The sequence below is a fragment of the Falsirhodobacter sp. alg1 genome (assembly GCF_000739715.2).
GTDB lineage: Bacteria > Pseudomonadota > Alphaproteobacteria > Rhodobacterales > Rhodobacteraceae > Falsirhodobacter.
In genome coordinates, this window is sequence record NZ_BBJC02000007.1 from 1 (window position 1) to 114,757 (window position 114,757).

The window sequence follows — 114,757 nt, forward strand, 5'->3', positions numbered from 1 at the left end:
TATACTGAMGACCCCCCCCCCCCCCCCCCCCCCATCAGAGGCAGAATGGCATCTGCAAGAATATTGGCTGGCAATCCCTGGTAGGCCGTATGTTTCCGCTGTGCGACATAAACAACGTCATAACCACGTTTCAGCAGAAAATTCACGCCAAAGCCGGACGGCGCAATATCGGTGCCCTGATACCCGAAACAGACAACCAGTTTTGAAACACGATCTTCGGCCAAATGCGATGTAACAAGATAATCGCGATCTTTCGCAAGTGTTTGTACATTGATTTGACGGTTGGTCATCTGGATGCTTTCCTGCGCTTATTTACCCAACTCAAATAACCTTATCTGTGCTTGGCAAGATAAAGCCGACTGATCAAGAACCATTTGGCATTACCGTTATTCATATGGAAAGAAGAATATTGCAGCTTATCCAATGATAAGAGAAAAATTATCATGCCGGCAATAAAGCTGATTTTGGTGCTGGACAAACGACACGGATATTCACGTGTAAATGTCGCAGGTTGGCGCGAATATAAGCTATCTTGCCGCATTTGCGGCGCAGTCATATCTACACGTCAAGTCGAAGAAATGCGTCGCCGATTGTCTAATGGATTCCCTTCTTGGCGGAATATTCGCATTGGTAAATGATACGTTGATTACCGCCGGGCCGCCATCAACTGATCCAGGGCATCCATGATCGGGGCCATGCTGTCATGATCGGGCTGCAATGTCTTTGCCGCAGCGGTCATTTCAATAATCCGCGCCTCGTCCAGCAGATCCAGTGCCTGCGCTAGACCGGCCGCACCGGTCGCAACCGCAGCCTTGGCGGCATCCAGCTTTGCAAACACATCCGCAAAGTTTTCGACATGCGGGCCGTGGATAAGGGCAGAGCCATGCGCAGCAGGCTCGAACGGTGTATGCCCGCCCTTGGGAACAAAGGAGCCGCCGATGATCGTGACGGCCGCCGCATCATACCACAGGGGCATCTCGCCCAGGGTGTCAGCGATATAGACATTGCCGCCCGGCGGATCCCCTTTGCTGCGTTGGGCAACGTGCAGGCCTGCGGCGCGTGCCAGCCCGGCAATGGCATCGCCGCGTTTTGGATGGCGCGGGGCGAGGATAAGCCAGTCGAATCTGTTCTGTGCGGCAAAGGCCTGCAGGATCGGCGCATCCTCCCCCTCGTGGGTAGAGGCCGCCAGAAGGGTTCTGGCCCTTGCACAGGGCAGGGGCACGGTGCCGGCGCTGATGGCCAATGCCCCCGCCTTCAGGTTCAGCCGCGGGCCCAGTTTGTTCGCCGCAAGGCCCAATGACAGCAGACGCGCCTCACCGGCGGCGTCCTGGGCGCTGACCCAATCCAGCGCCCCCAGAATGCGGGCCATCAGCGGAATCCGGGCCCACCGGCGGGCAGAGCGCTCCGACATTTTCGCGCCCACCACCATCACCGGAATGCCGCGTTTATGGCAGCCAAGAATACGCTCGGGCCACAGTTCGTTCTCCACCACGATCAGGGCACGGGATCTGAAGAAACGGGATTGAACAAACGGCAGATCAAACGGTGCCAGCCGTGCCGTGACACCCGCGATGGCCCATCCCTCCACCATTGTACGGGCCGTTACCGAGTTGCTGGTCACCAGCACCCTGTCCCCACGGGCCGCAAGTTCGGAAACCAGCGCCTTGGCAGAGGTCAGCTCTCCGTTGCTGGCCCCGTGGATCCATATCGCACCCTGGGGGACGGGGCCGCGGCCCAGCCTCTGGGCCAGCCCGCCGCGCCGCGCACCGATCAGCAGCAGCACCGGCAGTGCCAGCAGCATCAGGATGCGGTACAAGATCATGGAAGCGTCACCTCGACGGTCTGGGCCAGCGCGCCTGCCTTGTCGAAAATCATGATGCGGCTGTCATCGGTGACGATGGCCGTCCAGTTGCGTCCCAATGTCACAGCCTGCGGCACCACCCCTTCGGGCAGGCGGATTGCCGGCGGTACCGAGGGCGTGCCCGCAATTTGCGGCACCCGCGTGACAAGCAGCCAGATCACCGTTATCAGCCCCGCTATCAGCACCATCGTCAGGATGGTGACCAACGCTTTCAAAAAGCCCAATCCGGGCGGCAAGCCTTGCGGAGCTTCATCCATGGCGATCCTTTCAGCCCCCGAGGGGGCGCAGCAGCTTCAGATTGTTATCGGGGCAGAGCCGCCCGACCGCCTTGATAAGGCGCTGGCGCGCGAGGTGCCAGAGGAGGCGTCGCTTTCGCGATCGCGTCTGGCCAAGATGATCGCGGCAGGCGAGGTGTGGCACAACGGCGCGCCGCTGACCGACACCAAGGCCAAACTGGTCGAGGGTGATGTCCTGACCCTCTATCTGACCGCGCCGGTGGATCTGGAGGCGCAGCCGCAGGATATCCCGCTTGAAGTGCTTTACGAGGACGATGATCTGATCGTGGTCAACAAGCCTGTCGGAATGGTGGTTCATCCGGCCCCCGGCACACCCGACGGGACGCTGGTAAATGCGTTGCTGTCCCATTGTGCGGACACACTGTCGGGGATCGGCGGCGCCAAGCGTCCGGGGATCGTGCACCGCATCGACAAGGATACATCCGGCCTGCTGGTCGTGGCAAAAACGGACAGGGCGCATCATGGCCTTGCCGCGCAGTTTGCCGCACATACCGTGACCCGCCGGTATCTGGCTGTGATTCACGGCGTGCCCAGTGCCGCCGATCCACGTTTGCGCGGTACGGCCGGCGTCAGCTTCGAATCCGGCGGCATTCTAAAGATCGCAACGAATCTGGACCGGCATCGTACCGACCGGCAGCGGCAGGCCGTGACACAGCATGGCGGTCGCCATGCCGTCACCCGCGCACGGGTGCTGGAAAGCTTCGAAGTTGCCTCTCTGGTGGAATGCTGGCTGGAAACGGGGCGGACGCATCAGATCCGTGTGCACATGTCCCATGTCGGTCATGGTCTGCTGGGAGACCAGACCTATGGCGGCAAGCGCAAGGTCGCGGCCAAGGCACTTGGCGCTGCGGCAGCCGAAGCTGCAGCCACATTTCCGCGGCAGGCGCTGCATGCGGCCACGCTCGGGTTCGTGCATCCCGGTACCGGAGAGGAGCTTGCCTTCGAAGCGCCGCTTCCGCAGGATATCGATGCGCTGCTGGCCGTGCTGCGGCGTGGCAAAGATGACGAAAAGTGAAACAACCGGCCCTTCGGGGCCACATTTACGTGAAATCACGCAACAAAAACCTTTTTCCGAACGTTTGTCCGGTATCGCGTGTTATGAAGAGCGCAGTTGCAATCCGGCAGCTTGAAGGAGGCCAGACATGGCAGGTTATACCAATCTTCCCGCCCCGAGTCCCGAACAGGGGCTGAACCGCTACATGCAGGAGATCCGCAAGTTCCCTCTGTTGGAACCCGAGGAAGAATACATGCTGGCAAAGCGTTGGGTCGACCATGAAGATTCCGGTGCCGCCCACCGTCTTGTAACCAGCCACCTTCGTCTGGCCGCGAAAATTGCCATGGGCTACCGCGGTTATGGCCTGCCACAGGCCGAAGTCATCTCCGAGGCGAATGTCGGCCTGATGCAGGCTGTGAAACGGTTCGATCCCGAAAAGGGTTTCCGTCTGGCGACCTATGCGATGTGGTGGATCCGCGCCTCGATTCAGGAATACATCCTGCGGTCATGGAGCCTTGTGAAACTGGGCACGACATCGGCCCAGAAAAAGCTGTTCTTCAACCTCCGCAAGGCGAAGGCGAAGATGGGTGCATTGGAAGACGGCGATCTGCGCCCCGAAAATGTTGCCCGTATCGCCCATGACCTGAGCGTGACGGAAAGCGAAGTGATCGAGATGAACCGCCGCATGGCCGGGGCCGATGCCTCGCTGAATGCGACCGTCGGTTCCGAGGATGGCGGCGCGCAATGGCAGGACTGGCTGGAAGACGAGGACAGCGATCAGGCCAATGATTACGCCGAAAAGGACGAGCTGGAAACACGGCGGGAACTGCTGGCCGAAGCCATGGCCGTGCTGAATGAACGGGAACGCGATATTCTGGTACAGCGCCGTCTGTCGGATGAGGCTGTCACGCTGGAAGATCTGTCAGATGTTTATGGCGTCAGCCGTGAGCGCATTCGCCAGATCGAGGTGCGCGCCTTTGAAAAACTGCAGAACAAGATGCGCGATCTGGCACGCGGCAAGGGAATGGCAATCCCGGCTTGATCCCTGATCCTGATGCAACGCACGAAAAAGCCGGCCATGGAGCAATCCATGGCCGGCTTTTCATATGCAGTGCCGCAGTCAGGGCACCGCAGGATATCAGTCTTCCATCGCTTCCAGTTCGTCGATGAAGCCTGCGATCATGGAAAGCCCCTTGTCCCAGAACTTCGGGTCACTGGCATCAAGGCCGAAGGGGGCCAGCAGCTCCTTGTGGTGTTTGGAACCACCTGCCTTCAGCATTTCAAAGTACTTGTCCTGGAAATCGGCGTCCCCTTCAGCATAGACGGCATATAGCGCGTTCACGAGGCCGTCACCGAAGGCATAGGCGTACACGTAGAATGGCGAATGGACGAAATGCGGCACATAGGCCCAGAACGTCTCGTATCCGTCCATATATTCAAATGCATCCCCCAGAGATTCGGCCTGTACCGACATCCAGAGCGCGTTGATGTCATCCGGCGTCAGCTCGCCTTCGGCGCGGGCTGCATGGAGTTTGCATTCGAAATCATAAAAGGCGATCTGCCGGACGACCGTATTGATCATATCCTCGACCTTGCCTGCCAGCAGGGTCTTGCGCTCTTCCTTGGTCTTGGCACCATCCAGCAGTTTGCGGAATGTCAGCATTTCCCCGAACACGCTGGCGGTTTCGGCAAGGGTCAGCGGGGTGGAGGACAAAAGCTCTCCCTGATCGGCAGCCAGAACCTGATGCACGCCGTGCCCCAGCTCATGCGCCAGTGTCATGACATCACGGGGTTTGCCCAGGTAGTTCAACATCACATAGGGATGCACCGTGGTAACAGTCGGGTGGGCGAATGCCCCCGGCGCCTTGCCTGCCTTTACGCCGGCATCAATCCAGCCCTTGGTAAAGAACGGTTCGGCCAGCTCGGCCATGCGCGGATCGAATGCGGCATAGGCATCCCGGACGGTCGTGCAGGCCTCATCCCAACCGATGGTGCGTGGCGTTTCCGTGGGCAGCGGTGCGTTGCGGTCCCAGACCTGCATCGTATCCAGCCCCAGCCATTTGGCCTTCAGGCGATAGTAGCGATGCGAGAGTTGCGGATAGGCGGCCACGACCGCATTGCGCAGGGCCTCCACCACCTCGGGTTCGACGTGGTTCGACAGATGCCGCGCGCTTTGCGGGGTCGGCATCTTACGCCAGCGGTCCTCGATTTCCTTTTCCTTCGCCAGCGTATTGTGGATGCGGGTGAACAGCTTGATATCCTTGCGGAAGGCATCCGCCAGCGCATGGGCGGCAGCCTCGCGCTTGGCGCGGTCGGCATCCGTCAGCAGGTTCAGCGTGGATTCGAGGTTCAGATCCTCACCGTCCACGACAAAGGTCATGCCGGCGGTGGTTTCGTCGAACAACCGGTTCCATGCCGCAGCGCCAATGGTGGACTGGTCGTGCAGGAATGTCTCCAGCTCGTCCGAGAGCTGGTGCGGGCGCATGGCACGCATCCGCTCGAACACCGGGCGGTAACGGGCCAATCCGGCATTCCCTGCCATCAGCCCGTCCAGATGCGCATCTTCCAGCCGGTTGAATTCCAGCGTGAAGAAAACCAGCGGCGTGGTGAAATTGGTGATACGGTCCTGCACGTCGGCCATGAACTTGGCGCGGTCGCTGTCCATCGTGTTCTGGTAATAGAGCAGTCCGGCATAGGACATCAGGCGACCGGCGGTGATGTCGATCTGTTCGTAGGCTTCCACGCACTCCAGCAGGGCTGCCGCATCCAGTGCGGCCAGATTGCCCTGATATGTTGCGGCAAAATCGGCACAGGCATTTTTCAGCCATTCCAGATCACGCTCCACCTCCGGTGCATCGGGATCGGCGTACAGATCGCTCAGGTCCCATTCGGGTAATCCCCGCATTCCGCCCGAGGTGGCGCTCATGTCGAAAACGGGGCGGGGCAAGGGAAGGGTCATGATGGGTCCTTTGTTCTGTTGCCCTTCACATAGGGGCGGGGGGGCTTGCGGGGCAAGGGGGCCTTAGCTGTGCCGGGCCAGAAGTGCCTTCAGACTGTCCAATGTATCGATTTCCGTTACGGGTTTATCGCGCCGCCATCGCAGCATGCGCGGAAACCGCAGGGCAATCCCCGATTTGTGGCGCGGAGAGGCCTGTATCCCCTCGAAGGCGATCTCGAACACCAGTTCGGGCGGAACACGGCGGACCGGCCCGAATTTTTCCAGCGTGTTGCGGCGGACCCAGCGGGTAATCTCGTTGAATTCGGCATCCGTCAGCCCGGAATAGGCTTTGGTAAAGGGGACAAGCGCCTCTCCGTCCTGCACGGCAAAGGTGAAATCGGTAAACAGGTTGGCCCGCCGTCCGCTGCCGGATTGCGCATAAAGCATCACGCAATCCACGGTAAACGGATCCAGCTTCCACTTCCACCAATCCCCGCGTCTGCGCCCGACGTGATAGGGGGAGGACAGGCGTTTCACCATCAGCCCCTCGGCAATCTCGGCGCGTGCCGTTGCCCGCGTTCTGGCCAGCGCCTCCCAGTCGGCAAAGCCGATAGCTGGCGAAGGACCGATGGGCAGGCCCGCCGGAAGCGCGTTCAGCAGATCCTCCAGCCGGGCGCGGCGTTCGGCCAGCGGCAGGGACCGCAGGTCGATGCCGCCTTCTTCCAGCAGGTCATAGGCCAGCAGATGCGCGGGCGCTTCTGCCAGCAATTTCCTTGATACGTTCAGCCTGCCGATCCGTTTCTGCAGCCGTGCAAAGGGCAGGGGCCGGTTGCCGTCCCACGCCAGAATTTCGCCATCAATCACCGTGCCGTTGGGCAAAGCCTGTGCCAAAGGGGCGAAATCTGGAAAGCGGTCGGTGATCAGTTCCTCCCCCCGTGACCAGAGGGCGAATGTTTCTCCGCGCCGGATCATCTGGCCGCGTATGCCATCCCATTTCCATTCCGCCTGCCATTCTGCGGGCTCCCCCAGTGCCGCCGGATCATCCAGCGCGGTGGCAAGGGCAAAGGGATAGGGGCGCGCCCCTTCGGCGGCAGGATCGGCGCTTTCGATCAGGGCCGCCCAATCGGTGGTGGCCGGCGTCCAGTCGCCCATCAGGCGATGGGCCAGTTCGGTTTCGGCATGTCCGGTGGCCTGTGACAGGGCCCGTACCATCAAGCCCTGGCTGACACCCATCCGAAAGCCGCCGGTGATAAGCTTGTTGTACAGAAAGCGCTCGTTCGTGGCCAATTGGTCCCAGGCGTCCAGAATGGCCCGACGGCGGATATCGGCGTGCTGCCCGATCAGCGCGATCAGGGATCCGATCCAGGCGGCCAATGGCAGATCGCTGGTGCCGGTGGGTGGCGGCAGCACCAGCGCAATGGTTTCCGACAGATCCCCCACCACTGGATAAGCCTCTTCGAACAGCCATAGCGGAATGCCCGCCGCCTCTGCCGCCCATGTCCGCAGCTCGGTTGAATTGGCGGCCCGTTTGGGACGCCGACCGGACAGCAGCGCGATGGTCCACAGACGGTCGGCTTCGGGGGCTTCGCGGAAATAAGCGGCAAGGGCCGCGACCTTGACCGTGGTCTTGGTTGTCCGGTCCAGCGTGTCGAACAGGGTGGCAAAGCGGATCATTCGACAACCTCGATATCATCCTCGGTTTCGCCCTCATCCCCCTCGTATTCGGTTTCCACGATGCCGGCGTCATAGCCTTGGTCGGCCAGCCAGCGGCGGAATACCTGCGTATAGCCATGGGTAACGAACACGCGTTCGGCCCCCGTGGCGCGGATGGCCCAGTTCAATCCCGCCCAATCGGCGTGATCGGACAGGACGAACCCCTGCGACAGCCCGCGTCGCCGCCGCACGCCGCGCATGGCCATCCATCCCGAGGCAAAGGCCTGCGATGCCCCCGTGAACCGCCCCGCCCATGGCGTGTTCAGCGCAGATGGCGGGGCGATGACCAAAGCCCCCGGATGTGTCTTTGCCGTTATGTCCGGCCCGGCCCATACCGTATCGGGCAGGGACAACCCCTGGCCGCGCAGCACACGATTCGTGGCCTCCACCGCGCCATGCGTCAGGATCGGGCCAATATCCGGATTCACATTTGCCAGAATTCGTTGCGATTTGCCCAAAGAATAGGCGCCAAGGATTGATGTCCGTCCCGCTGCGGCATTGGCTGCCCACCATTCATTCACCTGTGCCATCACCTCGGGCTGGGGCGTCCAGTTGAACACCGGCAGGCCGAAGGTGCATTCGCTGATGAAGGCATGGCAGCGCACAGGTTCGAAGGGCTCGCACAATCCATCCGGTTCGGTCTTGTAATCGCCAGAGACGACCCAGACCTCACCTCCGACCTCGACCCTTATCTGTGCCGAACCCGGCAGATGGCCTGCAGGATGAAAGGAGACATTGGCCCCGCCTATGCGGCGCACGTCGCCGAAGCGCAGGGTTTCCCCGCGGATGGCCCCCAGACGATGGCGCATGACGGGCATCGCCGCCTCTGTCGCCAGATAGCGGTTATGCCCCCCGCGGGCATGGTCCGAATGGCCATGGGTGATCAGGGCCATATCCACCGGCCGCCACGGATCGATGTAAAACCCGCCTGCGGGGCAGAAAATGCCTTTGTCGGTAAAGGTCAGAACCGGATCATTTGCCATATCGCAAAGGATAGATCCCGGCAGCACCCGTTCCAGCAGATCATCGGACCTATTGCCGGAAACGTTAGACATTCGGCGATCCTGTGCCAATTAATAGAGGAATGCAGAGGGGGTGCCGAAAACGTGACGACCTGTTTCAACGAGATGTTCGACGCCGACGCCGTTCGCCAGCCCTATGCGCGGCTGGAAAGCTGGACCAAAGCCATGCCGGACGCATTGCGTCATATGAAGCAGGCCGAGGCCGAGGCGCTGTTTCGCCGCATCGGAATTACATTCGCGGTTTATGGAGAGGGTGGCGATCCCGACCGGCTGATCCCCTTCGACATGTTTCCCCGCGTTTTCACCGCCCGTGAATGGGGGCGGCTGGAACGGGGGATCAAGCAGCGGGCCCGCGCCCTGAACGCCTTTCTGGTGGATGTGTACGGTCGTGGAGAGATCGTGCGGGCCGGCCGGATCCCTGCCGATCTGGTGTATCGCAATGCGGCGTTCGAAAAATCGGTCGTGGGTTTCATTCCGCCCAAGGGCGTCTATTCCCACATTGTCGGCATCGATCTGGTGCGGACGGGGCCGGATGATTTCTTTGTTCTGGAAGATAACTGCCGCACGCCGTCCGGTGTCAGCTACATGCTGGAAAACCGCGAGATCATGATGCGGATGTTCCCCGACCTGTTCCGTGAAAACCGGATCGAGCCGGTTGACAATTACCCGGCCCTGCTGCGGCGCACGCTGGCCTCGGTTGCCCCCGCCAAATGCGACAAGGAACCGACGATCGTCCTGTTGACGCCGGGACACTACAATTCCGCCTATTACGAGCACAGTTTCCTGGCCGACATGATGGGCGTGGAACTGGTCGAGGGGCAGGATCTGTTCGTCGAGGGGGAATACGTCTGGATGCGGACCACCGAAGGCCCGCGCCGCGTGGACGTCATCTATCGCCGCATCGACGATTCCCACATCGACCCGCTGTGCTTTCGCCCTGACAGCATGCTGGGGGTTCCCGGGCTGATGGATGTGTATCGCTCGGGCGGTGTGAACATCTGTTCCTGCCCCGGGGCGGGGGTCGCGGATGACAAGGCGGTCTATACCTTCGTGCCGGAAATGATCCGCTTCTATCTGGGAGAGGAGCCGATCCTGAACAATGTCCCCACGTGGCAGTGCTCCAAGGCCGATGATCTGAAATATGTGCTGGAAAACCTGCACGAACTGGTCGTCAAGGAAGTGCATGGATCGGGGGGATACGGAATGCTGGTGGGGCCGAAATCCACCAAGGACCAGATCGAGCGGTTCCGCGCGCGGATCGAGAGCAAACCGTCCAACTATATCGCCCAGCCGACATTGGCCCTTTCGACCACACCCACCTTTGTGGATGAGGGGGTGGCCCCGCGCCATGTGGACCTGCGGCCCTATTGCCTTGTCGGGGACCGGATCGAACTGGTGCCCGGGGGGCTGACCCGCGTGGCGCTGACCGAAGGGTCGCTGGTCGTGAACTCGTCGCAGGGCGGCGGGGTCAAGGACACCTGGGTATTGGCGGAGTGATGACATGCTGAGCCGGACCGCCGAAAACCTGTTCTGGATTGCCCGCGCGATGGAGCGGGCCGAAAACACCGGTCGCCTGCTGGAAGTGGGCGCCCGCATTTCCCTGCTGCCGTCCATTCACGGATACCGCAGCGAATGGGACAGCCTGCTGCAGGCTTCGGGCACCGCAGAAGGGTTTGATCGCAAGTATGATGCCGCCGTAGCGCGGAACATCGAAAGCTACATGTTCTTCGATGGCGACAATCCGTCATCGGTGGTGTCCCTGTTCAATCAGGCGCGGGAAAATGCGCGCATTGTCCGGACGGCGTTGACCACGCAGGTCTGGGATGCCCTGAACATGGCCTTTCAGGAACTGAAGCAGCTGGAACGCCGCCCCCGGTCGGAACTGGAACTGACCGAGATGACCGATTGGGTCACCCGTACGGCCGCATTGGTGCGTGGGTCCATCAATGCCACGCTGTTGCGCAATGACGGGTTCGATTTCCTCAACCTCGGCTATGCGTTGGAACGTGCGGATGCGACCGCGCGGCTGATCGACGTCAAATACTATGTGCTGCTGCCGCGTGTGGAATTTGTCGGCTCGGGCTTGGATAACTACCAATGGATGACGCTTTTGCGGGCGCTGTCGCTGCACCGCGCCTTTCACTGGAGCTATGCGGGCGACATCACCGCCCGCAAGATCGCCGATTTCCTGATCCTGAACCCCCAGAACCCGCGATCCCTGATCACCAGTATCGAATCGGCCAACTGGGCACTGGACCGGCTGGCCAAATCATACGGGCGGGACATGGATGTACAGCACCATGCACGCATGTTGCTGGCCCGCCTGACGGCCACCACGGTCGAGGATATCTTTGACGAGGGGATGCATGATTTCGTGACGCGCTTCATCGATGATACCGCCCATCTGTCGCACTGCGTCTGGGAAAACTATCTGACGGGGGACGTAAGATGATTCTGACGGTCGAGCATGTGACCCGCTATGAATACGACGCGCCCATGCGGGGAATGGTCCAGAGCCACAGGCTGCACCCGTCCAGCTTTGACGGGCAGAAGGTCCTGTCATGGAATGTGACGGTGACCGACGGCGTAAAGGGCGGCAGCTTTCGTGACGGGGCGGGCGATCTGTTTGAAAGCTGGTCGGTAATCGGGCCTGTCTCTTTGGTGGAGGTCCGCGTTTCGGGGCAGGTGGAAACCACGGATATGTCGGGCATCCTGCGCGGGCATCGGGAGGTGATCGTACCGACCTGCTATCTGCAGGAAACGGCGGTGACGCGGCCCGATCAGGCGCTGCGCGATATCACCGCAGGGATCCGGGATATGGAGCCTTTGCAGATGGCCCATGAAATTGCGGCCCGGATCGCCGACGCCATCGTCTGGACCACCGGCACCACAGGATCGGCCACCACCGCGGCCGAGGCACTGGCAAGCGGGCAGGGGGTCTGTCAGGATCATAGCCACGCTGTCATTGCGGCGGCACGCCACGCCGGGCTGCCTGCGCGATACGTGTCAGGCTATCTGGTGGCAGAGGGGGTGCAGGATGCGGCCCACGCCTGGGCTGAAATCTTCGTGAAGGGATTGGGATGGGTTGGCTTCGATGCGGCCAATAAATGCTGTCCGGATGACAGATACATCCGTTTGGCGTCCGGATTGGACGCTACGGACGCTGCGCCGATCCGTGGATCATCACGCGGAGGCGGAGCGGAAACGCTGGAGGTGACGGTTGCGGTCGGCCAAGCCCAACAATAATATCGCACCCAACGAAACGGAGTTGCGATGACGTACTGTGTGGGCCTTTTGCTCGATGAAGGGATGGTCCTGCTGTCCGATACCCGGACGAATGCCGGATTGGACAATATTGCGAGCTATCGCAAGATGTTCTGGTTCGAGGAGCCGGGGGAGCGTGTGATCGTTGTCCTGACCGCCGGATCCCTGTCGATCACGCAGACCACGCTTGCGCGGCTGCGTGAGGCGATCGATAGCCCTGATGCATGCGAGGCCACCTCGATCATGAAGGCACCGACGCTGCTGAAGGTGGCCGAGATCATCGGAAACATGCTGTCGGAGGTGCGGGCCGATGTGGATCACAAGCTGGCAGTCATGGATCAAGCGGCATCTGCCAGCATGATCGTGGCTGGGCAGCGCAAGGGCGGGGACATGCGCATGTTCCTGATCTATCCCGAAGGCAATTTCATCGAGGCAACCGAGGATACGCCCTATCTGCAGATCGGAGAGCATAAGTACGGCAAGCCGATCCTTGACCGGGTGGTGCGGCGGCAGACCTCGCTGGATGATGCGCGCAAGGCGGTTCTGCTGTCGATGGATTCGACGCTGCGTTCCAATCTGTCGGTGGGCATGCCGCTGGATCTGATGACGGTGGCCAAGGACAGTCTGCATGCCAATGACCGTCGCCGGATCGATGCAGGTGATGAGGTGTTCCGCGAGATGTCCAACGCATGGTCCGTGGCCCTGCGGGATGCGTTCGTGCGGATCAAGGTCTGAACAAGCGTTCTGCGGCATCCAGAAACGCGGTTCTGGTTCGGGGGCGCTCCATCATGATTTCATGCTCGGCGCCGTGGACGGTATGTAAGCCGGCCCCGGGCCAGCGCGCCATGCGCGCGGTGACGGCGGCCTTGTCCACCACACGTTCCGCTGTGCCGATCATGGCAAGGGCAGGGGTGTCGGGGCTGTCATGACGCTCCAGCTCGCGCATCTCGATCAGCGCGGCGTTCAGCCAGCCAAGGCTGGGGCCACCCACCATCCGGTCGGGCATGCTGCGGGCATCCTCTTGCAGGCGGGCATAGTTATGCGGATCCGTTGTCAGGATGTTGCCCTTGAAGGGTGCGTCCAGCACATAGGGCATCGGGCTTATTCCCGGCACGATGGTATGTCCGCGCGCCAATAGCCGAGAGCTTCCGGCGACCAGATTGGCGATGGGGCGCATCAGCCCGGCCAGCGGAATGCCCCACATCGGCGCGCTGAAGGCAACGGCCGCCGCCTGACCGCCCCGAAGCAGCCAGCGCAGGGCGATGCACCCCCCCATGGAATGGGCGATGACATGCAGACGCCCCGTTACAAGGTCAAGCGCGGCATCAAGATCCAGCTGGTATTCGGCAAAACTGTCGACATGGCCGATATGCGGATCATTCAGGGGGCGGGTGGATCCCCCCTGGCCACGCCAGTCGAAGGTCACCACCGAGAACCCGCGGGAAACCAGATCCGCGGCGATGCCATCATATTTTTCTATGTATTCGGTGCGACCCTGAAGGATCAGCACGGTATCCGCGCCGCCCTCCCATCGCGCTGCGCGGATATCGCACCCGTCGGAGGTGCGAAGGATCCTCACGTCAGCGCCATGCCCAGTTTCATCGCCACAGGCATGGAGCCATCCACCTTCAGCCGCCCCGTCATGAAGGCCGTGGTGGGTTTCAGGCGGCTTTCCAGCAGGGCGCGGAAATCCTCGGCGGTTGCGGTCAGGGTCACATCGGCGGGGCCATCCCCTTCACGCACGCCGGTGCTGTCGGCGATGATGGTGCCTTCGCCCAGCATCACGAACTTGGCCGTGCCGCTGAAATTCTTGAGGCGGGCGCCGAGCCTGTCCACCGCCTTGTCGATCACCCTGCCCATGCGCCTGTTCCTTTCGTGACCATTACGGTTCTGGTATTTTCCGCGTGCTGCGTTACCTTGGCAATATGAGCGCACAGAACCCGTTTTTCCATGTTTCACTGGCCATCGCCCTCGGGTTTTTTGCCTCGGGGGCCAGTGCCGCCAGTCTTGATACGCTTTATGACCAGTTGAAAGCTGCGAATGAGGCCGAAGCCCCGAAGGTTGCCGCCGAAATAGAGGCGGAATGGGACCGTTCGGGGTCGGCGGCGATGGATCTGCTGCTGCAACGTGGGCGGGCGGCTTTGGCCGAGGGGGATTACGAAACCGCCATCGCCCATCTGACGGCACTGATCGATCACGCGCCCGATTTCCCCGAGGGGTGGTCGGTTCGCGCGCAGGCCTTCTATCAGGAGGGGCTGCTGGGGCCGGCGCTGGACGATATCGCTCATGTGCTGACGCTGGATCCACGCCATTACACCGCGGTCGTCGGGCTTGGCACCATTCTGGAAGAGGTGGAGCGCCCCGAAGACGCCATTCGCGCCTATCAGGAGGCGCTTGCTATACATCCCTATCTCGACGGCATAGAAGAGGCCATCGACAGGCTTCGCGTAGACGCGGACGGGCAAAACATCTGAGGTCCAATGCGGCAGAGCGGGCGGGTTACGGCGGTTCTCGGGCCGACCAACACCGGCAAGACACATTATGCCATCCAGCGGATGCTGGGGTATCGTACGGGGGTCATCGGCCTGCCGCTGCGCCTGCTGGCGCGCGAGGTTTATGACCGTATCGTGGCGCAGCGCGGCCCATCGGTCGTGGCGCTTGTCACCGGAGAAGAGCGTATCGTGCCGGATCGTACCCAGTATTGGGTCTGCACGGTCGAGGCGATGCCGCAGGATATCGGTGCCGATTTCGTGGCTATCGATGAAATCCAGCTGTGCGGCGACCCCGAGCGGGGGCATGTGTTCACCGATCGTCTGCTGCGGGCCCGCGGCCTGCATGAAACGCTGTTCCTTGGCTCCGAGGTGATGCGTTCCGCAATCGCCTCGCTGGTGCCGGGGGTGGAGTTCATGCGGCGTGAACGCTTTTCCACGCTGACCTATACGGGTGAAAAGAAGATAAGCCGGATGCCGCCGCGCAGCGCGATCGTCGGGTTTTCGGTAGACAACGTCTATGCCATCGCCGAGCTGATCCGCCGGACCAAGGGCGGATGCGCGGTGGTGATGGGCGCGCTGTCCCCCCGCACGCGCAATGCGCAGGTGGATCTGTATCAGAACGGCGATGTGGATTATCTGGTGGCAACCGATGCCATCGGGATGGGCCTGAATCTCGATATCCGGCACGTTGCTTTTTCCTCGACCGATAAATTCGATGGCCGCCGGATGCGCCCCCTGTTCGCGCATGAACTGGCGCAGATCGCAGGCCGGGCGGGCCGCCATACCGAGGCGGGCACATTCGGCGTTACGGGCGAGGCGGGCCCGCTGGACGAGGATCTGGTCCGCGCCATCGAGGAATCACGTTTTGCCCCGATCCGTAAACTGCAATGGCGTAACGACCGGCTGGAATTCGGCACGACCGAGCGCCTGATCCAGAGCCTCGAGGCGCCCACCGACAACCAGTGGCTGATCCGTACGCGGGAAGCGGGGGATCTGGTTGCGCTCAAGGCATTGTCGGCGATTCCCGATGTGATCGACCGCGTGAATGATCCAAAGGCCGTGCAGCTGCTATGGGACGTTTGCCGTATTCCCGATTTTCGCGGGCGTTCGGGCGGGGAGCATATCAGCCTGCTGACGCGGATTTACGGGTTTCTGCGCGATGGCAGGATTCCGTCCGACTGGCTGCGTCAGGTTATTGCGCGGATTGACAGGGTGCAGGGTGATATAGACACTTTGTCGACGCGTCTGGCCTATATTCGCACGTGGACTTATGTCGCGCAGCGCAAAGGCTGGCTGGATGACGAATTTCATTGGCGCGAGGAGACTCGCGCGGTAGAAGACCGATTGTCGGATGCGCTCCATGCGCAGCTGACCCAACGCTTTGTCGACCGGCGCACGTCTGTGCTGATGCGGCGGTTGAAACAGAAGGAGACCCTCGTGGCCGAGGTGAACGACAAGGGTGAAGTGACCGTCGAAGGCGAATTCGTCGGACGGCTTGAGGGGTTCCGCTTCCGTCAGGATGCGTCAAGTACCCCGGACGAGGCGAAAACATTGCGCCAGGCGGCATTCCAGGCCCTTNGGCCCGAATTCCATCTGCGTGCGGACCGTTTCTACAACGCGCCCGATACAGAGATGGATTTCACCGAGCAGGGTGGCCTGATGTGGGGCGACCAGGCGGTGGGCAAGCTGGTTGCCGGCGCCGATGCGATGAAGCCGCAGGTTGAGGCCTTCGTCGATGACGAGGCCGGCCATGACGTGGCCGAAAAGGTAAAGCGCCGCTTGCAGCACTTTATCGACCGCAAGGTTGCAGCCTTGTTCGAGCCGCTGTCCAACATGGCACGGGACGAGACGTTGACCGGTCTGGCCCGCGGATTCGCGTTCCGTCTGGTCGAGGGCCTGGGTGTACTGCCGCGTGACGGAATAGCCGCCGAGGTGAAGGCCCTGGATCAGGAAGCCCGTTCGGCCCTGCGCAAGCATGGCGTGCGTTTCGGTCAGTTCACGGTATTCCTGCCGTTGTTGCTGAAGCCTGCCCCCACGCGCCTGCGTCTGGTTCTGTGGTCGTTGACCCAAGGGTTGCAGGAATTCCCGGAAAGCCCGCCCCCGGGGCTGGTCACGATTCCGAACGTCGAGGGTGTTCCGCGCGAGCACTACATCCTTGCAGGATACCATCCTGCCGGAACCCGCGCGATCCGCATCGACATGCTGGAGCGTCTGGCCGACCAGCTGCGCGCCAAGGACAGCCGCGCCGGCTTCGAGGCGACAGCCGACATGCTCTCGATCACGGGTATGACGCTGGAGCAATTTGCCGATCTGATGGGGGGGCTCGGTTATGCCGGCGTCCGTGGTGAACGCGTCAAGACGCGCGCTGTAACACCACCCCCTGCGGCTGCCGAAGGCGAAGCGCCGGCCGTGGTGAATCCTGTGCCCGAAGGTGAGAATGCCGCTGGTGAAGCCGAAGCCCCCGTTGAAATGGAGGTATTCTACACCTTCACCTGGGCACCGCGCCGTCGTGAACAGGCCCCGCGCCGGGAGGGCAATCGCCCGCCGCGTACCGAAGGGGACCGTCCGGCCCGCAAGGAAGGCGAACGCCCGCCGCGCAAGGATGGAGAGCGTTCGGGTAAGCCGAAGGGCAAACGTCCGGATCGCAACGAAAAGCCGCGCCAGTTCGAAGCACGTCCCGAGCGGCCTGCCAAGATCGACCCCGACAACCCGTTTGCGGTTCTGGCGGCGTTGAAAAACAAGGGCTGATATGGGGGAGACCCCGGTACGCCCCACGATGCGCCTGGACAAATGGCTTGTTCAGGCGCGTTTCTTCAAGACGCGGACCATCGCCTCGGCTGAAGTCGAGGCAGGCCATGTCCGTGTGAACCGGATCAAGACCCGCAAGCCGAGCTATGCCGTAGGTGCGGCGGATACGCTGACATTCCGGCAGGGGGATATGATCCGTGTCATCCGGATTGCCGGGTTGCCGGAACGGCGCGGTCCTGCTGCCGAGGCGCAGGCGCTTTACGAAGATCTGGCGACGGATGTTTTGCCCGATCCGCCCCATCCGGGCAAATATTCCAGATCGCGATAATAGGGGCGAGCGCTGGTCTTTCCTGATGACAGCCGCTTGCCCTTCGGCACAGGCCGGCATAGGTAATCATGCGGAACCGCTCGGAGCCCTACCATGACCTATGTCGTCACCGATAACTGCATTGCCTGCAAATACACCGATTGCGTCGAGGTGTGTCCGGTCGATTGCTTTTATGAAGGCGAAAACACGCTTGTGATTCACCCGGATGAATGCATCGATTGTGGTGTATGTGAGCCGGAGTGCCCTGCGGATGCCATCCGTCCGGATACTGAGCCGGATATGGAAAAATGGGTCGAATTTAACCGCAAATGGTCCGAAAAATGGCCGGTCATCACCCAGAAACGGGATGCGCTGCCCGACGCCGAGGCTCGTGATGGTGAGACCGGAAAGCTGGAGAAATACTTCAGCGAAGCGCCCGGCGAAGGTAACTGAACGTCGTCACAGTTGGAACCATGCTGATTCTGTGATATGATATAGTCATATTCAGCCGCATGGATCCCTGTCGGGCTCTCTGCATCATATCAAAGGCTCCCTGCCTGATAGGCACATCTCCATCCGGTTTCTATCGGGAGGGGGTTTTGCCGTTGGTGGGTCCTTGAACGAGGAAACGAATGACCAAATCCAAGAAGCCTGAGTTTCGCCCGGATGATTTCGTGGTGTATCCTGCGCATGGCGTGGGCAAGATCATCTCTATCGAAGAGCAGGAAATCGCAGGCCTGACGCTGGAGCTTTTTGTTGTCTCGTTTGAAAAGGACAAGATGACTTTGCGCGTTCCGACGCATAAGGCGACTGAAATCGGCATGCGTTCCCTTTCGGCCCCGGATGTTGTTGCCAAGGCACTGGATACCTTGAAGGGCAAGGCCCGCGTGAAAAAGGCTATGTGGTCGCGCCGGGCACAGGAATACGAACAGAAGATCAATTCCGGCGATCTTATGGCAATTGCCGAGGTTGTGCGCGATCTTCACCGTTCGGATGACCAGCGGGAGCAGTCCTATTCCGAGCGCCAGCTGTATGAATCGGCTTTGGAGCGTCTGACCCGTGAAGTTGCTGCTGCTTCGGGCATTGACGAAGCCGGTGCGCAAAAGGCGGTGGGCGAGGTTCTGACGACACGCGTCGCAGCCTGAACCGATAGCGATACGCTTTATGACGCAGCCTTCGGGCTGCGTTTTTTCATGCCTTATCCGCGGGGCATCTCGATCGCGTACAGCTTGTTACCCTTGCGGTAATGCACGGCATTTTCCGTAATCGCAGCGACAACACCGCCATCTAGGCGGTCACCGATACTGACGCGTGCAATCCGGCCATTCGATTGGCGCACCAATGCGGTTCTGTTGGTTTCACTGCCGGAAATACTGATGACGTTCGTACGGTTCATCGCCAGCACATCATCCTGCGTGGCATTGCTGGCCACCGAGGCGGTGGTAGGAATGCGCGGTGCCGTGGGAACGGGTTCGGGGGCGGGCGTGGCACGGGCTGTTGTGGTGGCTTGCGGCGCCGGTGCGGGGGTGGCTGCCGGGGCTGCGCGTACAGCCGCCTGCTGTGTGGCCCGCACGGACGGTGCCGGTGTCGGAGCCGGGGTTGCAGGCGGGGCAGCCATGGCAGCAGCAAGAGCAGCCTGAACCGAATCCCGTGAAATGCCCGAAGGCCGTAGCTCGGGGCGCTGTGAAACCTCCACCGCAGTGGCAGAAGGCGATGTATCCTGCGAGACTAAGGATGCCGAGGCAACATTCAACGGTGCCGACGGCGTTTCGGCTGCGCTGGTCGGGCGCGTCTGCGGGCGCGGGCTGGCCAGAACGGCTGCATCTGCCATCATGACCGGCGCTGCCGCCGCGGGTTCCACGGTATCCGGGCGCGCAGCCGGGCGGCTGTCAGCCACGGCGAAGGGCGGCGCTGCGATTGATGGATCAACAGTAATCGCGCGGGCAACGGGTGGCAAAACGGGCTCGTCCTGTGCAATCACGGCCGCAGCCTTGACCGTTGCGGGGCGAAGGCGGGGACGGGCATTTGCCAATGCAGGATCCGCATCTGAAGACGCCGCAACCGTGAAGGCTGCGGCGGCAGGCGCGGCAGAAGCTGTGGTGGTTGCATCGGGTGTGTCAGGCCCCGAAAACGATGCCGGACGATCCGGCGGCGTACGCGGCGGCAGGCCGGCCACCAGTGTCACCCCGTCGGGGGTGACCACGCCGTCCGGGGTGGGGATGATCTGCCCTGCCGCATCCAGCTCATAAGAGACGTCTGTCGTTGGCGGGTTTGCGGGCAACACCGGATGTGCATCCTCGGTCGCGCTGGCGGTCAGGATGCCCGCTGTCGTATCCGGTTCGGGCGCAGGTGCGGTATCGGCGGCAATATCAAGCTGGGTGGTGTCGGCGCTTTGCAGTACGGAAGGCTCCTCTGCCGCGACCGGCAGTTGCGCAAGGGCGACATCCGCTTGATCCGTCACGGGGTCGGATATGGCCTGATCTGCCGCTTCCTGTGCAGCCGGGGCAGGATCGGTCAGTAACTGCGCCACTGCATCATGGGCCGCAGTGGAGAGGGCGGCGGCAGCCGCCTCCTTGTTTTTGGCATCCGCATAATAGGCCGATACAGCGCCGATGATCGCCAGCCCTGCCAGCAGCAGGACCGTCAGGAACAACCCCAGGAATCGCGGCTTCTTATGAGGCTCCTTGCCGGTTTTGTCCGGCATGTCGGCGGGGCGCTTGGCCGGTTTGCTGTCGGTCACGCGCAGCGGTGGCGGGCGCATATCCGGCGCGGCCAATGGTGGTTCAATCGCAGCGGATGTGGCTGTAACCCCGGAACTGTCCAGGGGTGTGTTGACCGCCGGGGCCTGTGCGGGGGATTGCACCGTGGGTTCGGCCTTTGGGACAATAACCGTCCGGTCGGCAGCCGAAGGGGCCGCGACCGATGGTGTGACACGCATGACGCTTGGTTCTGCCCGAGGCGCAGATTTCGCAGGGGCCTTGGGGGCTGTCCGTTCCATGGTTGCGGGCGCAGCGCGTTCGGCCCGGATCGGCGCTGCCGTGACCGGACGGAACGAGGGGTGATCGAATTGCGGCGCAGCACCCAGTGTCGGGGCTTCGTACACGGCAGGCTCCGGCTCGGGCGGCAGGGGCGCGATCTCTTCGGTAACAGGCTCCGGTTCCGGCTCGGGGTCCTGCACGGCCCAAAGATCCGTAACCTTGCGCGGTGCGGGTGTGGGATCGGGTTCGTAGGGCGGCACGAAGACCGGTGCCTCGGGCTCCGGATCATCGGTCGGGCCGGGAACCTCGGGAACATCCCACGCTTCGGCCTCCGGCTCGTCGGCCACCCATTCTGCAACCTGTTCATCGGCCGGTTCGGGCGTGACGGCCCAATCCGTGGCGTTTTCGGCATCCTCGGCTGGTGCGGGAACGGGTTCGGCCGCAACGATGGGCTCCAGCTCCACATCCGTATCGACGGGTTGCGGAACGGGATCTGCTGCGGGTTCGACTGCTGCTGCGGTGGCAAGACCGGCCAGCGCAGGTGCCATCATGAGATTGTCACGCATCGGGTCGGAGCCGTTGATGAAACGGGGGGCGACCATGGTCGTGCCGAACCAAGGTTCTGCAGGAAAGCGTCCTTCGGGCGCGATGGCGGTAAAGGCAACGGGGTTGAAGCCGTTATCCGTGGCAAACCCCTCCGCCTCATCCAGTGTTTCACGGGCAATCACGGCAAGCGACGCGCGCCCGCCGACATGCTGCCAGTCATAAACCAGATCGGAGGGATCATAAGGGGTCAGCCCGTCAAGCGCCGCAACGACCTGCGATTCGTGATCCATGCCCAGCAACGGTACGCTGGTATAGAGAATCTGCGAATTGGGCAGGGCGATCTTGGTGGTCAGCCCGTCTGGGGCCAGCGCCTCGGCCTCGGCCCGCAATGCTTCCAGGCGTTCTGTCAGGTCGGGAACATCAAGCGGGGTGGCACCAAGAGACGTCCAGCCGGCATCTGTACGATGCAGGAGAACAAGGGTGTCTTCGCGGAAAACGAGAGCAAAGCCGGGGATCATGGGAAGGCATACACACTGTTCGAGTGGCGGAGGCCGCATGCGCCCTCCAAGTCCGATCAAGAGTAAAGCAGGTTTCCGCCAAAAGGAAGGATCTGCAACACAGATGGCGAATTTACGCTATATATATCGTGGAATATTTTTTCGCAGAGGAGTGTCGATATGGGTTGGGTAAAAGCGATGGCGACAGGCGTTGCCCTGATGGCACCTTTGGCTGCATGGGCAGACCCCGAGATTACCGTAACCGGAGAGGGGCAGGTCTCGGCCGCGCCGGATATGGCGACGGTCTCCATGGGGGTTACAAGCACAGGCGCCACGGCACAGGAGGCGATGCAGGCCAATGCCACGGCGTTGCAGCAGGTCATGGCCAAACTGGGCGATGCCGGTATTGCCGAAGCTGATATCCAGACACGCGGCCTTCAACTGAATCCGGACTGGTCCGAAGGCAACGATCGCCAGATCACGGGCTATACGGCTGCGAATATGGTGACGGTCAAGGTACGGGCGTTGGACAGTGTGGGCGGGGTGCTTGATGCAGTGGTCGCCGATGGGGCGAACACGTTGAACGGTATTGCCTTCGATCTGTCTGATCCGAAACCTGCCGTCGATCAGGCCCGCAAGCTGGCGGTTGCCGATGCAATGGAGCGGGCGCGCCAGTTGACCGATGCCGCCGGCGTATCACTGGGCAGGATCGTGTCCATTTCGGAGGGCGGCGTGTCGTCCTCGCCGCAGCCTGCCTACCGCATGGCCGCAGCCGACGCGCGCACCCCGATTTCAGGTGGTGAGGTGACGCGCGAAGCACAGGTGACGATCGTGTTCGAGCTGGGGGAAGGGTCCTAACGGGCCCATAGCCCTTCGCGGCGGATACGGTTGCGGATGGCCTGTTCCTTGCGGGGCAGGTCATTCCGGTCGAACAGGCCCCGCACCTTCATACCGTTGCCTTCATAGAGCATTTTACGCGTAGCGCCGTATTTCTGCAGTTTGTTGCGGACGGCATTCTGTTCGGCCACCCGCTGCATCATGGCAACCGCCTTATCGCTTTCCCGCGCGAACATCAGCGGCAGGATGCGCCAATGGCAGGTGACATCGCCATCCATTCCGGCCAGTTCCGGCCCCGGACGCCCCCCGCCGAAGGATGCGATGACCAGCGGCAAGACAGCCTGATCCAGCCACGGGTCCATCTGCTGGCAGGTGATAATCTCGGGGCGGTCATGCCAGACCTTCTTTGCCCATTCCAGATAGCGTTTGCCGAACTGCTTGGGGCTTTTGTAAAAGAACCAGCCCGCGTTGAAATACATGTAGCGGCGCCAGTATCCCTCGGGTTCGTCGGGATCCAGTGTCGGCTCGAACGGTACGCCGAACTCCTTGTACAGGCCCTGCCAGGTTTCCCCTACGCTGGGGCCATAAAGCTCTTCGGCGGGCCAGGTATTTTCCCGCTTCATGGAGGCGGAGGGGCGGTTGAAATCAAATTTCACGCCGGCAAAGCTGCCAAGGATCAGCGTGTCGGTATCAAGGAACAGGAACGGTTCATCCGGCAGGGCGGCAAGCGCCTCGATCTTGTTGCCGTTGGGGTAGGCATCTCCGAAGACCTCGGCATCGAAGCCGATGACTTCGGCACCCAGATCCTCCAGCAGGGCGCGCCCGGTCTTGGACATGCGCGGATCACTGGCCCAACGGGGGCCGGGCTGCGGTTCGGCAATATAGAGTGTTCCGGGGAAATCAGGGTCGGCAAGGCGAAGGGAGGTGGCAAGGATGATGGCCTCATATTCCAGCCGGCCTGCCTGCCCGATGGCAAGTATGTTAAATTTTTGCCGCGCCATCTCTGCGTCTCCCCATCGGTTTTCCTTGTCCTTCATAAAGGTTTGCAAGGATTCGGTGAACCCGTCGTGAATGCCGCCCCCACGGAAAAATGCCGGAATTGCCGGACCGGCAATTCCACCGCATGCAACTTGGGCGACTGCATTCGTTTTGTGCGGTCACGATGCGGGTGGCGTGGTGGATTGGAAAGAGGGCACATACCGTCCTGATCGCAAAGTGTTAACGCGCGGGCGAACTGTGGCACAAATACAATTGCAGGCGCGATGCCCCCGCCATTCCGGACATCTGAAAAAGGGAGGGGTTTTGCGACCTGAAACCATGACAACCGGAACGCTGTGCCGGATTATGGGGCCGAAAACCAGCAGATGGCCGGAAACGGTATTTTCGCGCGCTGTAATTCAGGCCGATAAAATGCGTATCGCCTTTGAATAAAATTGACCGGTCCGGACAGCGTTATTACGCTTTATCCCAAGTATGATCCTTGGGTGCCATATCCATAATCGCGAGATATTGGCCGTCTGAGGCAATGGTGGGCAATATGACAGTCTGGAGCGATCCCATGTTCAAGATGACCGCAATTTCCGTCCTGTTTTCTTCTGTAGCGGTCATGGCAGCGGCGCAAAGTTCGGATCAGGATCTGGGGCAGGCCGCCAGTGATCCAACGGCCTCCTTGACGGCTTATATCCTGCAGGATTTCTATACGCCGAATTACCATGGGGGAAATGACGGGCAGGGAAACCGCCTGCAATTCCGGATGGCCTTGCCCTATCAATTGGGCAGCACGAATAACATATTCCGTATCACACTTCCCTATGTAACCGAAAATCTGGCCAATACATCGGGGCTATCGGATGTCACGGTTTTCAACCTGACCACATTTGATCGTACATGGGGGCGTTTCGGTCTGGGGGGCGTGGCTCTAGCCCCGACCGGCAGCGATTCCCAAAGCGCGGAACGCTGGGCCATCGGCCCTGCGGCCGGTTTCGTCGCCCAGTCGGACTGGGGGATCTGGGGGGCGTTCAACCAGAACCTGCTGGATATCGGGGGGGATGACGATCATGCGCAGGTCGATGTCTCCATCCTGCAGCCCATCGTTTCGCTGAATCTGGCCGATGGATGGTCGATCGGTACTTCGGATATGTCGATCACCTATGACTGGAACGCGCATGATTTCATCAGCCTTCCCCTTGGCATCCAGCTGAACAGGCTTGCCAATATCGGGGGGAAGCCAGTCCAGTTCGGGCTGAGCTATGAATACAACTTCTACGATGATGCGCCGGCGCCGAAGGATACGATCGGCTTTACCATCAAGGTTCTGTCACCCACCTGAACGGGGGTGGGGCTACGCATCCTTGGGCAGTGCGAAGACGTGGTCATATATCAGGTTAAAGAAAAACGCGAAAACCAGATAGAATATGACAAAGCCGATATCCATGATCAGGGCCTGCCAGATACCGATCTGAAGGTATATGGCAAGGAATGGCAGCGTGAACGCCAAGAGCCCGAATTCGAACAGCACCGTGTGGACTACGCGTATCGTCAGGGTTTTATGGACGGTGGATCGCCACCATTTCATGAACCTGTCAAAGCCGATATTATAGACAAAATTCCATAGCGTCGCGACTATGGAGCAGACCAGTGCCACGACACCCATGTCCGCCATATGCATTCCGAATGCGAATGAGCCGACGGGAACAATAAGCAGAAGACCGGTGATTTCGAAGCTGAGCGCGTGACGTATACGGTCGCGAGTTGTTCGCATATTTACTTTCATCCGGGTTTGGTCAGTCAAACCCCCGCGGTTGGTGCCCGCGGGGATGATGCTGTCGTTGCACAAAACCACATAGCGTTGGTGATGTTCCTGACCAATCGGTGGAATTATATCAAGTCTGTGGTTTATTTGACGGAAGCGTGCAGGGACCGGGCGTCATGGCCATCCGGGGCACTGTTTTTCCCCGAGGGCCGCGCGACACGGAGAATCAACGGTATCGTTGCAAGACCCAGGGCAACGGCCATCAGGAAAAATACCGCATAGCCGAATTGATGTGCGATCCAGCCCGCCAGAACCCCGGCTGCCATGCTGATGCTGGCATCCATGCACTGGAAAAGGGTGAAATCCACGCCGGGCTGCCCCGCATCGGCAAGCCGCATGAATTGCGCATAAAGCGCCACGAATCCGATCGACATCACAAAGGACCCGCTGAACAGGGCGCCGCCGATCAGCACCGTTTCCGGCAACCAGTGATAGGCAGCATGCGTGGCCAGCAGGGCCAGCGACAGGGCCTGCGCCACCACGGCGCCACATAGAACGACGCGGATGCCGAAGATGCGCACCAATGCGCCACCTGCAACCGCCCCCGAGATGCCCAGCACGATGCTGCCGGAGCCTGCCAGTATTCCGACGGTGGCCAGGGCAAAACCGTTATCGATCAGAAACGGGCCGATCAGTCCCATTGCAGTTTTCTGTGCGATGACAAACAGGGCCGCCAGGCAAAGACCTTGCCGGACCTCGGGGCGGGCAAGGGCGGTGCGGATTTTGGGCGCAGGGGGCAGATGTTTCGGCGGCACCGAAATGCGCCGGGAATGCAGAATCAGCGGCAGGGCCAGCAAGAGTACAAGCGCTGCCATCGCCCAGATGCCGGTGGTCCAGCCATAAAGATCGACCAGCACTAGCAAGAGCCCCATGCCAAGCGCCGACCCCACATAGGCCCCGGCCACCTGAACGGCGTTTCCCCAGCCGACCTCGGTCTGGCGAAGGTTCTCGACGGCATAGCCGTCGGCCGCGATATCCACCGTGGCCGTGGCAAAGGCGACGATGCCCAGCACCACCAGCAGCGGCAAGAGCGGGACAAGACCGATTGCGCCCGCAACGGCCAGTCCGGCCACCGCGATCATATGGCCGGCAATCACCAGTCCGGTCATATGCCCGCGCTGACGGTAGCGCTCGATCCACGGGGACCAGAGGAATTTGGCGGCCCAGGGCAGGATCAGCAAGGACAGAAGCCCCACCTGATCCAGCGGCAGCCCCTGGGCGCGCAGCACGGCGGGCAGGCCACCCCATGTCAGACCGCCGATCACGGCCTGCGCGGTATAGATACCGCCGATGGAGACCAGAAGTGGCCAGCCGCCGCGCCGCATCAGAAGCGGTACCGGATGGAGGCCGTCGCGCTGCGACCATCATCCAGATAGCAGGTGCCGCTGGTGCAGACGGCTTTCTGCACGTCAAACACGTTGCGGACGTTCAGCTGCGCTTCTACGCCGCGCCATGAGGCATTTGCAGCGCCGAAGTCGTAGGACAATGCCAGATCGACGAAGGTACGATCCGCATTCCGGCTGGTGTTGTAGTCGGTGGTGTAGCTGGAGCCGACATAGCGGAGGCCTGCGCCGAAGCCGAAGCCTTCGAGCGCACCCTGTTGCGGGGCATAATGGGTCCAGACCGAGGCAATGTTGTTCGGGGTGGATGAAACCTCGTTACCGACGGTGCCATCGACACCTTCCTCGATTTCCACGCGCAGGTGGGTATAGGACGCGATCAGGCTGAGGCCGTTGTCAAAGGAGGTGGACGCCTCTAGCTCGATCCCGCGGGAATTCATGTCGAGCTGCCGCTGGCGGTTCGGGCCGGCAGAGCTGTCCAGAATGACGCCATCGGTCTGGTCGATATTGAAGACGGCGGCCGACAGCAGGCTGTTGGTGTTCGGAAGCTGGTACTTCACACCTGCCTCTTGTTGCACGGCGGTCGTCGGCTTGGCTGCGCTATCCGAGTTCTCGTCGCTGACATCGGCGTAGACCACCCCGACATTCGGCGAGAAGGAGGTGGAGAGGTTGGCATAGGGCGTGATGCCGTTGTCCATCTGATAGGACAGGCCGATGCGTCCGGAAGCCGCCTCGTCATTGTTCTGGTAGATCACACCCGAAGAGTTTTCCGTGGTGGAGTCCAGCCAGTCATAACGCGCACTGGCAAAGGCCGTCCATTTGCCGAACACCATCTGGTCGTGGATATACACGCCCCATTGTTCGAAATCCTGGTTGCCGGCGTTGGTCAGATCGGTGGCCGAGGCCGCCGCTGCGGACTCGTAGCTGACGGCGCTGCTCGAATCATAGCTGCCATTGCCGTAATCCACGCCGACCAGCAGCTGGTGCGAAACCGTGCCGGTGTTGAAGTCGAATTGCGCCTGGTTGTCGACGGTAAAGAATTCCGAGGTTTCGACGTAATGGCCCCACGTCGAATAGGTCAGGTAGCTGTAGGCCAGATCGGCATCGACTTCGGTATAGCGCAGGTTCTGACGCAGCGTGATGTTGTTGGTCAGCTCGTGCTCCAGCTCGTAACCGAGGCGCCACTGTTCCTGATCGTAGCTGTTGTAGTCGGGATCGGCGAAATAGTCGCTGAAATCGACCGACTCGCCTTCGTTGAAGAAGAACGATGTCGCGCCGCTTTCGATGTCCGAATATTCGCCCAGAACCGTCAGCGTCGTGCGGTCATTGATCTTCCATGTCAGCGATGGCGCGATGAGCGTCTTGTCATCATCGAAACCGGGCAGGGGGCTTTCGGCATCACGGGCCAGACCGGTGATGCGATACAGCAGCGTACCATCGTTATTGAGCGGGCCCGTGAAATCGAACGAAAGCTGCTGGCGGTCATCGGTGCCGCCCAGAAGCTCTATCTCACGGAAGGTTTCATCCTTTGGGCGCTTGGAGACGAAATTGACCAGACCGCCAGGGCCGCTTACCCCGTAGAGCGAGGAGGCCGGTCCTTTGAGGATCGCAATTCCTTCCACGGTATAGGGATCGTTGTTGACGATGGCCGAAGGCGCGTTGAAGACCCGCAGGCCATCACGGTAGATGCCGGTATAATAGGTCGGGAAGCCGCGCAGATAGAAGGCGTCATACCGTGTGTCCAGCCCGAAGCTGCCGGTATTGGCGCTTGCGGTATAGGTCAGCGCCTCGTTCACGGTACGGGGCTTCTGGTCTTCCAGCTGGTCCTGCGTGATCGTTGTGATCGCCTGAGGAATGTTCAGGATAGGGGTGTCGACCTTGGTGGCCTGCCGCCCCTCTGTCGCAACATATCCATCCTGCACCAAGGTGGAATCACTTTCCGCTTCGACGAAAATCGGATCCAGAACGATGTCCTGCGCCGAGGCTTGGGTCGCAATACCCGTCATGATGGCCAGAAGGCCCACTGTATTTTTCATCTATCGTCCCCACACTTTTGTGCGAGGCATAATTAACCTATTAAAGTAGTCAACTAATAAACTCGGTGCCGCGACTTATATGCAACGCTTGTAAATATGGGAATTTGCGCCTTTTGGCGCATTCCAAAGGGGCCGAATTGCGGGGGAAGCTGCGGGATTGGAAGCATGCGAATAGCCCCGTAGGCAGCTGCCTCGGGGTGGGTAAATATCTGAGATATCAGATAAATGGTGGGCGATCCTGGAATCGAACCAGGCACGAGTCGCCTCGGCGGAGTTACAGTCCGCTGCCGCACCTTGCAGCACATCGCCCACTACGGCGGGGATTTAGCGAAGGTATTCGGTGGCGTCAAGCAGGAAAGTTCCACTTGTATCGAGACGGCCAAGCGGCGATTGTCTGCGCTTGCATACAGGAAGATGAATATGACCAAAAAACCGTCTTGGGTAATTGATAAAGAGCGGGCCAAACGGGCTTCGGCTGCCGAGACGGTATGGCTGTTCGGCATCCACGCTGTGCGCGACGCCTTGGTGAACCCCGCACGCGAAAAGCTGCGTCTGGTGCTGACCAAGAATGCCGCGGATCGTCTGGCGGATGCGCTTGCCACCGCAGGGATAGAGCCTGAAATCGTGGAGCCGCGCAATTTCAACGTGCCGATTGATCCTGAATCGGTGCATCAGGGTGCCGCGCTGGAAGTGAAGCCGCTGGCATGGGGCTCTGTGGCGGATATCTGTGCCGCGGGGGCAGGCCTGCCGCTGGTCGTGCTGCTGGATCGCGTGACGGACCCGCATAACGTGGGGGCCGTCCTTCGTTCGGCCGAGGTGTTCGGTGCGCGTGCCGTCATTGCCCCGCATCGCCATTCCGCGCCTGAAACGGGTGCGCTGGCAAAAACGGCCTCGGGATCGTTGGAGCGTCAGCCCTATCTGCGCGTGCAGAACCTGTCCGACACGATGGAGGATCTGCGCGCCATGGGCTACACGCTGCTTGGGCTGGACGGCGAAGCTCCGAAGACCGTGGGTGAGGCCGTGGCCGAACTTGCGGGCCGTCCGGTTGCGCTGGTGATGGGCGCCGAAGGTCCGGGGCTGCGGGAAAAGACCCGCGAGACCTGTGATTCGCTGGTTCGGATTCCTTTTGCTGCTGAATTCGGGTCCCTGAATGTTTCAAATGCGGCAGCAGTTGCCCTTTATGCAGCAGCCGTAGGGCGGTAATTGTTGCGAAAAGGGCACTCTATTGGCTCTTGTAAATCCTTTTGTTGACTCCGTGACGAATTTTTATCCGAAATAATCACAGAATCGAGAAGAGGGTATGAAACAAAATCGCAGTGAGTATGTTGGTAGGTAGGACGGGGCCGGAACCCCCGTATCCTGACTTCACTGTCCCTCGTTCCGTACTTGCGCTCGGTCTTCGTGATCGAGCGCTTTTTTTTACGCGCATGGGCACCTATCTAGACAGGAACAGGAGATGCCATGCCCCGACATATATCAGACAGCGTTCTGCGCGATATTCTGACCACGCAGAAAACCATTGCCATCGTAGGTTGGTCCCCCAATCCCAATCGTGCCAGCAACAACGTGGCAGCCTTTCTGAAGGCCCGCGGGTATCGGGTGTTTCCGGTCAATCCCGGCCACGCTGGGACCGAGGCCTTGGGAGAAGTCGTTGTGCCGGATCTAGCGAGCCTGCCCGAGCAGGTGGATATCGTTGATATCTTCCGTAAATCGGAAGATGTGCCGCCGGTGGTGGAGCAGGCCGTCAAGGTGCCGGGCGTAAAGACGATCTGGATGCAGTTGGGGATCGAGAATGCCGACGCACGTGCCCTTGCCGAACAGCACGGGCTGACGGTGATCGAGAACCGTTGTCCCGCGATCGATATTCCGCGACTTATCGGCTAGCCTTCTCGGCAATGCCCGACGTGCCCTCGCGGCGTTCCAGTTCGGCCATAACATCGGACAGCTGGACGTCGCGGGCGGCAAGCATCACCAGCATGTGGTACAACACGTCCGCTGCTTCGGATGTCAGGCGGGCCTTGTCGCCCTTTACGGCCTCGATTATTGCCTCGATCGATTCCTCACCGAATTTCTCGGCACATTTTTCGGGGCCCTTGGCCAGCAGCTTCGCTGTCCAGGACGTGTCCGGATCAGCTCCCTTGCGGGCATCGATCGTTGCGGCAAGACGTTCCAGCGCTGTCATTCCAGCCTCATGGGGATACCGGCGGCAGCCATATGGGCCTTTGCCTCACCGATGGTGTAGGTACCAAAGTGGAAGATCGAGGCCGCGAGGACTGCCGAAGCCCCGCCTTCGGTCACCCCTTCGACAAGATGGTCAAGGGTGCCCACGCCACCCGAAGCAATGACGGGCACGTTGACCGCGTCCGAAATGGCACGTGTCATCGGCAGGTTGAACCCAGAACGGGTGCCGTCACGGTCCATCGAGGTCAGCAGAATCTCGCCCGCTCCCTTTGCTGCCACCGTACGGGCAAATTCCACCGCATCGATTCCTGTCGGTTTCCGGCCGCCGTGGGTAAAGATTTCCCAACGATCGGGCGCCACGCTTTTGGCATCGATCGCAACCACGATACACTGGCTGCCGAAGCGATCGGCCGCACGCGCCACAACATCGGGATCGGCCACTGCAGCCGAGTTGAACGAAACCTTGTCCGCCCCTGCAAGCAACAGCGCGCGCACATCTTCGGGGGTGCGTACCCCCCCTCCGACGGTTAGGGGCATGAAGCAGTGTTCGGCGGTACGTGTGACCAGATCGAACATCGTACCACGGTTTTCATGGGTGGCATGGATATCCAGAAAGCACAGCTCGTCCGCGCCGGCCGCGTCATAGGCGCGGGCTGCTTCGACGGGGTCGCCTGCGTCAATCAGGTCGATGAAGTTCACGCCTTTGACCACACGGCCATCGGCGACATCCAGACAGGGGATAATGCGTGTTTTAAGCATGGATCAGCGATAGCGCGGCACAGGTGGTCAACGCAAGGCGGCAAGCGCCGCGCCCAGATCGATTGCACCGTCATAAAGCGCGCGCCCCGAAATTGCGCCCGCAATTACGCCCGTATCGCGCAGGGCCGTAAGGTCCTCCATGCGGGACACGCCCCCCGATGCGATGACGGGAATGCTGACGGCGCGGGCCAGTGCCTCGGTCGCCTCGATGTTCGGCCCGGCCATTGCGCCATCCCGATCGATATCGGTGTAGATCAGGGCCGCAACGCCGGCATCCTCGAAGGATCTGGCAAGATCGGTGACCATGACATCGGTTTCCGTGGCCCAGCCCTTGGTCGCAACGCGCCCCTTGCGCGCATCGACGCCGACCGCCACCTTGCCGGGAAAGGCACGGGCGGCCTCGCGCACCAGATCGGGGTTCTCGACGGCGACGGTTCCGAGAATCACGCGGGCCAGACCCTTTGACAGCCACGCCTCGATGGTGGCCATATCGCGAATGCCGCCGCCCAGTTGGCAGGGGACGGAAACGCGGGCCAGAATCGCCTCCACTGCCGCGCCGTTCACGGGTTGGCCGGCAAAGGCCCCGTTCAGATCCACAAGATGCAGCCATTCACATCCGGCTTCGACAAAACTGGCGGCTTGCGCTGCGGGATCATCGCCAAAGACGGTCGCCGCCTCCATTTCGCCGCGCAACAGGCGGACACATTGACCGTCCTTGAGGTCGATAGCGGGATAGAGGATCATGGCGCATCTCCGTCGCGGTTTGGGTCTTCCATAGCGCGGGTGGGGGGCGTGCGCAAACCTTGCATGATGATGGAGGACCGATGCGAATTCTGGCCTGGCTGCTGATGGCGACCCCTGCGTTTGCCGCCGACCCGATCGGGGGCATCTGGCAAACGCCGCCCGGAGGGGATGGCGTTGCAGGATTGGTGCAGATCGCGCCCTGCGGAACGGGATTCTGCGGCACCGTGGTCGGGGGCGTGGGCCCCGAGGGGCGTGCGGTGCCGTCTGCCTACGAGGGGGAAATGGTGCTGCGGCAGGTGACGCGTCACGGCACGCGGTATCAGGGGGGGGAAGTGATGAACCCTGAAACCGGTGACCGTTATGCCGCCCGCCTGATTCTGGACGGGGATTGGCTGGATGTGGGCGGATGCGTGATGGTCATCTGCCGATCCGGCGGGGTGTGGCGGCGGGTAAATTAGGGCCGCCACGCCAGAAAGTTGGAAATCAGCCGCATTCCGGTTGCTTGCGATTTTTCCGGGTGGAACTGTGTGCCGACCATTGTGTCGCGCCCGATGATGGCGGTGATTTCAGCGCCGTAGTCGACATGCGCCAGACGTTCCGCCTTGTTTGCCACCTGAAAGTGGTAGGAGTGGACGAAGTAGGCATGATCACCCGAGGTCAGCCCCTCAAGGACGGGGTGCGGGTGGTCAATGACCAGGTTGTTCCAGCCCATATGCGGTACCTTCAGCGCAGGGTCCTGCGGTTCGATGCGGACAACCTCGCCATCGACCCAACCGAACCCTGCCACATCCTCATATTCGCGCCCCCAGCTTGCCATCATCTGCATGCCGACGCAGATGCCCAGAAAGGGACGGGCGCGAACGGTCACGGCCTCTTCTATCGCTTCGAACAGGCCGCCATAGGTGCCAAGCGCACGGCGGCAGGACGGAAAGGCCCCGTCGCCGGGCAGAACGATGCGATCCGCACGTGCCACATCCTCGGGGCGGTCCGAGACGATGACCTTGCCACCCTGTTCGGCTGCCATTTTCTGGAACGCCTTTTCAGCGGAATGCAGGTTGCCGCTGTCGTAATCAACCAGAACTGTCAGCATCATAGCGCCCCTTTTGTAGATGGAATGCCCGTCGCACGGGGATCAGGCTCCACGGCTTCGCGCAGGGCACGGGCTACGGCCTTGAACGCGGCCTCGGCAATATGGTGGCTGTTGATGCCGTGGATCAGATCGACATGCAGGGTGATTCCGCCGTGGCTCGAAAACGCCTGGAAGAACTCCCGCACCAGTTCGGTGTCGAATGTCCCGATTTTCTCGGTAGGGAAGGGCAGGTTCCAGACCAGATAGGGCCGCGCCGAAAGGTCCAGCGCGCAGCGTACCTGCGCGTCATCCATGGCAAGGTGGAAATTGCCGTACCGCCGGATGCCACGTTTGTCGCCAAGCGCCTTGGTCAGGGCCTGGCCGAGGGCGATTCCGCAATCCTCGACGGTGTGATGGTCATCGATGTGCAGATCGCCCTGTGCGCGCAGGGTAATGTCGATCAGCGAATGGCGGGACAGTTGATCCAGCATATGATCGAAAAAGCCGATGCCCGTACGAATGTCGTAACGGCCCGTGCCATCCAGATCGATGGTCAGCGATATATCGGTTTCATGTGTTGTTCGGGTGATTTCAGCGGTGCGCATCTGCGTTTTCCTCGGCTTTCACCCGCGCCTTATAGGCGTGGACCAAAGCTTTGCAAACCCGCGATGATTGTCGATATGGAGCGGGCGAGGCGATTCGAACGCCCGACCCTAACCTTGGCAAGGTTATGCTCTACCCCTGAGCTACGCCCGCACTCCGTATCGTCTGTCAAGTATGGAGCGGGCGAGGCGATTCGAACGCCCGACCCTAACCTTGGCAAGGTTATGCTCTACCCCTGAGCTACGCCCGCACCGTTCTTGACTGGCGGGGATTTAGGATTTTCTGCCGATGGGTGCAAGCGAAAAATGCAGATTTTGCAAAAGAAAAGGCGGTGCATCATGCACCGCCCTTATTTTTCTGGCTGGCTGCGGCAAAAGCCGTGGCTGGCTGGCGAATGATTACTCGGCAGCGATGCCCGATGCGAAGTGGCCGCACCAGTCATTGGCTGTCACGACGGGCCACAGGCCACGCTGGTCAGCCGACGGCTGGGTGACGGGCGGGTTGAAGCGGCAGAGGCCGGCATCGTCAGCTTTGGCTTCTACGACATGATCTTCGAAGAATGCACAATCGGCGCAGTGGCTATGCTTGGTCATTTGCGTGGTCCTCTTTGTTCGGGTTTCTGTGGCCTGTTCCGGCCTTCATTGGAATAGTTCTAGACTGACAGGCAGCAGAAGTCAATAAAAATATCTAACGTTTTCATATAGTTGACTGTTTGACTAAGGTAATGCCTACAAGAAAAACAGTCGGAATTGCCCAAAGTGTTTCCGTCGGATTTGACATCGGAACAATTTGCGAACTCTTTTCTTCGTCAAAGATCCAAGCTACGTTGGAATTATGACCGGATTTGATGAAGATGACGCCTTCGAGGCTGCTGTCCCGCTAAGCCGTCGCGCCATGGCGGCGCGGCCTGCACCCTATCTTGATGACCTGAACCCTGCGCAGCGCGCGGCGGTGGAGGCGCTGGACGGGCCTGTCCTGATGCTTGCGGGGGCGGGAACCGGCAAGACCAAGGCGCTGACGTCGCGAATCGTGCATCTGCTGACAACCGGACGGGCGCAGCCGAACCAGATTCTTGCCGTGACATTTACCAACAAGGCCGCGCGCGAGATGAAGGAGCGGGTCAGCCGGATGCTGGGCGGAATGGAAGGGATGCCCTGGATGGGCACGTTCCACTCTATCAGCGTCAAGATCCTGCGCAGGCATGCCGAGCTGGTGGGGCTGAAATCGAATTTCACCATTCTGGATACTGACGATCAGATCCGTTTGCTGAAGCAGCTGATCGTTGCCTCGAATATTGATGAAAAAAGATGGCCGGCGCGGATGATGGCGGGCATCATCGATGGATGGAAGAACCGGGCATGGACCCCGCGGCGGGTGCCGGTGGCGGAGGCGAGTGCCTTCAACAACCGTGGCACCGAAATTTACGAACAGTATCAGGACCGCCTGAAAACGCTGAATGCGGTGGATTTCGGTGATCTGCTTCTGCACGTCCTGACCATCTTTCAGGATCACCCCGATGTGCTGTCACAATATCAGCGGTGGTTGCCCTATATTCTGGTGGATGAATATCAGGATACCAACTCTGCACAGTACATGTGGCTGCGGTTGCTGGCGCAGGCGCATAAGAACATCTGCTGCGTGGGCGATGACGATCAGTCCATCTATGGATGGCGGGGGGCAGAGGTGGGAAACATCCTGCGCTTCGAAAAGGATTTTCCGGGCGCCGAGGTGATCCGGCTGGAGCAGAACTACCGTTCTACCGAACATATCCTGGCCGCAGCCACCGGGGTCATTGCCAGCAATGCGGGCCGATTGGGTAAAACGCTCTGGACCGCAGCGAAGGGTGGGGAAAAAGTACGGCTGATCGGCCATTGGGATGGCGAAGAAGAGGCGCGCTGGATCGGCGAGGAAGTGGAGGCGATGCGCCGTGGCACCCGCGGGCAGGCACCGCTCGGCCTCGACAGCATGGCGATTTTGGTTCGTGCCAGCCATCAGATGCGTGCATTCGAGGACCGTTTCCTGACTATCGGGTTGCCCTATCGTGTCATAGGGGGCCCTCGGTTCTACGAGCGGTTGGAGATTCGCGATGCGATGGCCTACTTCCGGCTGACCGTTTCCCCCGAAGATGATCTGGCGTTCGAGCGTGTGGTGAACACGCCCAAGCGCGGATTGGGGGATAAGGCACAGCAGAACATCCAGCGCCTTGCGCGTGAATCGGGGCTGACCCTGCTGGAAGGGGCGCGCGCGCTGCTGGCACAGGGCGGGATCGGTGGCAAAGGTGCGGGCCAACTACGGCAGTTTGTCGAGGGAATCGACCGTTGGCATGCCGCAAGCCTGCGCGGTGAAAGTCATATCGAACTGGCCGAGACGATTCTGGAAGAATCGGGCTACATTTCCATGTGGCAGAACGACAAGACCCCCGAGGCACCGGGCCGTCTGGAAAACCTGAAGGAACTTGTAAAGGCGCTGGAGCAGTTCGAGAATTTGCAGGGGTTCCTCGAGCATGTTGCGCTGATCATGGACAACGAATCTTCGGAAACCGAGGAAAAGGTTTCCATCATGACCCTGCACGGTGCAAAGGGTCTGGAATTTCCTGCGGTTTTCCTACCGGGTTGGGAAGACGGTCTGTTCCCATCGCAGCGGGCGATGGATGAATCGGGGCTGAAGGGCCTCGAGGAAGAGCGTCGCCTTGCTTATGTGGGTATCACGCGCGCCGAGACGCTTTGTACGATTTCCTTCGCGGCCAACCGCCGTGTCTATGGTCAGTGGCAATCGGCGCTGCCTTCGCGATTTGTCGATGAACTGCCGCCGCAGCATGTGGATGTGCTGACCCCGCCGGGCCTGTACGGGGGTGGTTTCGGGGCGGCCGCACCGACAGCGATGGATCAACGGGTGGCCAGCGCCGATGTCTATAACTCTCCGGGGTGGAAGCGGATGCAGAACCGCGCGTCTTCCCGTCCAATGTCGCAGCCCCGTGAGGCGCGGAACATCACGATCGATTTGCAGGCTGTTTCTGCCTTTGGGGCGGGGGATCGCGTGTTCAGCCAGAAATTCGGCTATGGCACCGTCCATAGCGTTGAGGGGGACAAGCTGGACGTGGATTTCGAGAAGGCTGGCCACAAGAAGATTGTGGCAAGCTTTGTCGTGGCTGCGGATAGTGCAGACGACGTTCCTTTTTAATCAGGCCTATATCCAGACATAAAAAAACGGTGGTGCCCAGGGAGGAGGAGGGGCACCACCGTCTTTTATGTACGCGTGACCCAGGGAGGAGGGGGTCACAGCGAGTGAAACGCTACCCAGGGAGGAGGAGGGGCACCGTCTCAGTCCACGATCACCCAGGGAGGAGGAGGGGCGACCGAAGGTATGGTCGGCGCATCCGAAAATGCCCCGAAGCTATCTGTTGCGGCGACCCCAGGGAGGAGGAGGGGGTCGCCGCGGGTCCGATCGGCCCAGGGAGGAGGAGGGGCCGTCCGTACGAGATGTGGGGTGTGTTACCCCGAAACGGAAGCGGCATGATCAACCTTGCCGCGAGAAGGGGCGAAAAACCGCCGCTTCGGAAATCTTAGGCGCCGTAGGCTGCTTCGCGTGCAACGGTCGTGATCGACGAACGTGTCAGACCCAGATCGCCCAGCTCACGTGCAGAAAGCTGGTTCAGCTCTGCTACGGTTTCGCGGTATACTGCGCGGCGTTCCATTGCTGTTTTCAGCGTGGCGAAAAACGAACCAAAACGAAAGCCAACGCCGGGGACTTGTGTAAATACTGCTTGTGTCATCGGAACTCTCTTTCTTACCTGGTTAGCGCTATCATCGGGCGTTGCCGTCATCTGCGCTGTTGAACCCAATTTGCGTTTTGTAGCCGCTGCGCACAATCCCGCTTCGTGTCAAAACCGCCATGCGTCAGCCGCATGGCTGGCGCAGCGGGGCGCACGGCAGAAAACGTTAATGCCTATAATATGGGCAACTCACGAACCGATTCATGCCAAACCCTTGCGTTTTTGCCACTTCTGCCCACTTTGAGGGCGAAATAACCAGGAGCCGTCATATGACCGTCACACGCGAATCTGTCCTCGCAGCCTTGGATGCGTTGCCGATTCCGGGGGGCACCCTGGTTTCGCGCGATCTGATCCGTGCCCTGCAAGTTGAAGGGGGCACCGTGCGCTTCGTGATCGAGGCGCCCACCCCCGAAGAAGCCCGCGCGATGGAGCCCATGCGGGCCCGTGTTCAGGAAATCGTCGCAGCGATGCCCGGGGTCACCTCGGCCCTTGTCGCGCTGACAGCGCAGGAAGCACCGCCGCCCAGTCTGAAGGTGGGGCGGCACCCGACCGCCCCAACGGGTCCGCAGGCGGTTCCGGGTGTAAAGCGGATCATTGCGATCGGATCGGGCAAGGGCGGGGTTGGGAAATCCACCGTGTCGTCCAACCTTGCCGTGGCGCTGGCACGGCAGGGCAAGAAGGTCGGGCTTCTAGATGCGGATATTTATGGTCCCTCACAGCCCCGGATGATGGGCGTGTCAAAACGGCCAGCATCGCCTGACGGGAAAACGATCATCCCGCTGAAGGCGCATGGCGTTACGATGATGTCGCTTGGGCTGATGGTAAAAGAGGGGGAGGCGACGATCTGGCGTGGCCCCATGTTGATGGGGGCCTTGCAGCAGATGCTGGGGCAGGTGGAGTGGGGCGAGCTGGATATCCTGCTGATCGACCTTCCGCCCGGCACGGGGGATGTGCAGCTGACGCTGTGCCAGCGGACCGAACTGGCCGGCGCGATCATCGTATCTACCCCGCAGGATGTTGCCCTGCTGGATGCTCGCAAGGCGCTGGACATGTTCAGTCGCCTGAAGACGCCGGTGATTGGCCTGATCGAGAATATGAGCGCCTACATCTGCCCGAACTGTGGCCATGAAGCGCATATCTTTGGCCACGGCGGCGTTGCGGCGGAGGCGGCTCGACTGGACCTGCCATTCCTAGGTGAGTTGCCGCTGGAGCTGTCGGTGCGCCTGGCCGGGGATTCTGGTACGCCCATCGCGGCGGGGGAGGGGCCGATGGCCGACGCATATATGCAGCTTGCATCCCGTCTGGTGGCCGACGGGGTTATCTGACGGGAAGATGGGCCGGGTTGGTCTGGGATGGGCTGGGATCGTATTCGCATCCGAATGCATCCCGCCCTCTGGACGCCGGTCACTGTTGCGTCTATGCCGCATATCCACAGGCATCAGAATATATCCACAAGAAATTATTCCGGCCGTCGGGATCTTGCGGGATGCCGTATAATCTCAACATATAGATGAATATTTGCTTGGTGTATCGATATACAGTGCGCCTGTATTGTTCCAAGCGAGGATTCGTGTCGGCAGATCTTTGCCTGTTCCATTTTGGCGACGGTTTTGTCCCGTTTTTATCCTTGCCGTCCCACCTAATCCCATGCCATCCATGAATCACGAAGACGAGGGTGGACGTTGAATAGGGACGCTTAAGATCCCAGCAACAAAAACATTGGCAGGTTTCATACAGGCACCCGCTTTCGTCTGGATAAAAGATCCGGCGCGCGGCCGAGCAGCATCCCCCAGGTGGGCACGCGCAGCTGGACATCAATACGATGGGACAGACCCGGCGGATCGAGCAGTGGCAGCCGCTCGATCCGCCGTTTTCCGTTCGGAGCTCCTCTCCGCACGTGACAGTCAGGAAGCAGCGGGACCGTGGCAGAGGCATTCAGAGGCGAGTTCAACCAGAAGGTTGACACAAAGGCCCGGGTTCTTATCCCCGTTGCCTTTCGCCGTATTCTGGATGCCGGCGATCCGGGCAGCCAGGGGCAGCGCACCCGTTTCGTGATGGTCTATGGCGATGATCGCCGCAAATTCGTCGAATGCTACACAATGGCGGAAATGGCTGCGCTTGAGGCGCAGATCCTCGGTCTGGCGCGGGGCACCCCCGCGCGCCGGCTGTTGGAGAGGAATTTCATCACGCTTTCCGTGACAATCGAGATCGATGATGACGGGCGTATCGTGATGCCGGCCCGCATTCGGGAAAAGCTGGGAATGTCCTCGGGGGAGACGGTCTTTGCCGGGACATTGGACACCTTCCAGATATGGAAGCGCGAAGCCTTCGAGGCTGCCCTTGCCACGCAAGAGGCGGAAGATATGAAACTGCTTGAAGACGGGGCGGACATGCTGACCCTGCTTGGCAAACCGGACTGATATCATGGAAGACGCACCCCATATTCCGGTCCTTCTGAACCCGCTTCTGGAGGCCGTCGCCCCCGTGCGCGGGCGATGGCTGGACGGTACATTCGGCGCGGGCGGCTATACGCGCGGCCTGCTGGACGCCGGGGCGGACCATGTCATCGGCGTGGATCGCGATCCGCTGGCGCTGGAAATGGCGGCCAAGGCAGGGTGGGATTCGCGCGTTACACTGGTTCAGGGCACATTTTCCGAACTGGACCAACATGCCGATGGCCCGCTGGACGGGGTGGTGCTGGATCTGGGCGTCTCCTCGATGCAGATCGACCAGGCAGAGCGCGGGTTCTCGTTCATGCGTGACGGGCCGCTTGATATGCGTATGAGCCAGGATGGTGAAAGCGCCGCCGATCTGGTGAATGGGGCGGACGCCGATGCCCTGGCGGATATTCTTTACCATTTCGGAGAGGAGCGGGCCTCGCGACGTATCGCGGCGGCAATCGTGCGGGCGCGTGAAGCGACCCCGATCAGAACGACGCTGCAACTGGCCGAAATCGTGGCGAAATGCCTGCCGCGCCCGAAGCCCGGGCAAAGCAACCCCGCAACCCGCACCTTTCAGGCGCTGCGGATCGCGGTGAATGGCGAGTTTGTCCAGCTTCTAGCCGGGCTGGAGGCTGCCGAACGTGCGCTTGCCCCCGGCGGCAAGCTGGCGGTGGTGACGTTCCATTCGCTTGAGGACCGGATCGTCAAGCGGTTCATGCAGGCCCGTGCCAAATCGCAGGCGCAGGGCAACCGTTATGCCCCGCTGGCTGCCGTGGAGGCACCGCGCTTTACCCTCGTGACCCGCCGTGCCGTTGCGCCCGACGAAGAGGAAATGGCCCGCAATTCGCGCGCACGCTCGGCCAAGCTGCGCGTGGCCATGCGGACCGATGCCGCTGCGGGCACGGTCGATGCTTCGGAAATGGCAGTGCCGCAGCTGCCCGTGAAGGGGCGTCGGTGATGCGGCCCTTCATCTATGTCTCCAGCTTCATTGCCGTGATGGTTCTGGCCTTCTGGGCCTACCGCGAGAATTACGCCACGCAGGCCATGCTGCGGGAGGTATCGGCCCTGAACCGCGAAATCTCCGGCATGAGGGCGAAGTTCGATATGCAAAAGGCCGAATGGGCCTATCTGACCCGGCCCGAGCGGTTGGAGCGTCTTGTGAACTCCAACTTCGACCGCCTGCAACTGTTACCGATGGATGCGGCCCAGTTCGGCGCCCCCGAAGAGGTGACCTATCCGCCCGAACCGCTGTTCGGCCTGACAATTGATCCCAACGCTTCCCAGGATGAGTTGATCCCATGATCCGTGTGCCGCTTCGCCCGCTTGCCCGTATTCTTTCGGCCCGCCAGAAGGGCGAGAACCCCGATGCGATCGAGCGGGAGAACCTGCGTTTGCGCAATGAGGGGCTGCGTGACCGCGCCCGTACGCGCGCCGAAGGGCGGTTGCTGTTCATGGGCGTCGCCTTCTTCATGATCTTTTCGATCATCGGGGTGCGGATGGGGCTTCTGGCCTCTACCGAACCGACCGAGCCGCGGCTTGCCTTGCCCGGTTCTGAAATTTCGGCGAATCGCGCCGATATCGTGGACCGTAACGGCCGCATATTGGCAACGAACCTTCAGACCTATGCGCTTTATGCCCATCCGCAGGATATGATCGAACCTGCGCGAGTGGCGCGTGAACTGGCCAAGCTGTTTCCCGATATGGACGCCGAAGCGATGGAGCGCCGGTTCACCGACGGGCGCAAGTTCATGTGGCTGCGCAAGAAGCTGTCACCCGAACAGATGCAGGCGGTTCACGATATCGGCGATCCGGGCCTGCTGTTCGGCTCTCGGCAGATGCGCCTGTACCCGAACGGCCATCTTGCGGCCCATGTTCTGGGGGGCGCTTCCTTCGGGGCCGAGGGGGTTTCCTCGGCCGAGGTGATAGGCATCGCGGGGGTGGAGCGGTTCGAGGATGAGCGGCTTCGCGACCCGAACCAGACCGAGCCACTGGCGCTATCCATCGACATGACCATTCAGGCTGCCATCACCGATGTTCTGGATGCCGGCATGAAACAGATGAATGCCAAGGGTGCGGCGGCCGTTCTGATGGATGTGCATACAGGTGAGGTTCTGAGCCTCGTGTCCCTGCCGGATTTCGATCCGAACGACCGTCCGACACCAATTCTGACGGGGGATCCGGGGGACAGCCCTCTGTTCAACCGCGCGGTGCAGGGCGTTTACGAACTCGGCTCTACCTTCAAGATCTTTACCGTTGCCAACGCGATGCAGCTTGGCCTTGTCACGCCCGATACCGTCATTGACGGAAACTCTCCCCTTGTCTGGGGCAAATACCGGATCCATGAATTCGAGAGCCACAACTATGGCTATCAGACCGTGTCCGAAGTCATCGAGAACTCCTCGAACGTGGGGACGGCGCGGATCGCCCTGCAGGTCGGGGGGGAGCGTCAGAAATCCTTCATGCGTTCATTGGGGCTGTTCGATCCATCGCCTGTCGAATTGATCGAGGCCCCCGGTGCGCGGCCGATCGTGCCCAGCCGCTGGCCGGAAATCGTGACGATCACCACCTCCTACGGGCATGGTATTGCCGCCAGCCCCATGAACCTTGCAGCCGCCTATGCCACGATTGCCAACGGGGGCAGCCTTGTCACGCCCACATTGCTGCGCCGCGCCAATGCCGTTCCGGGGGACCGTGTCATGTCCGAGGATACGGCACATAAGGCCATCGACATGCTGCGGGCCGTGGTGACCAAGGGAACGGCCAGCTATGCGCGCATTCCGGGGTATCCGGTGGGCGGTAAAACCGGCACGGCCGATAAACCCAACCCGCAGGGCGGCTATTACAACGACCGGGTGGTCAACACCTTTGCCTCCATCTTCCCGACGAATGATCCGAAATACGCGCTGATCCTGACACTGGACGAACCGTCGGACAACACGATGTCCCGCGCCCGCCGGACGGCCGGCTGGACCGCAGTGCCGGTCGCAGCGGAAGTAATCCGCCGAGTTGCCCCGCTTCTGGGTCTGCGCCCGGTTGCAACGGACAACCAACCGGTCGATGTAATGGCCTCGGTCGGCGAATAGGCGTCGGCGTAGGACGGAGGCCGCAATGGCACGCCCCTCAAAATCATTGGCCGATCTGGGCCTGACCCCTCGGGGCGGGCGCGATGTGCGGATCACCGGCCTTGCAACCGACAGCCGTCAGGTCCGCGACGGGTTCCTGTTCGCGGCGCTGGCCGGCAGCCACGTGCATGGTGCCAGCTTTGTGCCCGCTGCGCTGGACCAAGGGGCTGCTGCCATCCTGACCGATGCAGAGGGTGCCGCGCTGTTGCCGGAGATGCCGGGCGTTGCGCTGATCGTGGCGCAGGATCCGCGCCAATCCCTGGCGGGGGCCGCAGCGCTGTGGTTCGGCGCACAGCCGCGCAACATGGTGGCGGTGACGGGCACGAACGGCAAGACCTCGGTCGCCTCCTTTGCCCGCCAGATCTGGACGGCTCTGGGCCATTCCGCGATCAATATCGGCACCACCGGCGTAGAGGGTGCGTGGACTGCACCATCCCTTCACACCACGCCCGATCCGATCACGCTGCACCACATGTTGTCCGAGGCGGCATCGTCCGGGGTGACCCATGCCGCGATGGAGGCATCCTCGCACGGGCTGGATCAACGCCGTATGGACGGGGTGCATCTGAAGGCTGCGGGATTTACCAATTTCACGCAGGACCATCTGGATTATCATCTGACCTTTGATGCCTATTTCCACGCAAAGGCCGGGTTGTTCACGCGCTTGCTGCCGCCTGATGGCGTGGCCGTCATCAATATGGATGATCCGCGCGGGCAGGATCTGGCACGGATCACGGCCGAACTCGGTCTGGCTACGATGGGTGTGGGCGCGGATCAGCGCGCCGATCTCCGGATTGTGGCGCAGCGGTTCGATGCAACGGGGCAGGACCTGCGGATCGAATGGCGCGGGGCGGCCCATCAGGTGCGGCTGAACCTGATCGGCGGGTTCCAGGCGCATAACGTGACACTTGCGGCGGGGCTGGTCATTGCCGCAGGCGCCCCCGCGCGTGAGGTGTTCGAGGTGCTGCCCGACCTGACGGGCGTTCGGGGCCGGATGCAGCTGGCAGCCACCCGCGAGAACGGCGCGGCGGTCTATGTGGATTACGCACATACGCCCGATGCCATTTCGACAGCCCTTCAGGCATTGCGCCCGCATGTGATGGGGCGCATCGCGATCGTATTCGGGGCAGGCGGGGACCGTGACCGATCAAAGCGCCCCCTGATGGGGCAGGCGGCGGCGGCCCATGCCGATATCCTGTTCGTGACCGATGACAATCCCCGCTCCGAAGATCCTGCCTCCATACGGGCCGCCATACTGGAGGCCTGCCCCGACGCCTACGAGGTGGGGGACCGGGCGGAGGCAATTCTGCGGGGGGTCGATTCCCTCGGGGCCGGCGATGCTTTGCTGATTGCGGGGAAGGGCCACGAAAGCGGCCAGATCATCAATGGTGCGGTTTTCCCTTTCGATGATGTTGAACAGGCCTCGGTTGCGGTGGCTGCATTGGATGGTTTGATATGACGAACACCCCTCTCTGGACCTCGGATGCGGCGGTGGCCGCAACGGGTGGTGAAACGACGGCTGCATGGAGCGCCTCGGGCGTTTCCATCGATACGCGCACCATCGCCAAAGGAGATCTGTTCGTCGCCCTGAAGGCTGAACGGGACGGCCACGGGTTCGTACAGCAGGCGCTGGAAAAGGGGGCAGCGGCGGCCCTTGTCACGCATCGCCCCGAAGGGGTGGCTGCGGATGCGCCACTGCTGATCGTACCCGATGTGCTGGTGGCCCTTGAACATTTGGCAGCCGCGGCGCGTGCACGCACCATGGCGCGGGTGATCGGCATTACCGGCTCGGTCGGGAAAACCTCTACCAAGGAAATGATGCGGGCCGCTTTTGCCGCTCAGGGCAGAATCCATCTGGCAGAGGCAAGCTACAACAACCATTGGGGTGTCCCGCTGACGCTGGCACGGATGCCGGCGGATACCGATATCGCGGTGCTGGAAATCGGGATGAACCACCCCGGAGAGATTGCGCCGCTGGCGCGTCTGGCCGATCTGGATGCTGCCGTGATCACCACCGTCGCCGCCGCGCATCTGGAGGCTTTTACCGGGATCGAGGAGATTGCCCGCGAAAAAGCCTCCATCCTGCAGGGGTTGCGGACCGGTGGGATCGCGATCCTTCCGGCGGGGCTGCCGGTGTCGTCGATCCTGTTCGAAATCGCTGCGGAACTCGGTCATCACCCGGTATCATTCGGGGAAAGTGGTGATGTTACGATCGAGGATATCCGCACGGTCGAGGGCGTGAATGTCGTTCGGGCCCGCCACGGGGCGCAACCCTACCTGTTCAAGGTCGGCTCTCCGGGGAGGCATTTTGCGATGAATGCCATGGCCGTTGTGGCTCTGGCCGAGGCAATGGGCCTTGATATGGCACAGGTTCTGGCAGGGCTTGGGCGCTGGTTGCCTCCCAAGGGGCGCGGCACGCGGGAACGCATCCTTCTGGATGCCATCGACGGTCTGGCTATCGACCTCGTGGATGATGCCTTCAATGCAAATCCCGCCTCCATGGCGGCCAGCCTCGATCTGGTGGCGCATATGAAGCCGCAGGACGGCGTGGGCCGGATCGGTAGCGGGCGGCGCATCGCCATACTGGGTGATATGCTGGAGCTGGGCCCGACGGAGGACGCCTTGCACCGGGCAATTGCCGATCATCCGGCCCTTGCGGCATTCACGGTCGTGCATTGTGTCGGGCCGCGCATGAAATCGCTGCACGATGTATTGCCCTATGCCCAACGCGGGGAATGGGTGGCGGAGGCCGCAGATCTGGCCGGGCATGTCCGCACGATGGTCGACGCTGGTGATGTGGTGCTCGTCAAAGGGTCCAAGGGAATAAAAGTCAGCCTTGTGGTTGACGCGCTACGCAAACTGGGGCAATCGCCCGCAGTTCCGGAATAGAGGACGACCGATGTTCTATCTGCTTTCGCAATTCTCCGATGGCGGCGACGTCTTCAACCTGTTCCGGTACATCACGTTCCGCGCAGGCGGGGCATTCTTTACGGCACTGGTGTTCGGCTTTGTCTTTGGACGGCCGCTTATCAACTTTCTGCGGGTAAAGCAGAAAAAGGGGCAGCCGATCCGTTCGGACGGCCCTACCAGCCATTTTTCCAAGGCCGGTACACCCACCATGGGCGGGCTTCTGATCCTGACATCCCTGGTCGTTTCCACGCTGCTGTGGGCTCAACTGTCCAACCCCTACGTCTGGATCGTGCTGCTGGTTACGCTGGCATTCGGGCTGATCGGCTTTGCCGATGATTATGCCAAGGTGACCAAGCAGACCACGGCGGGCGTCTCGGGACGTGTCAGAATGGCGCTGGGCCTGCTGACGGCCTTTCTTGCGACATTCGCTGCTGCCAGGTTCCACCCTGCGGGCCTGACAGGTGAGCTGGCACTTCCTTTTGTCAGCATGATGATCGATCTGGGAATCTTCTTCATCCCGTTCGGGATGCTGGTGATCGTGGGCGCGGCCAATGCCGTCAATCTGACAGACGGGCTGGACGGGCTGGCAATCATGCCCGTGATGATCGCCTCTGCCACGCTGGGGGCGATCGCCTATGCGGTCGGGCGGGTGGATTTCACGGAATATCTGGGCATCCACTATGTCCCGGGCACCGGGGAGTTGTTGATCTTTGTGGCGGCGCTGGTGGGCGGCGGCCTCGGGTTCCTGTGGTATAATGCCCCGCCGGCGGCCGTCTTTATGGGGGACACCGGAAGCCTTGCGCTGGGCGGTGCTCTGGGTGCGATTGCCGTCTGCATCAAGCACGAGATCGTTCTGGCCATCGTCGGCGGACTGTTCGTGGTCGAGGCGTTGAGCGTCATCATCCAGGTGCTGTACTTCAAGAAAACAGGCAAGCGCGTGTTCCTGATGGCCCCGATCCACCACCATTTCGAGAAAAAGGGCTGGGCCGAACCGCAGATCGTCATCCGTTTCTGGATCATCTCGGTCATTCTGGCACTGATCGGTCTGGCAACGCTGAAGATCCGCTGATCTTGCACCCGGACGCGCTGCGCCGCATTGTGCCGCGCAAAGCAGATGGGGTGCGGCATGATTCCGGTTCAGGGCGTTAACGGGCAGAAAATTGCGGTATTGGGTCTGGGGCGGTCCGGCCTGGCAACGGCCCGCGCTCTGGCTGCGGGCGGTGCCGAGCCTCTGGTATGGGATGACAGCCCCGAAGCACGTGCGAATGCCGAGGCCGAAGGGTTCCCGGCCTTCGATCTGACCCGACACTCCGCATTTGACGGTATCTCGGCGCTGATCGTCAGCCCCGGCATTCCGCACCTCTATCCCGCGCCGAACAAGGTCATTGCGCGCGCGCTGGAACTGGGCGTACCGGTAGATAACGACATCGGCCTGTTTTTCCGTTCTTACGCCACGCGCGATTGGGACGGGTTCGATCAGATGCCCAAGGTGATCTGCGTGACCGGATCGAACGGCAAGTCCACGACGACGGCCCTGATCCGCCACATCTGCGAAGAGGCGGGGCGCCCCGTCGCAATGGCCGGCAATATCGGTCGCGGTGTCCTTGATCTGGACCCCGCCGAGGACGGTTCGGTCGTGGTATTGGAACTCTCCAGCTATCAGACCGAACTGGCACGGGCCCTGACACCCGATGTCGCGGTATTTACCAACCTGTCACCGGACCATCTGGATCGTCATGGCGGCATGGGGGGGTATTTCGCCGCGAAACGGCGGCTGTTCTCCGAGGGCGGGCCCGATCGCTGCGTTGTCGGCGTGGATGAAATGGAAGGATGCTTCCTTGCCAACCAGCTGGCCACATCCGCCGTCGATGACCGGGTGATCCGTATTTCTTCGGGGACGAAGCTGGAAGGGTTCGGCTGGTCGGTTTTTGCGCGCAAGGGGTTCCTGTCGGAATGGCGCAAGGGGCGGCAGGTGGCCTCCATCGATCTGCGGGGCATTGCGGGCCTGCCGGGGGCGCATAACCACCAGAACGCCTGCGCCGCCTATGCCGCGGTCCGCACGCTCGGTCTTGCCCCCCGGTTGATCGAAGAGGCGTTCGCCTCCTTTGCCGGATTGCCCCATCGCAGCCAGCTGATTGCCGAGCGGGACGGCGTGCGGTTCGTGAACGATTCGAAGGCAACGAATGTCGACAGCGCGGCCAAGGCGCTTCAGGCCTTTCCCCGCATCCGCTGGATTGCCGGCGGGCTGGGCAAGGATGGGGGAATAGAGGCGCTGGTGCCCCATCTGGGCGGTGTTTCCAAGGCCTACCTCATCGGCCATTCGGCCCGCGATTTCGCCTTGCAGCTGGGCAGCACCGAACACGAGATCTGCGAGACGATGGAGCGCGCGGTGGAGCGCGCCGCCGCCGAGGCGGAACCGGGAGAGGTCGTGCTGCTGGCCCCCGCCGCCGCCAGTTTCGATCAATATCCGAACTTCGAAAAACGGGGCGATCATTTCGCGGCCTTGGTGTCGGAACTGCTGTCCGCCTAGGCCGACGAAGGTACTAGTCAGCAAGGCGGCGTTGCGTTACCCTTTGCAGCAGACCCGAAACAATCGGGCAGGCAGTGGACAGGCATACCCCATGACTGAGATGGTCCATGGTGCGATTCCCGCGCGGGCATCGGAACCGGTTCTCCCGCGCTGGTGGCGCACGATCGACAAGTGGTCGTTGACCTCTATCTTCGTGCTGTTCGGCATCGGGCTTTTGCTGGCGCTGGCGGCGTCGGTTCCTCTGGCCACACGCAACGGGCTGCCCCCGTTCTATTACGTGGAACGGCAAATGTTCTTCGGGGGGATGGCAATGGTCGCGATGGTGACCATGTCCATGATGTCGCCCGACATGATCCGGCGCCTGGGGGTCCTCGGGTTTCTTGCGTCGTTCGTGGCACTGATCCTGCTGCCCATGTTCGGAACGGATTTCGGCAAGGGGGCGATCCGCTGGTTCAGCCTTGGCTTTGCCTCTTTCCAGCCGTCGGAATTCCTGAAGCCCGGCTTCATCATCGTCACAGCATGGCTGATGGCGGCGGGGCAGGAAGTGAACGGCCCGCCCGGTAAGCGGATTTCCTTTGCGATGCTGACGGTGATTTCGGGGTTTCTGGCCATGCAGCCCGACTTCGGGCAGACGGCCTTGATCCTGTTCGGGTGGAGCGTGATCTATTTCGTCGCAGGTGCGCCGATGGTGCTGATCGGCAGCTTCATGGCGGCGGTCGTCTTTGCCGGCACGCTGTTCTACGAAAGCTCCGAACACTTCGCACGCCGGATCGACGGGTTCATGAACCCTGATCTGGATCCGCGGACACAGCTTGGTTATGCAACGAATGCCATTGTCGAAGGCGGGTTCTTTGGGGTCGGCGTGGGCGAGGGGCAGGTGAAATGGTCACTGCCCGATGCGCATACCGATTTCATCATTGCCGTTGCTGCCGAGGAATACGGCCTGATCCTTGTACTCTGCATCATCGCCCTTTACGCCACCATCGTTGTGCGGAGCCTGTTCCGGCTGATGCGCGAACGTGATCCGTTCATCCGTCTGGCAGGAACCGGTCTGGCCTGCATCTTCGGGGTTCAGGCCATGATCAACATGGGCGTTGCCGTCCGCCTGCTGCCGGCCAAGGGGATGACCCTGCCGTTCGTCAGCTATGGTGGGTCGTCCGTCATCGCGGCGGGGATTACCGTCGGCATGCTCTTGGCGCTGACACGCAGCCGCCCTCAGGGTGAAATGAGCGATATTCTGTTCAAGCGGGGCCGCTGATGAACCAACCGCGCGACACCGCTCCCTTGTTGTTGATCGCAGCAGGGGGGACCGGCGGTCATATGTTTCCCGCACAGGCCCTTGCCGAGGCGATGATCGAAAAGGGTTGGCGGGTTGTCCTGTCAACCGATGCGCGGGGTGCCCGCTATACCGGCGGTTTCCCCAAGGCTGTGGTGGTGGAACAGGTCACCTCGGCAACCTTTGCGCGGGGCAGCCGTCTGGCAAAACTGGCCGTGCCGTTCCGCATCCTGCAGGGGGTGTTCGGGGCATTGCGGGCGCAACGGCGCGATCGTCCGGCGGTTGTGGTAGGGTTTGGCGGGTATCCGTCCATTCCGGCGCTTGGTGCCGCGTGGCTGCTGCGCCGACCGCGCATGATCCATGAACAGAACGGTGTTCTGGGTCGCGTGAACCGCCTGTTTGCGCCGCATGTTGCCCATGTTGCCTGCGGCATGTGGCCGACCGAACTGCCGAAGGGGCTGATCGGGATCCATACCGGAAATCCGGTTCGCGAATCCGTGCTGGAGCATGCGGGGGCGATGTATCGTGCCCCGGATACAGGCCCAATTTCGGTTCTGGTCATCGGCGGAAGCCAGGGTGCGCGCGTTCTGTCAACGCTGGTGCCCGAGGCGCTGGCCGGGCTGCCCGAGGCATTGCGCTCCCGTTTGCAGGTATCGCATCAGGCCCGGGGCGAGGATGCGGATGCGGTGGTCCAAAGCTATGGGCAGGCCGGAATCGTGGCGGATGTGCAGCCGTTCTTTACCGATGTGCCCGAGCGGATCGATGCCGCGCAGCTGGTCATTTCCCGGGCGGGGGCCTCTTCGATCGCGGATATCACGGCAATCGGCCGCCCAGCGATCCTGATCCCCTTTGCCGCCGCACTGGGGGATCACCAGACTGCAAATGCGCGCGGGCTGGTCGACGTGGATGCCGCAATTTCATTGCCGGAGCGGGGGCTGGATGCCGCCACGCTGCGGACCAATATCACCGCCATTCTGACGCAGCCTGCCATGGCCACGCGAATGGCCGACAATGCCTGTGCCCTTGGCCGCCCTGATGCAACGCAGCATCTGGTCGAGGTGGTCGAGGCTCTTGCAAGGACGGAATGATGAACGCCGCAACCAAACTGCCCGGAGAACTGGGCCCCATTCACTTTGTCGGTATCGGTGGCATCGGCATGTCCGGCATCGCCGAGGTGCTGATGACACTGGGCTATCAGGTGCAGGGGTCGGATTCCAAGGCATCAAAGATCACGGACCGTCTGGTGGAGCTGGGCGCGACCGTTTTCGTGGGCCAGAGTGCCGAGAACATCGGTGATGCGGCTGTCGTCGTGATTTCATCGGCCATCAAGAAGGGCAACCCCGAGCTGGAGGAGGCGCGACTGCGCCAGTTGCCGGTTGTGCGGCGGGCGGAAATGCTGGCCGAGCTGATGCGGATGCGCTCCAACATCGCGGTGGCCGGAACGCATGGCAAGACCACGACAACCACCATGGTGGCGACGCTGCTGGACAAGGGTGGGTTCGACCCCACCGTCATAAACGGTGGCGTGATCCACGCCTATGGTTCCAACGCTCGGGCAGGGGCCGGCGAATGGATGGTGGTGGAGGCCGACGAATCCGACGGCTCTTTCAACCGCCTGCCGGCCACGATCGCGATCGTCACCAATATCGACCCCGAGCATATGGAGCATTGGGGCAGCTTTGATGCGTTGCGCAAAGGCTTTACCGATTTCGTAACCAACATTCCGTTCTACGGGTTGGCGGTCTGCTGCACCGACCATGCCGAGGTTCAGGCACTGGTGGGCCGCATCACCGATCGCCGCATCGTCACCTTCGGGTTCAACGCGCAGGCGGATGTGCGGGCCATCAACCTGACCTATGAAAACGGTGTGGCGCATTTCGATGTGGCGTTGCAGGCCGAAGATACGGTGATCGAGAATTGTACACTGCCGATGCCGGGCGATCATAACGTATCGAATGCCCTCGCGGCGGTTGCGGTTGCCCGCCATCTGGGCATGAAGCGCAGCGAAATCCGCAATGCACTGGCCGCCTTCGGGGGCGTCAACCGCCGCTTCACCAAGGTGGGCGAGGTTCTGGGCGGTGTGACCATCATCGATGATTACGGCCACCATCCGGTCGAGATTGCCGCCGTTCTGCGCGCAGCGCGTCAGGCGATTAAAGGGCGCGTGATTGCCGTGCATCAACCGCACCGCTATTCCCGTCTGGCCGGGCTGTTCGATGATTTCTGCACCTGCTTCAACGAGGCAGATGTGGTGGCGATCTCGGATGTCTATGCGGCCGGCGAAGATCCGATTCCGGGCGCAGGGCGGGATGATCTGGTGGCGGGCCTTGTGGCCCACGGGCATCGCCATGCCCGCGCCATCCTGTCCGAAGAGGATCTGGAACGTCTGATCCGCGAACAGGCCCGGCCGGGGGATATGGTTGTCTGCCTCGGTGCGGGCACAATCTCGTCATGGGCAAATGCGCTGCCCGGACGGATGGCCTGATGACGGCACTGATCTTTGCGGCACTGTGGTTCACGGTCGCGATTGTTGCCAGTTTCCGGGTGCATGCGCCAACCGGTTGGGCCTTGGTCTTGACCGGTATCCCCATGGTGGGGATGGTGACATGGCAATCCGGGCCCTTGGTGGGTCTGGTCACACTGGCATTCTGCCTCTTTCTTTTGCGAACACCGCTGCGGGCAGTGCGCCGCAGGGCACAGCGAGCCGTACAATGACCGAACTTCCCGCCGTGCGCGGCACCCTGACCGCGAATCGATCCCTGGCCGAACTGACGTGGCTGCGTGTGGGCGGGCCCGCGGATTGGCTTTTCCAGCCTGCGGACGAAGATGACCTGGCGCAGTTTCTCGCGGACTTGCCGCCGGATGTGCCGGTGTTTCCGATCGGCGTCGGCTCCAATCTGATCGTGCGCGATGGTGGTCTGCGCGCCGTGGTCATTCGTCTTGGCCGCGGGTTCAACTCTATCCGGACCGAGGGGGATCTGGTGATTGCGGGGGCGGCGGCGCTGGATGCGCATGTGGCACGGCGCGCCGCAGAGGCGGGTCTGGACCTGACGTTCCTGCGCACCATTCCGGGCAGCATTGGTGGGGCCGTGCGGATGAATGCGGGCTGCTACGGTACATATGTTGCCGATCATCTGCTGGAGGTTCGGGCAATCAACAGGGCAGGGGAACGGGTTACGGTTCCCGCTGCCGATCTGGGCCTGCGTTATCGCCAGTCCGAGATCCCGGAGGGCTGGGTGATCGTGGAGGCGGTTTTCCGCGCAGCGCCGGGCGATCCTGCAGAACTGGCCGACCGCATGGCGGCGCAATTGGCCAAGCGTGACGAAACCCAACCGACCAAGGACCGGAGCGCGGGGTCCACGTTCCGTAATCCCGCAGGTTTTTCCTCGACCGGTCGGGCCGATGATACGCATGAATTGAAGGCGTGGAAGGTCATTGATGATGCCGGATTGCGGGGCGCAACCCTGGGTGGCGCACAGATGAGCCCCAAGCATTCCAACTTCATGATCAACACGGGGTCGGCCACCGCCGCCGATCTGGAAAATCTGGGCGAATTTGTCAGAAAGAGGGTTTCCGAAACGACTTCTCTTGAGTTAGAGTGGGAAATTATGCGGGTCGGAGAACCTGCTGATCCACAATAATTTTACGAGCCGGTCAACGGCCGTGTCGAGGCAGTGAAATGGCGGGCATGTCTGGCAGGACAGTCCGCAAGGTTGCAGTACTGATGGGGGGTCCCTCCGCCGAGCGCGAGGTCTCACTCAGCACAGGGCGCGAATGCGCGGCAGCCCTGCGGCAAGCAGGATATGAGGTGGTAGAGCTTGACGCTTCCGCCGACATTTATGCACGGCTGACCGAGATTGCCCCCGATGTCGTTTTCAATGCGTTGCACGGACGCTGGGGAGAGGATGGCTGCGTTCAGGGCATTCTTGAATGGATGCGGATCCCCTATACCCATTCCGGCGTGCTGGCTTCGGCGCTGGCGATGGACAAGACGCGCAGCAAGGCCGCCTTTGCCCTTGCAGGCCTGCCGGTGGTCGAAAGCCGTATCGCACACCGCTCCGAGGTAGAGGCCGGGCACGTCCTGCCGCCCCCCTATGTGGTGAAGCCGAACAGCGAAGGGTCTTCCGTCGGCGTTTATCTGGTCAGTGATGCGGCCAACGGCCCGCCCGTTCTTTCGGCCGAGATGCCTGAGTACGTGATGGTCGAAACCTTCGTTCCGGGGCGCGAGATGACCACCTCGGTTCTGGGCGACCGGGTCCTTGCCGTGACGGACATCCTGACCGACGGCTGGTATGATTACGACGCGAAATATCGCCCCGGTGGCTCCCGTCATGTGATCCCGGCGCAGATTCCGCCCGAGATCGAGGCTGCCTGCCGTGATTACGCCCTGCGCGCGCATCAGGTTCTGGGGTGCCGCGGGCTAAGCCGGACCGATTTCCGCTGGGATGAATCCCGCGGGCTTGAGGGGTTGATCCTGCTGGAAACCAATACCCAGCCCGGAATGACGCCGACATCGCTTGCGCCGGAGCAGGCGGCCCATTGCGGGTATTCATTTGCGGAACTTTGTGATTGGCTGGTGAAGGATGCGTCATGCAACCGATGAACCGGCCTCCACGCAGGGACCCTGCGCCTAGCCGTTTCGCCTACCGCGTCCAGCGGATGATGCTGACACCTGTCTACCGCCGCCTTGTCCGGACCGGCTTGCCCCTTGTCCTCTCGGTGGGTGTTGTTGCCCTCTATCTGTCCAGCGAAACGCGCCGGGCGGAAATTGCCGCAGCTTACGAATCTGTTCTTGATACGTTTCAGGACCGCCCGGAATTCATGGTCAGCGTCATGCATATCGACGGGGCCTCACCGCAGCTGGCCGAAACCATCCGGCGGATGCTGGATCTGGATAAACCGCAAAGCTCCTTTGATCTGGATATGCCGGCCCTGCGCGAACAGATCATGACGCTGAACGCGGTGCAGGATGTATCGCTGCGCGTCTCTCCGGGGGGTGTTCTGGATGTGAATGTGGTGGAGCGTGTGCCCGTGGTGGTGTGGCGCTCGGCTGCAAATGTGGAGTTGTTGGACAAGGACGGGCACCGCGTGATGCTGGTCGCCGAACGGAACGATCGGGCAGACCTGCCTTTGGTGACGGGCACCGGTGCCGACCGCGATATCCCCGAACTGCTGGCGCTTCTGTCCGCCGCCGAGCCGATCATGCCGCGTGTGCGCGGTTTTGTCCGGATGGGAGAGCGGCGGTGGGACATCGTGCTGGACCGCGGTCAGCGCATCATGCTGCCGGTCACCGCACCTGTACCGGCCTTGGAGCGGATACTTGCGCTGGATAAGGCCGAGGATCTGCTGGCACGCGATATTACGACCATCGATTTCAGACTCAAGGATCGTCCCATACTCCGACTGGCGCCAAATGCCTTGGCCGAGCGTCGTCGGGCGCGGGACGCAAACGCAAGCGGGGGCCTATGACCGATCTATACCAGTCTCAACGGGCAATGCGGAACATGCGGCGGGCAGCGATCCAGCGCGGCGTCATCGCCATTCTGGATGTCGGCTCAACCAAGATCGCCTGTTTGATTCTGCGGTTTGACGGGCCTGACCGGATGCGGGAACAGGACGGTGTCGGGTCCATGGCGGGGCAGAGCCAGTTTCGCGTGATCGGTGCGGCCAGCACCCGGTCACGGGGGGTGCGGTTCGGTGAGATCAGCGTGATGAATGAAACCGAACGCGCGATCCGGACCGCCGTTCAGGGTGCCCAGAAAATGGCAGGCGTGCGGGTCGACCATGTCATCGCCAGCTTTTCGGGCGGGGATCCGCGCAGCTATGGTCTGGCTGGGGAATGGGAGTTGCAGGACTCCGTGGTCAGCGAGCAGGATGTGGCGCGCGTGCTGTCTGCCTGCGAGGTGCCCGATATCGGTATCGGTCGCGAAGTGATGCATGCCCAGCCCGTCAACTTTGCGCTGGACCACCGGACCGGGCTTGGTGATCCGCGCGGGCAGATCGGCAACCGGCTGGCCTGCGACATGCATATGCTGTCTGTGGATGCCGGAACGGTGCAGAACCTTCTGTACTGCATCAAGCGGTGCGATCTGGAATTGGCTGGGATCGCCTCCTCTGCCTATGTCTCCGGTGTTTCGAGCCTGGTCGAGGACGAGCAGGAACTGGGGGCGGCCTGTATCGATATGGGCGGTGGCTCTACCGGGCTGTCGATCTTTATCAAGAAGCATATGATCTATTCCGACACGGTGCGGATGGGCGGCGATCATGTCACCTCCGATATCGCCAAGGGATTGCAGATCCCGCTGGCCCAGGCCGAAAAGATCAAGACCCTGAAGGGCGGCATCCACGCCACGGGCATGGATGATCGCGACATGATTCCGATCGGCGCGGATACCGGCGATTGGGACAAGGACAGCCGTACCGTCAGCAGGACGGAACTGATCGGCATCATGCGTCCCCGGGTCGAGGAGATTCTGGAAGAGGTGCGCGTGCGTCTGGATGCTGCGGGATTCGACCATCTTCCCAGCCAGCAGATCGTGCTGACCGGCGGCGCCAGCCAGGTTCCGGGGCTGGAGGGGCTTGCAAGCCGCATCCTCGGGCAGCGCGTGCGTTTGGGGCGTCCGCTACGGGTTCAGGGGTTGCCGCATCAGGTAACGGGACCTGCCTTCGCCTCCGCTGTAGGGCTGTGCCTGTTTGCGGCGCACCCCCAGGATGAGTGGTGGGATTTCGAAATTCCGACCGAACGTTATCCGGCAAAGTCGCTCAAACGGGCATTCCGCTGGTTCAAGGAAAACTGGTAACCGGATATCCTGTCAAAACGGCAGGATACCGCCGAACTGCCTTCGAAAATAGCTATAAATTGTGAATTACCCCGCTTTTCAGGGTGACGAACAATGGCTTTTATGACTAAAATCGACGTCAAATCCCAATAAGGGTGCCCCCGAACGGTGCCGCGCAAAACTTGAACACAGGCGGAAAACGATGCGTCTCACTCTGATGAATGACCAACAGGAAGAACTGAAGCCGCGCATTACCGTTTTCGGTGTGGGCGGGGCCGGGGGCAACGCGGTCAACAACATGATCGAGCAGCAGCTTGAGGGCGTCGAATTCGTTGTGGCGAATACAGATGCGCAGGCGTTGCAGCAAAGCAATGCCACGGCCAAGATCCAGATGGGCCTTAAGGTTACCGAAGGTCTGGGTGCGGGCGCGCGTCCTTCTGTAGGAGCTGCCGCTGCAGAAGAAACGATCGAGGAGATCGTGGACCATCTGGCAGGCGCGCATATGTGCTTCATCACCGCCGGTATGGGCGGTGGCACGGGTACGGGCGCCGCGCCGATCATCGCGCAGGCCGCGCGTGAACTGGGTGTGCTGACCGTCGGTGTCGTGACCAAACCCTTCCAGTTCGAGGGCAACAAGCGGATGCGTCAGGCCGATGAGGGCATCGATGCACTGCAGAAGGTCGTCGACACGCTCATCATCATTCCGAACCAGAACCTGTTCCGTCTGGCGAATGACCGCACCACCTTTACCGAAGCCTTCGCAATGGCCGATGACGTGCTGTATCAGGGTGTGAAAGGTGTGACCGACCTGATGGTCCGTCCGGGCCTTATCAACCTCGACTTTGCCGACGTTCGCGCGGTGATGGACGAGATGGGCAAGGCCATGATGGGTACGGGCGAGGCCGAGGGCGAAGAGCGCGCGAAGATGGCGGCCGAGAAGGCGATTGCCAACCCGCTGCTGGACGAAGTCAGCCTGACGGGCGCCAAGGGTGTTCTCATCAACATCACCGGCGGCTACGATCTGACGCTGTTCGAGCTGGACGAAGCTGCGGAAACCATCCGCAACAAAGTCGACGAGAATGCGAACATTATCGTAGGGTCGACGCTCGATACCACGATGGAAGGACGCATCCGCGTTTCCGTTGTTGCAACGGGCATCGAGGCGGCAAAGTCGCAGATCGAATCCACGCCACAGCGCCGCCCGCTGGCGCAACCGCTGGCCACACCGGCCCCGACACCCGCACCCGAAGCGCGCAGTGTCGCACAGCCGGCAGCACGCCAGCCGGCACCAGCGCCGCAGCCGCCTGCACAGCCTTCGGGCCGGACCATGTTCGAACACGCGCCGGAAGAGGCATCGCACGATGATCAGGGCGATGATCTGCCGCCGCCCGCATATCGTCCGCAACCTGCGGCTGCACCCCAGCCTCCGGTGCAACAGCGCGCGCAACGCGCTCCTTCGGTGAACGATGATGCGTCTTCCTTCGTCGCGCCGCGCCCGCGTCAGGCTGCGACCGAGGCTGGAACACCTTCGCCGGATACGATGGCGCGCCTGGCCGCTGCCGTAAGCAAAGTGCCGCCACGTGGTTCCGCTGCAGCGGCACCCCCGCGTCCGTCGGAACCTGCACCGCGTCAGCAGCCGCCGGCAGAAAAAGCGCGTTTCGGAATTGGGTCTCTGATCAACCGTATGGCCGGCCACTCGGAGCCGCACCAGCCCGAACGTGCCCCCTCGCGCCCGCAACAGCAGGTCGCCTATGACGAGGATCAGGCGCCGAATCCGGACCAGGAACGTATCGAGATTCCGGCCTTCCTGCGTCGACAAGCGAATTAATTCCGTTACATCCATTATCAAGGCCCGGCCGTAGCGCCGGGCTTTTTCTTTTTAATTCAGTCGTTTATGGCTTGTGTGTGCTGTTGTCACATGGCGTCACAAAGAGTGAGTTGAGACTGGACGCGTGATTTCCTACCTATCCTAACAAGGCGGCTTGATGTCGCGATCCAGAACCAAGGAAGGTGTTTGCTATGCAACGCACTCTCAAATCCGCAGCTACTTTCACGGGCCTCGGCCTTCACACCGGGCGTCCGGTGCGCATGACTGTACGGCCAGCATCGGCGGATTACGGTATCTGGTTTCGTCGTACAGACCTGAAGGAAGGCGATGCACTGATCCCCGCACGTTGGGATGCGGTCGTTCCTTCGAAGCTTTGCACTCTATTGGCAAACGCTGCCGGTGCGACTGTTTCGACGGTGGAGCATGTGACAGCCGCCCTTGCCGGTTGCGGTATTCATAACGCGCTGATCGAGATCAGCGGGCCCGAAGTTCCGATCCTTGACGGTTCGGCTGCGATGTTTGTTGAGCGTTTTCTTGCCGCCGGTCTGCGGGAGCAGATGGTGCCGGTTCGCGCAATTCGGGTCATGGACACGGTTGAAGTGCGCGAAGGGGATGCCATCGCCCGTTTGGAGCCGGCAGAGATGATGGAAATCAACTTTGAGATCGACTTCGCCGAGCGGGCGATTGGCCATCAGTCCAAGAACCTGAACATGTCGAATGGCGCATTTGTACGCGAACTGTGCGACAGCCGCACCTTCTGCCGCCAGTCCGACGTTGATGCGATGCGGGCCAACGGTCTGGCATTGGGCGGTACGGTGGATAACGCTGTTGTGTTTGATGGCGATCACGTCGTCAGCCCGGGCGGTTTGCGCCACCCGGATGAGCCGGTGCGTCACAAGATGCTGGATGCGCTTGGCGATCTGTCCTTGGCCGGCGGGCCGGTTTTGGGCCGATATACAGGCATTCGGGCCGGTCACGCGATGACCAACCGTTTGCTGCATGCCCTGTTCGCTCGTCGTGGCGCGTGGAAAATGGTCGAATGCGGCCCGCAAACCGGCCTCAAACTGCCCGGCGTAGGTGTTGTTCGCGCTGATCTGGCTGCCGTGGCCTGATGGTTTTCCGGACAAAGGCATTTTGCCACCCGGATTTATCTGTGCTACGACATCCCGAACACTGTGCCTTGCCTCAAGGTACGGCGAACGGAAACCCACGAGGAATGGCAAGACATGGCAGGCAGTAAGTCAGGCGGGCGGGTGCTTTGCACGGCGCTGGTGTTGGGTTTGCTCGCCGGGTGCGGCGGCGGAAAAGACAAAGGCCCGAACTTTGAAGCAATGTCCGCCGAGCAGATTTACTCCCAGGGTGTGGCCATGGTCGATGCGGAGCCAGAGCAGGCAATCCGCTACCTGTCCGAAATCGAACGGCTTTATCCCTACACCCAATATGCCAAACGTGCGCTGATCCAGCAGGCCTATGCCTACCATCAGGCCAAGGAATATGAAGAGGCCCGGAATTCGGCGCAGCGCTTCCTTGATACCTATCCCGCCGATCCGGATGCGGCCTATGCCCAGTATCTGCTCGCGCTGTCTTATTACGATCAGGTCGATGAAGTGGGGCGTGATCAGGGCCTGACATTTCAGGCATTGCAATCCCTGCGGACTGTGATGGAGAAATATCCTGACAGCCCCTATGCACGCACCGCGTCGCTGCAATTCGATGTGGCCTTTGACCATCTTGCTGCAAAAGAGATGGAAATCGGCCGCTACTATCTGAAAAAGCAGAATTATCCTGCAGCAATCAGCCGTTTCCGTTCGGTGGTGGAGCAATATCAGACCACAAGCCAGACGCCCGAGGCGCTGCACCGTCTGGTGGAGGCATATCTGGCACTTGGCTTCAACGACGAGGCGCAGTCGGCCGGGGCAATTCTCGGATATAACTATCGCTCGTCTCCCTTCTATGATGATACCTATCGTCTGCTGACCGGCCGTGGGCTGAATCCGAAAGTGACCGGCAACAACTGGCTTTCCTCGGTCTATCGTCAGACGATCCGGGGTGAGTGGCTCTGACAGCACCTGCCGGGGGGATCTGATGCTCCGTACGCTTGATATTCGTGACATGCTCATCATCGAGCGGCTTTCTCTGGCGTTCCAGCCGGGGCTGAACGTCCTGACAGGGGAAACAGGGGCCGGCAAGTCGATCCTGCTGGATTCGCTGGGCTTTGTTCTGGGCTGGCGGGGCCGGGCGGAACTGGTCCGGGCTGGCGCGGAAAAGGGCGAGGTTACAGCCGTTTTCGACCTTCCGGCGGGCCATGCGGCACGCGCGGTGTTGGATGAAGCGGGGATCGAGGCGGATGAGGAACTGATCCTTCGCCGCGTCAACCACACGGATGGCCGCAAGACCGCTTGGGTGAATGACCGCCGTGTATCGGGCGAGGTTCTGCGTGCCTTGTCCGACGCGCTTATCGAATTGCACGGTCAGCACGATGATCGCGGGCTTTTGAACCCGCGCGGCCACCGGCAGATGCTGGATGTATTTTCGGATTCCAACATCAGCCCTGTGCGCCGGGCCTGGTATGATCTGGGACAGGCCCGCCGTGTTCTGGCCGACGCCGAGGCTGCCCTTGCGCTGATCCGCGCCGAAGAGGATTACCTGCGGCACGCTGTGGCCGAGCTGGACAAGCTGGATCCGCAGCCGGGCGAAGAGGCCGGTCTTGATATCCGCCGCCGTGCCATGCAGGGGGCGGAGCGGATCCGGGACGATGTGATCCGCGCCCATCAGGCCATGTCCGACAAGGGTGCGGAGGGCCTGTTGACCGATGCCGCCCGCTGGCTTGAAGGCGCCTCCGACCGGGCCGAGGGGCGGTTGGAGGCCGCGCTTGCCGCGCTGACCCGCGCACAGATGGAACTGGGTGAGGCGCAGCAGGGGGTGGAAAACTGCCTTTCGGCGCTGGATTTCGACCCGACGGAATTGGAACAGATCGAAGAGCGGTTGTTTGCAATCCGGGCCTTGGCACGAAAGCATGATGTTCTGGCCGATGATCTTGCGGTTTTTGCCGATGATCTCCGGCGGCGTCTTGCAGCGCTGGATGGCGGAGAGCGTGACATTGCCGCCATGCGCCGCGTGGTGACCGAGGCCGATCTTGCCTATCGGGCCGCTTCGGAAAAACTGACGTCTGTGCGTCGCAAGGGGGCTCTGCGACTGGACAAGGCGATGGCCGCCGAACTTGCGCCGCTGAAAATGGAACGGGCTGTTTTCGAGACATTAGTCACACCGGTAGAACCGGGCCCGGAAGGGGCCGATCATGTCGCCTTTACCGTGGCCACCAACCCCGGCGCACCGCCCGGACCGCTCAACAAGATTGCATCGGGCGGGGAGCTGTCCCGTTTCCTGCTGGCGCTGAAGGTCTGCCTGACCGGCGATGCGCGCGATGTGACGATGATCTTTGATGAGATTGACCGGGGTGTGGGCGGAGCCACTGCGAATGCCGTGGGCCGTCGCCTGAAGGCATTGGCCGAAGGGGGCCAAGTTTTGGTCGTTACGCATTCGCCCCAAGTTGCGGCATTGGGCGCCCACCATTGGCGTGTGGAAAAACGGGTTCGGGGTGGAATGACCACTTCTACCGTCGTTCCGCTGGACGAGGCGCAGCGGGTGGACGAGGTAGGCCGGATGCTGGCGGGTGATACGATCACCGAGGCCGCGCGCGAGGCTGCGCGCGACCTGTTGGCGGGTTAGGCCACTTCGGCAAAAACCTGTTTCAATGCATCTTCCAGTTTGCCGAACATTTCTTCCAGATGGGCTTCGGTGCAGATGAACGGCGGGCACAGCACGATGGATTGACCAAGCGGGCGGCAGATCAGCCCGTGGTCCGTACAGGCATTGGCGATCCGCTCGCTGACCGAGAGATTGCCGGCAAAGGGGGTTTTCGTGGCCTTGTCCTGCACGGCTTCCAACGCGCCCATCAGACCTTTGCCGCGCCATTCCCCGATATTCGGATGCTCGGCCAGCCGGGCAAGGCCCGCTTCGAAGGCAGGTGTCAATGCGCGCACATTCTCTCCCAGCCCCCCCTCGATCAGGCCGATGGACGCGAGCGCGATGGCGCAACCGACCGGGTGGCCCGAAGCGGTGAATCCATGCGGAAACTCTTCGATCGCCTCGGATGCGGTGTGGATACGGTCTGACAGTTCGGGCCCCAGAATGACGGCACCCATCGGGAAATAACCGGCCGTCAGCGCCTTGGACGCGATGATCGCGTCCGGAACGAAATCATAGGTCTCGCAGCCCCACATCGCACCGGTACGCCCGAATCCGCAAATAACCTCATCCGAGATCAGGGGAATGCCATGACGTTTCAGAATCGGCTGGATCGCCTGAAAATAACCGGCAGAGGGCGGGATCACGCCACCGGCGCCCATGACCGGTTCGGCCACAAAGGCAGCGATGGTGTCCGGCCCTTCGGCAAGGATCGTCGCCTCCAGTTCCTGGGCCAGGCGTGTGGTGAATTGCGCCTCCGTTTCGCCTTCCTGACCGAAGCGCCAGTAATGCGGGCAGCCGACATGGATAAAGCCGGGCATCGGCAGGCCGAAAACCGAATTATAGGGCTTGCCGGTCATTGATGCGGAAACGGCTGTTACACCGTGATAGCCGCCGGTACGCGTGATGATCTTGCGACGTTGTGGCTGACCTTCGGCCCCTGCCAGAAACCACAGCATCTTGACCAGCGTGTCGTTCGCTTCGGACCCCGAATTGGTGTAGAAGACGCGACCGCGATCAAAGGGGGACAGTTCGACCAGCTTCTCCGAAAGCATCACTGTCTGATCGGACATCCGCCCGAAAAACGCGTGGTAACCGCCAAGCTTGGCATATTGATCCGAAGCGGCCTTGGCCAGCACGGGGTTGTCGAACCCCGCGACCATGTTCCAGAGGCCGGAGTTGGCATCCAGATAACGCCGTCCTTCGGTATCGACGATATATGGGCCTTCGCCCCGTTCCACGACCACGGTGCCGCGGGCGGCGATGGTGGGAAGGTCGGTAAAGCCGTAGAGCGTATGGGCCTCGGCGCGGCGATCCCAGCTGTTCGGTCGGTCGTTCGGCACGGAGTATCTCCTGTCAGAGTCCTAGGCGGTCACGTAATCCATACCATGTCATGGCAAGCGCCAGAAGAGGGGAGCGCAGGGCAGATCCCCCCGGAAAGCGGTGCTGGGGCAGGCGGGCCATCAGGTCGAAACGGCCCGCTTCTCCGGCCACAGCCTCGGCCATGATCTTGCCGGCCATCGTGGCCATTGCCACACCATGCCCAGAATAGCCCGAGGCCGAAAGTACGCCCCTTGCCACCCTGCGGAAGCAGGGCATCCGGTTCATGGTAATGGCCAGTGTTCCGCCCCAGGCATAGTCGATCCGCGCATCGGCAAGCTGCGGATATACCTTCAGCAGTGGTTTGCGGACTGTCTTGATGATATCGGGAAAACGGTAGCCATAGCTTTCGCCGCCCCCGAACAGCAGCCGGTTATCATCCGACATCCGCCAGTAATTCACGACGAACCGCGTATCGCAGGCGGCCACTGGCGCCATAAGGCCGGGCACAGGTTCGGTTGCAACGATGAAGTTGTTGATGGGCATGACACGGGCGGCGACGCCCCCCTCCAATGCCCCCAGATAGCCGTTGCAGGCGAGGATGACGTGATCCGCCTGCACATGACCGTTTTCGGTGTGAACTGTGGTACCATCCAGACGGGTGACGGTGCTGCGTTCGTGAATGCGGGCGCGAGTGGCGCGGGCCAGGCCAAGCGCAAGGTTCAGCGGATGGACATGGCCAGCGCCCTGATCCAGATCGCCCCCCTTGTACACATCGGTCCCAAGCAGATCCGCCATTCGTGCCGCATCGACGGGCTGCACCTGATCGTAACCATAGTCCTTGGCCAGCTTTTCGGCATATCGGCGGGCATGATCGACCTCTGCCGTAGTCCGGCAGGCGTGGGCGATGCCGGGGCGATAGCCGGCCGGAATATCATGCCTTGCAATCAGATCATGCAGAAGGGTTTTCGCTTCTTCGGCCAGATTCCATAGATGGCGGGCATCGTTCATGCCCAGCATCGCCTCCAGATCGTCCTGCTCCCGCCGCTGACCGCTGCCAACCTGACCGCCATTGCGCCCCGAGGCCCCCCAGCCCACGCGCTGCGCCTCCAGCACCACAACATCAAAGCCACGTTCGGCCAGATGCAGGGCGGCCGACAGGCCGGTGTAACCCGCCCCCACGATGCAGACATCCGCGCGCGTGGCCCCTTGCAGTGGCGCAAACGCCGGCAGGGGGGTGGCTGTCGCGGCGTACCAGCTGGGAGGGTAGGCGCCGGGTTGGTCGTTGACGGTCAGCAGGTTCATACGTTCAGCAACAGATGCTCCCGCTCCCACGGCGAAATGACGCCTTGGAATTCGCGGTATTCGTTTCGTTTCACGACATCATAGACCTTGCAGAACTCCTCACCCAGAATTTCGCGCAGCGCGGTATCCTCCTCCAGCAGGTCCAGCGCATCGGCAAGGTTGTAGGGCAGGTCGGTCTCGCTCATGTATGCGTTGCCGATACATTCCGAACGCGGGTTCTTCTTTTCCATCAGGCCAAGATAGCCGCAGGCCAGCGATGCCGCGATCCCGAGGTAGGGGTTGCAGTCCATCCCCGCCAGCCGGTTTTCCAGACGGCGAGAATCCGGGTCGGAAATCGGGATGCGTAATCCAGTGGTGCGGTTGTCGCGACCCCACTCCAGATTGATGGGGGCGGCAAAGTCGGGGATGTAACGGCGATAGCTGTTGACGTAGGGGGCCAGCAGCGCCACGGCGGCAGGCAGGTGGGTCTGCATGCCAGCGATGAAATGCAGGAAGGATTCGGACTCCAGTCCGTTTTCGTCGCAGAAGATATTCCTTCCGGTCACCATATCCGTGACGGAATGGTGGATATGCATGGCCGAGCCCGGTTCCCCCTCGATCGGCTTGGCCATGAATGTGGCAAAGCAATCATGCCGCAGGGCGGCCTCGCGGATCAGGCGCTTGAAGAAAAATATCTCGTCGGCCAGTCGGACAGGATCGCCATGGGCCAGATTGATCTCTACCTGACCTGCGCCGCCCTCTTGCAGGATCCCGTCGATTTCCAGCCCCTGCAGTTCGGCAAAGTCATAAATGTCATCGATCACCTTGCCGTATTCATCGACCGCACTCATGGAATAGGCCTGCCGGCCTGCAGCACGGCGGCCCGAACGACCCATGGGCGGCATTACCGGCATGTTCGGGTCGATATTCTTGGCAACAAGGAAGAATTCCATTTCAGGTGCCACGACAGGCGACCAGCCCTGATCGTTATAGAGCTTCACCACGCGTTTCAGTACGTTGCGCGGGGCGGAGGCGACTGGTTCACCCGATTGGGTCATCGCGTCGTGGATCACCTGAATGGTCACATCCGCCGTCCAGGGGGCTGCACTGGCCGTGGAATAATCGGGGTAAAGGATCATGTCCGGCTCGGTAAATGCCCCGGTCGGGTTCTGCGACCATTCGCCGGTAATCGTCTGCAGAAAGATGGAGTTGGGTAAGAAAAAGCTTTTCTGCTTTTCGAATTTGGACGCGGGCATGGCCTTGCCGCGTGCGACGCCCGCCACATCCGAGACGATGCACTCCACCTCATCCAGACGGCGGCCTGCGATGTATTCGCGGGCTGCTTCAGGCATTTTTTCGGTCCAGTGTGTCATGTCTACCTCGGCTGCATGAAGAAATCGGCAATGCGACGCGCCATGGGTTCGCGGGCATTTGGTTGCCCCAGGCGGGCGGTTGCATCCGCAATCCGTTCGGCAGGGACAGTGGCGCCACGCAGATGGATCAGACCTTCTACGGCGGCGTCGGAAAATTCGGGATGGGCCTGAATGGTCAGGGCACGATCATCGTACACCATTGCGGCATTCGCGCAGAAGGCCGAGCTTGCCAGAACCCTCGCGCCCTCCGGTACGGCAACGACCTGATCCTGATGCCATGCGTTGAGGGTCAGCGTCTCTCCCTCGAACTCATAATCCGTGGCGCCTACGGACCAGCCATTCGCATATTTCTCGACCCGTCCGCCCAAGGCCTGCGCGATGATCTGATGGCCAAAGCAGATGCCGACCAGCGGCACGCGCGCGGCATAGATATTGCGGATGAGATCTTCCAGCGGGGCGATGAAGGCATGGTCCTCGTACACGCCATGGCGGGATCCGGTGATCAACCAGCCGTCGGCCTGATGCACATCTGTCGGGAAATCCATGTCGGTGACCCGCCACGTCCGGAAGGTAAATCCATTTCCGGCCAGAAGGGCCTCGAACATGTCGGGGTAGTCACCGATTTTCGTTTTTATATCGTCGGGTGCGTCGCCAGTTTGCAAAATGCCGATCAGCATGGAATCCGTCCAGATTAGGTTCGCCCCCAACCTAGTCACATGGCGGGGGCGGCGTCCAGCGGTCCCTGATCAGCGGATGATCTGCGGCAGCAATCGCGGGCGGCGGCGCTGGCGTTCATTGGTGGGCAGATGGCGGTTCAAATAGCGGCCCACCAGGCCGAACACCCAGGTGATGAACAGGGTAAGGATGATGAAATAGACCGCTACAATCGGATAGGCGATGAAGGGGTTGAATGTTTTTCCGGCGAAATAGCTGGCATAATAAAGGGCATCACCCCGCTGCTGGAACGCAGGAAACCCGGAGAAGAAGACAAGGGTCGTGGCGTGCAGAAGAAAGATGGCCTCATTGGTGTAGGCGGGCCATGCAAGGCGCATCATTGTTGGCCACTGGATCCGCCGGAACCGCCGCCAGCCTGTAAAGCCATAGGCTGCGGCGGCCTCCATGTCCCCGCGCGGAACGGTGCGCAGCGCACCCACAAAGATCTCGGCGGTATAGGCGGAAGTATTCAGGAACAGCACGATCGCCGCCCCGGCCCATGCGCGGGTGATCCAGTTGGTGTTCAACGTCAGCTCGAAAAGGCCAAGGGGGACCGTAATGCCGGCACGCGGCAGCATGACCAGAAGCTGGTAGGCCACAAAGAACTGGATAAAGAGCGGGGAGCCGCGGAACAGGAAGATAAACCATTCGCAGGGTTTGCGGATCAGCGCGTGGCGCGATGTCTTCCCGACAGCCAGCGCCGTGGCAAGGATGAAGCCTGCGGCAAGGGCGACGATCGCGAAATACACATTCAGGATCAGGCCGGAGCCGATCAGCGTGACATGCTGGCACAGATCGAACCCCTCACGGGGCAACAGACGCTCGCCGTATCCCAACGAGCGGAAGGCATAGCTGTGGATGGTATCAAGGCAGCTCATGCCGACGCCCCGGATTGTTTGACGATGGCCTGACCGCGCGAAAGACGGGCCGTGATGCGGTCCAGTACCAATTCCGAAGCCTTGGTCATGCAGAGATAGAATACCAGCAGTGACAGGAAATACCCCAGGCGCCAGTCAGGGTGCGGATAGGAATAGGCCTGCGTCTTCATCGATCCCAACTGCTGCGCCCAATAGACGATGTCCTGTACGCCCAGGATGAACAGCAACGGCGTGGCCTTTATCAGGATCATCCACAGGTTCGACAGGCCGGGCAGCGCATAGATCCACATCTGAGGAACCAGAATGCGACGATTGATTTGCCGGTTGTTCATCCCGTAGCTCTCGGCCGTTTCCAGCTGCGCACGGGGAACAGCCTTCATTGCACCGGTCAGCACATTGGCAGCAAATGCCCCGAAGACGATGGCGAATGTCAGGACTGCCAGCGCGAAGCCGTAAATCTGGTGCACGACCTGTGGCGCGTTGTTCGGGGGGATCTTGGCCGCGGGGCATACGCGGAATTCGAGCCCTTGGCGCACAGGCTCTGCCCAATCCGAACAGCGGGCGAAATGCAGGACGTATTCCAGACCCTGATCCAGCGCGACCACGAAGAACAGAAAGAAGACGACGTCGGGAATGCCCCGAACCATGGCCATGTATCCCTTGCCCAGCCAGCGCAGGGGGGCGGCACCGGACCGGCCCGCCATCGCACCGGCATAGCCGAAGGCAAGCGCGACCGGGGCCGTTACCGCCAGCAGGACCAGTACAGTCAGGAAAGAGGCATAGAATGACATGTGCGACCCCGACGTGAGGTAGCAGGACAGCCATTGCAGGCCTTCGAGGGATTTGGGATCAGCGCAATAAGCGAACATGGGGCATCCGGTGCGCGGGGAAAATCTCCCCGCGCGCCTTTATCAGAATTGGGGGGCTTCGTCGCCGAACCATTTGGACATCAGCTCGTTCAGTGAACCGTCGTCTTTCATGGTCTGGATGGTCGCGTCGAATGTCGCCTTCAGCTCGGTGTCGCTTTTGCGGACGCCCATGCCGATGCCGTCACCCAAGGGAACGGGCTGGTCGATCCAGGCGAACTGGCCATTCGATTCCTCGACAACGGGCTTCAGATAGTCGCTGTCGGCAAAAACCGCGTCAGCCTCGCCATTGCGGACTGCGGCAACAGCCTCGTCAGGGGTGGCGAATTCCAGAAGCGTCGCACCCGATTCCGCAACATACCCTGCCTGGATCGTGTTGATCTGGGCCGCGACGACACCGCCCTTGATGTCGGCATCCGGGTCCATGGCTGCATAGGCCGATTTTGCCGGCGGATAGTAGTTCTGGGTAAAGTCGATGACTTCACGGCGTTCGTCCGTGATCGACATGCCTGCAACAATGGCGTCATAGTTGCCCGACTGCAGGTTCGGGATCATGCCGTCCCAATCCGTCACGACCCATTCACATTTGACCTCGGCCATTTCGCACATCTTGTCGAACAGCTCGACCTCGAATCCGTCGGGCTTGCCGGAATCATTGATCAGGTTGAAGGGAGGGTAGGCGCCCTCGGTTGCAAGACGGATCGTATCCTGTGCGCTGGCAAAACCAGCCGAAGCCGCAATCAAGGCAGAGGCAAGAAGTATCTTTTTCATGACGGTTTCCCTGTTTTTATGATTATCACCCGTTCCCCCCGGCCGAGAGGAACCCTCGGAGACGGGCGGATTGGGGGTTGTTGAAAAGTGTTTCCGGGGGGCCCTGTTCTTCGATCAGGCCCTGATGCAGAAAGATGACATGGTCGGAGCAATCGGCCGCCATCTTCATATCATGCGTCACGATGATCATCGTGCGCCCCTCATCGGCCAGCGCACGGATCACGCGCACGACTTCCTGTTCCAGTTCGGGATCAAGCGCCGAGGTGGGTTCATCGAACAGCAGGGCGCGGGGCTCCATGCACAGGGCACGCGCAATCGCGGCGCGCTGCTGCTGCCCACCGGACAGCTGGGCGGGCCAGGCATCGGCCTTGTCGCCGATACCGACCTTGGCCAGATACCTGCGGGCACGCTCCTCCACCTCGTCCTTCGGGTGGCCCAGAACCGTGACCGGCGCCTCCATCACGTTCTGCAGGACAGTCATATGCCCCCACAGATTGAATTGCTGGAACACCATGGACAGATTCGTCCGGATGCGCCGCACCTGCGCCCGATCGGCCGGGCGGCGGTCATGTCCGGTTCCCTGCCATTTGACAGGCTCCCCCTCAAAGCGGATGCCGCCTTCCTGACTGTCCTCCAGCAGGTTGCAGCAGCGCAGGAGCGTGGATTTGCCCGAGCCGGAAGACCCGATCAGCGAAATGACATGACCCTTGGGCGCGGTCAGGTCCACGCCCTTGAGAACAGTCAGGTCGCCATAGGCCTTGTGGAGGTTCCGAACCTCGATCACCGGTGCGGATGGGGTTGGGGTCACAGTGCCTCTCACATCAAACTGTCGTAAAGATATGCGCAGGAGGGACTGCGACGCAATCGCGAATATGTCAGCCCTTCTGCACCTTTTGTCGGGCGATGGCGGATTCCTGATCGGTAACGCCCAGAAGTTTCGCCACAAGGCGGATGACCTGATCCTCCTCGGCGTCACGATTGCCATCTGCCAGCGCGACGGCCCAGAGCGCCTGCATCAGGGCGTCACGCTCCACCACCGGTACGGCATCCTTCAGCGCGCGGGTGAAGCGGACGGTATCGGGGGCCTGCGCCTCCAGCGCCTCGGCCTCCGTCCGCAGGGCGGCGGCATCGGTGTGGGACAGGCCGTGCCTGTGGGCCAGCACACGGTCTATGCGTGTTATCTCACCCTCGGAATAGTTTCCGTCGGCGCGGGCTATCCGGACCAGAAGCGCGGCAAGGGCCAGGCGCTGGTCCGGTTCGGGCAGCCGGTTCGGGCTGGGCGATATGAGGCGGTGCAATAGCTGTTCGAACATAGGGACCATAGATGGCGCAGGATGCGCGGGTGTCTAGGCAAAAATTCGTGTAAGCCGCGCCGCCTCTTCGTCGGTTCCATAGGGCGCGTTGATGATGAACATGCCTGAGCCGACCATCTTGTGTCCGTCACGTGCCGCTGGAAAGCGGACCTCGTGGCGCAGGGCGTTGGGGAAACGGTTTGTCAGCTTGTCCAGCATCGCGTGGTGCCAGCCCACCGTCAGGATCGGATACCAGAGCGCGATGATCCCTACATTCCACTTGCGGGCAACGGTGGCGATGAAATCGGGGGTGGTATCGTAATCCTCCTTCACCTCGTAGGAAGGATCGATCAGCATCATCCCGCGGCGGGGGGTAGGCGGGGTAAGCGCCTGCGCCATGCCGAAGCCATCCTTGCGCTGGATATGTGGCCACCACGGGGTCATGACCTCGCATAGCAGGCGGTGCTCCTGCGGGTGCAGCTCTGCCAGATGCATCTTGTCGTCGTCCCTCAGGGACAGGGCGGCCAGCAGCGGGGAACCAGCATAGGCGCTGTTTCCCCAACGGGCCCGCGTTTCCGCAAGGCGCTGACGGTAGGGGTGATCGGCAGGAAAGGCATCCTCGATCGCGCCGATCCCTTTTTCAGCCTCGCCCGTCTTCACGGCCTCCTCGGCATCCAGCCGGTACAGGCCGCGCCCGGCGTGGGTCTCGATATAGGTAAGCGGTTTATCCTTGCGGGTCAGATATTCCAGCATGAAGCACAGCAATGCGTGCTTCTGGACGTCGGCCAGATTTCCGGCGTGATACATATGTTGATATGACAGCATCAGCACCAGCTAGCGCCCTAATTGCAGGACGGCAAGGGCGCATGAAGATGCTGAAATGCCATAAAATCCGGGCTGGGTAACAAAAGCGTCACAAAACAGCTTTCAACGGATCGAAAATTGCGCTAACGCCCCATCCTGACATTCAAACCGGAAACTTGCCATGACCGACTTCACGACGTCCGAAGCAGGCACCGGCAGCACGCAGCCGCTGAACAAGCCGTCGCGCGTGTTGGCGGCCAGTCTGATCGGCACCACAATCGAATTCTACGACTTCTACATCTACGCCACGGCCGCCGTTCTGGTCTTCCCGGCACTGTTCTTTCCGAACAGCGATCCGATGACCGCGCTGCTGGCCTCTTTCGCCACGTTCTCCATCGCATTCTTTGCCCGCCCTTTCGGGGCCCTGGTCTTCGGCCACTTCGGTGACCGCATCGGCCGCAAGGCAACCCTGGTGGCGGCCCTTCTGACGATGGGCATATCGACGGTCATCATCGGCCTGTTGCCGACCTATTCCAGCGTGGGCGTGCTTGCCCCGTTGTTCCTGGCCCTGTGCCGGTTCGGCCAGGGGTTCGGCCTTGGCGGTGAATGGGGTGGTGCGGTTCTGATCGCGACGGAAAACGCCCCTCCGGGCAAGCGCAGCTGGTACGGCATGTTCCCGCAGCTGGGTGCGCCGGTCGGCCTGTTCCTTGCATCGGGCGTGTTCCTGACCATCCTGTACTTTGTTCCCGAAGGGCAGACCGCCAGCCTGTGGATCGCTGAAAGCGGCGTATGGCGCGCACCTTTCCTTGCATCGGCGCTGCTGATCTTCATCGGTCTGTGGGTTCGCCTGTCGATTACCGAAACTCCGGCGTTCCAGAAAGCCATCGACAGCCATGACCGCGTTGCGGTTCCGGCGGCAGAGCTGTTCCGCAACCACAAGCGCAGCCTGTTTCTGGGAACGTTCGTGGCGCTGGCGACATTCGTCCTGTTCTACATCGGTACGGCCTATCTTCTGTCGTACAACACCAAGATCATCGGGATGCCGCTGACCCGCGCGATCGAGATCCAGGTGATCGGTGCCGTTATCTTCGGTCTGGCCATTCCGTTTGCGGGCAAGCTGGGCGACCGCCTTGGCCGTCGGCAGGTTCTGATCGGGGTCACGACCCTGATCGCCCTGTTCTCCTTTGCACTGGCACCGCTCTGGGGCATGGGCATCGGCGGGATCATTATCTTCGTGATCGTGGCCATGGGCCTGATGGGTATCACATACGGCCTGATCGGTACGGTTCTGGCCGCACCTTTCCCGACGCGTGTGCGCTATACCGGGGCATCGATGACGTTCAACTTTGCCGGGATCTTCGGTGCGTCGCTTGCTCCCTATGCCGCCACTTATCTGCAGCGGCACTTCGGGCTTGAGGCTGTTGGCTGGTATCTGTTCGCCTCGGCCGTCATTACGGTGATCTGCATCATGGCATCGCGCAAGGGCGAGATCTGAGCGTACTCGATTGCCAATCGGAAAAGGCCGCCCCTTGGGGCGGCCTTTTTCATTCGCGCCATGCGTCGGCGACCCAAGGGGATGGTTTCATCCAGTGGCGCAGGTATCGCCATGTGGAGCCGTCCTTATGGGGTTTGTTGGACATGTTTTTCAGATGGCGTGACAGGCTCCATCCCTCACGCCCCAGCCAGCCCCCTGCAATGGCCTGTTCGGGAAAAACGCCGCCCGGGAATATGACGATGCGCGCATCCTTGGGAAGGCGCGGAGCAAAGGCGAAGTTCAGCGGGAATGGCGGAACGCATTGATAGCGGAAGTGGCGCACCCATGCCTTGGGGAACAGATCGATCCCGCCGGGGGCATTGCGCGTGACGAAACGCTGCTCGTACCCATACTCCTCGGCAATGGCCAGCGGGTTGGCTTTGAACTGCTCTTGCAACGGGAGCAGTTTGCCGACCGGAAAGCGGAAGACGGATGTCTGGCCAAGCCGCTCGAACGGTTTGGCAGGATTGCGCGACAGGATCACCTGATCCGGATCCCCATAGGTGAAGAAATCGTCAAGGTTTCCCGTAACGACGACATCCAGATCCATGAACAGGACCGGACCCGACAGATCGCCAAGGGTTGCACCCCACAGCCGTGATTTGGGCCAGATCCCTTTGCGTGTGACGGGGATTTCATAATCGATTTCAGGCAGGGGTTGGCAATCCACCTCGGGGCGGATGCCGTCCGTATTGTCGCAAAAACAGGTAAAGCGGAACGGTGGTGTGATGTTGCGCGCCACCATTGCATAGAGGCGATTGATGAAGGGGGGGCCGTATTTGGTACCCCAATTTATGCAGATCACCTGTTTCATCGACGTCCTCTTTATTCTTTGCCGAACCATCGCACAGGCCCGACCAAAGGAAAAGCGCCCCGGAAGGGGGCGCTTTGGGATCGGGCAGATATGTTCGGATCAGACCAGGCGGCTGATTTCCGTGGCGGCACGGATGAAATCGGCAAACAGCGGATGCGGGGCAAAGGGCTTCGATTTCAGCTCCGGGTGGAACTGGACGCCGATGAACCACGGATGGCCCTTCATCTCCACGATTTCCGGAAGGCGGCCGTCGGGCGACATCCCCGAGAACCAGAGCCCGCATTTTTCCAGCTTTTCACGATAGGTCGTATCAACCTCGTAACGGTGGCGGTGCCGTTCCTCGATCTCGGTCGAACCGTAGATCTTCGAGACAAGCGAACCTTCGGCCAATGCGGCGCTATAGGCACCGAGGCGCATGGTGCCGCCTTTGTCATCGCCGATCTTACGCTCAACGACGTGATTGCCCTGCACCCATTCCTTCAGGTGATAGACGACCGGGGTGAAGCGTTTGCGACCGGTTTCGAAGTTGAATTCCTCGGAACCCGCATCCGGCAGCTTGGCAAGGTTGCGGGCGGATTCGATAACCGCCATTTGCATGCCAAGGCAGATACCGAAATAGGGAATTCCCTTTTCACGCGCGAACTTCGCCGCCTTGATCTTGCCTTCCGTCCCACGCTCTCCAAAGCCGCCGGGCACGAGGATGGCGTGATATTCCCCCAGCCAGGCGGCAGGGTCCTCATTCTCGAACCGTTCGGCGTCAATCCATTCGGCACGCACGCGGGTCCGGTTGGCCATGCCGCCATGCGTCAGCGCCTCGGCGATCGATTTGTAGGCGTCGCCCAGCTGGGTGTATTTGCCGACGACGGCAATCCGCACTTCCCCCTCGGCATTTTCCAGCCGGTCCATCACATCGGTCCAGCGGTCAAGGTTGGGGCGCGGGGCGGGAGAGATGCCGAACGCATCCAGCACCGCCTGATCGAAGCCTTCGTTGTGATAGGCCAGCGGCGCTTCGTAGATGGATTTCAGATCGGGGGCGGCAATCACGGCATCTGCGCGCACGTTGCAGAACAGGGCGATCTTTTCGCGTTCTTTCTGCGGAATCGGCTGTTCGGAGCGGAGCAGCAGCACATCGGGGGCGATCCCGATCGAACGGAGTTCCTTGACGGAGTGCTGCGTCGGCTTGGTTTTCAGCTCACCGCTGGCGGTGACGTAAGGAAGCAGCGTCAGGTGGGTAAAGATGCATTGACCGCGCGGCTTATCCTGCGCGAACTGGCGGATGGCTTCGAAGAAGGGCAGGCCTTCGATATCCCCGACGGTGCCGCCGATTTCACACAGCTGGAAATCGACCTCGTCATCACCGATCGACAGGAAGTCCTTGATCTCGTTGGTGACGTGGGGGATGACCTGAATGGTTTTGCCCAGATAGTCACCCCGACGTTCCTTTTCGAGAACGGTCGAATAGATGCGCCCCGAGGAAACACTATCGGTTGCCCGTGCCGAAACGCCGGTAAAACGCTCGTAGTGGCCCAGATCCAGATCGGTTTCCGCGCCATCATCCGTGACGAAAACCTCACCATGCTCGAACGGGCTCATCGTGCCCGGATCAACGTTGAGGTAGGGATCGAGTTTGCGCAGGCGGACCGAATAGCCCCGCGCCTGAAGCAGTGCACCCAAGGCGGCCGAAGCAAGACCCTTGCCAAGCGAGGAAACCACGCCGCCGGTGATGAAAACGTATCGCGCCATGCGTGGACACTCCCGTGAAGAAAATTAGGCAGACGATTCGGACGTTATGAATCGCTGCATCACGGGACTCGGTAAATAGCGCAGGACTTGGCCCTGCGCAACCGGACGCCGCAATATGGTGGTGTGGCGCAAGTTGCCCTGCGCTACGCGTTGTAGATCAGTTGGCTGGTGCCGGTGCCGCAGGTGTTTCATCGGCACGGGGCGGAACCAGCGGCGTATTGCTGTTGCCCGTCGTGGGCGGAAGCAGGCTGCTGCCATCATCGCCGTCGGCATCATCACCGGACGAAATGTTCTGTCCGCCGATCTGGTCCAGTACCGAACCGCCCGAAGAATTGGACGCTGCAACGATCGTAAGGGCAAGCGACGTACAGATGAACGCGATTGCCAGAACCCAGGTGGCCCGTGTCATGACGTTTGCGGCCTGCCGCTGTGTCATGGCGCCACCGCCACCGCTGCTGCCCATTCCAAGGCCACCGCCTTCGGACCGCTGCAGCAGGACAATACCCACAAGCAAGAGCGCCAGGATCAGGTGGACAGTAAGGATGACATTTTCCATGCGTGGAATGGCCTTCGGATGGTGACGCGCCTATCTAGAAGCAACGGGCGAGGGCTGCAACCCCTAAGGGGTCATCCCCGCCGCAGGGATTCCGCCACAAGGCGCAAAAGCCTTGCTTCTGCGGGGTCTGCGGCTTCTGCTTGCGACAAAAGGCGCGTGACGATGTTCTGGCGTTCGATTGGCGGAAAATCGGCAACAACTTCTTTGACAACGGAAACGGTTGCCCGCCGCAGGGCGACCATCTCGTTCTCAAGCTCGATGATTCGGCAGTCGATACGCATTGGCTCCTCAGCCGCTAGGTGGCTATTCATAGACAAATCACGTATTTGTTGCTACTTGGCTATAAAGACAGGTTAATCGGCCTGCGCGGTGTCTATGCGCACCACAACCGATAATCCCGGGACCAGCTGTGCAGCCATGGGCTGATCTTCGTCTATCGCGATCCGGACAGGCACACGCTGGGTGACCTTGGTAAAGTTGCCGGTCGCATTGTCCGTTTTCAGCACGCTGAACTCACTTCCCGTGGCGGGGGAGAAGCTTTCGATATGGCCCGTCAGCTGAACACCGCCATAGGCATCGATCCGGATCGTTGCCTGCTGCCCGACCTGCATATGGCCGATCTGCGTTTCCTTGAAGTTGGCGATGACCCAGGTGTGGTGCGGTACCACCCCCATGACCTGCGTTCCTGCGGACACATATTGCCCGACGCGGGCCCCGACCTGTCCTAGCCGGCCATCCTCGGGCGCGGTCAGGCTGGTGTGGTCCAGATCGATCTGCGCCAGCTCGACCATGGCCTCGGCCGCGGCGATTCCCGCTTCGGCGGTGCCCTTTGCGGTTTCTGCGGCCAACACGTCCTGTTTGGTGATCTCCACCTGTGATTCCGCAGTGTTCACATCGGCATTGGACTGATCCACCCTGGCGCGGGCGGTATCGGCCTCGGCTTGGGAGGTGATCCCCCGTTCGGACAGCGAGTTGACACGGTCCAGATCCCGCTGCGCCACGTCGGCGGCAACCTTGGAGGCATCCAGCGTGGCATTGGCGGCGCTGACCCGCGCCTCAGCCGAAGCGCGCTGCTGGGCGGCCGAGGCAAGCTGTGCCTGCTGCTGTGCCAGATTTGCCCGGGCCTGTGCCAGTTTCTGCACATAGATCCGGTCGTCGATCTGCAGCAGCAGGTCACCTTGCTTCACCTCTTGGTAATCGGTGACGGCAACGCGCGCGATCGGGCCTGCCACCTGCGGCGCGACAAATGTGATGTTGGACCGCACATAGGCATTGTTCGTCTCCTCCACCGAGGATCGGAATGGGGGCAGCTGCCAGGCGTACAGGATGAACAGAACCCCGAGCAGCGAGATCACCACTGCAAATATCGTCAGGGGATGTTTGATAAGTTTACCCATGTGGCGTCATCCGTTGGCAGGTTCGCTTGCATGGCGGCTGCGGAGCCAGATCACGCCCCAATGGGCGATCAGGATGATCATGGCACAGGCCGCGACAAGCGCGATTAAGGTAAATACGTCATTATAGGCCAGAACGGTCGCTTCCTTCTGAACGGCCTGGCTCAGAAGTGATGTTGCCTGTGCCTGGCGGGCCGCCGCATCGGGCAATGTCTGCGCCAGGGATGCGGCATAGGTCTGCAGCCGCTCCGCCACCAGCTGCCCGCCCTGCATCAGATGCGCCGAAATCAGGTTGGTATGCACATCCAGCCGGAACTGCATGACGGTCTGGAACACCGCCGTTCCGGCAATGCCGCCAAGTCGCTGCGTAGTCAGAAACACGATGACGAAGCTCAGAATATATTGCGGTCCGCGTTTGAGGGCGACCATCAGTCCCGCCGCCAGTGCTGCGGGCAGAAAGATCGCACTGGCAAAGGCGATGAGACCCTGGCTGAACAGCATCTGTTCGGGGCGCGTCTGGCTGGTGGATTGCGCATCGATCAGCGCTCCGATGATGATCAACATCAATGCCACGATATGGATGGCGTGTTCCCGGCCCGGTTTCAGAATGACGGCGCTGACCAGTCCCCCGGCAATCGTGCACAGCAGGATTACCCAGAACAGCCCCTGCATCTGCTGGTTCTGCAGGCCCAATGCCAGATAGAGGCCGGGTGCGCCCGAAGCCTGTTCGGACAGGACGATGCGGAATACGATCAGCGCGCCTGCAAACTGCAGGATGGCGGGGGAAAAAAGCCACCGCACATCCAGCAGCGGCCTTGTCCGGTGCAGTTCGATCACGATGGCCGCGCCGATGCTTATGGCACTAACCAGCGTCAGGATGCCCAGCCATTCGGCATCGAACCACCAGTAGCTTTTGCCCATCACCAGCACCACGGCCAACCCGCCGAGTCCTACCGCGATAAGGGGGTAGGAGATGAAATCCCAGCGTTCGATCACCTTCTGGCGTGGCACGGGGGCCAGGGGTAGGGTGAACACCACGGCAAGACACAGAAGTGCCAGACCCAGTTCCAGCAAGGTCGAATGAAACCAGCTGTCCGTATCCATCAGCGAAGGTGACAGCACCCGGGACAGCGGGGTGCCGATGCTGATCCCCGTCAGGGCAAGCGATAATCCGACCGAAAGTTTGCGCGCTGGTGGAAACGGCTCCAGCATATAAAGGAATGCAAGGGTAGAGATGGGGGCGGCGGCCAGCCCGCTCATGAATCTGACGGCAATGCCGGAGTGCAGATCCGTAATCCAGACATTCAACAGGGCGCTGACGACAAAACCGATCAGAGCCACCTCTCCGAAACGACGAAGGCCGAACTGGTTGCGTATCTTGATCAGGGCAAGGGTAACCGACGCGCTGGGCGCCATATAGGCCGCGGCAAGCCAGAGCGCTTCTTGCTGGGTGGCCCCGAAATCACCCTGAAGCTGCGTCAGGTTGGAGCTGAGCAGGCTCAGCCCCAGGCCTTGCGTGATCCCCAGCAGAAAGGATGCAGCAATATAGCACGCCGCCCGCTGCGGGGACATGACCAGCCAGCCTTGCAAGGCACCGGTTGGAGGGGTGGGGGCGGTTGTCACGTCATTTCTCTTGTGCGGCGAGGTCAATGTTTTTCAGAACGTGGGTCAACGTGGCGGTCGCATGGGCAAGTTCTGTGGCCGGAATGCCTTCGAGACATTCCTTGCGAATTTCGGCAAGGTATTTCAGAAGCTCGCTTGCCGTGCCTTGGGCGGCCGGTGTCAGGTAGACATGCCGCGCGCGGCGATCTGCCCCTTCGGCGCGCCGCTCGACCATTCCCGCCTTTTGCAGGGCGTCCACCAATCCGACGATCGACGGCTGTTCCACATCAAGCCTTTGGGCAAGCTGGACCTGCGTCAGGCCGTCTTCGCGGGCCAGTTGCACAATCAGTCGCGCCCGGGACAGCGTCAGCCCGTGCAGTTTGGCGCGCGCATCGAACAGCGTGCGCAGTTTGCGGGATACATTGACCAACGTATCCACGAAATTTTCCGACGTGGCTGGCATAAGGGGCCCCCAAGGGCAGGAAATGGATTGAAGCTTAGGAGCCTATATATAATTCACTTACACATCTGCAAGGCCATGGCGTGGCGTGTTCTGGAGTTGTGCCTCAGTCAAACAGATCCAACGGGATTTTAAGGTAACGCCGGCCGTTGTCCTCGGGTGCGGGAAGCCTTCCGGCCTGAATGTTGACCTGCAGGGCATGCAGGATGATGCGTGGCATGGGGAGCGTGCGGTCCCGTGCCCGACGCGCCGTCACGAATTCCTGTTGTGTGGGATAGGCCGACATATGGCTGTTGGTGGCGCGCTGTTCGGCCACTGTCGATTGCCAGCGGGGTTCTCTGCCGCCGTGGCAATAATCATGCCCGGTAAAAAGGCGCGTCTCGTCGGGTAGGGACAGGATGGCCTGTATGGAATCCCATAGGGCTTCGGCGCTTCCTCCGGGGAAATCGGCGCGCGCCGTGCCGCTGTCCGGCATGAACAGCGTATCGTGAACGAATGCAGCGTCCCCCACCACATATGTGACGGAGGCAAGCGTGTGGCCGGGGGAATGCATGACCTTTACCGGAATGCTGCCAAGCTCGAACGTCTCGCCGTCAGTGAACAGGCGGTTCCATTGGGAGCCATCGGTTGCCAGCGCGGGGAGATTGTAGAAATCTTGCCAGAGTTTCTGCACCTCGGTTATCCGGGCGCCGATACCGGTGCGCACCCCCGTGCAGCGGTGCAGATAGGCCGCTGCCGACAGGTGGTCCGCGTGGGGATGCGTATCCAGTATCCAGTCCAGCCGGTACCCGTGTTCGTCTATGAATGCCAAAAGGCGATCGGCCTCGGTGGTTGCCGTTTTCCCCGATTTCTCATCGTAATCCATAACCGGATCGATAATGGCCGCAGCCCCCGTGGCCGGATCTGCCACCACGTATTGAATGGAGCCAGAGCGGGATTCATGGAATCCGGTAACCTCGGGGGTATGCATCGCAAGCCTCGTTTTCTATAGGGGGCTGCCCGCTGTGGATACGGGGCAGCATCATCCGGACACTGCCATCCGGATGATGGGTGCCTTTTTTAGCTAGCTCCACTGGATCAGGGTTCAAAAAATTATATGTTCCACCGGATTCTGATAATGCGAGAAAAATTGGTGACGAACTGGAAGAACGCGGGTCTGCCCGCTTTGATGGCTGCAAGCGTTCTTGCTGTTTTTCTTGCCGACCTGTCCGTCCAGCGCGGAACGGCGGTCTGGATTGCCTATCTGGTGCCCGTGATCCTGAGCTGGGCCGGACGTAAGGAATGGCTTCCGCCGGTAACGGCATTTTTCATCATCCTCATCATGATCGTGGGCTTCTTCTTTGCCCAGCCGGGGATCGATCCGAACATCGCGGCCGTGAACCGGGTCATGGGGGCTATCATCATTGCGGCCCTCGGAACGATCGGTTTCCTGTTCGTACGCTACCGTGATGCATTGCGGATGTCGGACTGGCTGGGGGAGGGCAACCGCCAGCTTTCCCGCGCGATGGAGGGTGATCTGGAGCTGAACGTGCTGGGCGATAGCGTCATCACCATGCTTGGAGACCGGATTGGTGCCCGTGCGGCGGTATTCTATGCCCGCGAAACCGACGGCTTTGTCCGCATCGCGCAATACGGGCTGGCCCCCGGTGCCGTGGTGGCCGAGCGGTTCGGCGTGGGCGAGAGCCACCTGTGGCGGGCGGTGAATGATCGCAGCGTCGTCACCCTCGATCGTCTGCCGACCGAGGCGCTTGCCTATGGCTCGGCGCTTGCCTCTGCCCCTGCCGCAACATCGGTTGTCGTGCCGGTCATGGATGAAGGGCGTGTGAACGGGGTCATGGAATTCGGTTTTGACCGTGCCGTTCCCGATTACCAGAAGCGTCTGTTGCGCGATGTTGCCGATCCTGTCGGGATTGCCGTGCGTTCTGCCCGTGACCGTGTCCGCCTGCGCAGCCTGCTGGAGGAAACGCGCAGGCAGGCCGAGGAACTGCAATCCCACGGCGAGGAACTGGCCGCCAGCAACGAAGAGCTGACCGAACAGGCCCGCGCCCTGGAAGAAAGCCAGCAGCGGCTGGAACGCCAGCAAGCCGAGCTGGAAGAGCAGAATGCCCAGCTGGAGGGGCAGACCCAGGAACTGGAGGTCCAGCGCGACGAACTGGCGCGCGCCCAGCGGATGACCGAACAGCAGGCCAGCCGTCTGGAGGCCGAAAGCCGCTACAAATCCGAATTCGTCGCGAATATGAGCCATGAGCTGCGCACCCCGCTCAATGCGCTGCTGATCATGTCACGCCTGCTGGCGGAAAACCGCAGCAAGACACTGACCGCCGAACAGGTGGATTGGGCGGAGACGATCGAAAGCTCGGGCAAGGATCTTCTGGCTCTCATCAATGACATCCTCGATCTGGCGAAGATCGAGGCGGGTAAGCTGGATATCGCCTCGCATACGTTGCGCGCCCCCGATATCGCGGCCAAGCTGGAACGGACCTTTGGCCCGCAGGCGCAGAACAAGGGTATCGGCCTTGTGATCGATGTGCCCGAAGACCTGCCGACGGTAGAGACCGACAGCAGCCGTCTGGAACAGATCCTGCGGAATTTCCTGTCGAATGCGATCAAGTTCACGGATCGGGGTGAAGTGACGCTGAGCATCCGGCCCGATGGCGACGGTCTGGTCTTTGCCGTGCGTGATACCGGTATCGGCATTGCCAAGGCCGATCAGGATGCGATCTTCGAAGCCTTCCGCCAGGCGGATGGTACGATCAGCCGGCGCTATGGTGGGACAGGCCTTGGCCTTTCGATCTCGCGTGAATTGACAGAGCTGCTGGGGGGCAGGGTCACTGTCGAAAGCACTCCGGGCAAGGGAAGCACCTTCGCGCTGCATCTGCCTGCGAACATGTCGGGCAAACCTGTACCCAAGGCGGTTTCACCCGTCGCGGTGTCACGCCGTGCAGAACCCATGCAGGTGCCTGCGAACCCGCCTGCCATGCTGCGCCCGCGGGCGGGTCTGGTAAAGGATGACCGGGAGGTTCTGGATGGGGACAAGCGGTTGATCCTTGTGATCGAGGATGATCCGGCCTTTGCCCGTATCCTCGTGGATCTGTCGCATGAACTGGGGTTCCAGTGCATCGTTGCGGGCAACGCCGAGGATGGCGTGCTGGCTGCGCGCCAGTATCTTCCCTCGGCTGTGGTTCTGGATTTCGGCCTGCCGGATCATTCGGGCCTGTCGGTTCTGGACAGGCTGAAGCGCGATACCCGCACCCGCCACATCCCCGTGCATATGGTCTCGGTCGAGGATTATACCCGTGAGGCGCTGGCCCAGGGCGCACGCAGCTACATGTTGAAACCCGTACGCCGCGAGGAGCTGGCGCTGGCCTTGGACAGCATCGAATCGCGGATCAACCAGCGCATGCGCCGCGTGCTGATCGTAGAGGATGATCCTGCCCAGCTGACAGGCCTGAAGGCCCTTCTCGGGACCAAGGATGTGGAGACTGTGGGCGCCTCAACCGCTGCCGAAGGCGCGCGGCTGATGAAGGCGCAGTCATTCGATTGTCTGGTATTGGACATGACATTGCCCGATGCCTCCGGCTTCGATCTGCTGGAGTCGCTGGATGCCGATACCGACGCCGCATTTCCGCCGGTTATCGTCTATACAGCGCGCGAACTGTCGGCGGCCGAAGAATTGCGTCTGCGGCGGTATTCCAAGTCGATCATCATCAAGGGGGCAAAATCTCCCGAACGGTTGATCGACGAGGTGACGCTTTTCCTGCATCAGGTCGTCTCGGATCTGCCGGAGCGCCAGCAGCAGATGCTGGCCGCCTCCCTTAACCGCGATGCCCTGCTGGAGGGGCGGCGGATTCTGGTGGTCGAGGATGATATCCGCAATGTCTATGCGCTGACTGCCATTTTCGAACCGCATGGCGCCGAGGTGCAGATTGCCCGGAACGGTCGTGAGGCGCTGGAGGCGCTGGGCCGTGTGGCGGATGGGGCAGCCGGTATCGATCTGGTGCTGATGGACGTGATGATGCCCGAGATGGACGGGCTGACCGCCACGCGGGAAATCCGCCGTCAGGATCGCTGGAAATCCCTGCCCATCATCATGCTGACGGCAAAGGCGATGGCGGATGATCAGGATCAGTGCCTTGCAGCCGGCGCGAATGATTATCTGTCCAAGCCGCTGGATGTTGACCGGCTGCTGTCGCTGACCCGTGTCTGGATGCCACGATGAAAGAAACGGCAACGGTCGAGGATATCGAGCTGGACCTGTTCCTCGAAGCTCTGCACCGGCGGTATCATTACGATTTCCGGGCCTATTCGCGCGGGTCGCTGTTCCGCCGTGCCGAGCTGGCGTGCGAACGGCTGCATTGTGACAGCCTTTCTGCGCTGCAGGACAAGGTGCTACATCACCCCGAGATCCTGCCCGACGTGATCGATTGCATGACAGTGCAGGTCAGCGAGATGTTCCGCGACCCGGCTTATTTTGCGGCAATGCGCCAGCATGTGATCCCGCATCTGCGCACCTTTCCCTCGCTCAAGGTCTGGGTGGCCGGATGCAGTGAGGGTGAAGAGGTCTATTCCCTTGCGATCCTGTTTCGCGAAGAGGGGCTGTTCGACCGCACGATGTTCTATGCGACCGAGATCAACCGACGTGCCTTAGTCCGGGCCGAGGCAGGGATCTATCCGATCGAACGTATGGCCGATTTTACCGCCAACCACCAGAAAACCGGGGCACGGAACTCTTTGGCCGATCATTATACGGCGGCCTATGGCGGGGCGGTGATCGACCGCAGCCTGCGCTCCCGTATCGTGTTTGCGGAACACAGCCTTGCCACCGATCAGGTGTTTTCCGAGATGCACCTGATTTCCTGCCGGAATGTCCTGATCTATTTCGATCAAAACTTGCAGGACCGCAGCTTCTGCCTATTTCAGGATGCATTGGTACGCGGGGGCTTTCTGGGCCTTGGCGCCCATGAAACACTGCGATTTTCGGCCCATGCCGGCGCATTCACACCGTTCCGGGAAACCGAGCGGATCTGGCGCCGGTCCGCCGGACAAAGGAAAGAGGGCACGGATGCCGCATGAGCCTGTTCATTTCCTTATGGTCGATGACCTTGAGGACAATCTGATCGCGCTGGAGGCATTGCTGCGACGTGACGGTCTGGTTCTGCACCGGGCCCGTTCAGGCGCAGAGGCATTGGAAATGATGCTGTCCCAGGATTATGCGCTCGCCCTGCTGGATGTGCAGATGCCGGGAATGGACGGTTACGAACTGGCAGAGCTGATGCGGGGCATCGAACGGACCCGCAAGATCCCGATCGTCTTTCTGACGGCGGCTGCGTTGGACGAACGGCGGATGTTTCGCGGGTACGAAGCGGGTGCGGTGGATTACATATCCAAGCCCATCGACCCGATGATCCTGCAATCCAAGGCGCAGGTGTTTTTCGAGATCGGATTGCAGGCAAAGGAGCTTGCGCGGCAGCGCGATGAAATGCGGGCCGTTTCGCAGAACCTTGCGGCCGCCGTTGCCCGGATCAAGTCGCATACCGACAATTCGCCACTGGGCGTAGTCGAATTTGATGACATGCTGACGATCCGCCACTGGTCAAAGGGCGCCGAGAGGATGTTCGGCCTGACCGCGCGGGACATGGAGGGCCAGCGGGCCTCTACCGGAGACTGGCTGACGGCCGAGAGTGTTGCGGAGTTGAATGCCTGGTTCGACGCCATACGGCATGAAGGCGGGGCAGGGCGCAATACGCTGCTGCTGCAGGCCCGCACCGTTTCCGGCAGGCAGATCGACTGCGAATGCTATGGCTCTGTCATTCCGCCGGGGCATGGTGCGCTACAGACGATGAACCTGCAAATCCTGGATGTGACCGAACGGAGACGTTCCGAAGAGATGCGTTCGGTCCTGATCGGTGAATTGAACCACCGGGTAAAGAATACGCTGGCGAATGTGCAGGCGATCGCCCGCCAGACCGCGCGGCATACTACGGATCCGGCGCATTTCATCGAAACCTTCAACGGCCGCCTTTCGGCCCTGGCAAAAGCGCATTCGATCCTGAGCAGCGAGACATGGTCCGGCGCCGACCTGACCGATCTGATTGCCGAGGAAATCCGCATGGGCGCCTTGCCCGAGGATCGGGTCAGCCGTGAAGGGCCGATGGTCCGCCTTGCCCCGGCCCATGCATTGCAACTGGCGCTGACCCTGCATGAACTGACGACGAATGCTGTGAAATACGGGGCGCTTTCCGTTCCAACAGGGCATATATCGCTGACATGGACACTTGCAGCGGATGAGCTGACCTTCCATTGGCGGGAAACCGGAGGGCCAGAGGTGGTCGCGCCCGCCCGTTCCGGCTTTGGTTCGGTTCTCATCACCAGCGGTGTCGGGGCCGAGGGGGGGGAGGCCGTGGCCGATTGGCGCCCCGAGGGCGTGTGCTGGACCATTCGCATGATGGTGGACCCCTGCAATGACCCGCATGAGGCCGAGCCTGCAAATAGCCGCCCATCCTATGACAAGGCGTCCGATCCTGCTGCCTTCAAAGAGCCGCGTGAGGTATCCTTGGGCAAGCGCCGCGTTCTGGTGATAGAGGACGAGGTTCTTTTGTCGATGGAGGTGGCTGCGGCAATCCGGGAAGCCGGGGCGACCGTGGCCGGAACCGCCTTCCGCCTGCGTGAGGCACTGGATCTGATCGCCCGCGCGCCTGCGGATCTGGCCATTCTGGACGGCAATTTGCATGGGGAATCCGTGGAGCGGATTGCCGAGGCCCTGCGGGCGCAAGGTGTTTCCTTCTGCTTTACCAGCGGATACGGGCGCGAGCATCTGCCGGATGGTTTTGACACAACACCGGTGTTGGAAAAGCCCTTTGCAACGACATCATTGCTTGCAACCCTGAGGGAGCTTGCGGCACGACAGGATGCAACGGAGCGGATGCGGATCTCGGCATAACCGCGAAACCTTTGTTTAATGGCTGGGCGTTAAGATAGAACGATGCTTTCAGTCGCCTTGACCTGTGCCAGTACGATTGTCGTATCGCTGTTGTTCGGGGCAGCGATGATGATCGCATGGCGCGAATTCGGGTTGCGCCGATATGTGGTCTGGTGGGGGGCGTCTTTTGTCCTTGCGGCCTGCGCCCACTCCGGGCGGTTGATGGGTGTCATCATGACGGACCCTTACCGTCTGTGGATGCTGCTCCAATGCCTTCTGCTGATATTCAGCTTTACGATCCTGACCCTCGGTTTCTACAGGCGGGCGGGATTGCGAGCGCGCTCTTTGTTCGTACTGGTTGCCTTGTCCATCATTGCGCTCGGGGTGGCATGGATGGTTTCCGACTCGGATGAGCGGTCGCCTTTGCGGTTCATCACAGCCACCACGATGGCCATCCAGATCGCCATGATCCTGCTGTCGTTGCGGACCACACAAGGAACGGCCCTGATCGCGCGGTCCATTCTGATCCTCTATGGTCTGTACCTGACGGTGGTGGCGATTGCCGCCTGCCTGTACTGGAGCGGGCAGGCTGTGAACGATCCGGTTTTCTATCTGATTGTCATGATGGGATCGCCAACGGCGCTGGTTGGCGCGGGCATCCTGACGTTGATCATCATCGCTTCCGACCTGTCATCGGAACTGCGGGAGCTGGCGCATACCGATCCATTGACCGGAATGCTGAACCGCCGCGGCCTGATGGCCTGGGCAAATCGCCTGACATGTTCCGATATGACAACCATGACCCTGGTACTGGCCGATCTGGACCGGTTCAAGCAGATCAACGATACCTTGGGCCACGGGGCGGGCGATCAAATCCTGATCGCCTTTGCGGATCACCTGCGCCGGGGCTTCGGGCCGGGGGACGTGATCGCGCGGATCGGCGGAGAGGAATTCGTGATCCTTCTGCCGTCCACCCCCATCGAATCCGCCCGCAGGCAGGTAGAGGAGGTTCGCCGTTCGATCACACCTGCCATGCTTTCGATCTCGGCCGGTGTGAATGTCACGGCCAGTTTCGGAATCGTTCAGGAAATACGGGGAGAGATTCTGGATGATATCCTCAAGCGTGCGGACATCGAACTTTACCGCGCCAAGGCGGCAGGCCGGGATATCGTGATGATGCAGGGAATGGCTGCAAACCGCTGATCCGGCCTGCGTGGGTCGGGGAGGCCACCGGCCCCCCGACCTCAAGACGCGATCATGCGCCGCGAATGACCTTGCGGAAGCTTTCGAACAGCGCCTCGTTGCCGACGATGATCGACCCGCTTTCGACGGGGTCCTGATCTTCGCGGATGCCCGAGACAAAGCCGCCCGCTTCACGCACCAGAATGATTCCGGCAGCAATATCCCAAGCGTTGATGTTCCGCTCCCAATAGCCGTCATAACGGCCGGCGGCGACATAGGCGAGATCGAGCGCAGCCGCGCCCCAGCGGCGCACACCGGCACAGACCGGCATCAGGCGTGCCAGATCCTGCAACGTTGCGGGAAGGGGGCCGTTACCGGCAAAGGGAACGCCGGTTGCGAAGATGGATTCGATCATCTGGCGACGGCCCGAAACCCGCAACCGCTGATCGTTCATCCACGCGCCGGAGCCTTTTTCCGCCACGAACATCTCATCCTTTGCGGCATCGAAAATGACGCCGGCAACGATTTCGCCCTTGTGTTCAAGCGCGATCGAAATGGCCCAATGCGGCAGGCCGTGCAGATAGTTGGTGGTGCCATCCAGAGGATCGACGATCCAGCGACGGGTCGGATCCTGACCGGCCGTCTCGCCGGTTTCCTCGCCCAGCCAACCATAGGTCGGACGTGCGCCCATCAATTCTTCCTTGATGATCCGTTCCGCCTCGCGGTCGGCCTTGGATACGAAATCGCCGGGGCCTTTGGATGAGACCTGAAGGTTTTCAACCTCACGGAAGTCCTTCACAAGGCTGCGTCCGGCCTTGCGGGCGGCCTTGATCATCACGTTAAGGTTTGCGCTGCCTTGCATCGGGGTCTCCTGCGGGTTCAAGCAGGGGGGTATAATCCCAAGCCCCGCCGTTGAAAAGCCTCAGCGCTGCAATTCGCGACGCTTGGGCAGGAAGACTGCCAGAATTCCCAATGCAGGAAGCCATGCGCACATCGCATAAACGGCCCGGATGCCTTTGACATCAGCCATAATCCCCAAACCGGCAGCGGCGATTCCCCCCATTCCGAAGGCGAGGCCGAAAAAGATGCCTGCCACCATTCCGACCCGCCCGGGCAGCAATTCCTGCGCGGTGACGACGATCGCGGGAAAGGATGATGCCATGATCAGCCCGATGATGATGGTCAGAACGCCTGCCGCCTCCAGCCCCACATGGGGCAGCGCCAGCGTAAAGGGCAGGGCACCCAGTACCGAAAACCAGATGACGCCATTCGTGCCCCAGCGATCCCCGACAAAGCCTCCAAGCAATGTTCCGGCCGCCACCGCGCCAAGAAACAGGAACAGCATGATCTGCGACGTCTGTGTGCTGACGCCGAACACCTCGATCAGGTAGAAGGTGTAATAGCTGGATATGCCCGCCATATAGGCGTTCTTTGAAAAGGTCAGGATCGTCAGCACCGCCAGCACGGCAATGGTGCGGTTGCGCGTCAGGGGCAGGGTGCGGTCCACCACCGATCCGGCCTTGGAGCGGGCATAGTCACGGTACCAGCGACCGACCCGATAGAGAATCGCGATGCCGATTGCGGCCAGCACGCAGAACCACGCCACTGACGGGCGCCCAAATGGAACAACGACGAATGCCGCCAGCAGCGGGCCCGCGGCCTGCCCGCCGTTGCCACCCACCTGAAACACCGATTGCGCCATGCCGAACCGCCCCCCTGACGCCATTCGTGCGACGCGGCTTGCCTCGGGGTGAAAGATGGAACTGCCGATCCCGATCAGGGCTGCCCCGACCAGAAGCATGGTATAGCTCGGGGCCATTGCCAGCACGGCCACACCGATGAAGCTGGAAGTCATGCCGAGAGAGAGGGACATCGGCAGCGGATGCTTATCGGTGTAGATGCCCACCACCGGCTGCAGCAAAGATGCCGTGCATTGGAAAATGAGCGTCAGCATCCCGATCTGCCAGTAATCCAGTGCAAATTCGGTTTTCAGGACGGGATAGATTGCCGACAGCATGGATTGCAGCACATCATTGACAAAGTGGCACAGGCTGATCGCCAGAATGACAGAAAGCGTCGTTCCCGCCACTGGCCGGTTGAGCATCTGTTTGCTGACTGTCTGGATATCGGCCATTGCGCATTCTCCCCCATGGCGGGGTTATAGCGTCGGCATTCCACCTGTGCCAGCCCAATTGCGACCAATGCGCGCACCAGGCCAATCGCGTAGCGCGCTGGATTTCGATATGGAAAGGCCAAGGAAATCGGCCATATAGGGCCGGGCGCCTTCAGCTTCCCGGGTGACGGCATAGCTGGTGCGGATGATGTTGCCGGGGGCAAGGGGGATAAGCGCGAAATCGGGATTGTCGCGGACCTCTCGCAGCACCCAATCTGGCATGACGGCCACACCCCTGTCTGCCGCCACCAGCATCAGGATTACGGCAGTCAATTCCACGGGGCGGATCCCGCGCGGTTCTATCCGGGCAGGGGTCAGGAGTTCGGTAAAGATGTCCAGCTTTTCCCGCGCAACGGGATAGCTGATCAGCATCTGGTCGCGGAAATCCTCGGCCTCGACCATGGTGCGGGTGGCGAGGGGGTTGTTTGCGGCGCAGACGAATGTGGGCTGGTATTCGAACAGGGGGTGGAAGGTCAGCCCTTCGGTCGGCACGGGATCGGAGGTGATGACGACATCGATTTCTTCGCGCAGCAGGGCGGGCAGGGCATCGAAGGCCAGCCCCGCACGGATATCGACATCCACATCGGGCCATGCGTGGCGAAAGGTATCCAGCGCCGGCAGCAGCCATTCAAAGCAGGCATGACATTCCATCGCGATATGCAGTCTGCCGGTCTTGCCCGCCTGCAACGCCCGGAACTCCTCGCCCAAGGCCTCCACTTCGGGCAGTACACGCTCTGCCAGTCGCAGCATGCGCATGCCTGCCGCCGAAAGTTTCAGCGGGCGCGAACGCCGGACGAACAGTTCCATTCCAACCTGTTCCTCCAGCCCCTTCACCTGATGGGACAGGGCGGATTGGGTGATGTTCAGCAGGTCTGCGGCCCGCGCCAATCCGCCCGTCTGATGGATTGCCCTGATGGTCCGAAGGTGCCGCAGTTCCAGATGCATTCTTGAACAGCTTTCATGTTCGACTTGAAAAAGATGAATTTGTATCCAGAATCATTACCTGCGACATAGGCGATGTTAAAGGAGACATTTATGACGCCCCGCATCTCGTTCGAGTTCTTTCCGCCCCAGTCGCTAGAGGCCTCGTTCCGTTTGTGGGACACGGTGCGCCTTCTGGCGCCGCTGAAGCCGACATTCTGCTCTGTCACCTATGGTGCCGGCGGGACAACCCGCAAGCTGACCCATGAGGCGGTCACCGCCATCGGCAAGCAATTCGATCTGATCGTGGCCGCGCATCTGACCTGTGTCGATGCCACGCGTGAGGAAACCCTGGAAATTGCCAATGCCTATGCCGATGCAGGGGTGACCCAGATCGTAGCACTGCGCGGTGATGCCCCCAAGGGTGCCGAACGATTTACGCCGCATCCGGACGGTTTCGCCAGTTCGGTGGAGTTGGTAGAGGCGCTGGCCGCAACAGGGCGGTTCACCCTGCGCGTTGGCTGTTACCCCGAACCGCATCCCGACAGCGCGGATACGGCTGCCGATGTGGCATTCCTGAAGCGGAAGGTGCAGGCCGGTGCCTCCAGTGCCATCAGCCAGTTCTTTTTTGAGCCGGAGACATTCCTGCGGTTCCGGGATGCCTGCGTGGCCGCAGGTATCGAAGCCCCGATCCTGCCGGGTATCCTGCCCATCGAGAACTGGAACGGTGTCAAGAAATTTGCGGCCCGCTGCGGCCAGGCCGTACCTGAATGGCTTGACGTGCGCTTTGGCGAGACATCGGCCCAGGACCATGAAAAACTGGCTGTGGATCTGTGCACGGACCTCTGCCGGACCCTTCTGGCAGAGGGCGTGCAGGATCTGCATTTCTACACGCTGAACCGCCCGACGCTAAGCCGGGATGTGTGCGCGGCGCTTGGGGTGACCGAAGCGGTCGAGCAGCTGGCCGCGACGGCATAAGGGCGAACGCTAGGGGGTTGCCTCAGCGTTCGGGCCAAGCTACAGATCGGATATCAGGTCAGGGAGAAGCCGCGTGCAAACCCGGTGCCGAAGGAGCAACCGCCCCGGTAAACTCTCAGGCAAAAGGACCGACCTGATCTAAACTCTGGAGAGTGGTCCCGACAGGGGCCCGCCGACGGGATAACGATCTCAGGCACCAAGGACAGAGGGGGCATCGACGGGTGGGGATTTGCCTGCCTATTGGTGCCGGATTCCGGCCCGAGATTTGATTGGGTGCCCCATGACCGACCTGCAACGCTTGCCGCTGCACGATCTTCACGTTGAACATGGCGGGCGCATGGTGCCCTTTGCCGGATGGGAAATGCCCGTCCAGTTCCAGGGCGTGATGGCGGAACACCTCCATACCCGCGCCAAGGCCGGGCTGTTCGACGTCAGCCATATGGGGCAGGTGCTGATCCGGCCCGCGACCGATATGGCGACCCTTGCCGCAGCGCTGGAATTGCTGATGCCGGTCAGTGTGGCCGCGCTGCCCGAAGGGCGCCAGCGGTATGGCCTGCTGACCAATGAAGCGGGGGGCATCCGGGATGATCTGATGTTCGCCAACCGTGGGGATCATTTCTATGTGGTGGTCAACGCGGGCTGCAAAGAGGCCGATATTGCGCATCTGACCGCGCATCTGGGCGATCAGGTATGCCCGGTGACGGATCGTGCACTATTGGCTCTGCAGGGGCCACAGGCGGTGGATGCGCTGTCTGTACTGGTGCCTGCGGTTGCCACGATGCGGTTCATGGATGTGATCACCGCCGATACTGTTTACGGGCCGCTCTGGATCTCTCGTTCCGGTTATACCGGAGAGGACGGATTCGAGATTTCGGTTCCGTTCGGCGGGGCGGACGGGTTGGCCCGCGCACTGCTGGCTATGGAGGATGTCGCCCCCATCGGGTTGGGTGCGCGCGACAGCCTGCGGCTGGAAGCGGGCCTGTGTCTTTACGGCCATGACATCGATGAGGCGACATCTCCGATCGAGGCCGGATTGAACTGGGCCATCCAGAAATCCCGCCGCACCGGCGGCTTTGCTGGGGATGAGCGCATCCTGCGCGAGCTGGCCGATGGCCCCGAGCGCCGGCGCGTCGGGCTGCTGCCCGAGGGGCGTGCCCCGATGCGCGAAGGGACACAGCTTTTTGCCGAAGACGGAACGCCGGTCGGTATCGTCACCTCCGGCGGATTCGGCCCGTCGGTCGGTGCGCCTGTGGCGATGGGGTATGTCGCGGCATCCCACGCCACAACCGGCACGACACTTCTGGGCGAGGTGCGCGGCAAACGCCTGCCGTTGACCATCGCCCCCATGCCTTTCATTCCACCCTCCTACAAACGCTGAGGAGCCTTTCCCATGAAATACACCGAAGATCACGAATGGCTGCGCGTCGAGGGCGACTATATCGTTGTCGGCATTACCGAACATGCTGCGACCCAGTTGGGCGATGTGGTGTTCGTCGAATTGCCCGAGGTGGAGACCCAGGTCGCCGCCGGTGACGAGATCGTCGTGATCGAGAGCGTCAAGGCTGCGTCCGACATCCTTGCCCCTATCGATGGCGAGATCGTCGAGGTGAATGACGAACTGGCCGTGACACCCGGGCTGGTGAACGAGGACCCGACCGGTCGTGCGTGGTTCTTCAAGCTGAAGGTGGACGATCTGGACGTGCTGGACCAGTTCATGGACGAAGACGAATACAACGACCTGATCGGTTGACCCCTGCGGCGGGCGACCACGCCCGCCTTCTCTTATTCCGAAGGTTGCCCCCTTTATGACCTATACGCCCGTCGCCTATGACCCCTATGATTTCGCCAACCGTCGTCATATCGGGCCTTCGCCGTCCGAAATGGCCGATATGCTGGCGGCCTGCGGTGTGGCCTCGCTGGATCAGCTGATCGACGAGACGATCCCCGATTCCATCCGCCAGAAGGATGCACTGGATTGGGCGCCGCTGGCCGAGCATGAACTGCTGGACCGGATGCGGTCGGTGGGGGCCAAGAACCGTGTCATGACGCAGTTGATCGGGCAGGGCTATTACGGGACGGTCACACCGCCTGCGATCCAGCGCAATATCCTTGAAAATCCGGCTTGGTACACGGCCTATACCCCCTATCAGCCCGAGATTGCCCAAGGCCGCCTGGAGGCGCTGCTGAATTATCAGACCATGGTTTCGGATTTGACGGGGCTGCCGGTGGCGAATGCGTCGTTGCTGGATGAATCCACCGCTGCGGCCGAGGCGATGGCCATGGCCGAACGCGCTGCCAAATCCAAGGCGCGCGGGTTCTTTATCGACGAGAACTGCCATCCGCAAACGATCGAGGTGATCCGGACCCGTGCCCTGCCACTGGGGATCGAGGTGATCGTCGGCGCTGCGGACGATCTGGATCCGGCTTCGGTTTTCGGGGCAATTTTCCAGTACCCCGGCACCTTGGGCGAGGTGCGTGATTTCGAGCGCGAAATCGCAGCCCTGCATGACGCGAAGGCGATTGCCATCGTGGCAACCGATCTGCTGGCGCTGTGCATCCTGAAGGAGCCGGGTGCGATGGGGGCGGATATTGCTGTCGGTTCCAGCCAGCGTTTCGGGGTGCCGATGGGATATGGTGGCCCGCATGCCGCCTTCATGTCCTGCCGCGATGACCTGAAGCGGACTATGCCGGGCCGGATCGTCGGTGTTTCCATCGATGCGCGGGGCAACAAGGCCTATCGTCTGGCACTACAGACGCGTGAGCAGCATATCCGCCGCGAAAAGGCGACATCGAACGTATGCACGGCACAGGCGTTGCTGGCGGTCATGGCCAGCTTCTACGGGGTCTTTCACGGTCCGGTCGGCCTGCGGGCAATTGCCGAGCGGGTGCATTTCAATACCGTACGTGTGGCGGATGCGCTGCGCGCGGCCGGTGCCGATGTGCAGCCCGAGGCGTTTTTCGACACGATCACCGTGCGTGTCGGGGTCGGGCAGCAGGGCATCATGGCGGCTGCACGGCATCGCGGTATCAACCTGCGTCGTGTCGGCAATGACCGCGTGGGGATTTCGCTGGATGAAACGACGGATGACGGGGTGATCGTCCGGCTTCTGGATGCCTTCGGGATTACCGAAGCGGCGCCCAAAACCATCAAGCTGGGCGTGCCGGAGCAGATGATCCGCACCTCCAGCTACCTGACGCATCCCGTATTCCACATGAACCGGGCGGAATCCGAGATGATGCGCTACATGCGCCGTCTGGCCGACCGCGATCTGGCATTGGACCGTGCGATGATCCCGCTGGGATCCTGCACGATGAAGCTGAACGCCGCGGCAGAGATGATGCCGATCACCTGGCCAGAATTCGGCTCGCTCCACCCCTTTGCGCCCTCCAACCAGGCGCTTGGCTACGCCGAGGCGATTTCGGACCTGTCGGACAAGCTTTGCACGATCACGGGCTATGACGCATTTTCGATGCAGCCCAATTCGGGTGCGCAGGGCGAATATGCAGGGCTGCTGACAATTCAGGCCTATCACCGTGGGCGCGGTGAGGGGGAGCGGGATATCTGCCTGATCCCCGTTTCCGCCCATGGAACCAATCCGGCATCGGCCCAGATGGTCGGGATGAAAGTCGTCGTGGTGAAATCCGCGCCGAACGGCGATGTGGATCTGGATGATTTCCGTGCCAAGGCGGCGGCAGCGGGAAGCCGTCTGGCGGCCTCCATGATCACCTATCCGTCCACCCACGGCGTGTTCGAGGAGACTGTGACCGAGGTGTGCAACATCACCCATGAATATGGCGGTCAGGTCTATATCGACGGGGCAAATATGAACGCGATGGTCGGGCTGGTGAAGCCTGGTGCCATCGGTGGCGATGTCAGCCACCTGAACCTCCATAAGACTTTTGCCATTCCGCACGGCGGTGGTGGTCCGGGCATGGGACCGATCGGCGTCAAGGCACATCTGGCCCCCTATCTGCCGGGCCATCCCGAAACCGGCGGAGAGGAAGGTCCGGTATCGGCAGCCCCCTTCGGTTCCGCATCCATCCTTTTGATTTCATGGGCCTATTGCCTTATGATGGGCGGGGCAGGGCTGACGCAGGCAACCCGGGTTGCCATTCTGAACGCCAACTATATCGCCGCACGGCTGAGCGGCGCATATCCGGTGCTGTTCATGGGGAACCGCGGGCGCGTGGCACATGAATGCATTCTGGATACACGTCCCTTTGCCAAGGCAGGCGTGACCGTGGATGATATCGCCAAGCGCCTGATCGACAACGGGTTCCATGCCCCGACAATGAGCTTCCCCGTCTCAGGGACGCTGATGGTGGAGCCGACGGAATCCGAAACCAAGGCCGAGATCGACCGTTTTATCACCGCACTGCTGTCGATCCGCGAGGAAATTGCGGCGGTGGAAGCCGGAGAGATTTCGGCCGAGGACTCCCCCCTGCGTCACGCGCCGCATACCGTCGAGGATCTGGTGGCAGAATGGACCCGCAAATATCCGCGGGAGCAGGGGTGCTTCCCTGCGGGCAGCTTCCGTGTCGACAAATACTGGCCCTCGGTCGGACGGGTCGACAACGTGCATGGTGATCGAAACCTGATCTGCACCTGCCCGCCGCTGGAATCCTATCAGGACGCGGCCGAGTAACATCGCCCTGAACCCGGCACCCGAGTGCCGGGTTTTTTCATGTGTGCTGCATCCGATTCCGGGCAGCGGTCTGCCGGATTTTCCTGCATGACAATGATCATTGCACGCAAGCTGTTGCACTGGCGCGCAGGACACTTAAAGTCACGCGAACCGAGATCAAAGCCTTGTACCGGCTGTTTCAAACAAACCCAGACCCGACCCGGAGGATACCATGACTGAAGTGATTTGCTTGGGTGAGGCTATGGGAGAGATCGCCTTTGCGGCCGACGGCAGCCATGCCATCGGCGTAGGGGGCGACACGTTCAATACCGCAATCTATATGGCCCGTTCAGGGACCGATGCGGCCTTCGTCTCGGCAGTGGGCGATGATCCCTTCGGCGCGCAAATTCGTGCGGCCTTGGCTGAGAACGGTGTGGAAGACAGGCTGGTCGTGCGTGATGGCGAATCGACAGGCCTCTATTCGATCACGAATGATGCCTCCGGTGAGCGGTTCTTCCACTACTGGCGCAGCGATGCGGCGGCCCGACGGCTGTTCCTGAACCCGCCTGCGCTGGATGCGAAATGGGTCTATGTATCGGGCATCAGCCTTTACACATTCTCGGATAATCTGGATGCGCTGTTCGAGGCATTGCAGAATTCCGGTGCCAAGATCGCCTTTGACGGCAATTATCGCCCGCGCCTGTGGAAAGGGCGCGAAGATGTGGCTCGAGAGGCCTTTGCCCGTATCATGTCAATGTCCTCTCTGGTTCTGCCGACCTTTGACGACGAAGTGCTGATGTGGGGAGATGCCTCCCCCGAAGCGACATTGGCGCGGATTGCCGACCTCGGTGTGGAAACGGTTGTGCTGAAGCAGGGACCCGAGGGCTGCCTGATCCATAGCGGCGGAGAAACGCGCCACGTTCCGGTTCCGGGGGCGGTCACCCCTGTTGATACCACCGCCGCGGGTGACAGCTTCAACGCGGCTTTCCTTGCGTCCTATCTGGGCGGTGGAACGGCCGAAGAAGCCGCTTTGGCAGGGCACCATCTGGCAGCCAAGGTCATTGCGCATCGGGGGGCCATCATTCCCAAATGATCCCACCGGGGAGGGTGAGCGGCATCGCCGCCACCTGTTTCTGCCGATCAGACAGGTGCAGGGCCGCTCTGATCGGGTCCATACCGGCCTGACGCTAAACCTGCTGGTGATGGTGCGTATAACCGCTTGACGGCACCGGCAGGAAAACCTAAGTAGGCGCAGGCTCCGGCGGGTTGGCGGAGAGGTTACGCACCGGATTGCAAATCCGTGAAGACCGGTTCGATTCCGGTACCCGCCTCCAAATTTTCCGGATATATCCTAGTCCTGCGGAAACGCGCTGATACGTGTTTCCAGATTGATTGTGCGTATGTTACGCCCCCATTTCGCGTGAACTGCGTGCGAATGACAGCCAACGCATATGCAGCTATATCCATTCGGAATATTCCCTTTATCCCGAATGTCAGGATGACCTTTACAAATTGCGTCACATCTAGGCGTTCCAGCCGTCTGTGGGTGAACAGCAGCCGCTGCTGATATCCGAATACTCACCCGAACAGGCGTGCGAAGGATCTGCACCGTATCTTCGCCCAGGGCGCTGCAAGGCCGGTGTTTGGGCTGCATTGCACGACTGATATCTTTATCGGATTTGCATAAATGTCGGGCAATTTCAAGTTCAGGGAACATCCTTCTAAGGATAGGTTATTTTTCCATAATAATATTCTGGATGCATCGGCGGTCCCCCGATAAAGGTTTTGTGTAATTACAACCACAGGGTGATTTTTGATGAAATTGACACTTGTGGCAGCGATGAGTGGCGCATTGGCGCTTACCCCGCTGTCGGGATATGCGCAGGAGGCCGCCATCTACAGCGGAATGGACCGTGTCCATCCCGCTTGGGCCGAACACGGAATGGTCGTGGCACAAGAAGAGATTGCTGCCGAGGTGGGCCGCGATATTCTGGTGGCAGGCGGCAATGCGGCGGATGCCGGTGTTGCCGTGGCCTTTGCCCTGGCGGTGACGCTGCCGCGTGCGGGTAACCTTGGCGGCGGCGGCTTCATGCTGGTCCATGATGCCAAATCCAACGTGACCAAGGCAATCGATTACCGCGAGATGGCACCGACCACCGCAGATCGGGACATGTTCCTTGATGAAGCGGGGGAGGCGGATACCAATAAATCCCGCTACACCGGTCTGGCGACGGGTGTCCCCGGAACAGTTGCCGGTATGCAGCTTGTGCTGGACCAATACGGAACGATGAGCCTGTCGGACGTTCTGCAGCCTGCGATCAGGCTGGCCCGTGACGGCATCATCGTTACGGCCGATCTGGCAGACAGTCTGAAGGCGTTGGAAAACCGGCTGAAGAAGTGGCCTGCCTCGGCTGCGATTTTCTACAAGCCCGACGGCAGCTATTACGAGCCGGGCGACCGGCTGATCCAATCCGACCTGGCCGCAACCCTGCAGCGGATTGCGGATGAGGGCCCCGACGGCTTCTACAAGGGGCAAACCGCACAAGAGATCGTTGATGCTGTTCAGGCCTCGGGCGGGCGCATCACAATGGATGACATGGCAAATTATACGGCCATCAGCCGGGAACCCGTGACGGGGACCTACCGCGGCTACGACATCGTTTCCATGCCGCCCCCCTCGTCCGGTGGTATCCATATCATCCAGATTCTGAACACCCTCGAAGGATATCCGATCGGATTTCTGGGGCAGAATTCGGCCGATACGATCCATCTGATGGCCGAGGCGATGAAGCGGGCCTATGCGGATCGTTCGGAATATCTGGGGGACCCCGATTTTTTCCATGTTCCGCAGGCACAGCTTCTGTCCAAGATCTATGCCGCCGATATCCGTGACGGCATCTCGATCAATCGCGCGACCCCGTCGGAGGAAATCAAGCCCGCCGATCTGACCCCTTATGAAAGCGATCAGACCACGCACTTCTCGATCGTGGATAAGGACGGCAACGCTGTTTCCAACACCTATACGATCAACTTCTCTTATGGGTCGGGAATGGTCGCGGATGGCACCGGCGTGCTGATGAACAACGAGATGGATGATTTCGCCGCAAAGCCCGGCGTGATGAATGCCTACGGAATGATCGGTGGCGATGCCAATGCGGTAGAGCCGAACAAGCGTCCCCTGTCGTCAATGAGCCCGACCATCGTCATGAAAGACGGTAAGGTCTTCATGGTGACCGGCAGCCCCGGCGGTTCGCGCATCATCACCACGGTCGTGCAGCTGATCATGAATGTGATCGATCATGGCATGAATATTGCCGAAGCGACGGTCGCTCCCCGTATCCACCATCAGTGGCAACCCGAAGTGCTTCGTGTCGAAGAAGGCCTGAGCCGTGACACCATCGCCGCACTGGAGGCCAAGGGCCACAAGGTTGAAGTGATGGAAACCATGGGGTCTGCACAGTCGATCGTGGTCGATGCCGAACACGGTCTGCTTCTGGGAGGTGCCGATCCGCGGCAGACCAGTTCGGCGGCACGCGGCTATTGATTGCTGCGGGCGGGCAGGGCTGACCTGCCCGTTCTTTCTGCCCGCGGAAGGGGGTAGATCCGGGAGGGCCGTGCTTCGTTGCGCGGCCTTTTTTATTGCCATGCCGTGACCGTAATGCCGATCGCTATACAAGGGGGGGGCGGAAGAAACAGCCTTCCGCTTATAGGAACGCGGCGGCGGGGCAGCCGTTGCCGGGGTTATGGCCCAGGAAATGCGGGCATTAAAAAAGGCCCGGTTTCCCGGGCCCTTCAGGTGCGATTCTTATGACCGGATCAGGGTTTGCGCGCCGAGAGGCGGAGCAGGGCACCGATCACAAACACGATCCCCCCCGTCAAACCGAACCCGAGCACCGCGGCCATCCTGCCATCCGGTTGCGGGATCAACGGCAGCAGGAAGATCGTGGCACCATAGACCAGGGCCAGCGTCCCGAGTTTATTCCGTTGCTCCAGATCCGCGTCCGTAGCGCCGGCGGGGGAGGTGACGGGTGTGGACAGATCCTCGAACAGACGGTCCACTTCTTCGTGCCGTACGGGCGACAGGCCGTTGTAGAAAAGGCGCGTCATGAAGAAGAAGCCGGTCGTCACGGTCAGGTGCAAGGCCATGGAGATGGTAAAGACCAGATCGCTGCTTTCACGACCGGTAAAGTCGATACCCACGATGTTGCCGACCAGATCGGGGGTCAGAACGTATTTCGAGGCGAGCGAGACCAGCAAGCCGACGATAACCGTAGCCCAGGGGCCCCAGTCAGGAACGCGGCGAACGAAGACCGCAAGGAACAGCGGGATCAGGATCGGCATCTGGATCAGGCTGCCCATCTGCAGCATGATGTCGAACAGGCTGATGTTCTGCAGCGAGGAGATGAACAGGCTGACAAGGATGATCGCAATCCCGAACAGGAAGGTGATGATCTTGCCGACGACGATCAGCTCTGCATCGGTGGCTTTGCCTTTCTTGACCACGGGCTGGTAGAAGTTCATGCACATGATGCCCGCGCTGCGGTTCAGACCGGTGTCCATCGAGGACATGGTGGCCGAGAACATTGCGGCGATCATGATCCCGACCATTCCGATCGGCATCGCGATATCGACGAATGCCAGATAGGCGGCATCACCGGCCTTGTTGCCCAGCGTCGGATACATCGCGGACAGATCGACACCCATGACGGCAGTTGCCATCGGGGGCAGGAACCAGATGAACGCACCTGCAAACATCAGAATCGAGGCCAGAAGGGCCGCTTTCTTTGCATTCAGGCTGTCCTTTGCCACCAGATAGCGGGAGGCGTCGTAGAGGTTGTTCGTACTGAAGATCTGTTTGGTGATCGACATCAGGCACCAGACGACGAACAGCCCGACGTAGTTTACGTCATTGGTCAGAAGATGGCCGGGGAATTCCGTGATGACATTGGTGATGCCATAGTTGAATGCGACAAAGGCCGTTGCCGCGATGGAAATGGCCATGATGACCAGCATCTGCACATAATCACTTGCGACCACAGCCCATGCCCCACCGCTGAGCGATACGAACATCACGATGAAGCCCGTGATTGCGATCGTCCATTCGATGCTGATGTTGAAAACGGCAGAGGTGAAGATCGCAAGACCATTGAGCCAGATTCCGGCCTGGATGACCCCCAGAGGAACCTGTGCCCAAGTGAAAAACTGTTCGTTCACAGGGCCATAACGGCGCCGGATCGCATCGACAGGTGTGATGCACCGCGTTTGGCGGAACATCTCGGCCACGAGCAGATAGGATACGAAATACCCGACCGCATTCCCGATGAAGATCACCGCGACCGAAAGGCCGTCCGAATATGCCTTGCCTGCGGCACCTGTGAATGTCCATGCGCTGAACTGCACCATGAATGCACTGGCGCCGGTCATCCACCACAGCATCTTGCCGCCCCCGCGGAAATATTCGCTGGGGTCTTTGGCCTTGCCGCTGAACATGAAACCGATGGCGATGATGAACGCCAGATAGAGAACGACGATCGCAAAATCGACTCTTCGTTCGAATATTGCCGATACCAGTTCGTTTTCCATGGCCTGTTCTCCCTAATGCGCATCATCAGGCTCAGGCCCCGGCGTGGCCCAACCTTCATGGCTGCGTAATTTCCTCCGCGCGATCAGCCTGCCTATGTCCGAACCTCGGAGCATGGCGGGCACGATTCGCAAATCCTCGAAAATCGGGATACTAAGTCGCAAGCTGGGATACTAGTCTTTGAGAGTAACCTGTCCCGATAAATTTACTCTTGGTGTTCACAGCGGATCATGCGTTCCGGCACGAATGGACCGGGGTTCAACCCGAAAGTGAGGCACCATTGATACGCCGGGCTATGTCCGGAATTTCGATAACATGCTGGGAAAACGGTGCTTATTCGGGCGGACGTCCGGTATGGTCCGTGCAGACACCAAGCCGTTTGCTACGGTTCGAAATGGCTGTGGAATGGTTTGCCCATAGGCGCCGGATTTATGCCGGTCTTCTGTATTTTTGCACAGTTCGGTGGCGGATGATGCATTTCTGCCCTGATTTTCCACAGGTCATGCACTGGGCAAATACGTTCAGCCGCCGGTATGGCTCATATGGCGGGGCATTTGGCCTGCAACAGTCTGGCGGTCATAGTCGAAATCATGACCCTTGGGCTTCAGCTTGATGGCATCGCGGATGGCAGCGGCCAAACCCGCCTCGGTCGGATCATTGCGCATGACTTCCCGCAGATCGGCACGATCCTCCTGGCCCAGACACATGTAAAGCTCTCCGGTGCAGGTCAGGCGCACGCGATTGCAGCTTTCACAAAAATTATGGGTCAGGGGGGTGATGAAGCCGACCTTCTGGTCGATTTCGCCCAAGCGGACATAGCGGGCCGGTCCGCCGGTGCGTTCTGCCAGCGGGATGACCGTATAACGCTCCGCCAATCGTGCGCGCAGATCGCGAAGCGGCCAGTATTGATCCAGCCGCCCCTCCATGTCGCCCATCGGCATGACCTCGATGAAGGTCAGCTCGAACCCCTCGGCATTGCACCAGTCCACAAGGGTGAACAGCTCGTCCTCGTTGAAGCCCTTGAGCGCGACCGTATTGATCTTGATCTTCAGACCGGCATCCTTGGCGGCCTTCAGCCCCTCCATCACCTGGGACAGACGGCCCCAACGGGTGATATGGGTAAATTTCGCGTCATCCAGCGTGTCCAGAGACACGTTGATGCGCCTGACCCCGCAGGCCGCCAGTTCGGCTGCATGCTTGGCCAGCTGCGATCCATTGGTGGTCAGCGTCAGTTCGTCCAGCGCGCCGCTGTCCAGGTGCCGGGACATCGCACGGAAAAAACTCATGATGCCACGCCTTACCAAGGGCTCCCCACCCGTGATCCGCAGCTTGCGAACACCCAGTGAAACAAAGGCGGAAGACAGGCGATCCAGCTCTTCCAGCGTCAGCAGCTCCACCTTGGGCAGAAAATTCATCTGCTCGGACATGCAATACAGACACCGGAAATCGCAGCGGTCCGTTACGGAAACACGCAGATACGAAATGGCTCTGTCGAAGGGATCGATAAGGGGCTGGATCATCACCCGAACGTAGGCCTCGGTGATGCCCGTCTCAAGGGCGATTGACAGTAATTTCGCGCGCTCTACCCTATGGAAATGCGCATCATATACCTCCTCCCGCTTATCGCCGTTGCCGGTTGTTCGCACCTGCCCGGTTTGAAATCACGCACCGACGCCGCTCAGGCGACGGATACCGCCCCTGTTGCTGCCTCCAGCTCTGCCATCGGCGGGGCAGCGCGCAGCGCCGACAGCTATGACCTGACCTCCGCCGCCGAGCGGGAGCGGGCTTTGAATACCCCCGTAGACAGCGGCGCCAAGGAGCTGGGATCCGTGGTCATCACCTTGGGCAATGCGGCAGAGCCTGGGTTCTGGCTGCGGTCCTCACTGGTCAAGCAGACCTCCAAGGGACGGGTCGAAACGGCGGATGGGCAGACAGTCGCAGTGGATCTGCTGCCGGGCGTCGGATCGGCTCAGCTGTCACTTGCCGGGTATCGCGCCCTTGGGTTGTCTCTGACATCCCTGCCGCAGGTCACAATATACCAGAATTGACTACCAGAACTGACGTTCACTAATTGTTCACGTGTTGGCTTGGCACAGGCGCCCCCTGTGCCTATTTAAGGGCCAACTGATCCGGGGAATGGCATGGAACAAAAGTTCATCGAAGTGCGCGGCGCGCGCGAGCATAACCTCAAAGGTATCGATGCGGATATTCCGCGAGACCAGTTCGTGGTCATCACGGGGTTGTCCGGCTCGGGTAAATCCAGTCTGGCCTTCGATACCATCTATGCCGAGGGGCAGCGGCGGTATGTCGAAAGCCTGTCGGCCTATGCGCGCCAGTTTCTGGACATGATGGGCAAGCCGGATGTGGACCATATCTCGGGCCTGTCCCCGGCCATTTCGATCGAACAGAAAACGACCTCGAAGAACCCCCGTTCTACCGTCGGGACCGTTACGGAAATTTACGATTACATGCGCCTGCTGTATGCGCGTGCGGGCACCCCCTATAGCCCCGCCACCGGAGAGCCGATCACAGCCCAGCAGGTTCAGGATATGGTTGATGCCGTCATGGCGATGCCGGAGGGTACGCGGGGCTATCTGCTGGCCCCCATCGTGCGTGATCGCAAGGGCGAGTACCGGAAGGAGTTTCTGGAACTGCGGAAGCAGGGTTTCCAGCGGGTCAAGGTGAACGGCACCTTCCATGAACTGGACGAGCCGCCGACGCTGGACAAGAAATTCCGCCATAACATCGATGTGGTGGTGGATCGCATCGTTGTGCGTGAGGGGATCGAGACGCGGCTTGCCGACAGCTTTCGCACTGCATTGAACCTGGCGGACGGCATCGCCATTTTCGAAACCGCCGTGGCAGAGGATGAAGAGGCAACCCGTACGACCTTCAGCGAAAAGTTCGCCTGTCCTGTGTCCGGTTTTACCATTCCGGAAATAGAGCCGCGGTTGTTTTCCTTCAACGCGCCTTTCGGGGCCTGTCCTGCCTGCGACGGTCTGGGTGTGGAGCTGTTCTTTGACGAACGGCTGATCGTGCCTGACCAGAATCTCTCGATCGCCCAAGGGGCCATTGCGCCTTGGGCCAAATCCAAATCCCCCTATGTAACCCAGACGATCGAGGCGATTTCGAACCATTACGGTTTTGACCGCAAAACCAAATGGAAGGATCTGCCTGAAAAGGTGCAGAAAGTCTTTTTGCATGGGTCCGGCAAGGAAGAGATTACCTTCCGCTATGACGAGGCTGGCCGTGTCTATTCCATCGCCCGCACGTTTGAAGGGCTGATCCCGAACATGGAGCGGCGCTATCGCGAAACCGATAGCAACTGGTCCCGCGAGGAAATGGAACGCTATCAGAACAACCGTTCTTGCGGCACCTGCGGGGGCTATCGTCTGAAGCCCGAGGCGCTGGCAGTCAAGATCGGGGGGCTGCATATCGGTCAGGTCGTGGTCATGTCGATCAAGGATGCACATGCGTGGATGGCCACCGTGCCCGACGCGCTGACCAACCAAAAAAACGAGATTGCCCGCGCCATCCTCAAAGAGATCCGCGAGCGCCTTGGGTTTCTGGTCAATGTCGGACTCGATTACCTTTCGATGAGCAGGGCTGCAGGAACACTGTCGGGTGGTGAAAGCCAGCGTATCCGGCTGGCAAGCCAGATCGGGTCCGGTTTGACGGGCGTTCTGTACGTTCTGGACGAACCCTCTATCGGGCTGCACCAGCGGGACAATGACCGGCTGCTGACCACGTTGAAGAACCTGCGGGATCAGGGAAACTCGGTGCTGGTGGTAGAGCATGACGAGGACGCAATCCGCGAGGCCGACTATGTTTTCGACATCGGTCCGGGGGCAGGGGTCCATGGCGGCGAAATTGTGGCCCAAGGCACACCGGCCGAGATAGAAGCCAATCCGAACAGCATCACTGGCCAATATCTGAGCGGCGTGCGGGCCATCCCGATCCCGGCCAAACGGCGCAAGGGCAGCGGCAAGAAACTGACCGTGGTCAAGGCTTCGGGCAATAACCTGCACAATGTGACGGCCGATTTCCCCTTGGGTAAGTTCGTCTGCGTGACCGGCGTTTCAGGGGGCGGAAAATCGACCCTGACGATCGAGACATTGTACAAGACGGCGGCATTGAAGCTGAACGGGGCACATGAAACCCCGGCGCCTTGTGAAACGATCAAGGGGTTCGAACATCTGGACAAGGTGATCGACATCGACCAACGCCCCATTGGCCGGACCCCGCGCTCCAATCCGGCCACCTACACCGGTGCCTTCACGCCGATCCGCGACTGGTTCGCCGGCCTTCCGGAATCCAAGGCGCGCGGCTATGGCCCGGGGCGGTTCAGCTTCAACGTCAAGGGCGGGCGCTGCGAAGCTTGTCAGGGCGATGGCCTGATCAAGATCGAAATGCACTTTCTGCCCGACGTCTATGTAACGTGCGAAACCTGCAAGGGTGCGCGCTACAATCGTGAAACGCTGGAGATCAAGTTCAAGGACAAGAGTATTGCCGATGTTCTGGCGATGACGGTGGAAGATGCGCAAAGCTTTTTCCAGGCTGTGCCGTCCATCCGCGAGAAGATGGATGCGCTGGTTCGCGTTGGCCTTGGCTATATCAAGGTGGGGCAACAGGCCACCACGCTTTCGGGCGGTGAGGCGCAACGGGTCAAACTGTCGAAGGAACTTGCGCGGCGGGCAACAGGGCGAACCCTTTATATTCTGGATGAACCTACGACCGGCCTGCACTTTGAAGACGTGAAGAAACTGTTGGAAGTGCTGCATGAGCTGGTCGATCAGGGCAATACCGTGGTGGTGATCGAACATAACCTCGATGTGGTGAAAACCGCAGACTGGGTGATCGACATCGGACCCGAGGGCGGCGACGGTGGCGGCCTGATCGTGGCCGAGGGGACACCGGAAGATGTATCGGCCAATAAGGATAGCCATACCGGCTACTATCTTGGCCCGATGCTGAAGGCGAAATCCGCCAAGGTGGCGGCCGAATAGCGTATCAATCACGACCGTACCCCGAGGGGGGTAATTACCGGATTGCACGATTTTCCTTGCGGATTTTCGCGCAATCCGATTGTTTCCGCCCAGAGGGCAGGGGGAATACTAGTGCGCATCGGTCTTTATCCGGGAACATTCGATCCCGTTACTTTGGGGCATCTGGATATCATGCACAGGGCTGCCCGCCTTGTGGATCGCCTTGTCATCGGTGTCGCGATCAACCGTGAAAAGAAGCCGATGTTCGAACTGCAGGAACGTGTGGAGATGATCCGCATGGAGACCGCGCAGATCACCGCCTGCGAAGTGATCGTTCATCCGTTCGAGAACCTGCTGATCGATTGTGCCCGCGATGTCGGGGCGCAGGTCATCATCCGCGGTCTGCGCGCGGTGACCGATTTTGAATACGAATTCCAGATGGTCGGCATGAACCGCCTGATGGATGACAGCATCGAGACGGTGTTCCTGATGGCCGATGCCCGCCGTCAGGCCATCGCATCCCGCCTGGTAAAGGAAATTGCCCGTTTGAACGGTGACATCTCCAAATTCGTTACACCTGCCGTGGCGAAGGCATTGATCTCTCGGGTGCGATAATGCGCCGGGTGCTGCGCTGGTTGGCCCCCGTATTTTCCACTCAACGGTCCCCCCTGTTCAGGTGGAGCTTTGCTGTCATATCCCTTGTCCTTGCAATCGTCCTGCGATGGGTCGTGGCGGGATACCTGCCGGCAGGCTTTCCCTTTCTCACATTCTTTCCGGCCATCATCCTGACCACATTCCTTGGGGGGTTCCGTCCGGGACTGTTCGTATGTGTCGGATCGTTCTTTGCTTCTTGGCTGCTGTTTGTGTCGGAACCCGGCACGGTCAACTTCTCGGCCGAGGCGATGGTCGCCATGGCCTTTTTCGCCTTTGTCGCGGCCACGGACCTGATCCTGATTACGCTGACCCTGCGCGTCACCCAGCAGCTGGAAAAAGAGCGTCGCATCTCCTCGGTTCTGGCCGAGCAGCGGGGTCTGATGTTCCACGAGCTTCAGCATCGCGTGTCGAACAATCTCGCCACGGTTGCAGGGTTGCTGACCATCCAGCGCCGCGCTGTAAAGGATGAGGTCGCCCGCAAGGCGCTGGATGATGCCGCGGCCCGCATCAATGTGGTGGCCCGGATGAAACGCATTCTGCATGACCCCTTGGCACAAGAGGTGTCGTTCGGGGATGTACTTCAGGATATGGCCCGCGACATGATCGAGGCGTCTGGCGCCACGGACCGCATCACAATGCGGTTCGACTGTGCGCCTGTGGCCATTCCACGGGATCAGGCCATTCCGTTCGGGCTGATCGCGACCGAATTGCTGACCAATGCGGTGGAACATGGCTTTGCCGGTGATGGCACCGGCGTGATCGATGTGCGTCTGTCGCAGGATGCGGGCTATGTGACGCTGACAATTGCGGATCAGGGGCGGGGCCTGCCCGAAGGGTTCTCGCTTGATAAGGCGACCAGCCTCGGGCTGACCTTGGCCAGCCAGTTCGCGATCCAGCTGAATGGAGAGCTGACAATGAAAAACCGCCCCGAAGGTGGGGCGGTTTCCAGATTGGCATTCATGCCTGCTTAGATCAGCTTGCCCATCGCCACGGCAGTATCTGCCATGCGGTTGGAGAAGCCCCACTCGTTATCGTACCACGACAGGATACGAACCATGCGACCCTCGATCACCTTGGTCTGATCCATGTGGAAGACCGAGGAATGCGGGTCGTGGTTAAAGTCCGAGCTGACATTTGGTGCCAGTGTGTAGCCCAGAACGCCCTTGAGAGCGCCATCGGCTGCAGTTTTAATGGCCGCGTTCACTTCTTCGACCGTGGTGTCGCGTGCAGCTTCGAATACCAGATCCACAACCGATACGTTCGGGGTCGGTACGCGGATAGAAACGCCGTCCATCTTGCCCTTCAGCTCGGGCAGAACCAGACCGACAGCCTTGGCAGCACCGGTGGATGTCGGGATCATCGACAGGGCGGCGCCCCGTGCGCGGTACAGATCCTTATGCGCGGTATCCAGCGTCGGCTGGTCACCGGTATAAGAGTGGATCGTGGTCATGAAGCCCTTCGAGATACCGATGGCATCGTTCAGAACCTTGGCAACCGGCGAAAGGCAGTTCGTGGTGCAGGAGGCATTCGAAACAATCAGATCATCTGCGGTCAGCGTTTCGTGGTTCACACCGAATACGATGGTTTTATCCGCACCGTCCGACGGAGCCGAAACCAGAACGCGCTTTGCACCGCTTTTCAGGTGGATCGACGCTTTTTCCTTGGACGTGAAGATGCCCGTGCATTCCAGCACGACATCGACATCGCCCCAAGGCAGTTCAGCCGGGTCACGCAGCGAGGTGACGCGCATCGGTCCGCGACCTGCATCGATCGTATCTTCGGTCGTGGTGACCTCACCCGGAAAACGGCCATGGACCGAATCAAAGCGCAGCAGATGCGCATTCGTTTCCACCGGAGCCAGATCGTTGATGGCGATCACTTCGATGTCTGTACGGTTTGATTCAATGATGGCGCGCAGTACGTTGCGACCGATGCGACCGAAGCCGTTGATGGCGACTTTGACTGGCATAAATTCTCTCCCGATATGCGTTTGCGCTAACATGGGGGTTGTGTGGGGGGGTGTGCAAGGGGCCTTAACGCCAGAACTCCAACCACTCGATAAATTCGAGGAATTTACGTGCGGTAAAGGCTGTTCCGCCCCATCCGAAGATCAGATCAAGGGCAATGGCCACGATGATTACCGCGGCCATGTAAAACGCAACTTTGTTCGGCACCGATGGCCTCCGTCAGTGGCGAAGGCGCCCCATTGCCGCAGCCACATCGGCCATCCGGCAGGAAAACCCCCATTCATTGTCGTACCAAGCCAGAACGCGCACCGTGCGTCCACCGATAACCTTGGTCTGATCGGGGGCAAAGATAGACGAATAGGGGGTGTGGTTGAAGTCGATTGAGACCTTGGGCTCGGGATCATAGGATAAAATGCTGCCCATGGGGCCGGCAGCGGCCTTGCGCACCACTTCATTCACTTCGTCGACAGTGACATTCCGGCCCGCGACGAAGGTCAGATCCACTGCCGACACATTGGGCGTCGGAACGCGGATGGCCGATCCGTCCAGCTTGCCCCGCAATTCGGGCAGGACCTCGGCAATTGCCTTGGCAGCGCCGGTAGAGGTCGGGATCATTGCCATGGCGGCGGCACGGGCGCGGTAAAGGTCACTATGCCGATGGTCCAGCGTGGCCTGATCGCCTGTATAGGAGTGAATCGTCGTCATGATCCCGGAGTCGATGCCGATACTGTCGTTCAGCACCTTTGCCAGGGGGGCAAGGCAGTTCGTTGTGCAGGACCCGTTTGAGACCAGCCTGTCTTCAAGGGTCAGTGCCTTGTCGTTGACGCCATAGACCACCGTGCGGTCCACGTTCTTGGCNGGGGCGGAGATAAGAACCGATTTTGCCCCCCGTTCGATATGCATGCCGGATTTCAAGCCGTCGTTGAATTTGCCGGTGCATTCCAGCACCACGTCTATGCCGCCCCAGTCCAGCTCTGCCATCTCGTAGGTAGACATGACCCGGATCGGGCTGCCGCCCAGATCGAGCATTCCGTTGGTGACCCGTACCGATCCTGGATAGCGCCCGTGAACCGAGTCGTATTTCAGCAGATGTGCATTCGTTTCGATCGGGCCTGTCGCATTGATTGCCACGACCTCGATGTCATTGCGGCCCGATTGCGCGATATGCGCAAGGGTGCAGCGGCCGATACGTCCAAAACCATTGATGCCAACCGTGATCGCCATGCGCGTGCCCCGTTCCAGGTAACCTGCACAAGTTTTATCCGAACCGGGAATGCGCGAAAAGCAAAAATCATTCTATTTCAATATGTTAACGCAAACATATGGTGGTGGCGCTAACGCTTTGCTTGCCGTGGGCGGGGCCGCGCGTCAGATAAGACATGAACCTATCAGGGATTTTGGCGGATATGAGCGGACTTTTGGCTTTGCTGGACGATGTGGCGGGTCTTGCCAAAGTGGCGGCGGCCTCCATCGATGATGTGGCGGCTGCGGCAGGCAAGGCGGGAACGAAGGCCACCACACTGGTCATCGATGATGCCGCCGTGACGCCGAAATACGTGACAGGGCTTCCCGCATCCCGCGAGTTGCCGATGATCTGGCGCATCGCGGTCGGAAGTGTGCGGAACAAGCTGTTGATCCTGCTGCCGATCCTCCTGATCTTCCAGGCATTCCTACCGTGGATCATCACGCCCTTGTTGATGATCGGAGGGGCCTATCTGTGTTTCGAGGGGGCCGAAAAAATCATCCATGCCGCAATGCCCCATGCCGAACCCGCAGCCAAACCGGCACCCCCCAAAGACCCTGCGCGGCTGGAGGAACAGAAGGTAGCCGGGGCAATCAAGACCGATTTCATCCTGTCGGCCGAAATCATGACCATCGCGCTTAGCCAGATCGAAGGCGACAGCCTGTGGGTCGAGGCGGCAGCGCTTGTGCTGGTGGGCATCATGATCACGGCACTGGTTTATGGTGCGGTGGCGCTGATCGTGCGAACCGATGATGTTGGGCTTCGTATGGTCGAAACCTCGGGCAGTGCCGTTCTGCGCAAGGCGGGCGCGCTTCTGGTTCGCGGCATGCCGGTTTTTCTGAAGGTGCTGACGGTCATCGGCACGCTGGCCATGCTGTGGGTGGGGGGCAATATCCTGACGCACGGCCTGCACGAGATGGGCTGGCACAATCCCTACGAACTGATCCACCACTGGGCGGCGGCATCAGCCGGGGCCATTGGGGTGGCGCATGGATTTGTGGAATGGTTTGTGGCCGCATTCTGCGATGGTGTCATCGGACTTGCGGTGGGGGCGGTTCTGGTTGTGGGCTACAGCCGCGTCATCTCCCCGTTGCTGGGGAAAAAGGCCGCCCACTAGGGGCGGCCTTCGGGGTCAGAGCAACGCCTTGGCGGCTGCAACCGTATGCTCGGCGGTGATGCCGAATTCCTTGTACAGGCGTTCGGCAGGGGCCGATGCGCCAAAGCCGGTCATGCCGATGAACGCCGCTTTCTTCTCGGATCCACGCTCACCCAGCAGCCAGCGATCCCATGGCATCCGGACGCCAGCCTCGATGGCCACACGGACGGGGCCGGGCGGCAGGATCTTGCGGCGATAGGTTTCGTCCTGTGCCGCGAACAGTTCCATGCAGGGAACGGATACGACACGGGTGCCGATACCCTCAGCTTCAAGCATTTCGCGGGCTTTCAGCGCGATCTCCACCTCGGTACCGGTCGCCATCAGGATGACCTGACGTTTACGCGTGGCCTCGGCCAGAACATAGGCGCCCTGGGCAGTCAGGTTCTTCTGGCTGTGGGTGGTCCGGACGGTTGGTACGTTCTGACGGCTAAGTGCCATCACGGACGGGGTGGTCGTGGTGGTCAGTGCCAGTTCCCAGGCTTCGGCTGCCTCGACGCCATCCGCCGGACGGAAAACCCATGTGTTCGGGGTGGAGCGGCTGATGGTCAGATGCTCTACCGGTTGGTGGGTCGGACCGTCTTCGCCCAGACCGATGGAATCATGGGTCATGACGAATACGCTTGGAACCCCCATCAGGGCTGCCAGACGCATGGAGGGGCGGGCATAATCGGTGAACGCCATGAACGTGCCGCCATAGGCGCGCAGGCCGCCGTGCAGGGCGATGCCGTTCATTGCCGCCGCCATGCCGTGTTCACGGATACCGTAATAGATGTAGCGCCCTTTGCGGCTGTCTACATCGAACACGCCCATGTCACCGGTCTTGGTATTGTTGGATCCGGTCAGATCGGCCGAGCCGCCCATGGTTTCGGTGACGATGGGGTTGATGACCTCCAGCGCCATTTCCGATGCCTTGCGGGTGGCAACGCTTGCGCCCTTTTCGGTGACCTGCTTTTTCAGCGCACGAATGGCGGCACCAAGGCGTTTCGGCATCTCACCGGCCAGGGCCCGCCTAAATTCGGCTTTCTTGCTGTCGGACAGCGCGTCGAAACGTGCCTTCCATTCGGCGTTGGTTGCGGCACCACGCTGGCCAATCTTGGCCCAGGCTTCCTTGACATCCGCCGGCAGCTCGAAGGCGGCATGCGGCCAGCCGTAGGCTTCGCGCGTGTCGGCAATCAGCTTGGCATCCGTCAATGCGCCGTGGCCTTTGGACGTGTCCTGCGCGGACGATCCAAGAGCGATATTCGTGACACAGTCGATCATGGCCGGACCGGGTGATGCCTTGGCCGCCGTGATCGCACGGTCGATATCCTCGGGGTCGTGGCCGTCACATTCGAACACATCCCACCCCGAGGCCGCGAAGCGTGCCTTCTGGTCCGTAACGTCCGACAGGGATACCTTGCCATCGATGGTGATGCCGTTGTTGTCCCAAAGCACGATCAGTTTCGACAGTTTCTGGCGGCCTGCAAGGGCGATCGCCTCCTGGCTGACGCCTTCCATCAGGCAGCCGTCACCGGCGATGGTGTAGGTGTAGTGGTTGACGATCTTCTTGCCCCAGCGGGCCCGCAGGTTTTCTTCGGCGATGGCAAAACCGACGGTGGTGGCAAGACCCTGACCCAGCGGGCCGGTCGTCATCTCGACGCCGCCTGCATGGCCGTATTCGGGGTGGCCTGCGGTGATGGCGCCCCATTGGCGGAAATTCTTGATCTGCTCCAGCGTCATGTCGGCATAGCCGGTCAGGTGCAGCAGGGAATAGAGCAGCATGGAGCCGTGGCCCGCAGACAGGATGAACCGGTCACGATCGGGCCATTGCGGATCGGTGGGATCGAAATTCAGGTGCTTTTCAAACAGCACCGTGGCGACATCGGCCATACCCATCGGCATGCCGGAGTGGCCCGAATTGGCCGCAGCCACAGCATCCAGCGACAGGGTGCGGATGGCCACAGCTTTCGACCAATGGTCGGGGTGTTGGCGGCGAAGGGTGGCAAGATCCAAAGCGCAAGCTCCTCAATGATCACTTGATAGATTGCGTCTTTGCATATCAGGCAAGGCGGCAAGATCAAGCGTGCCAAGGCGTTGTTAGGGGATTGGGGGCTAAATCCCGCGCGCAAAATCGCTATTATCTGGCGAACTCTGGCGTGGCGAACGATTCGCGCCGAAATGAAGGAGGCTTGATGCAGGATCTGGTAGAGCTGGAACGTCGGATCACCGGCGCGTTGGAGCGGATCGGCACTGCGGCCGAAGGGCTGCAAGGGGGCGCGGCAGAGCGTCGTGCGGTTGAAGAAGAAAAACTGGTCAATGCACAGCTGGGTGAGCGCCTTCGCGCGGTCAAGGAAAAATCGGCGGCCCGCATCGAGGCGCTGGAGGCCGAGGTTGCGGCCCTGACCGAGCAACTGGAGGCCCTGCGCTCGGCAGCTACCAATGTACAGGGCCACCTGCCTTCTGCGGGTGAGGGCGGCAGTGCCGAGCTGGAAGAACTGCAGGCGGCGCGCGCCCGTGACCGTGCGGAGCTGGACGCTGTTCTGGCCG

102 protein-coding genes, 4 tRNA genes and 1 riboswitch (1 of these 107 cut by a window edge) are annotated in these 114,757 nt (G+C 60.9%); of the genes, 56 read left to right on the forward strand and 50 right to left on the reverse strand.

Annotated elements, in window-relative coordinates:
* The 3 genes from TR36_RS16050 to TR36_RS12635 all read right to left on the reverse strand — a co-directional run.
* A partial coding sequence (locus TR36_RS16050; RefSeq protein ID WP_237763590.1) for a hypothetical protein occupies positions 1-290 on the reverse strand: 290 nt, incomplete at its 3' end.
* A 356-nt stretch (positions 291-646) separates the two neighbouring features.
* Positions 647-1,822 (reverse strand): 3-deoxy-D-manno-octulosonic acid transferase, encoded by a 1,176-nt coding sequence (locus TR36_RS12630; protein WP_045386954.1) that lies wholly within the window; start codon positions 1,820-1,822, stop codon positions 647-649.
* Complete coding sequence (locus TR36_RS12635) at positions 1,819-2,118, reverse strand: DUF6476 family protein (protein WP_045386952.1); 300 nt, start codon at positions 2,116-2,118, stop codon at positions 1,819-1,821. The genes TR36_RS12630 and TR36_RS12635 overlap by 4 nt, the downstream gene beginning before the upstream one ends.
* Between TR36_RS12635 and TR36_RS12640 the strand changes: the two genes are divergently transcribed.
* Together TR36_RS12640 and rpoH are read left to right on the forward strand one after the other, a co-directional pair.
* Positions 2,117-3,172: an RluA family pseudouridine synthase gene (locus tag TR36_RS12640; RefSeq protein WP_045386949.1), complete on the forward strand. Its 1,056-nt coding sequence runs from the start codon at positions 2,117-2,119 to the stop codon at positions 3,170-3,172. The two genes, TR36_RS12635 and TR36_RS12640, sit on opposite strands and share 2 nt — an antisense overlap.
* A gap of 127 nt (positions 3,173-3,299) precedes the next feature.
* On the forward strand, positions 3,300-4,193 hold the full coding sequence (gene rpoH, locus TR36_RS12645) for an RNA polymerase sigma factor RpoH (RefSeq protein WP_045386946.1): 894 nt from the start codon (positions 3,300-3,302) through the stop codon (positions 4,191-4,193).
* A gap of 96 nt (positions 4,194-4,289) precedes the next feature.
* Here rpoH and TR36_RS12650 read toward each other — a convergent pair whose 3' ends face one another.
* The 3 genes from TR36_RS12650 to TR36_RS12660 form a co-directional block, all read right to left on the reverse strand.
* Entirely contained in the window at positions 4,290-6,110 is a 1,821-nt protein-coding gene (locus TR36_RS12650; protein ID WP_062763407.1) for a M3 family oligoendopeptidase, read from the reverse strand.
* A 63-nt stretch (positions 6,111-6,173) separates the two neighbouring features.
* Entirely contained in the window at positions 6,174-7,763 is a 1,590-nt protein-coding gene (locus TR36_RS12655) for an ATP-dependent DNA ligase (protein WP_045386941.1), read from the reverse strand.
* Positions 7,760-8,785, reverse strand: a complete 1,026-nt coding sequence (locus TR36_RS12660) for a ligase-associated DNA damage response exonuclease (protein ID WP_045388655.1) — start codon at positions 8,783-8,785, stop codon at positions 7,760-7,762. Before TR36_RS12660 ends, TR36_RS12655 begins: the two co-directional genes overlap by 4 nt.
* Before the next feature lie 144 nt (positions 8,786-8,929).
* Here TR36_RS12660 and TR36_RS12665 point away from each other — a divergent pair, with 144 nt between their 5' ends.
* From TR36_RS12665 to TR36_RS12680, 4 genes are read left to right on the forward strand one after another with little or no spacing between them, the layout of a single operon-like run.
* A complete protein-coding gene (locus tag TR36_RS12665; RefSeq protein ID WP_045388653.1) occupies positions 8,930-10,321 on the forward strand; it encodes a circularly permuted type 2 ATP-grasp protein in 1,392 nt (463 codons plus the stop codon).
* A gap of 4 nt (positions 10,322-10,325) precedes the next feature.
* A complete protein-coding gene (locus tag TR36_RS12670) occupies positions 10,326-11,276 on the forward strand; it encodes an alpha-E domain-containing protein (protein ID WP_045386939.1) in 951 nt (316 codons plus the stop codon).
* On the forward strand, positions 11,273-12,070 hold the full coding sequence (locus tag TR36_RS12675; RefSeq protein WP_045386937.1) for a transglutaminase family protein: 798 nt from the start codon (positions 11,273-11,275) through the stop codon (positions 12,068-12,070). The genes TR36_RS12670 and TR36_RS12675 overlap by 4 nt, the downstream gene beginning before the upstream one ends.
* A gap of 27 nt (positions 12,071-12,097) precedes the next feature.
* Positions 12,098-12,823 (forward strand): hypothetical protein, encoded by a 726-nt coding sequence (locus TR36_RS12680; RefSeq protein ID WP_045386934.1) that lies wholly within the window; start codon positions 12,098-12,100, stop codon positions 12,821-12,823.
* Here the strand turns inward: TR36_RS12680 and TR36_RS12685 are convergent.
* Both TR36_RS12685 and TR36_RS12690 read right to left on the reverse strand, forming a co-directional pair.
* Positions 12,813-13,667, reverse strand: coding sequence for an alpha/beta fold hydrolase (locus TR36_RS12685; RefSeq protein WP_062763410.1), 855 nt, complete (start codon positions 13,665-13,667; stop codon positions 12,813-12,815). The genes TR36_RS12680 and TR36_RS12685 overlap by 11 nt on opposite strands.
* On the reverse strand, positions 13,664-13,948 hold the full coding sequence (locus TR36_RS12690; RefSeq protein WP_045386928.1) for an SCP2 sterol-binding domain-containing protein: 285 nt from the start codon (positions 13,946-13,948) through the stop codon (positions 13,664-13,666). Before TR36_RS12690 ends, TR36_RS12685 begins: the two co-directional genes overlap by 4 nt.
* Before the next feature lie 44 nt (positions 13,949-13,992).
* Between TR36_RS12690 and TR36_RS12695 the strand changes: the two genes are divergently transcribed.
* The 5 genes from TR36_RS12695 (at position 13,993) to TR36_RS12715 (ending at position 18,780) form a co-directional block, all read left to right on the forward strand.
* Entirely contained in the window at positions 13,993-14,562 is a 570-nt protein-coding gene (locus TR36_RS12695; RefSeq protein WP_237763591.1) for a tetratricopeptide repeat protein, read from the forward strand.
* Positions 14,563-14,568: 6 nt separating this feature from the next.
* Entirely contained in the window at positions 14,569-17,328 is a 2,760-nt protein-coding gene (locus tag TR36_RS12700) for a helicase-related protein (RefSeq protein WP_045386925.1), read from the forward strand.
* Between the two features lies 1 nt (position 17,329).
* Positions 17,330-17,656 carry an RNA-binding S4 domain-containing protein gene (locus TR36_RS12705; protein ID WP_045386922.1) on the forward strand — a complete coding sequence of 109 codons (327 nt, stop codon included), beginning with the start codon at positions 17,330-17,332 and terminating at the stop codon, positions 17,654-17,656.
* 93 nt (positions 17,657-17,749) lie between these two features.
* On the forward strand, positions 17,750-18,088 hold the full coding sequence (fdxA, locus tag TR36_RS12710; protein WP_045386920.1) for a ferredoxin FdxA: 339 nt from the start codon (positions 17,750-17,752) through the stop codon (positions 18,086-18,088).
* Between the two features lie 179 nt (positions 18,089-18,267).
* The gene (locus TR36_RS12715; RefSeq protein WP_045386918.1) at positions 18,268-18,780 is read left to right on the forward strand and encodes a CarD family transcriptional regulator; all 513 of its coding nucleotides are present in this window, start codon (positions 18,268-18,270) and stop codon (positions 18,778-18,780) included.
* A 53-nt stretch (positions 18,781-18,833) separates the two neighbouring features.
* Here TR36_RS12715 and TR36_RS12720 read toward each other — a convergent pair whose 3' ends face one another.
* On the reverse strand, positions 18,834-21,677 hold the full coding sequence (locus TR36_RS12720) for a hypothetical protein (RefSeq protein WP_045386916.1): 2,844 nt from the start codon (positions 21,675-21,677) through the stop codon (positions 18,834-18,836).
* Positions 21,678-21,836: 159 nt separating this feature from the next.
* On the opposite strand from TR36_RS12720, the gene TR36_RS12725 reads away from it, so the two are divergent.
* Positions 21,837-22,514: an SIMPL domain-containing protein gene (locus TR36_RS12725; RefSeq protein WP_045386914.1), complete on the forward strand. Its 678-nt coding sequence runs from the start codon at positions 21,837-21,839 to the stop codon at positions 22,512-22,514.
* Here the strand turns inward: TR36_RS12725 and TR36_RS12730 are convergent.
* Positions 22,511-23,494: a hypothetical protein gene (locus TR36_RS12730; RefSeq protein WP_045386913.1), complete on the reverse strand. Its 984-nt coding sequence runs from the start codon at positions 23,492-23,494 to the stop codon at positions 22,511-22,513. The genes TR36_RS12725 and TR36_RS12730 overlap by 4 nt on opposite strands.
* 536 nt (positions 23,495-24,030) lie before the next feature.
* Between TR36_RS12730 and TR36_RS12735 the strand changes: the two genes are divergently transcribed.
* On the forward strand, positions 24,031-24,822 hold the full coding sequence (locus TR36_RS12735; protein ID WP_237763592.1) for a hypothetical protein: 792 nt from the start codon (positions 24,031-24,033) through the stop codon (positions 24,820-24,822).
* Positions 24,823-24,834: 12 nt separating this feature from the next.
* Here TR36_RS12735 and TR36_RS12740 read toward each other — a convergent pair whose 3' ends face one another.
* From TR36_RS12740 to TR36_RS12755, 4 genes are all read right to left on the reverse strand, one after another.
* Positions 24,835-25,254 carry a PACE efflux transporter gene (locus TR36_RS12740; RefSeq protein ID WP_062763465.1) on the reverse strand — a complete coding sequence of 140 codons (420 nt, stop codon included), beginning with the start codon at positions 25,252-25,254 and terminating at the stop codon, positions 24,835-24,837.
* 134 nt (positions 25,255-25,388) lie between these two features.
* On the reverse strand, positions 25,389-26,630 hold the full coding sequence (locus TR36_RS12745) for an MFS transporter (RefSeq protein ID WP_062763412.1): 1,242 nt from the start codon (positions 26,628-26,630) through the stop codon (positions 25,389-25,391).
* Positions 26,630-28,681, reverse strand: coding sequence for a TonB-dependent siderophore receptor (locus TR36_RS12750; RefSeq protein ID WP_045386909.1), 2,052 nt, complete (start codon positions 28,679-28,681; stop codon positions 26,630-26,632). Before TR36_RS12750 ends, TR36_RS12745 begins: the two co-directional genes overlap by 1 nt.
* A 226-nt stretch (positions 28,682-28,907) precedes the next feature.
* Positions 28,908-28,991: transfer RNA gene (locus TR36_RS12755), tRNA-Tyr, on the reverse strand.
* A gap of 110 nt (positions 28,992-29,101) precedes the next feature.
* On the opposite strand from TR36_RS12755, the gene rlmB reads away from it, so the two are divergent.
* Together rlmB and TR36_RS12765 are read left to right on the forward strand one after the other, a co-directional pair.
* Positions 29,102-29,884, forward strand: a complete 783-nt coding sequence (gene rlmB, locus TR36_RS12760; RefSeq protein WP_192841356.1) for a 23S rRNA (guanosine(2251)-2'-O)-methyltransferase RlmB — start codon at positions 29,102-29,104, stop codon at positions 29,882-29,884.
* Between the two features lie 258 nt (positions 29,885-30,142).
* Entirely contained in the window at positions 30,143-30,565 is a 423-nt protein-coding gene (locus TR36_RS12765) for a CoA-binding protein (protein ID WP_045386904.1), read from the forward strand.
* Here TR36_RS12765 and TR36_RS12770 read toward each other — a convergent pair.
* From TR36_RS12770 to hisA, 3 genes are read right to left on the reverse strand one after another with little or no spacing between them, the layout of a single operon-like run.
* Positions 30,555-30,863, reverse strand: coding sequence for a phosphoribosyl-ATP diphosphatase (locus tag TR36_RS12770; protein ID WP_045386901.1), 309 nt, complete (start codon positions 30,861-30,863; stop codon positions 30,555-30,557). The genes TR36_RS12765 and TR36_RS12770 overlap by 11 nt on opposite strands.
* Positions 30,860-31,621: an imidazole glycerol phosphate synthase subunit HisF gene (gene hisF, locus TR36_RS12775; protein ID WP_062763414.1), complete on the reverse strand. Its 762-nt coding sequence runs from the start codon at positions 31,619-31,621 to the stop codon at positions 30,860-30,862. The genes TR36_RS12770 and hisF overlap by 4 nt, the downstream gene beginning before the upstream one ends.
* A 27-nt stretch (positions 31,622-31,648) precedes the next feature.
* Positions 31,649-32,365, reverse strand: coding sequence for a 1-(5-phosphoribosyl)-5-[(5-phosphoribosylamino)methylideneamino]imidazole-4-carboxamide isomerase (gene hisA, locus TR36_RS12780; RefSeq protein ID WP_045386895.1), 717 nt, complete (start codon positions 32,363-32,365; stop codon positions 31,649-31,651).
* An 80-nt stretch (positions 32,366-32,445) separates the two neighbouring features.
* Between hisA and TR36_RS12785 the strand changes: the two genes are divergently transcribed.
* Positions 32,446-32,823, forward strand: a complete 378-nt coding sequence (locus TR36_RS12785; RefSeq protein ID WP_062763416.1) for a DUF2147 domain-containing protein — start codon at positions 32,446-32,448, stop codon at positions 32,821-32,823.
* On the opposite strand, the gene hisH is transcribed toward TR36_RS12785, so the two are convergent.
* From hisH to TR36_RS12810, 5 genes are all read right to left on the reverse strand, one after another.
* The gene (gene hisH / locus TR36_RS12790; RefSeq protein WP_045386891.1) at positions 32,820-33,455 is read right to left on the reverse strand and encodes an imidazole glycerol phosphate synthase subunit HisH; all 636 of its coding nucleotides are present in this window, start codon (positions 33,453-33,455) and stop codon (positions 32,820-32,822) included. The genes TR36_RS12785 and hisH overlap by 4 nt on opposite strands.
* Positions 33,455-34,039, reverse strand: coding sequence for an imidazoleglycerol-phosphate dehydratase HisB (gene hisB / locus TR36_RS12795; protein ID WP_045386888.1), 585 nt, complete (start codon positions 34,037-34,039; stop codon positions 33,455-33,457). Before hisB ends, hisH begins: the two co-directional genes overlap by 1 nt.
* Positions 34,040-34,115: 76 nt before the next feature.
* Positions 34,116-34,190: transfer RNA gene (locus tag TR36_RS12800), tRNA-Gly, on the reverse strand.
* Positions 34,191-34,212: 22 nt separating this feature from the next.
* Positions 34,213-34,287 (reverse strand) — tRNA-Gly (locus TR36_RS12805).
* Positions 34,288-34,435: 148 nt separating this feature from the next.
* On the reverse strand, positions 34,436-34,630 hold the full coding sequence (locus tag TR36_RS12810) for a hypothetical protein (protein ID WP_045386885.1): 195 nt from the start codon (positions 34,628-34,630) through the stop codon (positions 34,436-34,438).
* Positions 34,631-34,871: 241 nt separating this feature from the next.
* On the opposite strand from TR36_RS12810, the gene TR36_RS12815 reads away from it, so the two are divergent.
* Positions 34,872-37,217: an ATP-dependent helicase gene (locus tag TR36_RS12815; RefSeq protein WP_062763418.1), complete on the forward strand. Its 2,346-nt coding sequence runs from the start codon at positions 34,872-34,874 to the stop codon at positions 37,215-37,217.
* A gap of 382 nt (positions 37,218-37,599) precedes the next feature.
* Here the strand turns inward: TR36_RS12815 and TR36_RS12820 are convergent, their stop codons facing one another.
* A complete protein-coding gene (locus tag TR36_RS12820; RefSeq protein ID WP_045386879.1) occupies positions 37,600-37,809 on the reverse strand; it encodes a DUF1127 domain-containing protein in 210 nt (69 codons plus the stop codon).
* A gap of 269 nt (positions 37,810-38,078) precedes the next feature.
* On the opposite strand from TR36_RS12820, the gene TR36_RS12825 reads away from it, so the two are divergent.
* From TR36_RS12825 to recN, 21 genes are all read left to right on the forward strand, one after another.
* Positions 38,079-39,134 carry an Mrp/NBP35 family ATP-binding protein gene (locus TR36_RS12825; RefSeq protein ID WP_062763420.1) on the forward strand — a complete coding sequence of 352 codons (1,056 nt, stop codon included), beginning with the start codon at positions 38,079-38,081 and terminating at the stop codon, positions 39,132-39,134.
* Positions 39,135-39,731: 597 nt separating this feature from the next.
* Positions 39,732-40,229, forward strand: coding sequence for a division/cell wall cluster transcriptional repressor MraZ (gene mraZ, locus TR36_RS12830; protein WP_045386869.1), 498 nt, complete (start codon positions 39,732-39,734; stop codon positions 40,227-40,229).
* A 4-nt stretch (positions 40,230-40,233) separates the two neighbouring features.
* On the forward strand, positions 40,234-41,208 hold the full coding sequence (rsmH, locus tag TR36_RS12835; protein WP_045386866.1) for a 16S rRNA (cytosine(1402)-N(4))-methyltransferase RsmH: 975 nt from the start codon (positions 40,234-40,236) through the stop codon (positions 41,206-41,208).
* Positions 41,208-41,552: a hypothetical protein gene (locus tag TR36_RS12840; RefSeq protein WP_045386863.1), complete on the forward strand. Its 345-nt coding sequence runs from the start codon at positions 41,208-41,210 to the stop codon at positions 41,550-41,552. The genes rsmH and TR36_RS12840 overlap by 1 nt, the downstream gene beginning before the upstream one ends.
* The gene (locus TR36_RS12845; protein ID WP_062763422.1) at positions 41,549-43,333 is read left to right on the forward strand and encodes a penicillin-binding protein 2; all 1,785 of its coding nucleotides are present in this window, start codon (positions 41,549-41,551) and stop codon (positions 43,331-43,333) included. Before TR36_RS12840 ends, TR36_RS12845 begins: the two co-directional genes overlap by 4 nt.
* 25 nt (positions 43,334-43,358) lie before the next feature.
* The gene (locus TR36_RS12850) at positions 43,359-44,831 is read left to right on the forward strand and encodes a UDP-N-acetylmuramoyl-L-alanyl-D-glutamate--2,6-diaminopimelate ligase (RefSeq protein ID WP_045386858.1); all 1,473 of its coding nucleotides are present in this window, start codon (positions 43,359-43,361) and stop codon (positions 44,829-44,831) included.
* Positions 44,828-46,261, forward strand: coding sequence for a UDP-N-acetylmuramoyl-tripeptide--D-alanyl-D-alanine ligase (gene murF, locus TR36_RS12855; protein ID WP_045386856.1), 1,434 nt, complete (start codon positions 44,828-44,830; stop codon positions 46,259-46,261). The genes TR36_RS12850 and murF overlap by 4 nt, the downstream gene beginning before the upstream one ends.
* Before the next feature lie 10 nt (positions 46,262-46,271).
* Positions 46,272-47,351, forward strand: a complete 1,080-nt coding sequence (gene mraY, locus TR36_RS12860; protein WP_045386853.1) for a phospho-N-acetylmuramoyl-pentapeptide-transferase — start codon at positions 46,272-46,274, stop codon at positions 47,349-47,351.
* 57 nt (positions 47,352-47,408) lie between these two features.
* Complete coding sequence (murD, locus tag TR36_RS12865; protein WP_045386850.1) at positions 47,409-48,812, forward strand: UDP-N-acetylmuramoyl-L-alanine--D-glutamate ligase; 1,404 nt, start codon at positions 47,409-47,411, stop codon at positions 48,810-48,812.
* A 91-nt stretch (positions 48,813-48,903) separates the two neighbouring features.
* Positions 48,904-50,070 (forward strand): putative peptidoglycan glycosyltransferase FtsW, encoded by a 1,167-nt coding sequence (locus TR36_RS12870; protein WP_045386848.1) that lies wholly within the window; start codon positions 48,904-48,906, stop codon positions 50,068-50,070.
* Positions 50,070-51,176, forward strand: a complete 1,107-nt coding sequence (murG, locus tag TR36_RS12875; RefSeq protein ID WP_062763424.1) for an undecaprenyldiphospho-muramoylpentapeptide beta-N-acetylglucosaminyltransferase — start codon at positions 50,070-50,072, stop codon at positions 51,174-51,176. Before TR36_RS12870 ends, murG begins: the two co-directional genes overlap by 1 nt.
* Positions 51,176-52,573, forward strand: coding sequence for a UDP-N-acetylmuramate--L-alanine ligase (gene murC / locus TR36_RS12880; protein WP_062763426.1), 1,398 nt, complete (start codon positions 51,176-51,178; stop codon positions 52,571-52,573). Before murG ends, murC begins: the two co-directional genes overlap by 1 nt.
* Positions 52,573-52,803 carry a DUF2484 family protein gene (locus TR36_RS12885; protein WP_045386840.1) on the forward strand — a complete coding sequence of 77 codons (231 nt, stop codon included), beginning with the start codon at positions 52,573-52,575 and terminating at the stop codon, positions 52,801-52,803. Before murC ends, TR36_RS12885 begins: the two co-directional genes overlap by 1 nt.
* The gene (gene murB / locus TR36_RS12890) at positions 52,800-53,729 is read left to right on the forward strand and encodes a UDP-N-acetylmuramate dehydrogenase (RefSeq protein WP_045386837.1); all 930 of its coding nucleotides are present in this window, start codon (positions 52,800-52,802) and stop codon (positions 53,727-53,729) included. The genes TR36_RS12885 and murB overlap by 4 nt, the downstream gene beginning before the upstream one ends.
* A gap of 38 nt (positions 53,730-53,767) precedes the next feature.
* Positions 53,768-54,691 carry a D-alanine--D-alanine ligase gene (locus TR36_RS12895; RefSeq protein WP_045386834.1) on the forward strand — a complete coding sequence of 308 codons (924 nt, stop codon included), beginning with the start codon at positions 53,768-53,770 and terminating at the stop codon, positions 54,689-54,691.
* Positions 54,679-55,557: a cell division protein FtsQ/DivIB gene (locus tag TR36_RS12900; protein ID WP_045386831.1), complete on the forward strand. Its 879-nt coding sequence runs from the start codon at positions 54,679-54,681 to the stop codon at positions 55,555-55,557. Before TR36_RS12895 ends, TR36_RS12900 begins: the two co-directional genes overlap by 13 nt.
* A complete protein-coding gene (gene ftsA / locus TR36_RS12905; RefSeq protein ID WP_062763428.1) occupies positions 55,554-56,888 on the forward strand; it encodes a cell division protein FtsA in 1,335 nt (444 codons plus the stop codon). Before TR36_RS12900 ends, ftsA begins: the two co-directional genes overlap by 4 nt.
* A 181-nt stretch (positions 56,889-57,069) precedes the next feature.
* Positions 57,070-58,695, forward strand: coding sequence for a cell division protein FtsZ (gene ftsZ, locus TR36_RS12910; RefSeq protein ID WP_045386828.1), 1,626 nt, complete (start codon positions 57,070-57,072; stop codon positions 58,693-58,695).
* Positions 58,696-58,886: 191 nt separating this feature from the next.
* Positions 58,887-59,807, forward strand: coding sequence for a UDP-3-O-acyl-N-acetylglucosamine deacetylase (lpxC, locus tag TR36_RS12915; protein WP_045386825.1), 921 nt, complete (start codon positions 58,887-58,889; stop codon positions 59,805-59,807).
* 114 nt (positions 59,808-59,921) lie between these two features.
* Positions 59,922-60,758 (forward strand): outer membrane protein assembly factor BamD, encoded by an 837-nt coding sequence (locus tag TR36_RS12920; RefSeq protein ID WP_045386822.1) that lies wholly within the window; start codon positions 59,922-59,924, stop codon positions 60,756-60,758.
* A 22-nt stretch (positions 60,759-60,780) separates the two neighbouring features.
* Positions 60,781-62,424, forward strand: coding sequence for a DNA repair protein RecN (gene recN, locus TR36_RS12925; protein ID WP_045386819.1), 1,644 nt, complete (start codon positions 60,781-60,783; stop codon positions 62,422-62,424).
* On the opposite strand, the gene TR36_RS12930 is transcribed toward recN, so the two are convergent.
* The 10 genes from TR36_RS12930 to rlmJ all read right to left on the reverse strand — a co-directional run bounded on the left by TR36_RS12930 (position 62,421) and on the right by rlmJ (position 71,765).
* Entirely contained in the window at positions 62,421-63,785 is a 1,365-nt protein-coding gene (locus tag TR36_RS12930; protein ID WP_045386816.1) for an aminotransferase, read from the reverse strand. The two genes, recN and TR36_RS12930, sit on opposite strands and share 4 nt — an antisense overlap.
* A 13-nt stretch (positions 63,786-63,798) precedes the next feature.
* On the reverse strand, positions 63,799-65,067 hold the full coding sequence (locus tag TR36_RS12935) for an FAD-binding oxidoreductase (protein WP_062763431.1): 1,269 nt from the start codon (positions 65,065-65,067) through the stop codon (positions 63,799-63,801).
* On the reverse strand, positions 65,064-66,419 hold the full coding sequence (locus TR36_RS12940) for a glutamine synthetase family protein (RefSeq protein WP_045386810.1): 1,356 nt from the start codon (positions 66,417-66,419) through the stop codon (positions 65,064-65,066). Before TR36_RS12940 ends, TR36_RS12935 begins: the two co-directional genes overlap by 4 nt.
* 2 nt (positions 66,420-66,421) lie before the next feature.
* Positions 66,422-67,096, reverse strand: a complete 675-nt coding sequence (locus TR36_RS12945) for a type 1 glutamine amidotransferase (RefSeq protein WP_062763433.1) — start codon at positions 67,094-67,096, stop codon at positions 66,422-66,424.
* A gap of 69 nt (positions 67,097-67,165) precedes the next feature.
* Complete coding sequence (locus TR36_RS12950; protein ID WP_045386804.1) at positions 67,166-68,011, reverse strand: ABC transporter permease; 846 nt, start codon at positions 68,009-68,011, stop codon at positions 67,166-67,168.
* The gene (locus tag TR36_RS12955) at positions 68,008-68,880 is read right to left on the reverse strand and encodes an ABC transporter permease (protein ID WP_062763436.1); all 873 of its coding nucleotides are present in this window, start codon (positions 68,878-68,880) and stop codon (positions 68,008-68,010) included. The genes TR36_RS12950 and TR36_RS12955 overlap by 4 nt, the downstream gene beginning before the upstream one ends.
* A gap of 42 nt (positions 68,881-68,922) precedes the next feature.
* Positions 68,923-69,648, reverse strand: coding sequence for a transporter substrate-binding domain-containing protein (locus TR36_RS12960; RefSeq protein WP_045386798.1), 726 nt, complete (start codon positions 69,646-69,648; stop codon positions 68,923-68,925).
* A gap of 25 nt (positions 69,649-69,673) precedes the next feature.
* Positions 69,674-70,456: an ATP-binding cassette domain-containing protein gene (locus TR36_RS12965; RefSeq protein WP_192841357.1), complete on the reverse strand. Its 783-nt coding sequence runs from the start codon at positions 70,454-70,456 to the stop codon at positions 69,674-69,676.
* A 67-nt stretch (positions 70,457-70,523) separates the two neighbouring features.
* Complete coding sequence (locus tag TR36_RS12970; RefSeq protein WP_045386793.1) at positions 70,524-70,961, reverse strand: TerB family tellurite resistance protein; 438 nt, start codon at positions 70,959-70,961, stop codon at positions 70,524-70,526.
* A gap of 33 nt (positions 70,962-70,994) precedes the next feature.
* Positions 70,995-71,765 carry a 23S rRNA (adenine(2030)-N(6))-methyltransferase RlmJ gene (rlmJ, locus tag TR36_RS12975; RefSeq protein WP_062763467.1) on the reverse strand — a complete coding sequence of 257 codons (771 nt, stop codon included), beginning with the start codon at positions 71,763-71,765 and terminating at the stop codon, positions 70,995-70,997.
* Positions 71,766-71,925: 160 nt separating this feature from the next.
* Here rlmJ and TR36_RS12980 point away from each other — a divergent pair, with 160 nt between their 5' ends.
* Positions 71,926-73,239: an MFS transporter gene (locus TR36_RS12980; protein WP_045386790.1), complete on the forward strand. Its 1,314-nt coding sequence runs from the start codon at positions 71,926-71,928 to the stop codon at positions 73,237-73,239.
* A 49-nt stretch (positions 73,240-73,288) separates the two neighbouring features.
* Here the strand turns inward: TR36_RS12980 and TR36_RS12985 are convergent, their stop codons facing one another.
* The 8 genes from TR36_RS12985 to TR36_RS13020 form a co-directional block, all read right to left on the reverse strand.
* Complete coding sequence (locus TR36_RS12985) at positions 73,289-74,092, reverse strand: glycosyl transferase (protein WP_153010568.1); 804 nt, start codon at positions 74,090-74,092, stop codon at positions 73,289-73,291.
* Positions 74,093-74,191: 99 nt separating this feature from the next.
* Positions 74,192-75,835, reverse strand: coding sequence for a CTP synthase (locus TR36_RS12990; RefSeq protein WP_045386785.1), 1,644 nt, complete (start codon positions 75,833-75,835; stop codon positions 74,192-74,194).
* 157 nt (positions 75,836-75,992) lie between these two features.
* A complete protein-coding gene (gene secG / locus TR36_RS12995) occupies positions 75,993-76,391 on the reverse strand; it encodes a preprotein translocase subunit SecG (protein ID WP_045386782.1) in 399 nt (132 codons plus the stop codon).
* 71 nt (positions 76,392-76,462) lie between these two features.
* Positions 76,463-76,672 (reverse strand): hypothetical protein, encoded by a 210-nt coding sequence (locus TR36_RS13000; protein ID WP_045386779.1) that lies wholly within the window; start codon positions 76,670-76,672, stop codon positions 76,463-76,465.
* A 72-nt stretch (positions 76,673-76,744) separates the two neighbouring features.
* Positions 76,745-77,788 carry an HlyD family secretion protein gene (locus tag TR36_RS13005; RefSeq protein WP_045386776.1) on the reverse strand — a complete coding sequence of 348 codons (1,044 nt, stop codon included), beginning with the start codon at positions 77,786-77,788 and terminating at the stop codon, positions 76,745-76,747.
* Positions 77,789-77,794: 6 nt separating this feature from the next.
* A complete protein-coding gene (locus TR36_RS13010; protein ID WP_062763440.1) occupies positions 77,795-79,408 on the reverse strand; it encodes an MFS transporter in 1,614 nt (537 codons plus the stop codon).
* Between the two features lies 1 nt (position 79,409).
* Entirely contained in the window at positions 79,410-79,850 is a 441-nt protein-coding gene (locus TR36_RS13015) for a MarR family winged helix-turn-helix transcriptional regulator (RefSeq protein WP_045386773.1), read from the reverse strand.
* A gap of 103 nt (positions 79,851-79,953) precedes the next feature.
* Positions 79,954-80,817: an MBL fold metallo-hydrolase gene (locus TR36_RS13020; RefSeq protein WP_045386771.1), complete on the reverse strand. Its 864-nt coding sequence runs from the start codon at positions 80,815-80,817 to the stop codon at positions 79,954-79,956.
* Positions 80,818-80,964: 147 nt separating this feature from the next.
* On the opposite strand from TR36_RS13020, the gene TR36_RS13025 reads away from it, so the two are divergent.
* From TR36_RS13025 to TR36_RS13045, 4 genes are read left to right on the forward strand one after another with little or no spacing between them, the layout of a single operon-like run.
* Positions 80,965-84,066: a response regulator gene (locus TR36_RS13025; protein ID WP_062763442.1), complete on the forward strand. Its 3,102-nt coding sequence runs from the start codon at positions 80,965-80,967 to the stop codon at positions 84,064-84,066.
* A complete protein-coding gene (locus TR36_RS13030) occupies positions 84,063-84,920 on the forward strand; it encodes a protein-glutamate O-methyltransferase CheR (RefSeq protein WP_045386766.1) in 858 nt (285 codons plus the stop codon). Before TR36_RS13025 ends, TR36_RS13030 begins: the two co-directional genes overlap by 4 nt.
* The gene (locus TR36_RS13035; protein WP_062763444.1) at positions 84,910-86,787 is read left to right on the forward strand and encodes a response regulator; all 1,878 of its coding nucleotides are present in this window, start codon (positions 84,910-84,912) and stop codon (positions 86,785-86,787) included. Before TR36_RS13030 ends, TR36_RS13035 begins: the two co-directional genes overlap by 11 nt.
* Before the next feature lie 42 nt (positions 86,788-86,829).
* Complete coding sequence (locus TR36_RS13045; RefSeq protein WP_067397945.1) at positions 86,830-87,969, forward strand: diguanylate cyclase; 1,140 nt, start codon at positions 86,830-86,832, stop codon at positions 87,967-87,969.
* Positions 87,970-88,021: 52 nt separating this feature from the next.
* Here the strand turns inward: TR36_RS13045 and TR36_RS13050 are convergent, their stop codons facing one another.
* The 3 genes from TR36_RS13050 to TR36_RS13060 are packed head-to-tail and all read right to left on the reverse strand — an operon-like array spanning position 88,022 to position 91,066.
* Positions 88,022-88,810: an inositol monophosphatase family protein gene (locus TR36_RS13050; RefSeq protein ID WP_062763448.1), complete on the reverse strand. Its 789-nt coding sequence runs from the start codon at positions 88,808-88,810 to the stop codon at positions 88,022-88,024.
* A 60-nt stretch (positions 88,811-88,870) separates the two neighbouring features.
* Entirely contained in the window at positions 88,871-90,082 is a 1,212-nt protein-coding gene (locus TR36_RS13055) for an MFS transporter (protein WP_045386754.1), read from the reverse strand.
* A 24-nt stretch (positions 90,083-90,106) separates the two neighbouring features.
* A complete protein-coding gene (locus tag TR36_RS13060) occupies positions 90,107-91,066 on the reverse strand; it encodes a LysR family transcriptional regulator (protein WP_045386751.1) in 960 nt (319 codons plus the stop codon).
* Positions 91,067-91,156: 90 nt separating this feature from the next.
* Here TR36_RS13060 and metF point away from each other — a divergent pair, with 90 nt between their 5' ends.
* From metF to ggt, 7 genes are all read left to right on the forward strand, one after another.
* Positions 91,157-92,020 (forward strand): methylenetetrahydrofolate reductase [NAD(P)H], encoded by an 864-nt coding sequence (gene metF / locus TR36_RS13065; protein WP_045386749.1) that lies wholly within the window; start codon positions 91,157-91,159, stop codon positions 92,018-92,020.
* Positions 92,021-92,069: 49 nt separating this feature from the next.
* Positions 92,070-92,161: riboswitch (glycine riboswitch) on the forward strand.
* Positions 92,162-92,300: 139 nt separating this feature from the next.
* Positions 92,301-93,398: a glycine cleavage system aminomethyltransferase GcvT gene (gene gcvT, locus TR36_RS13070; protein ID WP_045386746.1), complete on the forward strand. Its 1,098-nt coding sequence runs from the start codon at positions 92,301-92,303 to the stop codon at positions 93,396-93,398.
* 12 nt (positions 93,399-93,410) lie between these two features.
* Entirely contained in the window at positions 93,411-93,770 is a 360-nt protein-coding gene (gene gcvH / locus TR36_RS13075; protein ID WP_045386743.1) for a glycine cleavage system protein GcvH, read from the forward strand.
* Between the two features lie 55 nt (positions 93,771-93,825).
* Positions 93,826-96,666: an aminomethyl-transferring glycine dehydrogenase gene (gene gcvP, locus TR36_RS13080; RefSeq protein ID WP_062763450.1), complete on the forward strand. Its 2,841-nt coding sequence runs from the start codon at positions 93,826-93,828 to the stop codon at positions 96,664-96,666.
* A gap of 211 nt (positions 96,667-96,877) precedes the next feature.
* A complete protein-coding gene (locus TR36_RS13085; protein WP_045386740.1) occupies positions 96,878-97,738 on the forward strand; it encodes a sugar kinase in 861 nt (286 codons plus the stop codon).
* Between the two features lie 167 nt (positions 97,739-97,905).
* Positions 97,906-97,979: transfer RNA gene (locus tag TR36_RS13090), tRNA-Cys, on the forward strand.
* A 482-nt stretch (positions 97,980-98,461) separates the two neighbouring features.
* Positions 98,462-100,189, forward strand: a complete 1,728-nt coding sequence (ggt, locus tag TR36_RS13095) for a gamma-glutamyltransferase (protein WP_062763452.1) — start codon at positions 98,462-98,464, stop codon at positions 100,187-100,189.
* A gap of 272 nt (positions 100,190-100,461) precedes the next feature.
* On the opposite strand, the gene TR36_RS13100 is transcribed toward ggt, so the two are convergent.
* Together TR36_RS13100 and moaA are read right to left on the reverse strand one after the other, a co-directional pair.
* Positions 100,462-102,228 carry a hypothetical protein gene (locus TR36_RS13100; protein WP_045386738.1) on the reverse strand — a complete coding sequence of 589 codons (1,767 nt, stop codon included), beginning with the start codon at positions 102,226-102,228 and terminating at the stop codon, positions 100,462-100,464.
* Positions 102,229-102,747: 519 nt separating this feature from the next.
* Positions 102,748-103,746: a GTP 3',8-cyclase MoaA gene (gene moaA / locus TR36_RS13105; RefSeq protein ID WP_062763455.1), complete on the reverse strand. Its 999-nt coding sequence runs from the start codon at positions 103,744-103,746 to the stop codon at positions 102,748-102,750.
* Between the two features lie 75 nt (positions 103,747-103,821).
* Between moaA and TR36_RS13110 the strand changes: the two genes are divergently transcribed.
* The 4 genes from TR36_RS13110 to TR36_RS13125 all read left to right on the forward strand — a co-directional run bounded on the left by TR36_RS13110 (position 103,822) and on the right by TR36_RS13125 (position 108,836).
* Positions 103,822-104,274 carry a hypothetical protein gene (locus tag TR36_RS13110; protein ID WP_153010569.1) on the forward strand — a complete coding sequence of 151 codons (453 nt, stop codon included), beginning with the start codon at positions 103,822-103,824 and terminating at the stop codon, positions 104,272-104,274.
* A gap of 93 nt (positions 104,275-104,367) precedes the next feature.
* Positions 104,368-107,232 carry an excinuclease ABC subunit UvrA gene (gene uvrA, locus TR36_RS13115; protein ID WP_062763457.1) on the forward strand — a complete coding sequence of 955 codons (2,865 nt, stop codon included), beginning with the start codon at positions 104,368-104,370 and terminating at the stop codon, positions 107,230-107,232.
* Between the two features lie 111 nt (positions 107,233-107,343).
* Positions 107,344-107,826 (forward strand): pantetheine-phosphate adenylyltransferase, encoded by a 483-nt coding sequence (gene coaD, locus TR36_RS13120; RefSeq protein WP_045386726.1) that lies wholly within the window; start codon positions 107,344-107,346, stop codon positions 107,824-107,826.
* A complete protein-coding gene (locus TR36_RS13125; protein ID WP_045386723.1) occupies positions 107,826-108,836 on the forward strand; it encodes a histidine kinase dimerization/phosphoacceptor domain -containing protein in 1,011 nt (336 codons plus the stop codon). The genes coaD and TR36_RS13125 overlap by 1 nt, the downstream gene beginning before the upstream one ends.
* On the opposite strand, the gene gap (TR36_RS13130) is transcribed toward TR36_RS13125, so the two are convergent.
* The 3 genes from gap (TR36_RS13130) to gap (TR36_RS13135) form a co-directional block, all read right to left on the reverse strand.
* Positions 108,833-109,834 carry a type I glyceraldehyde-3-phosphate dehydrogenase gene (gene gap, locus TR36_RS13130; protein ID WP_062763459.1) on the reverse strand — a complete coding sequence of 334 codons (1,002 nt, stop codon included), beginning with the start codon at positions 109,832-109,834 and terminating at the stop codon, positions 108,833-108,835. The two genes, TR36_RS13125 and gap (TR36_RS13130), sit on opposite strands and share 4 nt — an antisense overlap.
* Before the next feature lie 64 nt (positions 109,835-109,898).
* A complete protein-coding gene (locus tag TR36_RS15785) occupies positions 109,899-110,039 on the reverse strand; it encodes a hypothetical protein (RefSeq protein ID WP_192841358.1) in 141 nt (46 codons plus the stop codon).
* 12 nt (positions 110,040-110,051) lie between these two features.
* A complete protein-coding gene (gap, locus tag TR36_RS13135) occupies positions 110,052-111,056 on the reverse strand; it encodes a type I glyceraldehyde-3-phosphate dehydrogenase (RefSeq protein ID WP_062763461.1) in 1,005 nt (334 codons plus the stop codon).
* 182 nt (positions 111,057-111,238) lie between these two features.
* On the opposite strand from gap (TR36_RS13135), the gene TR36_RS13140 reads away from it, so the two are divergent.
* On the forward strand, positions 111,239-112,192 hold the full coding sequence (locus TR36_RS13140) for a DUF808 domain-containing protein (RefSeq protein WP_045386717.1): 954 nt from the start codon (positions 111,239-111,241) through the stop codon (positions 112,190-112,192).
* A gap of 15 nt (positions 112,193-112,207) precedes the next feature.
* Here TR36_RS13140 and tkt read toward each other — a convergent pair whose 3' ends face one another.
* Complete coding sequence (gene tkt / locus TR36_RS13145) at positions 112,208-114,223, reverse strand: transketolase (protein WP_045386715.1); 2,016 nt, start codon at positions 114,221-114,223, stop codon at positions 112,208-112,210.
* A gap of 179 nt (positions 114,224-114,402) precedes the next feature.
* On the opposite strand from tkt, the gene TR36_RS13150 reads away from it, so the two are divergent.
* A protein-coding gene (locus tag TR36_RS13150) for a hypothetical protein (protein WP_045386712.1) crosses the window boundary here: on the forward strand, positions 114,403-114,757 show its 5' portion. 47 nt of this gene lie beyond the right edge of the window; only the first 355 of its 402 coding nucleotides appear in the window; its start codon is at positions 114,403-114,405; its stop codon lies beyond the right edge, outside the window.

What these genes read in the sequence shown, in the direction of transcription:
- TR36_RS12630 (WP_045386954.1), bottom strand. Translation starts at nt 1,822, where the DNA reads ATGATCTTGTACCGCATCCTGATGCTGCTGGCACTGCCGGTGCTGCTG.
- TR36_RS12640 (WP_045386949.1), top strand. Translation starts at nt 2,117, where the DNA reads ATGGCGATCCTTTCAGCCCCCGAGGGGGCGCAGCAGCTTCAGATTGTT.
- TR36_RS12635 (WP_045386952.1), bottom strand. Translation starts at nt 2,118, where the DNA reads ATGGATGAAGCTCCGCAAGGCTTGCCGCCCGGATTGGGCTTTTTGAAA.
- rpoH (WP_045386946.1), top strand. Translation starts at nt 3,300, where the DNA reads ATGGCAGGTTATACCAATCTTCCCGCCCCGAGTCCCGAACAGGGGCTG.
- TR36_RS12650 (WP_062763407.1), bottom strand. Translation starts at nt 6,110, where the DNA reads ATGACCCTTCCCTTGCCCCGCCCCGTTTTCGACATGAGCGCCACCTCG.
- TR36_RS12655 (WP_045386941.1), bottom strand. Translation starts at nt 7,763, where the DNA reads ATGATCCGCTTTGCCACCCTGTTCGACACGCTGGACCGGACAACCAAG.
- TR36_RS12660 (WP_045388655.1), bottom strand. Translation starts at nt 8,785, where the DNA reads ATGGCAAATGATCCGGTTCTGACCTTTACCGACAAAGGCATTTTCTGC.
- TR36_RS12665 (WP_045388653.1), top strand. Translation starts at nt 8,930, where the DNA reads ATGTTCGACGCCGACGCCGTTCGCCAGCCCTATGCGCGGCTGGAAAGC.
- TR36_RS12670 (WP_045386939.1), top strand. Translation starts at nt 10,326, where the DNA reads ATGCTGAGCCGGACCGCCGAAAACCTGTTCTGGATTGCCCGCGCGATG.
- TR36_RS12675 (WP_045386937.1), top strand. Translation starts at nt 11,273, where the DNA reads ATGATTCTGACGGTCGAGCATGTGACCCGCTATGAATACGACGCGCCC.
- TR36_RS12680 (WP_045386934.1), top strand. Translation starts at nt 12,098, where the DNA reads ATGACGTACTGTGTGGGCCTTTTGCTCGATGAAGGGATGGTCCTGCTG.
- TR36_RS12690 (WP_045386928.1), bottom strand. Translation starts at nt 13,948, where the DNA reads ATGGGCAGGGTGATCGACAAGGCGGTGGACAGGCTCGGCGCCCGCCTC.
- TR36_RS12705 (WP_045386922.1), top strand. Translation starts at nt 17,330, where the DNA reads ATGGGGGAGACCCCGGTACGCCCCACGATGCGCCTGGACAAATGGCTT.
- fdxA (WP_045386920.1), top strand. Translation starts at nt 17,750, where the DNA reads ATGACCTATGTCGTCACCGATAACTGCATTGCCTGCAAATACACCGAT.
- TR36_RS12715 (WP_045386918.1), top strand. Translation starts at nt 18,268, where the DNA reads ATGACCAAATCCAAGAAGCCTGAGTTTCGCCCGGATGATTTCGTGGTG.
- TR36_RS12720 (WP_045386916.1), bottom strand. Translation starts at nt 21,677, where the DNA reads ATGATCCCCGGCTTTGCTCTCGTTTTCCGCGAAGACACCCTTGTTCTC.
- TR36_RS12725 (WP_045386914.1), top strand. Translation starts at nt 21,837, where the DNA reads ATGGGTTGGGTAAAAGCGATGGCGACAGGCGTTGCCCTGATGGCACCT.
- TR36_RS12730 (WP_045386913.1), bottom strand. Translation starts at nt 23,494, where the DNA reads ATGGCGCGGCAAAAATTTAACATACTTGCCATCGGGCAGGCAGGCCGG.
- TR36_RS12735 (WP_237763592.1), top strand. Translation starts at nt 24,031, where the DNA reads ATGACAGTCTGGAGCGATCCCATGTTCAAGATGACCGCAATTTCCGTC.
- TR36_RS12740 (WP_062763465.1), bottom strand. Translation starts at nt 25,254, where the DNA reads ATGCGAACAACTCGCGACCGTATACGTCACGCGCTCAGCTTCGAAATC.
- TR36_RS12745 (WP_062763412.1), bottom strand. Translation starts at nt 26,630, where the DNA reads ATGCGGCGCGGCGGCTGGCCACTTCTGGTCTCCATCGGCGGTATCTAT.
- TR36_RS12750 (WP_045386909.1), bottom strand. Translation starts at nt 28,681, where the DNA reads ATGAAAAATACAGTGGGCCTTCTGGCCATCATGACGGGTATTGCGACC.
- rlmB (WP_192841356.1), top strand. Translation starts at nt 29,102, where the DNA reads ATGACCAAAAAACCGTCTTGGGTAATTGATAAAGAGCGGGCCAAACGG.
- TR36_RS12765 (WP_045386904.1), top strand. Translation starts at nt 30,143, where the DNA reads ATGCCCCGACATATATCAGACAGCGTTCTGCGCGATATTCTGACCACG.
- TR36_RS12770 (WP_045386901.1), bottom strand. Translation starts at nt 30,863, where the DNA reads ATGACAGCGCTGGAACGTCTTGCCGCAACGATCGATGCCCGCAAGGGA.
- hisF (WP_062763414.1), bottom strand. Translation starts at nt 31,621, where the DNA reads ATGCTTAAAACACGCATTATCCCCTGTCTGGATGTCGCCGATGGCCGT.
- hisA (WP_045386895.1), bottom strand. Translation starts at nt 32,365, where the DNA reads ATGATCCTCTATCCCGCTATCGACCTCAAGGACGGTCAATGTGTCCGC.
- TR36_RS12785 (WP_062763416.1), top strand. Translation starts at nt 32,446, where the DNA reads ATGCGAATTCTGGCCTGGCTGCTGATGGCGACCCCTGCGTTTGCCGCC.
- hisH (WP_045386891.1), bottom strand. Translation starts at nt 33,455, where the DNA reads ATGCTGACAGTTCTGGTTGATTACGACAGCGGCAACCTGCATTCCGCT.
- hisB (WP_045386888.1), bottom strand. Translation starts at nt 34,039, where the DNA reads ATGCGCACCGCTGAAATCACCCGAACAACACATGAAACCGATATATCG.
- TR36_RS12810 (WP_045386885.1), bottom strand. Translation starts at nt 34,630, where the DNA reads ATGACCAAGCATAGCCACTGCGCCGATTGTGCATTCTTCGAAGATCAT.
- TR36_RS12815 (WP_062763418.1), top strand. Translation starts at nt 34,872, where the DNA reads ATGACCGGATTTGATGAAGATGACGCCTTCGAGGCTGCTGTCCCGCTA.
- TR36_RS12820 (WP_045386879.1), bottom strand. Translation starts at nt 37,809, where the DNA reads ATGACACAAGCAGTATTTACACAAGTCCCCGGCGTTGGCTTTCGTTTT.
- TR36_RS12825 (WP_062763420.1), top strand. Translation starts at nt 38,079, where the DNA reads ATGACCGTCACACGCGAATCTGTCCTCGCAGCCTTGGATGCGTTGCCG.
- rsmH (WP_045386866.1), top strand. Translation starts at nt 40,234, where the DNA reads ATGGAAGACGCACCCCATATTCCGGTCCTTCTGAACCCGCTTCTGGAG.
- TR36_RS12840 (WP_045386863.1), top strand. Translation starts at nt 41,208, where the DNA reads ATGCGGCCCTTCATCTATGTCTCCAGCTTCATTGCCGTGATGGTTCTG.
- TR36_RS12845 (WP_062763422.1), top strand. Translation starts at nt 41,549, where the DNA reads ATGATCCGTGTGCCGCTTCGCCCGCTTGCCCGTATTCTTTCGGCCCGC.
- TR36_RS12850 (WP_045386858.1), top strand. Translation starts at nt 43,359, where the DNA reads ATGGCACGCCCCTCAAAATCATTGGCCGATCTGGGCCTGACCCCTCGG.
- murF (WP_045386856.1), top strand. Translation starts at nt 44,828, where the DNA reads ATGACGAACACCCCTCTCTGGACCTCGGATGCGGCGGTGGCCGCAACG.
- mraY (WP_045386853.1), top strand. Translation starts at nt 46,272, where the DNA reads ATGTTCTATCTGCTTTCGCAATTCTCCGATGGCGGCGACGTCTTCAAC.
- murD (WP_045386850.1), top strand. Translation starts at nt 47,409, where the DNA reads ATGATTCCGGTTCAGGGCGTTAACGGGCAGAAAATTGCGGTATTGGGT.
- TR36_RS12870 (WP_045386848.1), top strand. Translation starts at nt 48,904, where the DNA reads ATGACTGAGATGGTCCATGGTGCGATTCCCGCGCGGGCATCGGAACCG.
- murG (WP_062763424.1), top strand. Translation starts at nt 50,070, where the DNA reads ATGAACCAACCGCGCGACACCGCTCCCTTGTTGTTGATCGCAGCAGGG.
- murC (WP_062763426.1), top strand. Translation starts at nt 51,176, where the DNA reads ATGAACGCCGCAACCAAACTGCCCGGAGAACTGGGCCCCATTCACTTT.
- TR36_RS12885 (WP_045386840.1), top strand. Translation starts at nt 52,573, where the DNA reads ATGACGGCACTGATCTTTGCGGCACTGTGGTTCACGGTCGCGATTGTT.
- murB (WP_045386837.1), top strand. Translation starts at nt 52,800, where the DNA reads ATGACCGAACTTCCCGCCGTGCGCGGCACCCTGACCGCGAATCGATCC.
- TR36_RS12895 (WP_045386834.1), top strand. Translation starts at nt 53,768, where the DNA reads ATGGCGGGCATGTCTGGCAGGACAGTCCGCAAGGTTGCAGTACTGATG.
- TR36_RS12900 (WP_045386831.1), top strand. Translation starts at nt 54,679, where the DNA reads ATGCAACCGATGAACCGGCCTCCACGCAGGGACCCTGCGCCTAGCCGT.
- ftsA (WP_062763428.1), top strand. Translation starts at nt 55,554, where the DNA reads ATGACCGATCTATACCAGTCTCAACGGGCAATGCGGAACATGCGGCGG.
- ftsZ (WP_045386828.1), top strand. Translation starts at nt 57,070, where the DNA reads ATGCGTCTCACTCTGATGAATGACCAACAGGAAGAACTGAAGCCGCGC.
- lpxC (WP_045386825.1), top strand. Translation starts at nt 58,887, where the DNA reads ATGCAACGCACTCTCAAATCCGCAGCTACTTTCACGGGCCTCGGCCTT.
- TR36_RS12920 (WP_045386822.1), top strand. Translation starts at nt 59,922, where the DNA reads ATGGCAGGCAGTAAGTCAGGCGGGCGGGTGCTTTGCACGGCGCTGGTG.
- recN (WP_045386819.1), top strand. Translation starts at nt 60,781, where the DNA reads ATGCTCCGTACGCTTGATATTCGTGACATGCTCATCATCGAGCGGCTT.
- TR36_RS12935 (WP_062763431.1), bottom strand. Translation starts at nt 65,067, where the DNA reads ATGAACCTGCTGACCGTCAACGACCAACCCGGCGCCTACCCTCCCAGC.
- TR36_RS12940 (WP_045386810.1), bottom strand. Translation starts at nt 66,419, where the DNA reads ATGACACACTGGACCGAAAAAATGCCTGAAGCAGCCCGCGAATACATC.
- TR36_RS12945 (WP_062763433.1), bottom strand. Translation starts at nt 67,096, where the DNA reads ATGCTGATCGGCATTTTGCAAACTGGCGACGCACCCGACGATATAAAA.
- TR36_RS12950 (WP_045386804.1), bottom strand. Translation starts at nt 68,011, where the DNA reads ATGAGCTGCCTTGATACCATCCACAGCTATGCCTTCCGCTCGTTGGGA.
- TR36_RS12955 (WP_062763436.1), bottom strand. Translation starts at nt 68,880, where the DNA reads ATGTTCGCTTATTGCGCTGATCCCAAATCCCTCGAAGGCCTGCAATGG.
- TR36_RS12960 (WP_045386798.1), bottom strand. Translation starts at nt 69,648, where the DNA reads ATGAAAAAGATACTTCTTGCCTCTGCCTTGATTGCGGCTTCGGCTGGT.
- TR36_RS12970 (WP_045386793.1), bottom strand. Translation starts at nt 70,961, where the DNA reads ATGTTCGAACAGCTATTGCACCGCCTCATATCGCCCAGCCCGAACCGG.
- rlmJ (WP_062763467.1), bottom strand. Translation starts at nt 71,765, where the DNA reads ATGCTGTCATATCAACATATGTATCACGCCGGAAATCTGGCCGACGTC.
- TR36_RS12980 (WP_045386790.1), top strand. Translation starts at nt 71,926, where the DNA reads ATGACCGACTTCACGACGTCCGAAGCAGGCACCGGCAGCACGCAGCCG.
- TR36_RS12985 (WP_153010568.1), bottom strand. Translation starts at nt 74,092, where the DNA reads ATGAAACAGGTGATCTGCATAAATTGGGGTACCAAATACGGCCCCCCC.
- TR36_RS12990 (WP_045386785.1), bottom strand. Translation starts at nt 75,835, where the DNA reads ATGGCGCGATACGTTTTCATCACCGGCGGCGTGGTTTCCTCGCTTGGC.
- secG (WP_045386782.1), bottom strand. Translation starts at nt 76,391, where the DNA reads ATGGAAAATGTCATCCTTACTGTCCACCTGATCCTGGCGCTCTTGCTT.
- TR36_RS13000 (WP_045386779.1), bottom strand. Translation starts at nt 76,672, where the DNA reads ATGCGTATCGACTGCCGAATCATCGAGCTTGAGAACGAGATGGTCGCC.
- TR36_RS13005 (WP_045386776.1), bottom strand. Translation starts at nt 77,788, where the DNA reads ATGGGTAAACTTATCAAACATCCCCTGACGATATTTGCAGTGGTGATC.
- TR36_RS13015 (WP_045386773.1), bottom strand. Translation starts at nt 79,850, where the DNA reads ATGCCAGCCACGTCGGAAAATTTCGTGGATACGTTGGTCAATGTATCC.
- TR36_RS13020 (WP_045386771.1), bottom strand. Translation starts at nt 80,817, where the DNA reads ATGCATACCCCCGAGGTTACCGGATTCCATGAATCCCGCTCTGGCTCC.
- TR36_RS13025 (WP_062763442.1), top strand. Translation starts at nt 80,965, where the DNA reads ATGCGAGAAAAATTGGTGACGAACTGGAAGAACGCGGGTCTGCCCGCT.
- TR36_RS13030 (WP_045386766.1), top strand. Translation starts at nt 84,063, where the DNA reads ATGAAAGAAACGGCAACGGTCGAGGATATCGAGCTGGACCTGTTCCTC.
- TR36_RS13035 (WP_062763444.1), top strand. Translation starts at nt 84,910, where the DNA reads ATGCCGCATGAGCCTGTTCATTTCCTTATGGTCGATGACCTTGAGGAC.
- TR36_RS13045 (WP_067397945.1), top strand. Translation starts at nt 86,830, where the DNA reads ATGCTTTCAGTCGCCTTGACCTGTGCCAGTACGATTGTCGTATCGCTG.
- TR36_RS13050 (WP_062763448.1), bottom strand. Translation starts at nt 88,810, where the DNA reads ATGCAAGGCAGCGCAAACCTTAACGTGATGATCAAGGCCGCCCGCAAG.
- TR36_RS13055 (WP_045386754.1), bottom strand. Translation starts at nt 90,082, where the DNA reads ATGGCCGATATCCAGACAGTCAGCAAACAGATGCTCAACCGGCCAGTG.
- TR36_RS13060 (WP_045386751.1), bottom strand. Translation starts at nt 91,066, where the DNA reads ATGCATCTGGAACTGCGGCACCTTCGGACCATCAGGGCAATCCATCAG.
- metF (WP_045386749.1), top strand. Translation starts at nt 91,157, where the DNA reads ATGACGCCCCGCATCTCGTTCGAGTTCTTTCCGCCCCAGTCGCTAGAG.
- gcvT (WP_045386746.1), top strand. Translation starts at nt 92,301, where the DNA reads ATGACCGACCTGCAACGCTTGCCGCTGCACGATCTTCACGTTGAACAT.
- gcvH (WP_045386743.1), top strand. Translation starts at nt 93,411, where the DNA reads ATGAAATACACCGAAGATCACGAATGGCTGCGCGTCGAGGGCGACTAT.
- gcvP (WP_062763450.1), top strand. Translation starts at nt 93,826, where the DNA reads ATGACCTATACGCCCGTCGCCTATGACCCCTATGATTTCGCCAACCGT.
- TR36_RS13085 (WP_045386740.1), top strand. Translation starts at nt 96,878, where the DNA reads ATGACTGAAGTGATTTGCTTGGGTGAGGCTATGGGAGAGATCGCCTTT.
- ggt (WP_062763452.1), top strand. Translation starts at nt 98,462, where the DNA reads ATGAAATTGACACTTGTGGCAGCGATGAGTGGCGCATTGGCGCTTACC.
- TR36_RS13100 (WP_045386738.1), bottom strand. Translation starts at nt 102,228, where the DNA reads ATGGAAAACGAACTGGTATCGGCAATATTCGAACGAAGAGTCGATTTT.
- moaA (WP_062763455.1), bottom strand. Translation starts at nt 103,746, where the DNA reads ATGATCCAGCCCCTTATCGATCCCTTCGACAGAGCCATTTCGTATCTG.
- TR36_RS13110 (WP_153010569.1), top strand. Translation starts at nt 103,822, where the DNA reads ATGCGCATCATATACCTCCTCCCGCTTATCGCCGTTGCCGGTTGTTCG.
- uvrA (WP_062763457.1), top strand. Translation starts at nt 104,368, where the DNA reads ATGGAACAAAAGTTCATCGAAGTGCGCGGCGCGCGCGAGCATAACCTC.
- TR36_RS13125 (WP_045386723.1), top strand. Translation starts at nt 107,826, where the DNA reads ATGCGCCGGGTGCTGCGCTGGTTGGCCCCCGTATTTTCCACTCAACGG.
- gap (WP_062763459.1), bottom strand. Translation starts at nt 109,834, where the DNA reads ATGCCAGTCAAAGTCGCCATCAACGGCTTCGGTCGCATCGGTCGCAAC.
- TR36_RS13140 (WP_045386717.1), top strand. Translation starts at nt 111,239, where the DNA reads ATGAGCGGACTTTTGGCTTTGCTGGACGATGTGGCGGGTCTTGCCAAA.